The organism is Bradyrhizobium sp. BRP22, assembly GCF_020194175.1.
Taxonomy (GTDB): Bacteria; Pseudomonadota; Alphaproteobacteria; order Rhizobiales; family Xanthobacteraceae; genus Bradyrhizobium.
On sequence record NZ_JADYVX010000010.1, the window covers coordinates 57,672 to 171,899 of the forward strand.

109 protein-coding genes and 4 pseudogenes (2 of these 113 running past the window's edge) are annotated in these 114,228 nt (G+C 61.7%); 40 read left to right on the forward strand and 73 right to left on the reverse strand.

Features of this window, described 5'->3' with window-relative positions:
• A protein-coding gene (locus I6F35_RS15425; RefSeq protein WP_225118537.1) for a cytochrome c peroxidase crosses the window boundary here: on the reverse strand, positions 1-216 show its start. Its footprint begins 1,161 nt before the window's first position; only the first 216 of its 1,377 coding nucleotides appear in the window; its start codon is at positions 214-216; the stop codon falls past the left edge of the window.
• Positions 213-1,004 (reverse strand): EfeM/EfeO family lipoprotein, encoded by a 792-nt coding sequence (locus I6F35_RS15430; RefSeq protein WP_225118538.1) that lies wholly within the window; start codon positions 1,002-1,004, stop codon positions 213-215. Before I6F35_RS15430 ends, I6F35_RS15425 begins: the two co-directional genes overlap by 4 nt.
• Positions 1,005-1,082: 78 nt before the next feature.
• Here I6F35_RS15430 and I6F35_RS15435 point away from each other — a divergent pair, with 78 nt between their 5' ends.
• Positions 1,083-1,724 carry an A24 family peptidase gene (locus tag I6F35_RS15435; protein ID WP_225118539.1) on the forward strand — a complete coding sequence of 214 codons (642 nt, stop codon included), beginning with the start codon at positions 1,083-1,085 and terminating at the stop codon, positions 1,722-1,724.
• On the opposite strand, the gene I6F35_RS15440 is transcribed toward I6F35_RS15435, so the two are convergent.
• From I6F35_RS15440 to I6F35_RS15485, 10 genes are read right to left on the reverse strand one after another with little or no spacing between them, the layout of a single operon-like run.
• Positions 1,725-2,360, reverse strand: coding sequence for a hypothetical protein (locus tag I6F35_RS15440; protein WP_225118540.1), 636 nt, complete (start codon positions 2,358-2,360; stop codon positions 1,725-1,727).
• Positions 2,360-2,923: a type II secretion system protein GspM gene (gene gspM / locus I6F35_RS15445; protein ID WP_225118541.1), complete on the reverse strand. Its 564-nt coding sequence runs from the start codon at positions 2,921-2,923 to the stop codon at positions 2,360-2,362. Before gspM ends, I6F35_RS15440 begins: the two co-directional genes overlap by 1 nt.
• Complete coding sequence (locus I6F35_RS15450; protein ID WP_225118542.1) at positions 2,920-3,993, reverse strand: PilN domain-containing protein; 1,074 nt, start codon at positions 3,991-3,993, stop codon at positions 2,920-2,922. Before I6F35_RS15450 ends, gspM begins: the two co-directional genes overlap by 4 nt.
• Positions 3,993-4,907 carry a type II secretion system protein GspK gene (locus tag I6F35_RS15455; protein ID WP_225118543.1) on the reverse strand — a complete coding sequence of 305 codons (915 nt, stop codon included), beginning with the start codon at positions 4,905-4,907 and terminating at the stop codon, positions 3,993-3,995. Before I6F35_RS15455 ends, I6F35_RS15450 begins: the two co-directional genes overlap by 1 nt.
• Positions 4,907-5,617 (reverse strand): prepilin-type N-terminal cleavage/methylation domain-containing protein, encoded by a 711-nt coding sequence (locus I6F35_RS15460; protein WP_225118544.1) that lies wholly within the window; start codon positions 5,615-5,617, stop codon positions 4,907-4,909. Before I6F35_RS15460 ends, I6F35_RS15455 begins: the two co-directional genes overlap by 1 nt.
• Positions 5,614-6,018: a prepilin-type N-terminal cleavage/methylation domain-containing protein gene (locus tag I6F35_RS15465; RefSeq protein WP_225118545.1), complete on the reverse strand. Its 405-nt coding sequence runs from the start codon at positions 6,016-6,018 to the stop codon at positions 5,614-5,616. The genes I6F35_RS15460 and I6F35_RS15465 overlap by 4 nt, the downstream gene beginning before the upstream one ends.
• Positions 5,999-6,463 carry a type II secretion system protein gene (locus I6F35_RS15470; RefSeq protein WP_225118546.1) on the reverse strand — a complete coding sequence of 155 codons (465 nt, stop codon included), beginning with the start codon at positions 6,461-6,463 and terminating at the stop codon, positions 5,999-6,001. Before I6F35_RS15470 ends, I6F35_RS15465 begins: the two co-directional genes overlap by 20 nt.
• Positions 6,456-6,971: a type II secretion system major pseudopilin GspG gene (gene gspG / locus I6F35_RS15475; protein ID WP_225118547.1), complete on the reverse strand. Its 516-nt coding sequence runs from the start codon at positions 6,969-6,971 to the stop codon at positions 6,456-6,458. The genes I6F35_RS15470 and gspG overlap by 8 nt, the downstream gene beginning before the upstream one ends.
• 15 nt (positions 6,972-6,986) lie before the next feature.
• The gene (locus I6F35_RS15480) at positions 6,987-8,198 is read right to left on the reverse strand and encodes a type II secretion system F family protein (RefSeq protein ID WP_225118548.1); all 1,212 of its coding nucleotides are present in this window, start codon (positions 8,196-8,198) and stop codon (positions 6,987-6,989) included.
• A 4-nt stretch (positions 8,199-8,202) separates the two neighbouring features.
• On the reverse strand, positions 8,203-9,882 hold the full coding sequence (locus tag I6F35_RS15485) for a GspE/PulE family protein (RefSeq protein WP_225118549.1): 1,680 nt from the start codon (positions 9,880-9,882) through the stop codon (positions 8,203-8,205).
• A gap of 294 nt (positions 9,883-10,176) precedes the next feature.
• Here I6F35_RS15485 and gspD point away from each other — a divergent pair, with 294 nt between their 5' ends.
• The 4 genes from gspD (at position 10,177) to I6F35_RS15505 (ending at position 14,624) form a co-directional block, all read left to right on the forward strand.
• Positions 10,177-12,543: a type II secretion system secretin GspD gene (gspD, locus tag I6F35_RS15490; protein WP_225118550.1), complete on the forward strand. Its 2,367-nt coding sequence runs from the start codon at positions 10,177-10,179 to the stop codon at positions 12,541-12,543.
• Between the two features lie 13 nt (positions 12,544-12,556).
• Positions 12,557-13,102, forward strand: coding sequence for a tetratricopeptide repeat protein (locus tag I6F35_RS15495; protein WP_225118551.1), 546 nt, complete (start codon positions 12,557-12,559; stop codon positions 13,100-13,102).
• A gap of 157 nt (positions 13,103-13,259) precedes the next feature.
• Positions 13,260-14,198, forward strand: coding sequence for a hypothetical protein (locus tag I6F35_RS15500; RefSeq protein WP_225118552.1), 939 nt, complete (start codon positions 13,260-13,262; stop codon positions 14,196-14,198).
• Between the two features lie 48 nt (positions 14,199-14,246).
• Positions 14,247-14,624: a hypothetical protein gene (locus tag I6F35_RS15505; protein ID WP_225118553.1), complete on the forward strand. Its 378-nt coding sequence runs from the start codon at positions 14,247-14,249 to the stop codon at positions 14,622-14,624.
• Between the two features lie 527 nt (positions 14,625-15,151).
• Here the strand turns inward: I6F35_RS15505 and I6F35_RS15510 are convergent.
• Positions 15,152-15,720, reverse strand: a pseudogene (locus I6F35_RS15510) (alpha/beta fold hydrolase); the annotation flags it as partial.
• Between the two features lie 74 nt (positions 15,721-15,794).
• Here I6F35_RS15510 and I6F35_RS15515 point away from each other — a divergent pair.
• A pseudogene (locus I6F35_RS15515) lies at positions 15,795-16,035 on the forward strand (CGNR zinc finger domain-containing protein); the annotation flags it as partial.
• A gap of 61 nt (positions 16,036-16,096) precedes the next feature.
• Here the strand turns inward: I6F35_RS15515 and I6F35_RS15520 are convergent.
• Both I6F35_RS15520 and I6F35_RS15525 read right to left on the reverse strand, forming a co-directional pair.
• The gene (locus tag I6F35_RS15520) at positions 16,097-16,987 is read right to left on the reverse strand and encodes a cyclase family protein (protein ID WP_225118554.1); all 891 of its coding nucleotides are present in this window, start codon (positions 16,985-16,987) and stop codon (positions 16,097-16,099) included.
• A 31-nt stretch (positions 16,988-17,018) separates the two neighbouring features.
• On the reverse strand, positions 17,019-17,660 hold the full coding sequence (locus I6F35_RS15525) for an SRPBCC family protein (protein ID WP_225118555.1): 642 nt from the start codon (positions 17,658-17,660) through the stop codon (positions 17,019-17,021).
• A 334-nt stretch (positions 17,661-17,994) separates the two neighbouring features.
• On the opposite strand from I6F35_RS15525, the gene I6F35_RS15530 reads away from it, so the two are divergent.
• The 6 genes from I6F35_RS15530 (at position 17,995) to I6F35_RS15555 (ending at position 24,061) form a co-directional block, all read left to right on the forward strand.
• Positions 17,995-19,299 carry an MFS transporter gene (locus I6F35_RS15530; protein ID WP_225118556.1) on the forward strand — a complete coding sequence of 435 codons (1,305 nt, stop codon included), beginning with the start codon at positions 17,995-17,997 and terminating at the stop codon, positions 19,297-19,299.
• Between the two features lie 80 nt (positions 19,300-19,379).
• Positions 19,380-20,117, forward strand: coding sequence for an aspartate/glutamate racemase family protein (locus I6F35_RS15535; RefSeq protein WP_225118557.1), 738 nt, complete (start codon positions 19,380-19,382; stop codon positions 20,115-20,117).
• 57 nt (positions 20,118-20,174) lie between these two features.
• Positions 20,175-20,969: a GntR family transcriptional regulator gene (locus tag I6F35_RS15540; protein WP_225118558.1), complete on the forward strand. Its 795-nt coding sequence runs from the start codon at positions 20,175-20,177 to the stop codon at positions 20,967-20,969.
• Complete coding sequence (locus I6F35_RS15545; protein ID WP_225118559.1) at positions 20,966-21,736, forward strand: aspartate/glutamate racemase family protein; 771 nt, start codon at positions 20,966-20,968, stop codon at positions 21,734-21,736. Before I6F35_RS15540 ends, I6F35_RS15545 begins: the two co-directional genes overlap by 4 nt.
• Positions 21,736-23,154 carry a dihydropyrimidinase gene (gene hydA, locus I6F35_RS15550; RefSeq protein WP_225118560.1) on the forward strand — a complete coding sequence of 473 codons (1,419 nt, stop codon included), beginning with the start codon at positions 21,736-21,738 and terminating at the stop codon, positions 23,152-23,154. The genes I6F35_RS15545 and hydA overlap by 1 nt, the downstream gene beginning before the upstream one ends.
• 22 nt (positions 23,155-23,176) lie before the next feature.
• Positions 23,177-24,061 carry an alpha/beta hydrolase gene (locus I6F35_RS15555; protein WP_225118561.1) on the forward strand — a complete coding sequence of 295 codons (885 nt, stop codon included), beginning with the start codon at positions 23,177-23,179 and terminating at the stop codon, positions 24,059-24,061.
• Positions 24,062-24,092: 31 nt separating this feature from the next.
• Here I6F35_RS15555 and I6F35_RS15560 read toward each other — a convergent pair whose 3' ends face one another.
• Entirely contained in the window at positions 24,093-25,103 is a 1,011-nt protein-coding gene (locus tag I6F35_RS15560) for a pyridoxamine 5'-phosphate oxidase family protein (RefSeq protein WP_225118562.1), read from the reverse strand.
• A gap of 275 nt (positions 25,104-25,378) precedes the next feature.
• Here I6F35_RS15560 and I6F35_RS15565 point away from each other — a divergent pair.
• Together I6F35_RS15565 and I6F35_RS15570 are read left to right on the forward strand one after the other, a co-directional pair.
• A pseudogene (locus I6F35_RS15565) lies at positions 25,379-25,609 on the forward strand (helix-turn-helix domain-containing protein); the annotation flags it as partial.
• A gap of 60 nt (positions 25,610-25,669) precedes the next feature.
• Positions 25,670-26,500: a hypothetical protein gene (locus I6F35_RS15570; RefSeq protein WP_225118563.1), complete on the forward strand. Its 831-nt coding sequence runs from the start codon at positions 25,670-25,672 to the stop codon at positions 26,498-26,500.
• Here I6F35_RS15570 and I6F35_RS15575 read toward each other — a convergent pair.
• From I6F35_RS15575 to I6F35_RS15620, 10 genes are all read right to left on the reverse strand, one after another.
• Positions 26,476-28,107, reverse strand: a complete 1,632-nt coding sequence (locus I6F35_RS15575) for a GMC family oxidoreductase N-terminal domain-containing protein (protein WP_225118564.1) — start codon at positions 28,105-28,107, stop codon at positions 26,476-26,478. The genes I6F35_RS15570 and I6F35_RS15575 overlap by 25 nt on opposite strands.
• A gap of 15 nt (positions 28,108-28,122) precedes the next feature.
• Positions 28,123-29,034 carry an AraC family transcriptional regulator gene (locus I6F35_RS15580; protein ID WP_225118565.1) on the reverse strand — a complete coding sequence of 304 codons (912 nt, stop codon included), beginning with the start codon at positions 29,032-29,034 and terminating at the stop codon, positions 28,123-28,125.
• Between the two features lie 381 nt (positions 29,035-29,415).
• Positions 29,416-29,925 carry a class I SAM-dependent methyltransferase gene (locus I6F35_RS15585; protein WP_225118566.1) on the reverse strand — a complete coding sequence of 170 codons (510 nt, stop codon included), beginning with the start codon at positions 29,923-29,925 and terminating at the stop codon, positions 29,416-29,418.
• Positions 29,926-29,927: 2 nt separating this feature from the next.
• The gene (locus tag I6F35_RS15590; RefSeq protein ID WP_225118567.1) at positions 29,928-30,419 is read right to left on the reverse strand and encodes a hypothetical protein; all 492 of its coding nucleotides are present in this window, start codon (positions 30,417-30,419) and stop codon (positions 29,928-29,930) included.
• A 236-nt stretch (positions 30,420-30,655) separates the two neighbouring features.
• Complete coding sequence (locus tag I6F35_RS15595; RefSeq protein WP_225118568.1) at positions 30,656-31,522, reverse strand: energy transducer TonB; 867 nt, start codon at positions 31,520-31,522, stop codon at positions 30,656-30,658.
• Positions 31,523-31,528: 6 nt separating this feature from the next.
• The gene (gene exbB / locus I6F35_RS15600) at positions 31,529-32,482 is read right to left on the reverse strand and encodes a tonB-system energizer ExbB (RefSeq protein ID WP_225118569.1); all 954 of its coding nucleotides are present in this window, start codon (positions 32,480-32,482) and stop codon (positions 31,529-31,531) included.
• 23 nt (positions 32,483-32,505) lie between these two features.
• Positions 32,506-32,715, reverse strand: coding sequence for a hypothetical protein (locus I6F35_RS15605; RefSeq protein WP_225118570.1), 210 nt, complete (start codon positions 32,713-32,715; stop codon positions 32,506-32,508).
• A 133-nt stretch (positions 32,716-32,848) separates the two neighbouring features.
• Positions 32,849-36,382 (reverse strand): TonB-dependent receptor, encoded by a 3,534-nt coding sequence (locus I6F35_RS15610; RefSeq protein ID WP_225118571.1) that lies wholly within the window; start codon positions 36,380-36,382, stop codon positions 32,849-32,851.
• 124 nt (positions 36,383-36,506) lie between these two features.
• Complete coding sequence (locus I6F35_RS15615) at positions 36,507-37,538, reverse strand: FecR family protein (protein ID WP_225118572.1); 1,032 nt, start codon at positions 37,536-37,538, stop codon at positions 36,507-36,509.
• A 118-nt stretch (positions 37,539-37,656) separates the two neighbouring features.
• A complete protein-coding gene (locus tag I6F35_RS15620) occupies positions 37,657-38,184 on the reverse strand; it encodes an RNA polymerase sigma factor (protein WP_225118573.1) in 528 nt (175 codons plus the stop codon).
• 695 nt (positions 38,185-38,879) lie between these two features.
• Between I6F35_RS15620 and I6F35_RS15625 the strand changes: the two genes are divergently transcribed.
• A complete protein-coding gene (locus tag I6F35_RS15625; RefSeq protein ID WP_225118574.1) occupies positions 38,880-39,065 on the forward strand; it encodes a hypothetical protein in 186 nt (61 codons plus the stop codon).
• Between the two features lie 136 nt (positions 39,066-39,201).
• On the opposite strand, the gene I6F35_RS15630 is transcribed toward I6F35_RS15625, so the two are convergent.
• The 13 genes from I6F35_RS15630 to I6F35_RS15690 all read right to left on the reverse strand — a co-directional run bounded on the left by I6F35_RS15630 (position 39,202) and on the right by I6F35_RS15690 (position 52,826).
• Positions 39,202-39,861 (reverse strand): GntR family transcriptional regulator, encoded by a 660-nt coding sequence (locus tag I6F35_RS15630; protein WP_225118687.1) that lies wholly within the window; start codon positions 39,859-39,861, stop codon positions 39,202-39,204.
• Positions 39,862-40,066: 205 nt separating this feature from the next.
• Positions 40,067-41,587, reverse strand: coding sequence for an aldehyde dehydrogenase family protein (locus I6F35_RS15635; RefSeq protein WP_225118575.1), 1,521 nt, complete (start codon positions 41,585-41,587; stop codon positions 40,067-40,069).
• A 76-nt stretch (positions 41,588-41,663) separates the two neighbouring features.
• Positions 41,664-42,755 carry a branched-chain amino acid ABC transporter permease gene (locus I6F35_RS15640; RefSeq protein ID WP_225118576.1) on the reverse strand — a complete coding sequence of 364 codons (1,092 nt, stop codon included), beginning with the start codon at positions 42,753-42,755 and terminating at the stop codon, positions 41,664-41,666.
• Positions 42,752-43,633 (reverse strand): branched-chain amino acid ABC transporter permease, encoded by an 882-nt coding sequence (locus I6F35_RS15645; RefSeq protein WP_225118577.1) that lies wholly within the window; start codon positions 43,631-43,633, stop codon positions 42,752-42,754. The genes I6F35_RS15640 and I6F35_RS15645 overlap by 4 nt, the downstream gene beginning before the upstream one ends.
• A 61-nt stretch (positions 43,634-43,694) precedes the next feature.
• Positions 43,695-44,405, reverse strand: coding sequence for an ABC transporter ATP-binding protein (locus I6F35_RS15650; protein WP_225118578.1), 711 nt, complete (start codon positions 44,403-44,405; stop codon positions 43,695-43,697).
• Positions 44,377-45,219 (reverse strand): ABC transporter ATP-binding protein, encoded by an 843-nt coding sequence (locus tag I6F35_RS15655; protein WP_225118579.1) that lies wholly within the window; start codon positions 45,217-45,219, stop codon positions 44,377-44,379. The genes I6F35_RS15650 and I6F35_RS15655 overlap by 29 nt, the downstream gene beginning before the upstream one ends.
• A 54-nt stretch (positions 45,220-45,273) precedes the next feature.
• The gene (locus I6F35_RS15660; protein ID WP_225118580.1) at positions 45,274-46,203 is read right to left on the reverse strand and encodes an NAD(P)-dependent oxidoreductase; all 930 of its coding nucleotides are present in this window, start codon (positions 46,201-46,203) and stop codon (positions 45,274-45,276) included.
• On the reverse strand, positions 46,200-47,480 hold the full coding sequence (locus tag I6F35_RS15665) for an ABC transporter substrate-binding protein (protein ID WP_225118581.1): 1,281 nt from the start codon (positions 47,478-47,480) through the stop codon (positions 46,200-46,202). Before I6F35_RS15665 ends, I6F35_RS15660 begins: the two co-directional genes overlap by 4 nt.
• Positions 47,481-47,622: 142 nt before the next feature.
• Complete coding sequence (locus tag I6F35_RS15670) at positions 47,623-49,179, reverse strand: tripartite tricarboxylate transporter permease (RefSeq protein ID WP_225118582.1); 1,557 nt, start codon at positions 49,177-49,179, stop codon at positions 47,623-47,625.
• 12 nt (positions 49,180-49,191) lie between these two features.
• Positions 49,192-49,674 carry a tripartite tricarboxylate transporter TctB family protein gene (locus I6F35_RS15675; protein WP_225118583.1) on the reverse strand — a complete coding sequence of 161 codons (483 nt, stop codon included), beginning with the start codon at positions 49,672-49,674 and terminating at the stop codon, positions 49,192-49,194.
• A 45-nt stretch (positions 49,675-49,719) separates the two neighbouring features.
• The gene (locus tag I6F35_RS15680) at positions 49,720-50,712 is read right to left on the reverse strand and encodes a tripartite tricarboxylate transporter substrate binding protein (protein ID WP_225118584.1); all 993 of its coding nucleotides are present in this window, start codon (positions 50,710-50,712) and stop codon (positions 49,720-49,722) included.
• A gap of 66 nt (positions 50,713-50,778) precedes the next feature.
• The gene (locus tag I6F35_RS15685) at positions 50,779-52,023 is read right to left on the reverse strand and encodes a CoA transferase (protein ID WP_225118585.1); all 1,245 of its coding nucleotides are present in this window, start codon (positions 52,021-52,023) and stop codon (positions 50,779-50,781) included.
• A gap of 11 nt (positions 52,024-52,034) precedes the next feature.
• Positions 52,035-52,826 carry an enoyl-CoA hydratase/isomerase family protein gene (locus I6F35_RS15690; RefSeq protein ID WP_225118586.1) on the reverse strand — a complete coding sequence of 264 codons (792 nt, stop codon included), beginning with the start codon at positions 52,824-52,826 and terminating at the stop codon, positions 52,035-52,037.
• Between the two features lie 114 nt (positions 52,827-52,940).
• Between I6F35_RS15690 and I6F35_RS15695 the strand changes: the two genes are divergently transcribed.
• Positions 52,941-53,615 (forward strand): GntR family transcriptional regulator, encoded by a 675-nt coding sequence (locus I6F35_RS15695; RefSeq protein WP_225118587.1) that lies wholly within the window; start codon positions 52,941-52,943, stop codon positions 53,613-53,615.
• Between the two features lie 98 nt (positions 53,616-53,713).
• Positions 53,714-55,015: a sorbosone dehydrogenase family protein gene (locus I6F35_RS15700; protein ID WP_225118588.1), complete on the forward strand. Its 1,302-nt coding sequence runs from the start codon at positions 53,714-53,716 to the stop codon at positions 55,013-55,015.
• Here the strand turns inward: I6F35_RS15700 and I6F35_RS15705 are convergent.
• The 10 genes from I6F35_RS15705 to I6F35_RS15745 form a co-directional block, all read right to left on the reverse strand.
• A complete protein-coding gene (locus tag I6F35_RS15705; RefSeq protein ID WP_225118589.1) occupies positions 54,919-56,310 on the reverse strand; it encodes an NAD(P)/FAD-dependent oxidoreductase in 1,392 nt (463 codons plus the stop codon). The two genes, I6F35_RS15700 and I6F35_RS15705, sit on opposite strands and share 97 nt — an antisense overlap.
• 245 nt (positions 56,311-56,555) lie before the next feature.
• Positions 56,556-57,323, reverse strand: coding sequence for an ABC transporter ATP-binding protein (locus I6F35_RS15710; RefSeq protein WP_225118590.1), 768 nt, complete (start codon positions 57,321-57,323; stop codon positions 56,556-56,558).
• Positions 57,320-58,339 carry an iron ABC transporter permease gene (locus I6F35_RS15715; RefSeq protein ID WP_225118688.1) on the reverse strand — a complete coding sequence of 340 codons (1,020 nt, stop codon included), beginning with the start codon at positions 58,337-58,339 and terminating at the stop codon, positions 57,320-57,322. Before I6F35_RS15715 ends, I6F35_RS15710 begins: the two co-directional genes overlap by 4 nt.
• 12 nt (positions 58,340-58,351) lie before the next feature.
• A complete protein-coding gene (locus tag I6F35_RS15720; protein WP_225118591.1) occupies positions 58,352-59,371 on the reverse strand; it encodes an iron ABC transporter substrate-binding protein in 1,020 nt (339 codons plus the stop codon).
• A gap of 198 nt (positions 59,372-59,569) precedes the next feature.
• On the reverse strand, positions 59,570-59,698 hold the full coding sequence (locus I6F35_RS40185; protein WP_275945465.1) for a hypothetical protein: 129 nt from the start codon (positions 59,696-59,698) through the stop codon (positions 59,570-59,572).
• A 46-nt stretch (positions 59,699-59,744) separates the two neighbouring features.
• Positions 59,745-61,124 (reverse strand): MFS transporter, encoded by a 1,380-nt coding sequence (locus I6F35_RS15725; protein WP_225118592.1) that lies wholly within the window; start codon positions 61,122-61,124, stop codon positions 59,745-59,747.
• Between the two features lie 71 nt (positions 61,125-61,195).
• Complete coding sequence (locus tag I6F35_RS15730) at positions 61,196-62,227, reverse strand: 2Fe-2S iron-sulfur cluster-binding protein (RefSeq protein WP_225118593.1); 1,032 nt, start codon at positions 62,225-62,227, stop codon at positions 61,196-61,198.
• Positions 62,224-63,213, reverse strand: a complete 990-nt coding sequence (locus I6F35_RS15735; RefSeq protein ID WP_225118594.1) for a 4-hydroxythreonine-4-phosphate dehydrogenase PdxA — start codon at positions 63,211-63,213, stop codon at positions 62,224-62,226. The genes I6F35_RS15730 and I6F35_RS15735 overlap by 4 nt, the downstream gene beginning before the upstream one ends.
• Positions 63,210-63,680, reverse strand: a complete 471-nt coding sequence (locus I6F35_RS15740; protein WP_225118595.1) for an aromatic-ring-hydroxylating dioxygenase subunit beta — start codon at positions 63,678-63,680, stop codon at positions 63,210-63,212. Before I6F35_RS15740 ends, I6F35_RS15735 begins: the two co-directional genes overlap by 4 nt.
• A 10-nt stretch (positions 63,681-63,690) precedes the next feature.
• Positions 63,691-64,947: an aromatic ring-hydroxylating dioxygenase subunit alpha gene (locus I6F35_RS15745; RefSeq protein ID WP_225118596.1), complete on the reverse strand. Its 1,257-nt coding sequence runs from the start codon at positions 64,945-64,947 to the stop codon at positions 63,691-63,693.
• 32 nt (positions 64,948-64,979) lie between these two features.
• Between I6F35_RS15745 and I6F35_RS15750 the strand changes: the two genes are divergently transcribed.
• Complete coding sequence (locus I6F35_RS15750; protein ID WP_225118597.1) at positions 64,980-65,837, forward strand: IclR family transcriptional regulator C-terminal domain-containing protein; 858 nt, start codon at positions 64,980-64,982, stop codon at positions 65,835-65,837.
• Between the two features lie 381 nt (positions 65,838-66,218).
• On the opposite strand, the gene I6F35_RS15755 is transcribed toward I6F35_RS15750, so the two are convergent.
• From I6F35_RS15755 to I6F35_RS15765, 3 genes are all read right to left on the reverse strand, one after another.
• Complete coding sequence (locus I6F35_RS15755) at positions 66,219-68,111, reverse strand: ATP-binding protein (protein WP_225118598.1); 1,893 nt, start codon at positions 68,109-68,111, stop codon at positions 66,219-66,221.
• 273 nt (positions 68,112-68,384) lie between these two features.
• On the reverse strand, positions 68,385-68,813 hold the full coding sequence (locus tag I6F35_RS15760) for a hypothetical protein (RefSeq protein ID WP_225118599.1): 429 nt from the start codon (positions 68,811-68,813) through the stop codon (positions 68,385-68,387).
• A 152-nt stretch (positions 68,814-68,965) separates the two neighbouring features.
• Entirely contained in the window at positions 68,966-70,639 is a 1,674-nt protein-coding gene (locus I6F35_RS15765; RefSeq protein WP_225118600.1) for a SulP family inorganic anion transporter, read from the reverse strand.
• A 186-nt stretch (positions 70,640-70,825) separates the two neighbouring features.
• On the opposite strand from I6F35_RS15765, the gene I6F35_RS15770 reads away from it, so the two are divergent.
• Together I6F35_RS15770 and I6F35_RS15775 are read left to right on the forward strand one after the other, a co-directional pair.
• Positions 70,826-71,713 (forward strand): dienelactone hydrolase, encoded by an 888-nt coding sequence (locus I6F35_RS15770; RefSeq protein WP_225118601.1) that lies wholly within the window; start codon positions 70,826-70,828, stop codon positions 71,711-71,713.
• A gap of 31 nt (positions 71,714-71,744) precedes the next feature.
• Complete coding sequence (locus tag I6F35_RS15775; protein WP_225118602.1) at positions 71,745-72,353, forward strand: invasion associated locus B family protein; 609 nt, start codon at positions 71,745-71,747, stop codon at positions 72,351-72,353.
• Between the two features lie 16 nt (positions 72,354-72,369).
• Here the strand turns inward: I6F35_RS15775 and I6F35_RS15780 are convergent, their stop codons facing one another.
• Together I6F35_RS15780 and I6F35_RS15785 are read right to left on the reverse strand one after the other, a co-directional pair.
• Positions 72,370-72,756 carry a response regulator gene (locus I6F35_RS15780; RefSeq protein WP_346283166.1) on the reverse strand — a complete coding sequence of 129 codons (387 nt, stop codon included), beginning with the start codon at positions 72,754-72,756 and terminating at the stop codon, positions 72,370-72,372.
• Positions 72,757-72,924: 168 nt separating this feature from the next.
• Positions 72,925-73,557 carry a response regulator gene (locus I6F35_RS15785; RefSeq protein ID WP_225118604.1) on the reverse strand — a complete coding sequence of 211 codons (633 nt, stop codon included), beginning with the start codon at positions 73,555-73,557 and terminating at the stop codon, positions 72,925-72,927.
• Positions 73,558-73,758: 201 nt separating this feature from the next.
• Between I6F35_RS15785 and I6F35_RS15790 the strand changes: the two genes are divergently transcribed.
• The gene (locus I6F35_RS15790) at positions 73,759-74,445 is read left to right on the forward strand and encodes a helix-turn-helix domain-containing protein (protein WP_225118605.1); all 687 of its coding nucleotides are present in this window, start codon (positions 73,759-73,761) and stop codon (positions 74,443-74,445) included.
• Here I6F35_RS15790 and I6F35_RS15795 read toward each other — a convergent pair.
• The 4 genes from I6F35_RS15795 to I6F35_RS15810 all read right to left on the reverse strand — a co-directional run bounded on the left by I6F35_RS15795 (position 74,423) and on the right by I6F35_RS15810 (position 78,035).
• Complete coding sequence (locus I6F35_RS15795) at positions 74,423-74,887, reverse strand: potassium channel family protein (RefSeq protein ID WP_225118606.1); 465 nt, start codon at positions 74,885-74,887, stop codon at positions 74,423-74,425. The genes I6F35_RS15790 and I6F35_RS15795 overlap by 23 nt on opposite strands.
• Before the next feature lie 168 nt (positions 74,888-75,055).
• Complete coding sequence (gene fabI / locus I6F35_RS15800) at positions 75,056-75,847, reverse strand: enoyl-ACP reductase FabI (protein ID WP_225118607.1); 792 nt, start codon at positions 75,845-75,847, stop codon at positions 75,056-75,058.
• On the reverse strand, positions 75,844-77,058 hold the full coding sequence (locus I6F35_RS15805) for an acetate/propionate family kinase (RefSeq protein ID WP_225118608.1): 1,215 nt from the start codon (positions 77,056-77,058) through the stop codon (positions 75,844-75,846). Before I6F35_RS15805 ends, fabI begins: the two co-directional genes overlap by 4 nt.
• Before the next feature lie 5 nt (positions 77,059-77,063).
• Entirely contained in the window at positions 77,064-78,035 is a 972-nt protein-coding gene (locus I6F35_RS15810) for a phosphate acetyltransferase (RefSeq protein WP_225118609.1), read from the reverse strand.
• 315 nt (positions 78,036-78,350) lie between these two features.
• On the opposite strand from I6F35_RS15810, the gene pflB reads away from it, so the two are divergent.
• The 4 genes from pflB to I6F35_RS15830 are packed head-to-tail and all read left to right on the forward strand — an operon-like array spanning position 78,351 to position 84,000.
• Positions 78,351-80,621 (forward strand): formate C-acetyltransferase, encoded by a 2,271-nt coding sequence (pflB, locus tag I6F35_RS15815; RefSeq protein WP_225118610.1) that lies wholly within the window; start codon positions 78,351-78,353, stop codon positions 80,619-80,621.
• A 14-nt stretch (positions 80,622-80,635) separates the two neighbouring features.
• Positions 80,636-81,463: a pyruvate formate-lyase-activating protein gene (pflA, locus tag I6F35_RS15820; protein ID WP_225118611.1), complete on the forward strand. Its 828-nt coding sequence runs from the start codon at positions 80,636-80,638 to the stop codon at positions 81,461-81,463.
• 31 nt (positions 81,464-81,494) lie between these two features.
• Entirely contained in the window at positions 81,495-83,099 is a 1,605-nt protein-coding gene (locus I6F35_RS15825; RefSeq protein WP_225118612.1) for a TrkA C-terminal domain-containing protein, read from the forward strand.
• Positions 83,100-83,130: 31 nt separating this feature from the next.
• Positions 83,131-84,000 carry a formate/nitrite transporter family protein gene (locus I6F35_RS15830; protein ID WP_225118613.1) on the forward strand — a complete coding sequence of 290 codons (870 nt, stop codon included), beginning with the start codon at positions 83,131-83,133 and terminating at the stop codon, positions 83,998-84,000.
• Between the two features lie 10 nt (positions 84,001-84,010).
• Here the strand turns inward: I6F35_RS15830 and I6F35_RS15835 are convergent.
• Both I6F35_RS15835 and I6F35_RS15840 read right to left on the reverse strand, forming a co-directional pair.
• Positions 84,011-86,213: pseudogene (locus I6F35_RS15835) on the reverse strand (DUF3141 domain-containing protein).
• A 125-nt stretch (positions 86,214-86,338) separates the two neighbouring features.
• Positions 86,339-87,424 carry an AI-2E family transporter gene (locus tag I6F35_RS15840; RefSeq protein WP_225118614.1) on the reverse strand — a complete coding sequence of 362 codons (1,086 nt, stop codon included), beginning with the start codon at positions 87,422-87,424 and terminating at the stop codon, positions 86,339-86,341.
• Between the two features lie 260 nt (positions 87,425-87,684).
• Between I6F35_RS15840 and I6F35_RS15845 the strand changes: the two genes are divergently transcribed.
• Positions 87,685-88,113: a GNAT family N-acetyltransferase gene (locus I6F35_RS15845; protein ID WP_346283167.1), complete on the forward strand. Its 429-nt coding sequence runs from the start codon at positions 87,685-87,687 to the stop codon at positions 88,111-88,113.
• Between the two features lie 176 nt (positions 88,114-88,289).
• Here I6F35_RS15845 and I6F35_RS15850 read toward each other — a convergent pair whose 3' ends face one another.
• Positions 88,290-88,469 (reverse strand): hypothetical protein, encoded by a 180-nt coding sequence (locus I6F35_RS15850; protein ID WP_225118616.1) that lies wholly within the window; start codon positions 88,467-88,469, stop codon positions 88,290-88,292.
• Positions 88,470-89,217: 748 nt separating this feature from the next.
• Entirely contained in the window at positions 89,218-89,697 is a 480-nt protein-coding gene (locus I6F35_RS15855; protein ID WP_225118617.1) for a MarR family transcriptional regulator, read from the reverse strand.
• Between the two features lie 157 nt (positions 89,698-89,854).
• Here I6F35_RS15855 and I6F35_RS15860 point away from each other — a divergent pair, with 157 nt between their 5' ends.
• Entirely contained in the window at positions 89,855-91,183 is a 1,329-nt protein-coding gene (locus I6F35_RS15860; protein WP_225118618.1) for a Rieske 2Fe-2S domain-containing protein, read from the forward strand.
• Positions 91,184-91,188: 5 nt separating this feature from the next.
• Positions 91,189-92,241 (forward strand): extracellular solute-binding protein, encoded by a 1,053-nt coding sequence (locus I6F35_RS15865; RefSeq protein ID WP_225118619.1) that lies wholly within the window; start codon positions 91,189-91,191, stop codon positions 92,239-92,241.
• A gap of 21 nt (positions 92,242-92,262) precedes the next feature.
• Here the strand turns inward: I6F35_RS15865 and I6F35_RS15870 are convergent, their stop codons facing one another.
• The 6 genes from I6F35_RS15870 to I6F35_RS15895 are packed head-to-tail and all read right to left on the reverse strand — an operon-like array spanning position 92,263 to position 98,864.
• Positions 92,263-93,381 (reverse strand): ABC transporter ATP-binding protein, encoded by a 1,119-nt coding sequence (locus tag I6F35_RS15870; protein ID WP_225118620.1) that lies wholly within the window; start codon positions 93,379-93,381, stop codon positions 92,263-92,265.
• A gap of 18 nt (positions 93,382-93,399) precedes the next feature.
• The gene (locus tag I6F35_RS15875) at positions 93,400-95,163 is read right to left on the reverse strand and encodes an iron ABC transporter permease (protein ID WP_225118621.1); all 1,764 of its coding nucleotides are present in this window, start codon (positions 95,161-95,163) and stop codon (positions 93,400-93,402) included.
• 7 nt (positions 95,164-95,170) lie between these two features.
• Entirely contained in the window at positions 95,171-96,187 is a 1,017-nt protein-coding gene (locus I6F35_RS15880) for an extracellular solute-binding protein (protein WP_225118622.1), read from the reverse strand.
• Between the two features lie 48 nt (positions 96,188-96,235).
• A complete protein-coding gene (locus tag I6F35_RS15885; protein ID WP_225118623.1) occupies positions 96,236-96,649 on the reverse strand; it encodes a Rieske (2Fe-2S) protein in 414 nt (137 codons plus the stop codon).
• A complete protein-coding gene (locus tag I6F35_RS15890; protein ID WP_225118624.1) occupies positions 96,649-97,752 on the reverse strand; it encodes an amidohydrolase family protein in 1,104 nt (367 codons plus the stop codon). The genes I6F35_RS15885 and I6F35_RS15890 overlap by 1 nt, the downstream gene beginning before the upstream one ends.
• A complete protein-coding gene (locus I6F35_RS15895) occupies positions 97,749-98,864 on the reverse strand; it encodes an amidohydrolase family protein (protein WP_225118625.1) in 1,116 nt (371 codons plus the stop codon). Before I6F35_RS15895 ends, I6F35_RS15890 begins: the two co-directional genes overlap by 4 nt.
• Positions 98,865-99,028: 164 nt before the next feature.
• On the opposite strand from I6F35_RS15895, the gene I6F35_RS15900 reads away from it, so the two are divergent.
• The gene (locus tag I6F35_RS15900; RefSeq protein ID WP_225118626.1) at positions 99,029-99,532 is read left to right on the forward strand and encodes a MarR family transcriptional regulator; all 504 of its coding nucleotides are present in this window, start codon (positions 99,029-99,031) and stop codon (positions 99,530-99,532) included.
• Positions 99,533-99,635: 103 nt separating this feature from the next.
• Here I6F35_RS15900 and I6F35_RS40490 read toward each other — a convergent pair whose 3' ends face one another.
• A complete protein-coding gene (locus I6F35_RS40490) occupies positions 99,636-100,625 on the reverse strand; it encodes a sensor histidine kinase (RefSeq protein ID WP_225118627.1) in 990 nt (329 codons plus the stop codon).
• A gap of 156 nt (positions 100,626-100,781) precedes the next feature.
• On the opposite strand from I6F35_RS40490, the gene I6F35_RS15910 reads away from it, so the two are divergent.
• Positions 100,782-101,051 (forward strand): hypothetical protein, encoded by a 270-nt coding sequence (locus I6F35_RS15910; protein ID WP_225118628.1) that lies wholly within the window; start codon positions 100,782-100,784, stop codon positions 101,049-101,051.
• On the opposite strand, the gene I6F35_RS15915 is transcribed toward I6F35_RS15910, so the two are convergent.
• Positions 101,024-101,689 carry a response regulator transcription factor gene (locus I6F35_RS15915; protein WP_225118629.1) on the reverse strand — a complete coding sequence of 222 codons (666 nt, stop codon included), beginning with the start codon at positions 101,687-101,689 and terminating at the stop codon, positions 101,024-101,026. The genes I6F35_RS15910 and I6F35_RS15915 overlap by 28 nt on opposite strands.
• A 125-nt stretch (positions 101,690-101,814) precedes the next feature.
• On the opposite strand from I6F35_RS15915, the gene I6F35_RS15920 reads away from it, so the two are divergent.
• From I6F35_RS15920 to I6F35_RS15945, 6 genes are all read left to right on the forward strand, one after another.
• On the forward strand, positions 101,815-102,378 hold the full coding sequence (locus I6F35_RS15920) for a hypothetical protein (RefSeq protein WP_225118630.1): 564 nt from the start codon (positions 101,815-101,817) through the stop codon (positions 102,376-102,378).
• 422 nt (positions 102,379-102,800) lie between these two features.
• On the forward strand, positions 102,801-104,069 hold the full coding sequence (locus tag I6F35_RS15925; protein WP_346283168.1) for an MFS transporter: 1,269 nt from the start codon (positions 102,801-102,803) through the stop codon (positions 104,067-104,069).
• Complete coding sequence (locus I6F35_RS15930) at positions 104,069-105,328, forward strand: arsenic transporter (protein WP_225118631.1); 1,260 nt, start codon at positions 104,069-104,071, stop codon at positions 105,326-105,328. Before I6F35_RS15925 ends, I6F35_RS15930 begins: the two co-directional genes overlap by 1 nt.
• Positions 105,329-105,545: 217 nt before the next feature.
• Entirely contained in the window at positions 105,546-105,851 is a 306-nt protein-coding gene (locus I6F35_RS15935) for a hypothetical protein (RefSeq protein ID WP_225118632.1), read from the forward strand.
• On the forward strand, positions 105,820-106,101 hold the full coding sequence (locus tag I6F35_RS15940) for a hypothetical protein (protein WP_225118633.1): 282 nt from the start codon (positions 105,820-105,822) through the stop codon (positions 106,099-106,101). The genes I6F35_RS15935 and I6F35_RS15940 overlap by 32 nt, the downstream gene beginning before the upstream one ends.
• Before the next feature lie 456 nt (positions 106,102-106,557).
• Entirely contained in the window at positions 106,558-107,112 is a 555-nt protein-coding gene (locus I6F35_RS15945) for a transposase (protein WP_225118634.1), read from the forward strand.
• Between the two features lie 374 nt (positions 107,113-107,486).
• Here I6F35_RS15945 and I6F35_RS15950 read toward each other — a convergent pair whose 3' ends face one another.
• Complete coding sequence (locus tag I6F35_RS15950) at positions 107,487-107,726, reverse strand: hypothetical protein (RefSeq protein WP_225118635.1); 240 nt, start codon at positions 107,724-107,726, stop codon at positions 107,487-107,489.
• A 128-nt stretch (positions 107,727-107,854) separates the two neighbouring features.
• Complete coding sequence (pqqA, locus tag I6F35_RS15955; RefSeq protein ID WP_212420750.1) at positions 107,855-107,935, reverse strand: pyrroloquinoline quinone precursor peptide PqqA; 81 nt, start codon at positions 107,933-107,935, stop codon at positions 107,855-107,857.
• Positions 107,936-108,571: 636 nt separating this feature from the next.
• Here pqqA and I6F35_RS15960 point away from each other — a divergent pair.
• The 4 genes from I6F35_RS15960 (at position 108,572) to I6F35_RS15975 (ending at position 113,439) form a co-directional block, all read left to right on the forward strand.
• Positions 108,572-110,263, forward strand: coding sequence for a PQQ-dependent methanol/ethanol family dehydrogenase (locus I6F35_RS15960; protein WP_225118636.1), 1,692 nt, complete (start codon positions 108,572-108,574; stop codon positions 110,261-110,263).
• A gap of 135 nt (positions 110,264-110,398) precedes the next feature.
• The gene (locus tag I6F35_RS15965; protein WP_225118637.1) at positions 110,399-111,646 is read left to right on the forward strand and encodes a transporter substrate-binding domain-containing protein; all 1,248 of its coding nucleotides are present in this window, start codon (positions 110,399-110,401) and stop codon (positions 111,644-111,646) included.
• A gap of 126 nt (positions 111,647-111,772) precedes the next feature.
• Positions 111,773-112,459 (forward strand): response regulator transcription factor, encoded by a 687-nt coding sequence (locus tag I6F35_RS15970; protein WP_225118638.1) that lies wholly within the window; start codon positions 111,773-111,775, stop codon positions 112,457-112,459.
• A gap of 290 nt (positions 112,460-112,749) precedes the next feature.
• Positions 112,750-113,439: a response regulator transcription factor gene (locus I6F35_RS15975; protein ID WP_225118639.1), complete on the forward strand. Its 690-nt coding sequence runs from the start codon at positions 112,750-112,752 to the stop codon at positions 113,437-113,439.
• A 13-nt stretch (positions 113,440-113,452) separates the two neighbouring features.
• Here the strand turns inward: I6F35_RS15975 and I6F35_RS15980 are convergent, their stop codons facing one another.
• Positions 113,453-114,228, reverse strand: the 3' portion of a protein-coding gene (locus I6F35_RS15980; RefSeq protein ID WP_225118640.1) for a hybrid sensor histidine kinase/response regulator. Its footprint extends 580 nt past the window's final position; only the last 776 of its 1,356 coding nucleotides appear in the window; its start codon lies beyond the right edge, outside the window — the gene reads right to left on this strand; the stop codon is at positions 113,453-113,455.

Below are 114,228 nucleotides of genomic sequence, written 5' to 3' on the forward strand. Positions count from 1 at the left end.
CGCGAGGTCGCCGAGGTTGACCATGTACGATTTCGCGCCGGCGCGCTCGGATTGAAACACCTCGCGGGGCTTGTCGAGCGCGTCTTCGTTCAGCTCGGTCTTTGTCGGCAGGACGGTCTGGTTGCCATCGACGGGAAAAGCCAGCGCGCGTCCAAGCGACGCGACGACAAGCAGACCGGACGCGAGCGCCGCGAGCCGAAGCCAAGGCGAGGTCATCGCACCTGGGCCTCCAGCGTCGGCCGCTGCAAGCCAAGCTTTGCGGAAGCCGTCTGCAGCGTCACCACCAGTTCCTCGCTGGTCTGGCGCAGCCGGGCGATATCGACATGCGGTAGGTCGGGCGCCGCGACGATCGCTTCCAGCAGCTCGATTCGCGTCGTCACCATTTCATCGAGCTTGCCATCCGCCGTGTTGAGGGCAGCGGAGAAAATCGTGTGGTAAGCAAAATCGATGCCGGCGATGTTGTTGCGCATGTCGTCGAGCGAGGTGCCGCTGATGCGGGATTCGCCGCCGTCGGCCTTGCTTTCCCCGACCTCATAAGCGAGCCGCGCCGTACCATCCAGCAATCCCTGCGGCGTGAGCTGCATGTCCTTGAGCTTGACGTGAAGATCGTTCAGGTGCTCCACCAACGCAGCGGCATCCTTGTCGACGTCGGTCTGGCCGGCGCCGAACAATTTCGCTTCGATGGCATGGAACCCGCTGTCGGCGTTCGGCCAGGCGTCGATCTGCGCGTCAAGCTCAGGCACAAAGCCGGTCGTAAAGACTTCCGAACGCTCCCAACCGGCGCGAGCCGAAACCCAGGCTTTTTTCGCGCCCGCGAGATCCCCCGCTGCAGCTCTTTCGCGCAGCGCTCGTGCGCCCGCCAAGGCGCTGCCAATGCCTTCGATCATGTACGGCCGATAGCGTTCGGCGCCCTCATCAAGCACTGCAGCATCTGCGCAACGCACACCGCTCAACATCACCAGCACAGCAAGACATGTCGCCACTCGCATTTTGTTCACCGTCATTCACGCATCAGCTATCGCTCGCAGCGACGGGAAATATTGTCAGCTTCCTATGCGGTTTTGTGACAGGCCGATTGCACGTTGCGGTTTTCTGCTGTGGGAAGTTTTTCCGACGATCACATTCTCGAAAGCTCGATCCGTACTTGTACTCATTGCTTGAAAATTGAGCTGTCAGCACGAATGAAATTCTGTGGTAAGCACTCACACACTTCGTCATTCATCGTAGCGATCATGCCAATCGACAGTGAAGCGGTGCAGTTCCTCGGATTCTATACCGCCCTTTGCGTGCTGTGCTGCGCGTTGGCATTGATCGACCTTCGCCGCGGCATCATTCCGGATGGCTTGAATCTTGCGATTGCCATCCTTGGCGTTGCGCAAGCCATGGCCTTCGGGAACCCGATCGACGGCTTGGCGGCGCTCGGTGAAGCCGCCGCGGTTGCAATGATCTTCTGGTCGTTGCGGCGGCTCTATTTTGTCCTGCGGCAGACCGAGGGGCTCGGGCTCGGCGATGTCAAATTTCTCGCAGCCGCCGCGACCTGGGTCGGGATCACCGGAATTCCAACGCTGCTCTCGATCGCCACCTTGACGGCGCTTGCGGCGGCTGGCGGCCTGCAACTCGCCGGGCGCCAGATGAAGCGCCAGACATCGATGCCATTCGGCCCGTTCTTGGCGCTGGGCCTGTTGCTGACGCCGGCTTTCCAGCGATGGCTCGGGATGAATTAGCTAACGGCGCGTCATATTGGACGTTCTGATCGTGCTCACCGGCACGAGATGGACCTCGCCACCACCCTCGCCGCCCGGCGGCGGCAGTGTCAGCACGGCACCCTGTTCATCCTTTTCCATGGTGACTTCCCGCCCGCGAATCGCACTCAGCCTCCAGCCCTGAAAATCTTCGCCGACTTTTAGCCGCAGCGCAGCATTGGTCGACTGATCAAGGAAGATGCCGAAGCCTTCCTCGTCTCCGGCGATGGTGCCAACGAGCGATAGCGGCGGAGGTTCGACTTCCTTCTTCCGCGGTGGCGGAGGTGGCCTGGCAACGACAGGTTCGGCGACCGCCACGGGCGGCGGACGCCGGGAGGGCGAGAACACCGGGCGCTCGCGTGTGTTGGAGAGTTGCGTGAGCGGAATGCCCCATAATGGATTGGCACTCAGTGGCCGGACCGGCGCCGCCGATGGTGGAGCCGCGCGCACGGTCGTCCCCGGTTCGGAAGGTGGCGGCGATGTCAGGACCGGCCCGCCGAGCCGCGTGTCATCCAACAGCCCGGCATCCAGTGCATCGCCGGATGTGTCAGGCGCGGCGGCCATGGATTGGACTGACAATGCTAAGCCCAGGAGGAAGGCGATGACTGCCAAACGCATCACCTGGCCCCCCGCCATTGTCCGGAGACACCCAGCAGCACGCGCAGCTTGCCCGGGCCGTCGCCCGTATTCGCCCCATCGAGGATGGTCTGCACGACGAGCTGGTCGATGAACAGAAACGGCATGCCGGCCTCCAGGTCGTAAAGCACCTGTTGCAACTGCTGCTGCTCGATTTCAAAGCTCGCGACCATGCTGATGAAGCCGGCCTTCGCAGGCGTATTGGGAACATCGAGCTGGGTCGACAAGACATTGCCGCCGAATTTCGTCACCGAGCCCGCCACGCGCTGCAGCAACGTGGCTCCGGCAACCGTGACCGTGGCGCCTTCGAGATAGGCCGAACCTGCCGGCATCGCCTCACCGGCGGCGCCGCCCGCCCTGGGCGCGCGGCCCTCCAACTGCGCCAGCATTGCCGACGATGCGGCGAGTTCGCTACGCTGACCGATAAGATCGGATATCGACGATATCGCCACGAACAGCAGCAGGATCAGCAGCCCGACATAGCTCGCGGCTGCCACGAACGGCGAGGTGCTGATTGCCTTCAATGACCGGGCTGATGCGTTCATGAGCCGGATCCAAAATAGGCCGATATATTGGCCTCGACATGAAAGCGCTCGCCCGACTCGTTCGCGGCGCGGGTGGTCGGCGCGAAGAATGTGGCGCGGGTGAACTGCGGCGACTGTTCCATCAGGCGGATGAGCGATGGCGCGTCCTGGGTCATGCCGACGACCTGCACCTTGTCGCCTTCGATGCGCAGCTCCGTCACATAGGTCGTGTCGGGCAGCACGCGCGAGAGCGCTTCCAGCACCATCACGCTCGACGGCGTGGTCTGCTTGCGTTTTGCCAACAGGCCGATGCCGGATGCCATGCTATTGGCATCAACCCGCAAAGCCGCGCGGCGCTGCGCAATCCGCTGCTGGATATCATCCTGCTCGGATTGCAACGATCCGCCGAGATAGATGCTCAGGAACAACGACGCAGCGGCGGCAACGGCCGTCGAGATCAGGGCGATACGCAACAGACGCGGCACATTCGGCCCCGCCATGCTACGAAGCCGCCTGTCGAGCAGCTTTATCCGAATTGGCACGTCGCCGGCGCCCGCGGCCGGGGCGTGGACGGCAACGGAGGCAGCGCCGAGCCTGTCGGCCAACTGCAGCAACGGATCGACCTTCGACGCCGAAGTCGCACTGAAAGCGACTTCGATCCGATCCTCAGCTACTGGAACTGGCGAACTCCAGCCGAAGACGGCCTCGTCCGCGGCCCATGGCGTCAGGCGGTCGACCTGCGAGCGGATCATGCCCTCGAGAAAGTCGGCCGCCCGCCTGGGGAAGTCGAGCACACGGGTCATGACATGATCAGCGGGCAGTTGCACCTCGACGCGGCTGCCCTTGAACGCCGCACTCCATTGCGCCGGCAACGGCGGCTCCGGCGTGCCATGCTGCATCCGGAAGGAGAGAGCTGTCGGAGCCTGGCTGTCCTTCGATGCAATCATGCTCCCGGTGAACGTGCCGTCGGCATTCTCGTCAAGTTGGATGCAGCGCTGACGCACCAGTCTGTCCGCAATGCTGTCGACCGCGCCGGCAGCCGCTGCGATCCATAGTTCGAACCATTGCCTGGTCTGCGCGATCATCGCCATCACGTGCTCCCGCGGCGCGAAACCGCGTTTCGCGGTGCGACGTCATCCTGCCAGGACAGCACCCGATAGGGTTCGATCTTGTCGCCCATGGCGATCACGACCTCCGAAGTGGTGCGGCGGCCGTTGCGAAAACGGATCGTGGTCTCGACGCGGTAGCAAGGACTCTTGGCCGTCGACGCATCGTTCTTCGCTGAATCAGACGGTGGCGACGCCGGCCGGGCGGCATTCAGCGAGACCGAACTACCGCCGAACGGGGCTTGCTTGTTCGCGGATTTGTCGGGCATCGCCTCAATGACCTCCCGCGCCGCGATCGCCGGATCGACATCGGGAGATCCGTTGAACACCGTCACGAACGGCAGTGCACGCTCCACCAGTGCGGCCGGCACGCCGACCACCAGCGCCAGTTCATTGACGTGGGTAAAAGGCGCCTGCCGCGGCGAATAGCCGGCCGAATTGTAACGTGCTTCCTCCTCGTTCGCGCTGCCGGGAACGGGACGGGTTCGCCAGCCGACGACCCGATCCGCATATTCGATAGCTGCATCCTTGCCGGCGCCGAGCGCGGTAAACAGGCCGGCCAACATTTCCTTCGGAGCAAGATTGAGATCGATTCGGGCAGCTTCCGAAATGAAGGCAACCTGGACGCTCGCATCATCCATGCGGAAGTGAAAGGCTCCCTGCGGAGGCTTGGCAGATTCGTCCGCCAGCGCCAGCTGGTAGGCGGTCAGCTCGAGGCTGGCGGACACCAGCGCTTCGGTCTGCAGCGCGGTTACATTGACCGCGATCGCCCGCGTGGACGCCGATAAATAGGCGGCAAAGACCATGGCGAGGGATGCGAGCGCCGCGAGAATCCACAACACGGCCACGATGACGAAGCCGCGTTCGGCTGAGCATTTACGTGCGCCGATCGCCGTCATCACGTCCTCCCCGGCTCGGCAGCGCCTTGCGCGCTGCTCTTGTTGTCGTCGCATTGGCCATCCGGCTTCGTGCAATCGCTCGGCAGCTGGACATGAACCGGCGCGATCGTCGAGACCGACAACACGCGCTGGCTCGCGGCATCACGCACCGTCAGCTTGATCATGGCCGGCAGCCGGTCGGCGTTTCGCCACGTGCTTTTCCAGACATGATCGGGGCCGGCATAGGCGAATGACAGACGAAAGGGCGCGCGCAGCAGCACCACCGGATCGCCGAGATGTGTTTGTTCCGACAGCGATAGACCAATGGGCAGCGGTGTGAAGCGCGCCCGCGAGCGCACGGTGACGAATTCTCCGCGCTCCCTGGTCTCACCGAGACGCACGACATCGAGTCCCGGCCCGGCATTCGGGCCGACCGCCGTTCGCACGAACATGACCGACAATTCCGATCCGTCGAACAGCGGACGACGCGAATCGCGGTTGGCGGGAACAAATTCGGCCGCAGCCAGGTCCGCAGCAATCCGCTCCAGCGCGATGCCGGTCAGCTCGCTGCGCTGGATGCGGCCAAATCCTCTGTTCCAGTTCGGCAGCCATTGCGCGGTGATGCTCGCGAGCGCCGACAGCAGGAGCCCCATCAGCGCCAGCGCGACGATGGTCTCTATCAGCGTAAATCCGCGCTCGCGCGCGCGCCGCGTTGCCGATGCTGGACTCATTCCGATGGCCTCGGCACCAAGCGCACGGTCCGGACATCGGATAGCGCACCCGTCGGCGACCTGACGCGAATCCGCACTAACTCTGGCGTCCACGGCACATTGGCGCCCGGAACGTTCCAATCATCGCCGAGCGGACTGACGTCGATGGTCCAGCGATAGCCTTCGGCCTGGCCCGTCGAGGTGCCCTGCTGCAATTCCGCGCGAGGCGGAACGCCCACGGTTATCAAGGTGCGCGCCGCCTGCATCAGCGCCACGTGCTGCTCCAATGCCCGCACGCCACGCATGTTGCCGGCCATGACGGTGCCGATCGCGATAATGGAGACGGCCACCACCGCCAGCGCCACCAGCACTTCGATGATCGTGAAGCCTGCATCTGGGCGATCAGTTGGCGGCGTTGTCACGGGGAACAACCTCGACCCTTCCGGTGAGCCAGTTGACGCGGATCTCGTAGCCGGCGTCGAGCCGCGTCAGCGCGATGGATCCGCCACACGAACTGCCGTTGGCGAAGAAGCGAATGGTCGACAGCGCCGCCTGACGCTGGCAGGTTTGCGGCAACAGCGCATCGAAGCGTACGTCCTCGGGAATGCGGACCGTCGACCGCGATGAACCGGAATGGATCACGCGGCTCGGCGCATCGACCAGGGTCGCGATGCTGGTATTGCGGTTGATGGCGGCGTTGCGGTCCGCTTTCAGGAGCGTCGCGGTCTGCAGCGCGTAGGCCTGCAGTCGCGACCGCGATGTCTGGCGTGGAATGAACGGCAGCAGCACGGCAGCCAGCAATGCGATGATGGCGAGCACACACACCATCTCCAGCAGAGTGAAGCCGCGCTGCGTGACGTCATTCATCTCGGGCGGCCGTCGTCTTTTCGAGAGAAATGTCGGCGGAGTTGCCGCTGCCCCCCTCCTGGCCGTCGGCACCATAGGAGACGATGTCGTAGGGACCGTGCTCCCCAGGCGACCGATAGACGTAGGCGTGATTCCAGGGATCCTTCGGAACATTGCCGCCCTTCAGATATGGCCCGTTCCACGCGGCAAGTCCCGGCGTGCGCTGCACCAGCGCGGCAAGTCCCTCCGCGGTCGAAGGAAAGCGTCCGGCGTCGAGATAGAACAGATCGAGCGCACTCGAAAAGCTCTGTAGCTGGATGCGCGCGGCCTTGACCTTGGACTCGCTGAGATAGTTGAGCACGCGCGGGCCGATCAAGCCCATGATCAGGCCGATGATGGCAATCACGACCAGCATCTCGACCAGCGTGAAGCCCTCTTGACCGAGATAAGCGTGCTCGTTTCTGGCGCGCGCGGCCCCATGCCCGAAGCGGGCGACGAGCAATTCAGCGATGCTCTTGAGCGAAATCATGATGAAACCCCTGCTCTAGCCGACAAGTTGCGTGACCGACAGCAGCGCCGTCATCACCGACACGATCAATCCGCCGACGACGGTGCTGATGGTGATGATCGCAAGCGGTCCGACGATGCCGACGATGCGATCGAGGCTGCGCTGCAATTTTGCCTCGTAGAATTCGGCGACCCGTCCCGCCAGGACCGGCAATTGCCCGGTTTCTTCACCTAAGCGAAGCATGCGGACGGCCATCGGCGGCAGGCTGTTGGCAACGGCAAGGGCTTCCGACAATTTTCCGCCATGCCGGACGCGGTCGGCAGCGGCCGTCCAGCTCGTTTCACTTCCCGTCACCGCCATGATGTCAACCAGGATACGCAAAGTGGCCGTGAGATTGACGCCGCTGCCGAGCAGGACACCAAGATTGCGGCAGAACAGGCTGGCGCGATAGAATTGAAAGATGTTGCCGATGAGGGGCAACTGCGACAGCGCGTTCAGTATTGCGGCCCGCACGCCTGCCTGCCGTAGCAGCCACCAGCCGACCGCGATGGCCGTGGCCGCGATCAAGCTGGCTGCCGTCGCATTGGCGCGCAGGAAATCGGACAACTGGATGAAGGTGGCGAGCGCCGTATCGGACTTCGCGCCGAAATCCCCAAGCACGGTGGAGAATTGCGGCAACACGAACAGCAGAAAGAACAGCATCACGCCTGACGCCGCGACCAGGACGAAGGCGGGATACTGCATGGCGTCGGTGAGTTTCCGCCGCATCTGTTCGGAACGCGCGCGCTCCGCGCCTAGCATCTCAAGCACGGAATCGAGCGTGCCCGAGACTTCGCCGACGCGCACCAAGGCGCCATACATCGGTGAAAACAAAGCGGGATGATCCGCCACTGCATCGGCAAAACTTTCGCCGGCGAGCAGCGCCGCCCGAATCTTCGCCACTATGGGGCGCATCCGCCCGACATCGGCATCGCCGGACAGCAATTCCAACGCATCGTCGAGGCGAGCGCCCGCCTTGAGCAGCAGCGCAAGGTCGCGCGTGAACGTGGTGATCTCGGCGGCGCTCGGCCGGCCAAACAGGCCGAGACCTGCCGCATTGGGGGAAGCCCGTTTGTCCTCTATGGTTTCGATCGGCAGGAGCCGCAGATATTCGATCCGGCGCGCGACCTCGGCCACCGTCGGCGCGCTGATCGTGCCGTTCACGATCTCGCCGTTCTGGGTCAGCGCGCGGTAACGGAAATTCGGCACGTGGTCACCGGATGGTCGTGACGCGGAGAATTTCGGCGGGCGACGTCAGCCCGGCGCGGCATTTGGCGATCCCGTCGTCGAGCATTGTCGTCATGCCGGCACGGATCGCCGCCTGATCGATCTTCAATCCGTCGGTCCTCTCCCCGATCAGCTCGCGCAGCTCGTTGGAAATTTCGAGCAGTTCGAACACGCCAAGCCGGCCGCGATAGCCGATGCCGCCGCAACGTTCGCACCCGCAAGGTTCCTGGATCGTTTCGCCGGCGCGGAACCCGAATGCAGCAAGCCGCGGATCCTCGGCAAGATCAGCGGGCTCGAGCGTCCGTCCTGATTTGCAGCGTTCACAGAGCTGCCGGACAAGACGCTGCGCGATGACGCCGCGCAGGACCGATCGAAGCAGATAGCCCTCGACGCCGAGGTCGAGCAGGCGCGGCACCGCCGCGGCTGCCGTCTCGGTATGCAGCGTCGTCAGCACGAGATGGCCGGTGAGCGCCGCATGGACCGCGACATGCGCGGTCTCGGAATCTCTGATTTCGCCGACCATGATCACGTCCGGGTCCTGGCGCACGAACGAGCGCAACGCGGTGGCGAAGGTCAGGCCGATCGCGGGCTTAACCTGGGATTGATTGACGCCGGGAATTTCGTACTCGACCGGATCCTCAATCGTCAGGATCTTGCGCGTCGGCTCATTGAGGATTGAGAGGATCGTTGCAAGCGTCGTCGTCTTGCCGCTGCCGGTCGGACCGGTGATGACGATCATGCCGTGCGGCAATTCGAGCAGCCGCCGCAGCTTGCTTTCGTCGGGCGCCGAGAATCCCAGTTTTTCCACCACCAGCAACCCGCGATCCTTCGGCAGGATGCGAATGACGGCCGACTCGCCGTGTTGCATCGGCATGATCGCGACGCGGATATCGATGTCGGAACGTCCTGCCCGCAGCCGCGCCGCACCATCCTGCGGCAGCCTGCGCTCGGCGATGTTGAGATTGGCGATGATCTTGATGCGGGAGATGACGGCTTGCGGCAGCACGCCGGATAGCGCCGGCACCGGACGAAGCAGGCCATCGATACGCAAGCGAACCACGAGGCCGGAGAGGAACGGCTCGATATGGATGTCACTGGCGCGGAGCTCTACGGCCTTTTCAATGAGGTCATTGACCGCGCGGACCACCGGTGCGCCGCTCGCAAGATCGCGCAGGCTCTCGATATCATCTTCGCGCGGCAGCGCCGCCGCCGGTTCGGCGGCGTCCGTGTCACCGATATTCAACCGTTGATCCAGGACGACGGCGACGTCCTCCGAGGTTGCGATCTTGATCGCGATCGCGGTGCCGAGCACGATCTGCGCTGCGCGCTGTGTCGCCTGATCGGTCGGATCGACGACCGCAAGCACCATCGCGCCATCGGAGGTGGCGCACGGATAAACCATGGTCTCGCGCAGGAAGCGCTGCGAGAACGATGTCACGAGCGGCGCGGCCGACATCATCTCCTGCAGGCTCACGCGGCCCAGCTCAAAAAAACGGGCGGCCTCGTCGGCAAATTCGACCGGTGAGAGAGTGGTGATCTCCCAAAGCTTGTGGTGGCGGCGGTCGGCGCCGCTCTGTCCCGCGTGTCCCGCATCCCCATCAACCGGCGTCAAATGCTTGTTCTGACGGAGATGGTCGACGAACTGCGAGGACCGATCGCTGGCCATTTCGTCTTTTTCCGTCATTTGGTTTGGAGCAGCGCAGACGTCAGGCGTGTCGTTATCGATCCGAAGTGTGACAGGCATACGAATGCTGCGCCTGCTCACCACTCAAGAAACATCGGGCCTGACCTTCCTGATCCGAATGACTGCCTCATTTTCATGCTTCGGCCTCCATCGCAGAATGGTAGCCGCGGCAACAATCACGTAACCAATTTATTTCTGTCATGTTCGGTCGCTAATAGTTTGAACGGACAGGGGCGGATTGTCGAACATCCTCCAGTCGGAAAACGGCAAGAAGTTATGGTGCGCGTAGGCAAGCTGGGCCGCTACCAACGGATTCGTGGCGGCATCGGCGCCGCCTTTGTTTTGTTGTCGCTGGGGCTGTTGGCATCCTGCAACTCGGCAACGGTTGGCGGAGGCGTGGATACGGCTCAAGTCGACATCGACGACAAGGTGCGCTCGCTCGATTTGTTGCCGCGGCAATCACAACCTGTGAACGCCCTGGGCGCCGCTGGCGGTCAGAGCGGCGGCGTACGCGCGGCGATGTATGAGGGAACTGAAGTCACAGCCGTTTCCGACGAGCGGCTGCAACCGACAGCGAATGGCAGCGGCTTCGATCTGAACTTCGAGAACACGCCGATTGCGACTGTCGCCAAGGTCGTGCTCGGCGACATACTTCATGTCGGCTACACCATCGATCCGCGGGTGCAGGGAACGGTGAGCCTGGTGTCGGTGCGTCCGGTGCCGAAGTCGGACATCGTGTTCGTGCTGGAGAATGCCTTGAGATTGAGCGGCGTCGTGCTGCTTCGCGATACGACCGGCTACCGGCTCACGCCGCTTGGCGACGCGGTCGGCGGCGGCCGGGTCGATACCGCGAGCGGCAACCCGGAACCCGGGTTCGGCGTCTCGGTCGTGCCTTTACAATATGTCTCGGCGCAAACGCTGTTGAAGCTGATGGACAGCTTCGCCACCAAGGCCGGTGCCACACGCGCCGATACGACACGAAACCTCATTCTGATTCAAGGAACCGGCGCTGAGCGCCGCACCGCGGTCGATACCGTGCTCAGCTTCGATGTCGACTGGATGCGCGGCCAATCCGTCGGCATCTTCCCGATCACGAGCGGCTCGCCGGCACCCATCATCGCCGAGATGGAGAAGATCGTCGATTCCGGCGAAAACGGCCTCAGCCAGAACATCATCAAGTTCCTGCCCATCGCCCGCCTCAACGCGGTGCTGGTGGTGACGAAGAAACCGGAAATGCTTCGCACGGCGGCGACCTGGATCAAGCGCCTCGATCGAAACGATACTGCGCGGACCACCGTCCACGTTTATCGCGTCAAGTTCGGTGACGCCCGCCAGATCGCGCGGGTGTTGACGGACATGTTCCTCGGCGGCTCGTCCTCGAGCCTGACCGAGAGCGCCGACAGCCAGATCGCGCCGGGGTCCGGAATCGCGGCGAGTTCGAGTGCTGCGGATCGGCTTTCGCTCAATGGCAATTTGGGGTCAAACACAAACGGCGGCTTTGCCTCTCGCGGCAACATGGGCATGAATGGCACGCCAGGCCTCGGCGGCAACGCTGGCCTCGGCGGGCAGCCGGCCAGTCCCAATCAGAACGGCGGTGGCAATGCTGCTCCGCTCGACAGTGGCCGCGGCTCCGGAAACGGCCAGCCGATGATGCAGGACGTGCGGATCACGCCCGACACCGTCAACAACACGCTGCTGATCTACGCCGACCAGGCGAACTACCGGATCATCGAAGCGACGCTGGTGCAGATCGACCAGCCGCAATTGCAGGTCGCGATCGATGCAACGATTGCCGAGGTCACGCTCAACAACACGTTATCTTATGGCGTGCAGGCCTATCTGACGAGCCGAAATGTCGGATTGAAACCGAACACGGGCTCCATCCTCAACACCCAGGCCGGCACAGCGCCGACGACGACTACCGATCCGACGACGGGCGCGGCTACCGTGGCTGGATCTGTCACCAACGCTTTCATCAACCGCGCCTTCCCCGGCTTCAACTTCCTGATCGGGTCTGAGACCCAGCCGAGCCTGATCCTTGATGCGTTGCATGCGGTCACCAGCGTCAAGGTGCTCTCGAACCCGTCGCTGGTGGTGATCAACAACCAGGTGGCGACGCTGCAGGTCGGCGATGTCGTGCCGGTGTCAACCGGAAGCGCGACGGTGCTGACGACGAACAACACGGTCGTGAACACGATCGACTATCGAAACACCGGCATCATCCTGCGGGTTTCGCCGCGCATCAGCGTGAACGGCAATGTCCGGCTCGACGTCGAACAGGAGATCAGCAACGTGCCTGCGGCCAGCGCCAACAGCCTGACGCCGACGGTGTCGGAGCGGCGGGTAAAGAGCCAGATCTCGGTGGCGAACGGTCAGACCGTGCTGCTGGCGGGCCTGATCAGCGAACAGCAGAACGGTACGCGCAATGCCATTCCGGTGCTCGACCAGATTCCGGGCGTCGGCGATGCCTTCGGACATCAGAGCAACAGCACCCAGCGCACCGAACTGATCATCTTCATCCGCCCGCAGATCATCCGCGACGGCTCCGACGCGCATGTCGTGGCGGAAGAGCTTCGATCGAAGCTGCGCGGCAGCATCGCCACGACGTCGACCAACGCCCCGATCACCACCAGCTTCCATTGAGCGGGACAACAGAATGCCGAGCGTCCGCGCTACGCGCCGATTTCTCCTTGCGTTGCTCGCCATCGCTCTTTCGGCTGCTGCATCCCCGGCCACGGCTGGCAGCCTCTCGCGCGGGACGGCTGCATTCCATCGCGGCGATTACATCCGCGCGTTCCGCGAGCTCTCACCGCTGGCCGAACGCGAGAATCCGACCGCGCTCGGCCTGCTGGGTTTCATGTATGAGCACGGCTTCGGCGCGCCGCAAGCCTACGACGCCGCCGCTGATCTCTATGGCCGCGCCGCCGTTCAGGGCAATCCATTCGCGCAGGCCATGCTCGGCCTGATGTATGACAAGGGCCACGGCGTTCCGCAGGATTTCGTCCTTGCCTATAAGTGGCTCAACCTCGCGGCGGCCCGAACCGACGGGCGCGAGCGAGATGCCTATGCAAGGTTCCGCAACGCCGTCGCCTCAAAGATGTCGACCGATGAGATCGCGATCGGCCAGCGGCTCGCGCTGAACTGGTCGCCGGCCTTTCCCGCGTCCGCTGTGCGCCCCTTAATAGTGTCTCCGTCACATTAGGTTGGCTGACCCGCCGACGCCGCCAGTTTCGTCAAAAGCTGGAGCATGCCCGCCGTGCTCGTCACAGAAGCGTCAATCCCCGCCCGTCACAACCGGTTGCGATTTGTGACAAAATTGCTACCGTCGCATGTCAGTTCGACTACGCGGAGCAGAGCCCATGAGTATGGAGTGGCGGGCGCGGCCAAATCCGGTCGTTCGGTGGTGGGGTCTGTTGACCCTGGTCAGTGTCGCCAACATCGCGCTTTGGTTCTTGCTGTACGGCGAGTTCCACAAACTTCCTTCGAGCGGGGTGGGCAACGCCGCGGGCAGTGAGTCCATGTTCCTGCTTTCCGCGGCCTATGTCTTTGGCTGCGCGTTCAGGTCGTTGCTTCCGCGCGCGGATGTCCAGCGGATCTGCCTGTTCGATACCTGGCTATCGAGCGTCTTCGTCGGTCGGTCGGTGGCAACCGTGGCCGAGATCTGCTTTGCCGTGCAGTGGGCGATCATCCTGAACCAGCTCGGCGGGACCGTCGGCGCGGAGACGACGTTGAATGCCGCGCGAGTGATCGTCCCCCTGATCATCATTGCCGAATGCTTCTCATGGTACGCGGTGGTGTCCACCAACTATCTGGGCAACGCCATCGAGAACTCGATATGGGCCATCGCCTTCTTCGTGGTCGGCGTCGGCCTCTGCCGGCTCCTGCCTGAATATCACGGTCCGGTTCGCCTGGCCCTCATCGTCGCGATCGTGGGGATTGCGGGCTATCTGGCTTTTCTCATTACGGTCGATGTGCCGATGTATTTGAGCCGATGGCAGGCGGGTCTTGCCGATGGCAGCAAGCTCCTCGGTTTTCTCGAGGGGCTCCACGACGTGAGCACGCGCTGGGTCGTGACGCACGACTTTGAGCACTGGAAGGACGAGATCGCCTGGATGTCGCTTTATTTCAGCGCGGCGGTCTGGGCCAGCCTCGCGCTCTGCGTCGTCTATTCGCTCGATGGTCATCTGCCGCAATATCGCACCGAAGCGGCGGCCGCGAATTGCCCTGCAGCGTTTTGCAGCCTGCCGCAAGGTGCACGCGAGGATCGATATTTTCGCGTGACCTACGCGCCAGGTTGATCGGTTTTCGGCGGCAACTCGCCAGATGCCGCGCAAAGCGTACTATCGATGCGTGACACCGTCAGACGCGTGAATGATGTATCGGATCTTGGCCCGACCTTCATCGACGATATCCCATTGCGGAAGGACGTCGTTTCTGAACCTGTGACCCGCAACGATGACTTGGTCTCCGTCAACAGCCTCAACCGTTGCTGCTTTTCGTATCCCGTCGTCGGTCGGCCCACATATCTGAAGAATAACTGGATCGCCAAGCGCCAGCTTTCGCATGTCCCCCTGCCCACCAATAGTCCTAGCCACTGGTTTGGTATCACCGCAATCCATGATCGAGCAAGTGAAATGGCCGCGATGATGGAGTACCCCTATACTGCTCTGCGCTGTCGTCCCGTCGAAATACGGAGATGCACAACCACAGGAGCTTTGTCGTAGGGCGAGCAAGCCGATGCAGATGCAGCGTCTCGCATCGCCGGCAAACAACAGCCCCGTAGGATGGGGTAGAGCGAAGCGAAACCCATCGGCTTCACTCACAAGCGGCACGAATGATGGGTTTCGCTGCGCTCCACCCATCCTATGATTCCGGACGACGCCGTGATTGCGAACGGGGACATCGGATTCAATCGTCAAACAGCTTCTCCGCTGTCATCGTCCGCGACGGCGGACGATCCAGTATTCCAGAGGCGGCCGTGCTTAAGCTCAGACACCGCGGGTTACTGGATCCCGCCTGCGCGGGGCATGACGGTGGAGTGTGGTGAGAGGATGTGAGTCCGCGTTCTCGCGGCGCATTGCGCCCGAGCTTTGCGTCTCGTTCACGCTCTTCATCGGGCGGAGGCGCAGGAAAGCTGGGTGCCGGTTGCACCTGCGCGCCCTGTCAACAGAGAGCACGGGGCGCAGCGCTCGGCCCCAGGCTTTTCAAGCATGGCGAAGCGATCGTGGCCGCACTGCCGCGGCTATCGATTTCACTTCAGGCGCGAAAGAAAATCGCGCATCGCTGCAGCGATCTCCTCGCAATGAGATTCGAGTGCAAAGTGACCGGTATCGAAGAAGCGGACCTCCGCGCCCGGAATGTCTCGCTTGAACGCCTCCGCACCCGGCGGCAGAAAGAAAGGATCATTCCTGCCCCAAACCGCCAGGAACGGCGGTTGTGCTTGCGGAAGTACTGCTGGAAGGTCGGGTAAAGCGCGATGTTGCTCTTGTAGTCGCCAAACAGGTCTAGTTGGACCTCGTCAGCGCCGGGCCGTGCGAGATAGAAGTTGTCTAGCGAATAGCCGTCCGGGGACACGGAGGTCGTATCGGACACGCCGTGCGTATATTGCCAAATCGTCGTTTCAGGCGCGAGCAAGGATCGGAACGCGTCGCGATTGGCCTGTGAGGGATCCTGCCAGTAGGCGCGGATCGGATTCCAACCCTCGCTCAGCCCTTCCTCATACGCGTTGCCGTTTTGCGAGATGATCGCAGTGATGCGCTCCGGATGGCGGACGGCCAATCGAAAGCCGGTCGGGGCACCGTAATCGAACACATAGACAGATCGTGGTGCGTGATCGGCCCGCCAGGCGGGACCGTGGCCATCGAGGGGTTTCGGGCCTCGTCTGGCGCCGGCAGCGACGTTGGCAATCACCTGAGTCGCTGCTTCTCCCATTGGCACGATCGTTGGCCGACCTCGTCTGCACCGAAGATTATCACCTACGTGAAAGCCTGCGAGGGGCCGGATTGCACGCTCCTGTTCATTGATCGAACCCGAAGCCGCGCGCGCAGATGGTGCAGCATGGCGGTGTGCGGCAATCGGGCAAAGCAGGCCGCGCACCGGAAGCGCGCCCGGCAGGCACGAAAACGTTCAAGGTAGATACAGCGAATGCGAGGGTCCGCACCATCGCGGGCCCGCGGCTCACTCGTCGCGCAAGTGGTCAACGGCCGTCCGGGCCGCCTGACATCATGCCCGACGGGATCTGGCGCGGTCCAAAGATCGCCTTCGCCACGTCGCCTACGGCTTCGACGTTCTCCTCGACGTCCTGGAAGCAAACGATCCTGCAGGGGCAGGCCTCTAGGCCCTCATAGCGCCACGGAAAAGCGCCGATGACGGCGCGCTTGTTCAGCATCAACTCGATGTCGCCGCCGACATTTTCCGCGTGAATGAGCCCTTCCTGGAAGGCCTGCGAGTGAAATGGGAAGTAGTCTTCCACGACTTTCCGGCCGGAGCGCTTGTGGGTGTACGCGTTCTTTCCGAAGAACTCGTCGCAGCTCATTCCGACCTTCGCCTCGAATTGTTTGGCGAGATCCGGCCGCATGCGTCGGATCGTGGTGTTCATCGCATGATCGCCGGACCCGCAGTCGATTCCGAACCACTTGATCTTTTTCTTCAGCATCCAATCGAGAAGCTCCTGCTTCCCACCGGGATGCATGCAGAAATACTTCACCAGGTCCTGCTGCGGCTTGCCTTCCCAATAGCGGTGCCAGCCCGTGTGAATGATGAGGATGTCTCCATCCTTTACTTCAACCGGCGCACTTTCGATCATTTCGGGCGTGATGACGGCCCAATCCTCCATGTGCTCGGACACGTCGACGACTGCGCCCGGCCCGACCAGAAAATCCAGGGGATAGGACGCCATATCGCCCATGCCGTCGGTGCCGTGCATCGCGCCGTCGATGTGAGTGCCGACATGGAGCGCGGAATCGATCCGCTGCGCGACGATGTGGATCGTCTGCAGATTCTGCGCGTAATACATCTTGTTGCCGGCATATCCGACCCAGCCGGGCGTGTGCACATTCATCAGATGAGACAGGTCGACGATCTTCATCGCGCGAATTCCTTTGCTTACGTTGATCGGCTTACGCAGCCTTCTTGAAGAGCGAGCCCAACCACCCCTTCAAGGCCGCGAAAAACAGAGCGCTTGTGTTGAGCGGCTTGACCGCGCCAGAACCAGGCGAGAATTGCGCGACCGACGCGTTCGCCTGAGAATCGTCGGCTTCAGCCACCGCGGCGCTCCTGGCGCCGAGTTCGGTTTCGGCATTTCTCACAAATTCACCAACGAGCTGATTGGCGATCTCCGTGATGAGCCCGGTTCTTCCAAACTGAGCGATGCTTCCGGAGAGCTGGACGTCAGCAAGAACATCGACGCGGGTGGCGTTGCCTTCGGGAAGGAGCGCGCACAGCATCGACATTTTCCCGCGGCTGGCGCCTTTTTTGTCGACACCCTTGCCCTCGAACTCGACCTTCTTTGCGTCTTCGTCGTATTTGACCTTTGCTTCGCCCTCGAAGCTCGCCTGGAATGGCCCTACCTTGGCGGAGACCTTTCCGCTGATGGCGCCATCGTCCTTTGTGCCGAGATATTCCGCTCCAGGCAGGCACGCAGCAACGCTCGGAACGTCATGGAAGAAGGCCCACACGGTGGGGAGAGGTTGCGAGACGACGAAGTTCTGCTTGATTTCCATGACTTGCTTCCGAAGTTGTCGGGGCAACCTCTCTTTCAATGATATTCAAACCTATCGAACTGAATTCAAGAGAGCAATCCCATTTGCTGAAAACCTCAAAGGCGCTCGGCCATCATGCTTTGAGGAGGACGCGCTTTCGCCATCGCACGTCAGCCCGCCCAATTCGTAATCAGCTCCGCGATAAAATTTCAGCATTGCGACGATGTCTTATTAAAATATATGATGTATATCAATTAGATATAATATATTGCATGCAGCATACATATTGTTGTTGCCGCCCCTCTTCGATTGAACCAGACTTGGCGCCGTCAGGGGACGAATGAACGTCAATGGCGACGCTTCTCTAGAAGTCTGCCGGCAGTTGGAGGGAGCAATGAGCGATCAGGTGTCCGCGATCGGAGCGACAGGCGCCGTCAGGCCGAGCGGCGTGCGCTGGAATATCTTCCTGCTGATGCTGTTCCTGATCTCGATCAACTACATCGATCGCGCTTCGCTTTCGGTCGCAATGCCGCTGATCTCCAAGGAGTTCGACATTGATCCAGCGATGCAGGGCCTGATCCTGAGTTCGTTCTTCTGGACCTACGCCGCCATGCAGATTCCCGGCGGCCTGCTCGCCGACCATTACAAGCCGCGGATCGTGATCGCCTTGGCGACGATCTTCTGGGGTTTCTTCCAGGCGATCGCCGCGGTTGCCACCAGCTGGTGGGTATTGCTGCTGACCCGGCTTGGACTGGGCGCATCGGAAGCGCCGATCTATCCGGCCGGCGGCAAGCTCAACGCGATCTGGATGACGCAGAACGAGCGCGGTCGTGGCGCGACGCTGCTCGACGGCGGCGCGCCGCTCGGCGCCGCGCTCGGCTCGATCGTGATCGCATGGCTGATCGCAGCCTTCGATTCCTGGCGCACCGCCTTTGTCATCGCCGGTGTCGGCACGATGCTGTGCGGCCTGTGGGCCTGGTACTACATCCGCAACGAACCGCGAGAGCACCCGTCGGTCAACGAGGCCGAAGCGCGCTACCTCGAACAGGCGCATGCGCTGGAAGACGCCGCCACGCCGCCCTCCTCCGGAGGGAGCTGGATCGCCTATTTCCGCTTCCGTTCGGTCTGGTGCATGTGCCTGGGCTGGATGTTCTTCAACACCACGTTCTATGGCCTGCTGACGTGGATGCCGACCTATCTGTTCAAGGTGCACAATTTCGATATCAAGGCGCTCGGCGGCGCATCCTTCATCATCTTCTTCGCGGGCTTCGTCGGCGAACTGGTCGGCGGCTGGATCGGCGATGCCTGGCGCAGCCGCGGCGGCGCACCGAACCTGGTGTTCCGCACCCTGTTCGGCATTGCCGCCATCATGGCGACGGTGTCGATTTTCCTGGTGGCCTATGTGGGCAACCCGGTGGCGGTCGTGGTGCTGTTGTCCTCCACGCTGTTCTTCCTGCGCTGGTGCGGGATGTATTGGGCGATCCCTTCCGCGCTGGCGGGCCGCGACAAATCGGGCTTCCTCGGCGGCTGCATGAATCTCGGCGGCAACATCGCGGGCATCATGACCCCACTGATCGTCGGCCTGATCGTCCAGGCCACCGGCTCCTACTTCCTGGCCCTGATGTTCTTCGCCGCCGCCGGCGTTGCGCTGTTGATCTGCTCGACCCTGATCGATTACAGCCGCAAATTGCCGGTCTAGAGCATGATCCGGAGAAGTGGAAACCGGTTTTCCGAAAAGATCACGCTTAAACAAGGAGACGTGATGCTTGAGGCTGCAACATGACCGGTCCGATCCGGCTCGGCATGCTGACCCCTTCGTCCAACACTGCGCTGGAGCCGATCACCTGTGCGATGCTGGCCGGGATCGCGGATGTCACGGCGCATTTCTCGCGCTTCAAGGTGACTGAAATCGCGCTATCCGAATCCGCGCTCCGCCAGTTCGACGACAGCGAGATCCTGCGCGCCGCCGAACTGCTCGCGCATGCGAAAGTGGACGTCATTGCCTGGAACGGAACATCGGCGAGCTGGCTCGGCTTCGAACGCGACCAACACCTACGCGAGCGGATCACGGCCGCGACCGGCATCAAGGCCTGCACCACCGTGCTCGCCTTCCGCGACCTGCTCCGGCGCCGCCGGGCGGAGCGCATCGGGCTGGTGACGCCTTATCGGCGAGACGTGCAGGAGAAGATCATCGCCAACTGGGCATCCGAAGGCCTGCATTGCGTCGCTGAGCGCCACCTTTCGTTGCAGGACAATTTTTCCTTCGCGGAAGTGCCGGAGACCGAGGTGGCGAGGTTGATCGAAGAGGTCGCACGCGAGGGCTGCGACGCCGTCGCGGTGGTATGCACCAATATGCGGGGCGCCGGCGCCGCCGCGCCGCTCGAGGCAAAGCTTGGCGTGCCGGTGTTCGATTCGATCGCGGTGACCCTGTGGGCGTGCCTCGCTGCAACCGGTATTGATCCGTCGCGCATCCGTGGCTGGGGCAGCCTGTTTCAGATCCCGATCCAGCCTGATTGACGCCTTCCACGGGACAATCGAAGGTGCGGAGATTCATGAACGGAACGAAAATTGACCGTGACTGAGACCAAAGGGACCAAGACCAGGAAAGCGCCAAAATCGCGCCGCGGCGTCACCGCGCTGCAACGGCGGCGGCTGCGCGTGCCGCGAACCGGCCTGCATGAGCAGGCCGCGACGCGGCTTCGCACACTGATCGTGCGCGGCGATCTCAAGCCCGGCGAGCAATTGCTCGAGGCCGATCTGTCCGAGGCGCTCGGCATCTCGCGCACGCCGCTGCGCGAGGCGCTGAAGCAATTGGCGGCCGAGGGCCTGGTCGAACTGCGCCTCAACCGCAGCGCCGTCGTCGCGCCGTTCCGTCGCGATGAGTTGACCGAGCTGTTCGAGGCGGTGAGCGGGATCGAGCGCTGCGCCGCCGAGCTTGCCGCAACGCGAATGGTGGCGCGCGAGGTGGAACGGCTGGAGGCGCTGCAGGAGCGCATCGAATGGCACCACGACCGCGGCGAGCTGCGCGAATATTTCGAGATCAACCAGCAGATTCACAGCGCCATCGTCGGATTCGCCCGCAACACGGTGTTGAAGGCCACACATGATATCCTGCTGGCGCGGGTCGAACGCGCACGCTTCTTTGCCCTGTCGGTCCATGGGCGATGGGATGAATCGGTGCGCGATCATCAGGACATCCTGGCCGCGCTCAAGGCCGGCGATGCCGACCGCGCCGGGCAACTGCTCGGCCACCATGTCCGCCGCACCGGCGAGATCATGGCGGCCACGCTGGACTCCGATGCGGATGATGCAGGCACGGCGAAGGCTCGGCCCAACATGCGCGGCATCACGAGAAAGGCCGAGCCGTGAAGATCCTGCTGCTCAATCCCAACACCACGTCAGCGGTCACTGACTTGCTCCACGCGGCCGGCGCGCAAGTAGCTTCGCCCGGCACCGAGTTGGTGGCGATGACGGCCAGACGCGGCGTGCCCTACATCGCGACCCGTGCCGAGGCCCAGATCGGCGGCGCCATCGCGCTGGAAATGCTCGCCGAGGCCGGCACCGCTATCGACGCTGCGATCATTGCCGCGTTCGGCGACCCCGGCCTGTTCGGCGCGCGCGAACTGTTCGACATTCCGGTGGTTGGCCTTGCCGAAGCCGCGATGCTGACCGCCTGCATGGTGGGCCAGCGCTTTTCCATCGTGACGTTCGCCCGCGCGCTCGCGCCCTGGTACCAGGAATGCGTTGCCATGCATGGTCTCTCCGCGCGTTGCGCCGGGATACGGACGCCCGAAGACGGCTTCCGATCGATTGCGGACGTCCAGGCCGAGAAAGAGGACGTGCTGGTGACGCTCGCCAACCGCACGGTCGAACAGGATGGCGCTGACGTCGTCATTCTTTCCGGCGCGCCGCTGGCCGGCCTTGCCGCCAAGGTCAGCCATCGCATTCCGGTGCCGGTGATCGATCCGGTCGCGGCAGCGGTGCGGCAGGCCGAGACGCTCGTCGTCCTGAAGCCGCGCAAGCCCGTCGCCGGAACATTCCGCCGGCCCGATCCCAAGACGACCATCGGGCTGGCCGAGCCGCTGGCCGCGATCATCGAGCATCGGCCCCGACATGATGAAGGAGAGTCCAACTGATGTCGTTCGACACCATCATCCGCGGCGGCACCGTTGCGACCGCCGCCGACACTTTTGCATGCGACGTCGGAATCCAGGGCGGCAAGATCGCGGCCCTGGGGCACGATCTCGGTGCAGCGGAGACGATCATCGACGCCACCGATCGCCTGGTGCTGCCCGGCGGCATCGACAGCCACGTTCATTTCGCCCAGCCATCCGGCGACGGCATCGTCATGGCCGACGGCTTTGCCAGCGGCACGCGCTCGGCGGCATTCGGCGGCAACACCACCGTGCTGCCATTCTGCCTGCAGGAGAAAGGCCAGACGCTGCGCGAGGCACTGCGGCGTTACCACGCGCTGGCGGACGGCGAATGTCATGTCGATGTCGCCTTTCATCTCATCGTCACCGACCCGACCGAGCAGGTGCTCGGCCAGGAACTGCCGGCGCTGGTCGAGGACGGCTACACCTCGCTCAAGGTGTTCATGACCTATGAGGGATTGGCGCTATCGGACCGCGAGCTGCTTGAAACCATGTCGGTTGCGCGCGAGACGGGCGCTACGCTGATGGTGCATGCGGAAAATTTCGACGCCATCCGCTTTCTCACCGATCGCCTCGAGCGCGCCGGCAAGACCGCGCCACATTTCCATGCGATCTCGCGGCCAATTCCGGTCGAGCGCGAGGCCACGCATCGCGCCATCTCGCTGGCCGAACTCGTCGACGTGCCGATCATGATCGTGCACGTGTCGAACCGCGACGCCATGGAGGAAATCCGGCGCGCCCAGCAGCGCGGGCTGAAGGTGATGGGCGAGACCTGCCCGCAATATCTGGTTCTGACCGAGAAGGATCTGGAACAGCTCAACATGGAGGGCGCCAAGTACGTGTGCTCGCCGCCGCCACGCGACATCGCCAGCCAGCAGGCGTGCTGGGAAGGTCTGCAGCAGAAGGTGTTTTCCGTGTTCTCGTCCGATCATTGCCCGTTCCGCTATGACGATCCGCAAGGAAAGCTTGTGCCTAAGGGCCGCACCAGTTTCCGCTGGGTGCCGAACGGCATTCCCGGCGTCGCGACACGACTGCCGATCCTGTTCTCGGAAGGCGTGGTGAAGGGGCGCATCGGCCTCAACGATTTCGTCGCGTTCAGCGCGACCAACCACGCAAAGATCTACGGCCTCTATCCGCGCAAGGGCACGATCGCGGTGGGATCGGACGCCGACATCGCGCTGTGGGATCCGAAGCGCAAGGTCACGATCCGCCACGACCTGATCCATGATGGCGCTGATTACACGCCCTATGAGGGGCTCGAGGTCACGGGCTGGCCGGTGCTGACCATGGTGCGCGGACGCGTGGTGGTCGACGATGGCGCCCTGGTCGGAGACAAGGGCCATGGCACCTACCTGCCGCGGAGCAAGCCCGCGGCGACAGCCACCTTTCCACATCCCTAAGATCTGGCGGCGGGAGATCAACATGCCCTATGCAACGACGAACGACGGAGTGCGCCTTTATTTCGAGGAAACGGGAGCCGGCCGGCCCGTCATCTTCGTTCATGAATTCGCGGGAGATCTGCGCAGCTACGAGCTGCAAATGCGGCATTTCGGCAAGCGCTACCGCAGCATTGCCTTCAACGCGCGCGGATTCCCGCCGTCCGACGTGCCGGAGCAGGTCTCGTCCTATTCGCAGGCCCGCGCCGCCGACGACATCCTCGCGGTGCTCGATCATATCGGCGAGCGGCAGGCGCATATCATCGGCCTGTCGATGGGCGGTTTCGCGACGTTGCATTTCGGCCTGCGTCATCCAGAGCGGGCGTTGTCACTTTGCATCGGCGGCTGCGGCTATGGCGCCGAGCCCGACAAGCGCGAGACGTTCCGTGCCGAAGCCGACGTGATCGCTGGCATGATCCGCGCCGAAGGCATGGCAGCGTTCGCCGAGCGCTACGCCTACGGTCCGACGCGCGTGCAATATCAAAACAAGGATCCGCGCGGCCACGCCGAGTTCAAGGCGATGCTGGCAGAACATTCAGCGGCCGGATCGGCCAACACGCAGCAGGGCGTACAGAAGGAGCGGCCTTCGCTTTATTCGCTGGTCGAGGAGATGAAGCGCATCACGGTGCCGACATTGATCATCACCGGCGACGAGGATTGGCCGTGCCTGCTGCCGGGCATTCTCATGAAGCAGAGCATTCCCTCGGCCGCGCTCGCGGTGATGCCGAATTCGGGACACGCGATCAATATCGAGGAGCCGGAGGAGTACAACCGCATCGTCGGCGATTTCCTGGCCCAGGTCGATTGCGGCCGCTGGCCGTCCCGCGATCCGCGGGCGGTCAGCACCTCCATCACCGGAATGAAGGATTAACGGTTCCGTCCACGAGCCTGCCCGACGGCGATCAGTAGAGATTGTTTTTGTATTCGTGCTCGAGAGTCTTCTTCAGAAGACCCGCCGCGCCGGGAACGGACAATGCAGCGCTGGTCAGCCGGGCTCCGAGTCCGTTGGTCTTGTTGAGCTTGATATGCTCCATGAAGACCTTCGCCGGGTCGATGTCGGGGCGGCCAGCCGCTGGCCAGAGCCTCGCTTGAGCAAGGGCGCGGCTTTCGGACATCGTGATGCTGAGATCGTCGATCCCTATGGCAAGCGCCGGCGTCTTGTCCTGCACGCTGAATTGCGCGCGGATAGCTGCGTCGTCGGTCATGTGGGCTGTCCCCGATAATCTCACGACGCGAGTCGATCCAGGGATGAGCAGCGCGGCGGCGACGCGGGGCTGAGTGATGATGTTGCGAAAGCTGTCGACGCGACGGTTTCCCGGGCGATCGGCAAACCAGAGCCGCGAACCCTCGAAATGCACCATCATGCCGACGGGATCGCCCTTCGGGCTGAGATCGGCGCGGCCTTGAGCGTCCGTGGTGGCCAGCGCCAGGAAACGGCAATCGGCGATGAAGGCCGAAAGATCCGACGGGGGCGAGGCGAGCGGCGGGGCTGTCCAGAAATCCGAGCGGATCAGCGCCTTGCCGCAATGACCGTAGCATTCCTCCACCGCAATGCAGATCTCGTCGTGCCGCACCTCGGTTACCCTGCCGTTGACCCGCAGCGTCTCTGTGATGCCTGGAAGCGGAAACAGCGAAGCGAACCCAACATCCGGCCGGGCAAGTGCGGCATCATCGAGCAGCGCGGTGGGTAGCCGCAGCTCGCGGACGCCGGCCGATGCGAAGCCGAACTTTCCGCCCGCCATTGTGACCGCGATGCCCGAGGCGTCACCGAAGGCGGTGACGATAAACGGCGAAAGCCCAATCCAGCGCAACGCGCCTTCATCGAGATGATCGATCACCTTGAGCATCATTGGCAGCGGCGTCTTGCCGATGATTGCTTCAAGCTCCGCGACAGTGTCGATCTGTTTGCTCATCGAAAATCCACCAAAGTTCGGCGCTGGGCCGATGACGGTTGGCACGGATAGGCCCTCGCGCGATTGGCGACATCAGGTAATTCTGACATTATATTCTGAATTTCCGCCAATACGCCCCCGCGGAAATTGGATTCGATTGAAATGCCAATCCTGAACGATTCTGACCGTCCCGGCTGACTTCGTCGACCCGGATGAGGTGGCGCGCGCGGTGGTCACCTACGGCATCACGACGGTCACGACCGGTATCGAGCTCGACTTTCACAGTCACCGGAAAGCGCATGCTCGTACAGCAGACCGGCATGACCTTTGGCCGCTGGCGGCAGCAGCTCAGCATCATGCTCGCGCTGCAATGGCTGGCGGGCGGCGCGACGATTCAGCAAGTGGCCATTGATCTCGGCTATGAGAGCGCGGGCAGTTTCGTCACGATGTTCAGGAAAGCGCTCGGCACAACTCCGGGCCGCTATATGGCCGAACGCCAGGGAACGCGCCGGTCTCCTCGGACCTGAAAGCACTGCAGCGATACCACTCCGGCGCTCCCCTGCGCTACTCCGGCGACGCATTGAGGCGTGGCTCGCCTGAAGATTTTGCCAAGAGCCGCAGTCGCCGGCAGGCGAGTCCGAATTCTTCAATTCAGCGGCGGGCAAGCAGCACATCATGAGATCGGCGGTCGCACCCGACCCGTTGTCGATCGCGGCCTTTACCGAATGATGCAATTTGAAGCCGAGGTCCTTGATATGTGCTCTTCGAGAAATCAAGCCGACGCGCTGCACAGCGCGTCGCTTCGAACCGAGCGTGAAGCGCCAACCGACACCGCCAGTTCGCTCCGTTCGGACCAGATGATCAGCTCCAGCCTGCGGTGGAAGTCACCTCACCGCAACGGATTGACCGGTCAAACACGACGCACTGCCTTATGGGTTCAGCGCATGGCAAGCGCGGCTCTGGCCTTCTTCGCTTCTGCCCTTGCCCCGGCGCTCGTCATGACGGCAATCTGGCGCGACACGAGGCTTGCACCGATGGTGTTCGCATTCACATTGATTATTGCACTCAGTCATGCGGTCCTGATCGGCTTGTCAATTTTCCTGGTTTGCCTGTGGCGACGCAGGATGGACATCGGATCGTGCGTCTTCCTGGGTAGCTTGATAGGAGTCGTACCGGCCGGCATTCTGACCTTTCCGGCGCAGCATGTCGAATTCCACGCCAGCGCATGGCACAGCAGCATGCCTATCGTTGTAAACGAGCTGCTTCGCTCCGCGATATCAGGAAGTTACATCGAGCCTTTGGCATATTGCGGATTGCTCGGAGCGCTTGGAGGATTCGTATTCTGGACCGTTTTGATATCCTCGGGCGCGTTTGGTCGATATAGCCGAAGCCATCACGTTGGCACCTGGTCCCGTTGATGGTCGATCGCTGCAGGCGCGGAGACAGCCGATCGAATCATATCGGCGGCTTTCTCCGCCATCATGATTACACACGCGTTGATATGTCCTGATATGATGGTCGGCATCGCCGAAGCGTCCACGACCCGAAGCGATGTCACGCCAAGGACAGACAGCTCGCTGTCGACGACCCGTCCGATCCCGCACGTTCCACAGGGATGGTTTGCCGTCACCGCCGTGCTTCGGATCCACTGTTCGATATCGCGATCCGATCGAATGCGGGCCGGCCCGATCGCCTTTCCTGCCATAGCCGCAACTTCGGGCCGCGCGGCCAGTTCGAGAGCGATGCCTGCGCCGCGCAGCAATGTCGCGAGATCGTCCGGGTGCTGCAGGAAGCGGTTGCAGATCCTTGGACCATCCAACGGATTGGCCGATCTCAGCAGAACCTCGCCTCGGCTCTTGGGATGAAGCAATGTCGGGCGGATCGCGAAGCTGTCCTCGAACGCCGGACGCAAGCCTGGAAACCAGAGATGGGTCTGAGCCGAGATCGCCCGAAACATGAATTCGATATCAGGCACATCGAGCGACGGAAGGGTCTTGATGAATGCAAAGAGAGCATTCGGAAGCACCGTGCCGGGCCCGGTCCCGAAGAGGTACGCCTGAACCATAGCCAGCACGGCGCGATCGAGACGCATCATCCGGTGAAAGGAGCCCGGCGCAGGACGGCTCCAGTTGAACCACGCGGCAAGGTGATCCTGCAGGCCCTGCCCCACCGGCAAGTCGACGAGCGTCTTGATTCCGAAACCGGCAAGATGCCTGATCGGGCCGATACCTGACAGCATAAGAACCTGTGGGGTGTGATATGCACCAGCGCACAGGATGATCTCTTGGTCAGCGTTGGCGTACGCAGTCTGCCCGCCCTTGACGTACCGCACACCTACCGCACGTGTACCCCGGAGAACGATCTCGCTTACATGGGCCCCGGTCAGAAGTGTCAGATTCGATCGCTTCAACGCAGGCCGGAGATAGGCCGCAGCCACCGAGTCGCGGCGGCCCTTCCATATTGTGCTTTGGACTCTTCCGAATCCTTCCTGCGTTTCGCCATTGAAGTCGTCCGTGATCGGGAAGCCAAGTTCACGCGCGGCGGCAAGCCACGCCTGGAACAGGGGATCGCGAGAACGCGCAAATTGAACGTGGATTGGTCCCGATCCGCCACGCCAGGCGTTGTCTCCATGCTGCCAGGTTTCGCAGCGTTTGAAATAGGGAAGGACAGCGTTGTAGGACCATCCCTCTGCACCCTCGCGAGCCCAGCGATCGTAGTCGCCGCGGTTGCCACGGGTAAACGCCATCACGTTGATGGAGTGGGATCCGCCCAACACCTTCCCACGCATCGCGGGAATGGCCCGGCCGTCCAGCGCCGGATCGGGCTCCGCGACCAGACCCCAATCGTAGATGCGATGCTGATGAAGCTTGCCCAATCCGATCGGAATGTGAACCAATGGATTTCGATCGTGCCCGCCTGCCTCGAGCAGCAGCACGGTCGCGTTCGTCTCTTCCGACAGCCGATTGGCCAGGACGCAACCTGCGGAGCCAGCCCCGACGATGATGTAATCGTACGATCGCGTCATCGGATGCGCCGCACCTCACCACATGAAATAGTCGTACGAGATGGGACCCGCATTCGTCTCGTCCGTAATGCAGCACCGTTCGGCCGAGGGTGGCAGCAGCGCGCGCTCGGGCGGCGCGCCGAGCACTGCATGGAAGTCGCTTATCATGTGCGCTTGATCCGCAAATCCGCACCCATAAGCAATATCGGCCCATCCCAATCCATTCCGTCGCGCGGCCAAGACCTTCTCCAGGCGCGCGCAGCGTGCGAACTGCTTCGGGCTCGTTCCGAATATGGTGTGAAACTTGCGCAGAAGGTGTCTCTCGCTCACGTCCAGATTCGCGGCGAGCCGCCGGACCCGCAGCGAAGGATTGCGACGGAGACGCGCGGCGGCCTGGCATATCACGGGATCCGGTTCGCGTGGGCGGGCATGAGCGCAAAGAAATTGCGCTACCGCCGCGGCCCGGTCGGCGCTGCTCGGCGCCTCCGAGACTCTTTCCTCAAGCAGGCTGATTTCATGAGCGTCGAAGACGTCATCAAGTTCGATCTTGCAGTCCGCAAAATGGTCCAGGCGTTCGGCTAGAAAGTGGGCCGCGGCTTCCGGCCTGAATCGCACGATTATTGCACCGAGCGGGCCCGACGCCCGTATCGTCGAGATGCCACTATCCACCTTGGTGATGATGTTTCTGTAATTTCGATGTCGACGATCCGTATCGCCGAACTTCCGTGAGGACTTCATGGAGTCGCGGTACTGAACGATGAAGCATGGCCGTGTGCCCGGCAACACTTTGATAGCAACGGCGCGGGCCACCTCGGCATCCGGGAAGTCCCAATCGACGATTTCCTCCACGAAATCCGCAAGAGCTGGAAAGCATTCGTCGACATTGATTGGCCGGTATAGGCAAATGACGATGTTGGTCGCGTCAATCTTCGAAATCGGCTGTGGCATATATTCTCGTCCCTTACGGCTGCACGCGTCTCTCCTCGGTCATGTGAATATTTTGTACGGCTCGACGCTTGGTGACGCCATTAAAATGGATGTTAGAGACGCGGTCCGTTGCCACGGTGGTTGGCATTCAGCGGCACGACATCAGCAGTCAGGAACGTTTCAATGCGGACCTCGCACTGAAATGATCGAACGTCAGGACTCGTGACCGCGGACGAGCCGACGTTTGAAAGCCGAGAGAATGTTTCAGCCGTAACCGTCCGCACAGGGGAAGCGCTTGGCTATCGATGGGATCGTTATCGATCAGATTGTTCAAAACTATGTCGTCGAGCTGCGTCTCGGTCGATCCACAACGACGTTCAATCTACGTCGACCAGCGCTGGGTCATCGTACCGGGCTGGGATTGCCGGACACCAGCACAACAACGCCACCTGGGCGAACGAAGCTGAAGAGCCGCGAGGAGGTTGCGACGCCCTTGCGCCGACGCAAGCTCGTAAGCCGAGCAACAACTGCATCGAATGGCTCATGGGAAACGAAGCTGCTGGGATCGGCGACGACGAACCGCGTCCAATAGCACTGACCGGCCAGCGTTGCGCGCCTCTCGGCCAGATCGATCGCTTCCGCCGACTGGTCAACGCCAACTACAAGCCCCGAGGGACCGACCAACTTCGCGATCCAGAACGACGCCTCACCAGTGCCGCAGCCGAGATCCAGAACACGCATTCCGCGGACGATGCCAGACCGCTGAAGCATATACTCGGTAAGCTCCAGCACGGATGTGACCTTCCGATCCGGCGGCATGACTTCACTCTCCCATTCATCCAGCTCGTAGGAAGTCACCTGAGCGGTTCTTGCCGCCGCCCGCATCTCGATCCTCTTCTGCAGTTCACGCATCGTCATCTCTCTTGTTCGGCTACGGTTGTTACGTTTGTACTGCTTGGTTCCTGCTGCCGCGTAACAAGGACGACGAGCGCGCGAGCCGAATCCCGGCGACTCGTGTTTGTCGTCGCAATGCGATATGCAAAAGCCGGCTCGACCCACGTGTCGCCCGCCCGATAGATGCCTACGCCCGCCTGCCAGGCCGATGCCTGGATGGCGCCCGAGAGCACGTGGGTCAGCACGTAGCCCGACGAGGGCATGCGATGCAGCTCGGCCGAGGCGCCCGGCGGATAGTCGATCAGGTAAGTGGAGAGAGAAATGTTCTCCGAGCCGGCCAGACGTTTCGAGGAAACCAGGGTAACCGTGGCGCCAGCTCCAATTGGGTGGTCAGCCGGAACCGGCGGATGCAGCTCTGGCGGGCTCGCGGCACGCAGGCTGGTGGTCGCAGCAGCGCTCGCAATCAGCGCGAACGCACCCAGGGTTACGACAAATGCTTTTCGTACGATCATCTTGCCTCCATCCTTTCCGCAGGCGGAGCCGGCCTCGGCTCATGCCGATCCATGCGATGGCCGAGATTGACGGTACGACTGCACGAGGCTGATGAATTGGATAAATCGGACTCTCGTCCGACATGCCGGATCCAGCAGGCACGTGCGGCCGGCGCCGGGGCGATTGGCTGCCATTGATTTCTCCTGGCAACCAGCCACTCATGGATGGCAGCCGATCTTCAGATGTGCGTTATGGTCTAATTGACATTGAAGTTCACCGGCACGGTGATCGTCCTGTTGGCGCCCGGCGGCGGCACCGGAACGGGCGAGGCCCGGTGCACCAGCGCCACCACTTCCTGATCGAGATCGGCGAATCCGGACGATCGCACCAGGCTTGCCCACAGCACCTTGCCGGCACCGTCAATCGCGAAGCGCACATAGGCGATCCCGCGCGCGCCGCGCTCCCTTGCGTCCGACGGAAACCGCTTGCGGCGCTCAAGATGAGCCATGAGGAGCGACTGCCAAGTCGCTGGTGATAGCGACGACAGTCCCGAGGCGGTCTGCGCGGCAGCCGTGCGGTCGGATTGGCGGGCCTCCACCTGCGCCTGCAAAGCGGGCTTCGATTCGGCAACGGCTTGCTGCTTGCGCGGATGCGGCTTCTTCTCCTTCGGCTTTTCCTTCGTTTCCTCTTTCGGCTTCGGCTGCTCTGCCGGAAGCTGGACCTCCGCTTGATCCAGTACGACGGTCTTCTCCTTGATCTCGTCGTCGGGCGGCTGCTCCGGCTGAGTGACAGGTTCGGCCGTTTGCTGTTGCGGCAACGCTTCGCTCTTTTGCTCCTTTCGCGGCATGCTTTCTTCCGCCGACTTCTGGTCCGGCGTGATCTCGTCCGGCCCTGTTTGGGCCGCTTCCGGCACGGCCGCGAGCTCGATCATGATCGCGGTTGGCGGTGAATTATCTGCGGCCACGACCGCGTCCGCGCGCAGCAGCCAGGCCACGGCTCCGGCATGGACACCGAACGTGACGAGGCCCGCGGCCAGCCACAGCAAGGCTTCGATCACTCTGGCCCGGCGCGTGATCGAGCCGTTGAAGTCGTTCACCGCAGGTGACGGGCTGCCGCCGACCATGGCGTCTTACTCCGCGGCCAGGACGGACGGCGCCGGCGCGCGGGCATCAGGCACTTTGCGGACGTCGAGATCGAGGCTGACGAGTCGTTCGACCGCGGCCGCCGCGTCGGCGAGACCCTGCCGATAGCCGGCGACCGCGCGCGCGAACGCATTATAGATGACGACCGCCGGAACGGCGGCGACCAGACCGAAAGCGGTCGTGAGCAACGCCTCGGCGATGCCGGGCGCGACCACTGCGAGATTCGTGGTCTGCGTCTGCGAGATGCCGATGAAGGCATTCATGATCCCCCACACCGTGCCGAACAGGCCGACAAAGGGCGCGGTCGCGCCGATCGTGGCAAGCAGCCCGGTGCCCCGGGTCAGCCGGCGGCCTGCCTGCGCCTCGATACGGGCAAGACGCGATGCGACGCGCTCCTTCACGCCGCCGTCGCCGGCGTGGTCGAGGACCCGCGACGACCGACGCAGTTCGTCACCGGCGGACCGCACCATGAATGCGGTGGGCCCGCCCCGATTCGCAAGCGCGCGATCGGCGTCCGCGAGGCTCTCCGATGAAGCGATGACCTGAGTTGTCCGCCGCGCCCTGGCGCGGGCGCAGACAACCTCGACAGTCTTGGCGAGGCCCACGGTCCAGGTCACAAGCGAGGCGAAGGCTAGTCCGATCATCACCGCCTTCACCACCCAGTCGGCCGACATGAACATGCCCCAGGGTGACAAATCATGCGGCAGACCGGCCCGACGTTCCGAATCCGGACGACGTGGCGAGGCGGCGGGATAATCGGTTGACACCGGCCCGACCGGAGACGGCCTGACGGTCTCTGCCGGCTCGCCTGACGGCGCGACAATGCCGGTGTCGGGTGGCGCAGCCGGATGTTGTGCCATCCCGCAGGACGGTCCCGCGGCCAACGCGACGATCAGCACAAGCGGCACGATCGTCCAACCCCGTTTTTGCGATCGTATCATGCTGCGTCCTTCCAATTCGTCGCTCACGACGCGATGCGCATCACCGGCCGGCTGGCGGCTTTGCCATCCCGGCGCGGACGAAAGCTCCGGACGAAGAGCCTGTCGAGAAGCGCGACGGCCCCGCAGATGGCCCGAAGACGTTTGTCCTCGGTCATGAATGCGAATATCGTGCAGCCGTTCGCGAACACCAGGAACAAGAGGCTGCAGACCAATTCGAAGAGCGATGCAGTCATGACTCGCCCCACCGTGTCGCTGCGGCTTCCGGACGTCTGTCCAAGCGTGTTTCACCAGGCTTCTTGATTTCGATCGTGGGCATCCCTTGCTATTCTTTCTTTAAAGCGCGGTTGGTTGATGTCCGGCATCGGCCTAGAAGCGGTAGTTCAGACCGATCCGGATCGAATGAAGATCAAGATCATTTTCCGCCTTGCGGCCGTTTGTCGTCTGAGATGAGCCGGGAATTGTAACTGTCTGGCTTCTATAAACACGGCATACGCCGGCACGGGGAGGCGGATAATACAGGACACAGATTTGCGTCTGCACCCCGTACGCCAGCGTCACGCCGGCTGTCGCATTCGGAAAGAGAAAGTCCTTATTTCCGAAATGATCGTAAGAATACTCTCCCTTGAGAGACCAGTTATTGGTCAGCGCGTATTCGAACCCTCCCCCCAACGTCCAACCGCTGCGTGTCGCTGAGGCTTCCTCGCGGAAATTGAGTTGAGTGCTGGGTACGTTTCCGCTGACGGCCTGATACTGACTCCGCACTTCGCTTTCACTCAGGAACGCCAGACCGCCCGTCGCATAAACAAGCACGCGATCGAATGCGTAGCCGATACGGCCGCGCAGCGACGCCGTCCAGTCGAACTGGTAGTCGATCTTGGCCTGCAGAAAGCTGCCTGCCCTAAGCTTGGCGTCTTCCGTTGCAAGAGCGTTTTGCGTCTTCCCGAACTTGGTCCAGGAAAAATCTCCCTCGACACCGATCACCATGCGGTTCGAGAACTGGTAATTGAACCCGCCCTGGAAGCCTCTTGTCAGATCGCGGAAGTTCAGGTCGGCCGACTCCGTCGCCGCGATAGCTCCGGGCGTTCCATCTCCGGCCGTCGTGATGCCCTTGGTGGCGCCCAGGCCGTAACCGAGATGTCCGCCGACATAGAGGCCGGTCCAGTCGCTCCCCGGAGAGCCGAGCGAAGCATTCCCCAATCTTACTTGGGGAAGGTGACGAACGAGAGGCGTCGTTTCATTGAGCGTCGTGGTGTAGCTGATCCGGGCGGTTCGGCCTGGCGATGGGACCGCGATCGAGGTCAGCGCGCCGAAATAATATTGGTCCGTCAGGTTCTCGACGCTGAAATTGAACGTCGCGTCGTCGTCGACCTTGTAGATGCCGAAGAGATCATACACCTGATATGACGGCCAGGTGAACGTATCACCACTGGTTGGAGGCCAGGCGCTGCCCGAGCGCGCCGACGAGAACTGGACTCGTCCGCCCAACGTCAGCCTCTGATCGAACAACCGGACGCCGGCCGTCACGCTGCCAGCATAGTCCGGTGGGACATAGTTCGCAGCGTAGTCGTTTTTGAGCGCGCCTGTTGGGCTCGCTAGACTGAACTGTGACGTCGGCGGCGCGCAGCTTCCCGCAGTCTCGCAATATTCAATCTTGGTATATTTGGTGAAAGCGCCTTCGAGGAAAAATGCGCCCGCGTCATAGTTGCCGGATATTTCGAAGCCGCGGAAGTTGGCGCTGTCAATATTGTACCATACGTATTTGTGCTCCGCAGGTGCTCCGCTCCCCGTCTGGTAGCGGACGATATAATCGTCATAGTGGTTGTCGAAATAGGCGAGCTTGACGCGGAGCTTGTCGCCGGACTGGAAAACGTTGTTGCGCAGGATATTCAGGCCGGCTTCGTAATTCTTGGCGATCTCGGGCTGCAAATCCGGATTGTTCCAGAGCAATCCCTGATAATGCCAATGCGTTTCACGAAGGCTCGGAGGACGGTAGCCCTCCTTGTATTGGCCGTAGAACTGAATTCCCTCAATCGGCGATATGACGACACTAGCATTGGGACTGGCACGTCCGCCGGAACGATCAGGAAACTTGGTGAGGTATCCTTCGCCATTTGAATTGTAATGGTCATAGCGCAGGCCCGCGGAGAGCGTCAGCCAGTCGATCGGCTTGAGGCTTGCGTTGCTGAACGTTCCCGTCATCACGCGCACGCCCGAGGGGCCGTAGGTTTCCCAGCCGTCCGAGCCGGACACCGAACTCGGAAACTGCTCGGCCTTGGCGTGTTCGCGGGTGAATTCAACGCCGTTGTCCCATGAGAGTTGGCCGAGCGCGGTGTCGAACACGGAGGTGTTGCCGACATCTCCGCCAACCATCACGTCCGCATAGGGGCCAGGAAGGAGACCATGGCGCTGCGACGTCAGATCGGTCAGCCAGAGATCGGCCCGCATTTTCACATACGGATTGTCCGACGGCTCATACTTGTATTTGGCCGTGTAGGTATCGACATGCGTTTCGGAGAGTGGGAATTGTCCGTAGGGCAAAATTCCTGACACCATCGCAGCCTGATAACTCAGCTCATCAAGCTCGCCATAGTTGGAATTGTAGGAGAGATAGCCGAGTTCGAGCGACTCACCATCACCCCATTTCACCTTTCCTTTTGCCAGAAACGAATCTGTATTTTCCGAGGTGTTGAACACCTCCTGCCCGGGCTTTACGAGTGAATTGGCATTCGCGGTCGTTGTAAGCGCGTTTGCAGGACGGAATGTGATCCCGTCGGGGACTTTTGTTCCGGCGAAGTAGTTACCTTGGACGTGCTTGGAATAGGCGACGATGAATTCGTAGTTCTCCTTGATCGCGGCGACGGCCACACTGCCCGAAGATGTGTCGCCGTTGAAAAAGGATGGCCGGCCCTTGGCCGCCGTATTGACGGCGTTGTTCGACAGGAAACTTGGCGCCTGCTCCGCCACCGCGTTGGTGGCGAGGCTGCCTTTGACGCGCGTACCAAATATCTTGCCGTCCTTGACGATGTCGCCTGCTTCGAGGGTGCGGAAGTTGACGGTGCCGCCGATACCCCCGACACCCACTCCGCTGCTCGGTCCCTTGGAAATCTCGACACCGCCGATCAGATCGGGATCGACATAGGTCTCGTCGCGGTTACCGATATAGCCGCGATAGGAGCTCGTGTTCTGGCGCGCACCGTCAATCGTCGTGCTCACGCGGCCCATGCCTTGCAGGCCCCGGATGTTGGGATTGATCGACGTGCCGACATGATTGCCCGCCGAGATCACGCCGGGCGTATCGATGAACACGTCGCCGGCCGATGTGGGCGGCAGCCGATCGAGTTGCTCGCGCGAGATGTATGAGACTGATCCAGGAGTCTCATAGGGCGTATCGCCGTTCATCGTGGAACGCCTGGCGTTCACATTGATCGTATCGAGCAGGAGAGACCCGTCGGCCGGTGGCGGGGCGGCAGCGTCTGAGATGTTGGCTGACGGGCGCCCACCAATGACGGCGGTGCCTTGCGAGGTAATGCGGTAGCTGATGCCGGTCCCGCGAAGAAGCTGATCGAGCGCCTGCTGCGGTGTGAGGCTACCGACAACGGGGTTGGACCGCACACCTTGCGACGCCTCGGAGGGAAATGCGACCTGAAGCCCGGACTGGCGACCGAACTGGTTGAGGGCACTCGTCAGCGGCTGAGCCGGAATGTTGAACTGGCGGATCGCCGGAGCGTCCTGCGTTTGCACGGTCTGAGAGAAAGCGCCCTCTGCATATAGGACCGGTCCGGCCGATAGCGCGCAGACGGCTGCACTGCGGAGCAAGTGGATAGTGACGCGCTTCGATCTCCCTCCTGCTACTGTTCCAATTCTAGTTCTTACTCCCCCAATAGACATCAACTCGCTCATCTTCACTTGTCATTGCGCAGCCAGCTCCATAGGCATGCGCTTCCGACGTAAAGACGAAGAGCTCCGCAAGATTCTCACGGCGGCGTCGTTTTTGGAGGAATTACAAATTCCGCAATCGCGCCGACTACAGGCGCGACACGATCCGCACGAACGGGGTAACGGACCGAACCTTGCCGCCGAAAGGCTCGACGAGCCCGGCGAGCGCGCGATCAGGGTTACGTAGATCGAACAGGCCGCTCACCTTGCGGCCCGCAAGGTCTCGGTCGGGAATCAGGATCGAGGCCGAGGAGTAGCGCTGGATCAATTCGATGGCGGATTCTACGGTGGCATTGGACAGAAAGACCTTTCCTTCGCGCCAGGAGCCGATTTCCTCAAGCGATACCGGTTCGATGCTCGCGTGACCTGTCGCGTGATCGACGACGAACATTTGGCCGGGCTTGAGAATGTCAGATGGTTCGCTCTTCGCGGCGGGCGTGGCTTCGATCGAACCGCGCAGGAGCGCAACCTTCGTACTCGTCGATGAGACCTGGACATTGAAGGCGGTGCCATGCACCTTGACTTCGACGCCCCGCACATCGACGATGAAAGGCCGTGTGGTGTCGGTTGCGACATCGAAGAAGCCTTCGCCTGCTAGCAGCGTAACGCGGCGCTGCGTCGTTCCGATATCGGCCTTGATCGCGCTGCTTCCGCCGAGTTCGACGGCGGAGCCATCGGCCATCCGAATATGTTCGGTCTGGCCGGCGGCGGTGCGGTAGTCGGCGCTGAGGGCAATGAGGACTGCCGGAGCTGCAATCCACAACACGCATGCCGCGACAAGCGTGAAGACCACCATCCCGATTGGGCGGCGATATGATTTGCGCGTCGCCATGGTGCGCGCGGCAAGGTTCGGTATGGGTAGAGGCGCGTTCGTCACGCCCGGCTTCGAGAACGGATCGACGCCTCCCCAGGCTTTCTGATCATAGGCCGGCTTGACTGCGCCGAGCGCCTTCCATGTTGCGCTGACACGCTCCCACGCGCTCCGGTTCTGCTCGCAAGCTGCAAGCCAGGCCTCGAACTCGTCGAACACTGCGGAGCTCCGGGGCGCTTGCTCCAGTCGCAGGATCCAGCCGGTCGCCTCCTCGAGCAACTGGCGCTCCGTATCGTGTTTCGTAGCCAACGTATCCAATGTTCCCTGTCGCGGTGCTCTGTCGTCGTCTACCGATGAATGAAGCCGGTCTGTCAATCCGAACGAAATTGACGCTTTCGCGTGACTCTTTACAAGACCATTCGCGGGATCACGAGTTCGTCTCGCCGTTCGAGTCCCGTTCGAGCCGGATCGTGACCGTTGCAACGGCCGCCTGGATCAAGCGGTAGACGGTAGGAACGGAGACTCCGAGGTGGGCAGCCACCTCTTCGACCGAGTATTCGCCGAACCTGTGCATTTCCAGCGCAACGCGCTGTTTCTCCGGTAGCCCGGCAATGATATCCATGGCTCGGCGCTCGCTCTCACGATAAAGAACAGTTTCCTCGGGCGTGGGCGTGGTCTGAGAGCTGGTCCAGACCGGTGCATTGTGCGCGTTCCGCAGATTTTCCAGACGCTTCCGCCGCAGTACATCCACCGCAAGATTGTGCACGATGCGAAACAGATATGACCGTGGACGGGCCTCCGGCATCCGGCCGCCACCCGCCGGGACAAATTTGATGAATGCTTCCTGCACCAGATCCTCGGCCCCGTCGCGAGAGCCCAGCAGGTGCGAAGCGTAGTCGATGAGAACTGCGCGATAGTGCAGATACAGAGCGAACCGCGGATCGAGCTCCTCCATCAGAGCTTTCTCCCCGGATCACGCACAAACGCGCCACGCCGCGGTCCCGGCCTTGCTTCCCTTCGATCCCGGGCCACGACACTGATCGGGCCCTGCAGGACGACGCGCTCTATGGTTCTTGATCCGGTCATGCCGCCCCCTCGGCCCGCGAACCTCATGATCAGGGCGCTCACTGCACGCGAAACAGTTAGAAACTCGGAAATTTCTTCGCAACGACAATAATTTATAATGCCTCTAGGGCTTGCCGCCGCGAACTGGCAGCTGCGTCCCATTCAGGACTATCGAAAACGGCTGGGAAGCGACTGGCCGCTATTCCGGACCCGGACGCCCTCCCCGTCATTGCGAGCGTTAGCGAAGCAATCCATGTCTCCGCTTGCGGCGCTATGGATTGCTTCGCTCCGCTCGCAATGACAATGTGGACGCAGTTGGTGCGACAAAACAACCCGACGGGCAAATCAGCTAAAATCTGTCCAGCCCTGCCGCGAAAAATAAATCGCTTAACCCGTCGGGCAAATCAGCATTATGACTCCGCGCGTCTCACGGCGACAGCTTCTCGGCTCGGCCACTGCCGTCTCTGGAATACTGGATCGTCCGCCGGAGCCTGTCATCGGGCGGCCGTTCGGCCGACCCGGTGGCGGACGATGACTGCGGAGAAGCTGTTTGACATTTGAATCAGAACCCTCCGGCGCATACGCATGAGTGACACCCGGGTCTCCATCCTCGCACCAAGCATGCACGGCGATCCCGTTATCGTCGACAGCGTGCTGGAGGCTGGCGACGCACACCGCCCGGAAGTTCGAACTGATCATCGGCGGCATCCGCCGAACTTGGACGGTCACTCGATGTTGTCGGGAAAAATTCCCGCAAAGATTAAGGAATGAAAGTCGACGCCCGTCTGATTTGACCACTCATGTCTCGCCCTCATACGATCGCTTCAGATCCGTCAGAGATCGGAGAAATCTTACCTCCGCGGCTGCCCGGCAGCGTCCAGTTGCGGGACGACAGTCGCGCAGTGGCTCATCCCAGCAGAGCCTTCGGGAGCCTATGCATGATTTCCATCACGCCAGGCGCGCCCTCTCCCGGCGTCAGATGCGCCGTAGCGGCCCTGGCTGCGGCCGATGGATCCTGATCGAGAATGGCCTGGAGGATCAGGCCATGATATTGATAAGCCTTGCTGATGTAGCCCATCGCGTCGAACGAATGGTTGCGATAGGCGCTGGTTCGCGTGCGCATTCGCAGGATCTCCTGACGGAGATAGGGATTGCGCGATCCCGCGTACAGCACCTCATGAAACGCCATGTTGGCCTGCTGCCAGCCGAGCGCGTCGTTACGTTCGACGACGCCCCGGGACGCCTTATAGACGTCCGCCAGGGCCTCGCGCTCCTTGTCGGTCATCCGCTCGCAGGCGTAACGGGCCGACAGGCCCTCGAGTTCGGCCAGCAGCTCCCATACTGACAAGAGTTGCGCAAAGTCCATCTTCGAGACGATGGCGCCGCCGCGGGAGATGCTGGACACCAGCCCCTCGGCCTTCAGACGCAGGATAGCCTCGCGCACAGGCGTACGCGAGACGCCAAACTGCCTCATCAGGTTTTCTTCGTCGACCGGATCCCCAGGCAGCAACTCGCGCTGGCTGATCTGCGTTTCGACGACACCGTAAATGCGATCGCTCGCCTTCATCTCGATCACTACGTGGCTCTCGGGCAACTTCGGAAGGCGATCGTCCATGGTCGACACAAATTTAGGTCCCCGACGCTAACGCAACAGCTTCAGGTCGAATCGCCATCGCGCTTCAGTCTGTCGTTCATGCATGATCTCCATGCAAAGTGCGTTCCGTCATTGGCGGGAAACCGGTACCCGGTTTCCCCAAATCCAGGCAAGCCGATCAGAGCGTCAAGTTGACCGTTACGGTCTTCAGCCGCGAAAAGCCCTCGAGCATCGAACTGAGCGACATCTCCTTGCCGAGCCCGCTCTGCTTGAAGCCGCCATAGGGCTGGCCCATGATCTGGCCCTTGCCCTGGTTGACCTGGACCCAGCCGGAATCGATCTCATGGGCCATCCGAATGGCGCGTGACGTGTTGCGCGAGAACACATAGCCGGCCAAGCCATAATGGCTGTCATTGGCCATCTTCAGCACCTCGGCCTCGTCGGTCCAGGGGATCGCCACCAGCACCGGACCGAAGATTTCCTCCTGGGCGAGACGCCAGTTGTTCGACGTGCTGGCGAACAACGTCGGCACGGTGAAATAGCCGGCGCTCAACGGGCCTTCCTTCGGCGGCAGGCCGCCGGCGATCAATTTGACGTCCTTGTTCTTGATGCCGTCTTCGATGTAGCCGCAAACCCGATTGTATTGCTTGTTGTTGATCAGGCTCCCCATGTCGGTGGCCTCGTCGAGCGGGTCGCCGATCTTGTAGCTGTTCATCAGCGCGGTCAGCTTGTCGAGGAACTTGTCGTAGATCGACCGATGCAGGAACAGGCGCGATCCGGCGGTGCATGACTGGCTCTGCCGCGTGAAGCGCATCGCGGACGCGACGCCTTGGACGACCCAATCCTCATCGGCATCTTCGCAGACGATGGCCGGGCTCTTGCCGCCGAGTTCGAGCGACACCGGCACGATGCGATCCGCCGCGCCAGCCAGGATGCTGCGGCCGACCGCGGTCGAACCGGTGAACGACAGCTTGCTGACCCGCGGATGGGTTGCCAGCGCGGCGCCGCATTCCGGCCCGAAGCCCGTGACGATATTGAGCACGCCGGGCGGCAGATGCCGATTGCAGATCTCGGCGATGAACAGCGCGGCGAAGGGCGCGTCTTCGGCAAGCTTGAGCACCAGCGTGTTGCCGGCGCAGACAGCGGGCGCGATCTTGATCGACGACAATGTTGCCGGCGCGTTCCAGGGCACGATGGCCCCGACGACGCCGAGCGGCTCGCGCCTCGTGTAGCTCAGGATGTCATCACCCAGCGGCAGCGTATCGCCCTTCAGCTCGCCGGCCAGACCGCCAAAATAGCGGAAAACGTCGACGCAGGTCAGCGCCTCCGGACGCGCCTGAGTACGCAGCGCATTACCGGTTTCATGGGCGATGATGCGGGCCAGTTCCTCAACGCGGGCTTCGAGCTCGTCGGCGACCTTGAGCAGCGCCTTGCCGCGCAGGGACGGCGTGACCTTCTTCCAGCTCACGAAGGCCTTTTCCGCAGCGGCCACCGCGCGTTCGACGTCCTGCGCGGATGCGCGCGGGGTGTGGGCAATGGTTTTCTTGGTGGCAGGGCATCCCACCGCCAGCGTGCGGCCATCGACACTGCCGACCCATTCGCCGTTCAACAGTTGAAGCGTCGGTCCAAGACGCACCGAGCTGTCCGCCTCGCTCACGGACGCCTTCATCCCTCCATTGATTTGAACTTGTACCGTCATGATCTTTCCTTCCATCGTTGTCGTTGTAGCGATCGCCGGCCGGGCCGCATCCGTCATGAGCCAGCCGGCAGAGCGATCAGGTGGCGCGAGCGGTCCGATCGGCAGCGGCTTTCACGGTCGTTTTCTCGGCCACGGTCGTTTTCTCGGCGCCTTTCCCAGCGGTTCGATCGGCAGCCTTCCTGGCCTCGCGCCGATTGCTGGCGATCTTCAATAGCGAGCCGACGATCCCGTTCGGCATCAAGGTCATGCACGCAATCAGGATACCACCATAGACCGCACCGGAGAACGCCTGGCCGAGATCCGAGGCATAGGACGGCACGAACTGCAGGAACAGGCCGGCCACCAAAGCTCCCCAGATCGTTCCGAGCCCGCCGACGACGATCGCCGCCAGGAAGCTGATCGACAGCATCAGCGTGAACGAGTCGGGGCCGATGAAGCCGATCGTAAAGGTCGCGAGTGCGCCACCGACGCCCGCCAGCATCGAACCGACCCCGAACACGATCACCTTGAGCCGGTTGACATCGACGCCCATCGACGATGCGGCGAGCTCGCTTTCGCGGATGCCGGCCAGCGCCCGGCCATTGCTGCCGCCGACGAAGTTCCTGACCAGCCAGAAGATGACGAGGGTGAACGCCAGTACCATGTAATAGATCCATGCGTCCTGGCCCAGAGTGAACCAGGCCGGCGGCACCGGTTTGTCGACCATCAGGCCGGCCGCGCCGCCGGTATAGGCCTTGAACTGCTTGACCAGCGGCACGACGGATACGGCCAGGACCAGCGTGATCAGGGCCAGATAGAGCCCCCGCAGCCGTTTGGCGGGATAACCCGCCAGCACGCCGAAGATGAATGTGACAACCGCCGCAATCAGGACCGCCACGACATCGTTGACACCCAGATACACGACGCTGAGCACGGCGGCATATGAGCCCAGTGCAAAGAAAGCGTTATGGCCGAGCGAGACCTGCCCGACATAGCCGGTGATCAGGTTGAGGCCCAGCGCCGCCACGGCATAGGTCATCACGCCGGTCAGCTGGAATGTCTGATATTCGGGGATCACAAGCGGCATGCCCAGCAGGATCAGCACCAGCACGAAGCCGACGCCGATCTTGGTGGCGACCACCTCACCGCGCGGGGCCGATTGCATGGCGGGAATTTCGATGCTGCTCATACGCGTATCACCACGGTGCTGCCGAACAGACCCTCTGGCTTGATGATCAGCACGGCCACGATCAGCATCAGCGGCAGCAATATCTGCAGATCGGAGCCGAGCCAGGGAAGATAAGCCATCGATAGCGCCTGCGAGATGCCGACGATGGCGCCACCAACCACCGCGCCGCGATAGCTCGTCAATCCGCCGACCACGGCCGCCGCGAAGGCATAGATGATGATGGCGCCCATCATGTTCGGATCGAGCGTCAGCTTCGGGCCAACCAGGAGGCCCGAGACCGCCCCAAGCCCGGCCGCGAGTCCCCATCCGATCGCCATCATTGCCGTGAAGGGAATGCCGACCAGCATGGCGGACGTGGCATTGGAGGCCGAGGCGCGGAGCGCGGTGCCCAGCCGCGTATGCTGCAACAGCAGGAACATGCCGATCGAGATCGCAATCAGAATCATGATCGTGCCGAGCAGTTCGGCATTGAACCTGAGCGCGCCGATGGCGAAGCTCTTCTCGGGGAACGGGCTCGGCAATGAGAGCTGCAGAAAACCCCACATCGCGCCGTCGAAACTGTTGAAGGCCAGGAACAGGCCGAGCGTGACGATGACGATCGTCAATTCATCCCGGTGCTGAACCGACCGGACCAGCAGCAGATAGGCCAGCACGCCAACCACCATCGACACGGCGATGGCGATGAGAAACGACCACCACAGCGGCACGCCCCAATCGACCATCTGCCAGGCGATATAAGCGGAGAATGTCGCCATCTCGCCTTGGGCGAAATTGGCGATGTTCGTCGTGCGGTAGATCAGCACCAGCGCAAGACCGAGCGACGCATAGATCGCGCCATCCCCGATGCCGTTGACGATCTGCTGAAAGAAATACTGCATCGCCAGTTTCTCGATTCAGTTGTTGGGCTCGCCTGCATGCGCCAAGATCGGTGGCAGATCCTCAGTTACCAAGATAGGCGGCGCGGACGCCGTCGTTCTCGGACACGTCCCGGGCCGTACCCGACAGCACCATCGAGCCGGTCTCGAGCACGTAGGCGTCATTGGCAATCTCCAAAGCCAGATTGGCGTTCTGCTCCACGATCAGCATCGCGATGCCTTGCAATCGGTTGACGCGTTGCAGCGCCTCGTAGAGATCGTCGATGATAACAGGCGCGAGCCCGAGCGACGGCTCGTCAAGCAGCATCACCCGCGGCTTGAGCATCAGCGCCCGACCGACGGCCAGCATCTGCTGCTCGCCGCCGCTGAGGCTGCCCGCCTTCTGCTTGCGGCGCTCGCGCAAGCGGGGAAACAGCGTGTACATCTGGTCGATGTCAACCGCGATCTCCGCCTTGTCGCGGCGACGGAATGCGCCGACCGCCAGATTGTCCTCGACCGTCAGGTCGCTGAACGTGCCGCGTCCCTGCACGCCGTGGGCGATGCCCAGCCGCGCGATCTGGTCGGGGCCGCGCCCCTTCAGGTCCTTGCCATCCAGCAGGATCTGGCCGGTATATTTGATCATACCGCTGACGGCGCGCAGCGTCGTCGTCTTGCCCGCACCATTGGCGCCGAGCAGCACGGCGATACTCTTTTCGCCGACTACGAGCGAAACGTGGTGCAGCACCGGGATGCGCCCGTAGCCGGCGCTAACGCCCTTGATCTCGAGAACGTTCACGCTGTTTCCCCAAATAGGCTTGGATGACGCGGGGGTCCGACTTCACGTCGGCCGGCTTGCCTTCGGCGATCTTGTTGCCGAAATCCAACACGATGATGTCGTCCGAGATGTTCATCACCATGCCCATGTGATGCTCGACCAGCAGCAAGGTCAGGCCGAATTCGTCGCGCACCCGGACCAGCGTGCGGGCGAGTTCATCGACCTCCGCATGCGACAGCCCGCCGGCCGGCTCGTCGAGCATCAGGAGCGAAGGACGCGACGCCAGCGCGCGGGCGAGCTCGACCCGCTTGAGCGTCGGATAAGGCAGGCTGTCGATGCGCTCATCGTGCAGGTGATCGAGCTGCAGGCGCGCCAGCAACTCCATCGCCGCGCGCCGCTGGGTGGTTTCTTCGAACCGTCGCGACACCGGCACGAACGGCGCGCGCAAGAGCGAGGTGCGGCCGTGGTGATAGCCTCCGAGCATCACGTTCTGCAGGACCGTCAGCGATTTCATCAGCGCGAGGTTCTGGAACGTGCGGGCAATGCCGAGCTTGGCGATGTCTTTCGACCGGTAGTGCGTGATGTCGGTCCCGTCGAAGGTGATTCGGCCTTCGGTCGGGTTGTAGAGCCGGCTGACGCAGTTGAACAAACTGGTCTTGCCGGCGCCGTTGGGGCCGATCAGGCCGCAGATGAGGTCCCGCCCCACCTGAAACGACAGCGCGTTGATCGCAACGAGGCCGCCGAACCTGAGCGACAGGTTGTCGACCGCCAGTTTCGGCGGCGCCGGTGAAGCCGACACCATCCGCGGAGACAGGTGAGCCGTTGAGCCGTTCATTTGATCTTCGTCCCCACGCTGAGGGCTAAAGAAATTGCCTCAGCCATCGCCGCGTTACAGGCCGAGGGCTGCTTCAGCCTGCTTGGCGACGATCGTCATATCCGAGCCTGGCGATGCGGTTGCCAGCGCCTTGGCCCAGATTGCCGCCGTCGTGCGCGAGAGCTGGGCATCGGATCCCATCGCATCGAACAGCGACATCGCCACGCGGACATCCTTCTCCATCAACGCGAGAGCGAAGCCGAACTGGAAGGTGCGCTCGATGACCGCCTTCTGCCAGACATGGGTGGTCTGGAAGCTCTGGCCGGACGACGCATCGATCACCTTGAGCATCGTCGCCGGATCGAGGCCGAACTTGGCGCCGACCGCGAAGACTTCGCTGGTGGCGACAAAGGCCGTGGCGGCGAGCAGGTTGTTCAGTGCCTTGACCGCATGGCCCGACCCGACCTTGCCGACCAGGAAGACCTTGGCGCCCATCTTCTGCAGCACCGGCAGCGCCCGATCGAAATCAGCCTGCGTACCGCCGACCATGATCGCCAGGCTCGCGGCCTCCGCCCCCTTGACGCCGCCGGAGACCGGTGCGTCGATGAAGCGGATCCCCTTCTTGGCCGCGATCTCCGCGTTCGCGACCGAATTGGTCGGCGCGGACGAGCTCATGTCGATCACCATGGCACCGGAAGGCAGATGGTCGAGCAGGCCCTTGCCGCCGTCGGCTCCGTGCAGCACCTGATCGACGATCGCGCTGGTCGGCAGCATCAGGATCACCGCATCGGCCGTGCTTATGCCGCTCACGCCATCGACGACCCGGCCACCACTCGCCTTGGCGGCCTCAGTGGCGCGAGCCGCATCGGTATCGTAGACGAGAATGTCGGCGATCCCCTTCAGATGCTTCACCATCTGGCTGCCCATGGCGCCGAGGCCAATGAATCCGATCGTCTTGAAAGTGTTGTTGGTCATGGACGTTGTCTCCTCGTTGCGACGTGTCATTGCGACTTGGCTGGGGGCTCGTAGTGCGGCGTCTTGCCCTCGTAGTTGAGGACAGGACCGACCGGCACGAACTTCACGCCGTCGAACTGGGAGATCTGCACGGACTCGATCGGGTAGCCGTCTTCGGCACCATTGGTGTTCAGCGTGATCCCATCGAGCATCAGCGGCTCCTTCTGGCCCTTCATGCTACGGGCCGCCTTCATGAAGGCCTCGCGGGTCGGCTGCTCCATCCGCTCGAACAGGCTCTTGGTCGCGTGGCAGGCATACCAGCCGGCTGCCGCGTTCTGGTCAGCGGGATTGAGCGAGCCGCCATATTGCTTGAGCTTGGCGACGTAGAGCTTCATGTCTTCGTCGTTTGCATAGGCCGGATTGGTCTGGTCCTTCATCCACTGGCCGCTGTAGACGCCCTTGGCCGTCTCGACCCCTGCCGGCTCGAACACGCCGCCGATGCTCGATCCGACACCCCAGATGATGTGCACCGGCTTCCAGCCGATCGCCGTCATCTGCTTGAGAGCCTGCACGACGAATTTGGGCGTAGTCGCATCGACGAATAGATCAGCACCAGAAGCGGCAAGCCGGCTGATCTTCGCATTGATCGTCGGTTCGCTGTAGGTGTGCTCCTCGCGAGCGACGATGTTGAGGCCAAGTTCCTTGGCCGACTTCAGGAACGCGTCGGCAAAGAACGGACCGCCGCTGTCATCGTTGAGCAGCGCGATCTTGGCGTCCGGAAATTTCTGCTTGATGAACGCCGCATAGATGGCGGCTTCGGTGTTATAGGCCAGCCACGCGGCCATGGTCCAAGGGTTCTTTTCGACCTCGGACTTTGCGCCGAACATCGGTCCGCCCGTTGCGATGAACATCTGCGGCACGTGCTCGCCATTGTAGAACGGCCGTGATCCAAGGTTGGCGCCGGTCCCGACATTACCGACGACCGCGAACACCTTCGACTGGCTCACGAGCCGGCGGGCGTTCTGCAACGCGCGCGCGGGCTCCATCGCATCATCCAGTATCTCGAGCCGGACCTTGCGCGTCTTGCCGTCGCCGAACTTGACGCCGCTTTGCTCGGCATTGAGGTAATTGAAGCACGCTTCCGTGCCGCGGGCGATCGCGCCGTAACCCGCATTCGGGCCTGACAATGCGGCCGAGATGCCTATCACGATTTCAGTATCGGTGATGCCGTTCTCTGCGAACGCCGGTGCGACGATGGTGGCTGCGCCCAGCCCCACCGCTAATGACAGCAGACAAGCCCAGGCATCGCGTGGCCGCGAGTGCGACATTCGTCTTCCTCCCTGATCTTTTTTGGGTGCTTAGGCGCCCTTGGGGCAAATTAAGACACGAAGTATTTTTTCAATCAAGCTATATATATTTATAGGGCGCCTAAGGATATTGCACCGCACGTGCAACGAGCGGCTTTGCGGATCACGTGACCCTCACCTTCTGCCGGGTCGTGTCTTCAGAATCCGGCGCAATGGACTTGCGCTCGCCAGGCTTGCGCAGGACATGTGCGATCTGCAGTCCGAGCGGAAGCAGCAGGAGCGCCAGCCCAGCCACGACAAGGCTCGTCACGAGTCCGTTGGCAAAGAATACTCCGAGCGATCCCTTGGACAGCAGCATCGACTGCCGGAAGGCATCCTCGGCCTTGTCGCCGATGACGATCGCAAGCACCAGCGGCGCCAACGGATAGAACAGCTTCTTGAAGAGATAGCCGACGACGCCGAAGCCGAGCATCATGATAACGTCGAGATAGGAGTTCGATACCGAATAGGCGCCGACGACACAGATGATCACGATCAGGGGCGCAATGATGACAAACGGAATCCGCATCAAGGCGGCGAATATCGGAACGGTGAGCAGCACCAGCGCAACCGCGACGATGTTGCCCACATACATCGAGGCGATCAGTCCCCAGACAAAATCCTTCTGGTCGACGAAAAGCATCGGCCCGGGATTGAGGCCCCAGATCATCAAGCCGCCCATCATCACCGCGGCGGTGGCCGATCCGGGAATGCCGAGCGACAGCATCGGCAGAAGCGCGCTTGTGCCCGCGGCGTGATCGGCGGTCTCCGGCGAAATGATCCCCTCGATCTCACCAGTGCCGAAATGCTGGCCGCGGCGCGAGAAGCGACGTGCGATGCCGTAGCTCATGAAGGAGGCCGCGGTCGGTCCGCCCGGCGTGATCCCCATCCAGCATCCAATCGCCGCGCTACGCAGCAAGGCTATGCCGTGCCGTGGCAGGCGGACGACCGCGCGCAAGACCTCCCTCCAATCGATCTTTGAGGAGACCCCGCGCGCGTGAACCTCCTCTTCGACCGCGACCAGGAGTTCGCCGATGCCGAACAGTCCCATCACCGCCACGACGAAGCTGACGCCTTTCACCAGCTCGTCGACGCCCATTGTCAGGCGCACACTGCCGGAGACGGTATCGATGCCGATCGCAGCGATGGCAAAGCCGATTGCGAGGGCGACAACGGTCTTGATCGGTGCTGCGCCACCCATGCCGACAAAGCTGGCGAAGGCGAGGAAATAGACGGCGAAGTATTCCGGCGGCCCGAAGGCGAGCGCGACCCTGGCTACCCATGACGCCAAAAAGGTGATCAAGACAACGCCTACCAGCGCGCCGAACGCGGCCGAACCGAAAGCGGTGGCGAGCGCCGTCGTCGGCCTGCCATCGCGCGCCATCGGATAGCCGTCGAAGGTGGTGGCGACCGACGATGGCTCTCCGGGGATATTGAACAGGATCGAGGTGACGGAGCCGCCGAACAGCGCGCCCCAATACATGCTCGAGAGCAGGATGATCGCCGACACCGGCTGCATGCCGAAGGTCAGCGGCAGCAGCAGCGAAACGCCGTTCGGCGCGCCCAGGCCGGGCAGTACGCCGACGAGAATGCCGAGCAGGACGCCGATCACCATCAGCGCCAGATGCGGCATGGTGACTGCGATGGTGAAGCCGTGCAGGAGCTCGTGGAGATTTTCCATTCGCTCTCTCCGTCAAAGCCCGAAAGCTGCGGCGAACGCACCGTGTGGCAGGGTCACCTGGAACAGGCGCTCGAACACCACATAGAGCGCAAGCGGCGTTGCCAATGCCATCACCAGCGAGCGAAGCAACGATTGATGCCCCGGTAGCGCCAGGACTGTGAAGACGTAGCCGGCTGAAGCCGGATACATCCCGACGATCGGGATGAGCGCCACGAAGAGCGCGGCAGGCACGAACAGCCCGGCGAGGCGGCGCAGCTCGATTGCCGTGATGGCCACGGGAACGCTTGCCAGCGTGCCGCCCGGCAGATAGCCGCGGGCGAGATTGTAGAGGCTGCCGACGACAATGATGACGCCGATGACGAACGGAAACGTGCCGGCATCGACGCCGGCGGCCGTCCAGCCGATGCCATTATCGATGCTGGACACGAGAACAGCGACACCGAAACTTCCGGTGAGGATGGCTGTCGCTATCTCAAGAGCACGGCGCGATATCATCGACTGCTCCAGCCCGCCGCTACAAATTGCGTTATCTCGGGCGGCTCACTTCACGAGCCAGCCCTGCTCGGCAGCGACCTGCTTCAGGTGATCGAGATCCTGCTTGATGAAGCTGTCGAAGTCAGCTCCGGTCAGAAAGGTATCGACCTGCAACGTCTTCTCGATGTAGTCCTTCCATTCCGGCGTCGCCTGCACCTTTTTCATCAGCTCGACATAGAAGGCGATCTGATCGGGCGTGACCTTCCCGGGCAACCAGACGGTGCGCGGCTGCTCATATTGCGGAATGTCGAGCCCCTGCTCGACGCAGGTCGGAATGTCGCTCCAGCCCTCGATCGCCGTGATCTTCGGACCCTGCGGCAGTCGCTTCGGACTGAAGGCACAGAGCGGACGCTGCATTCCGCCCCGCCATTGTCCGAGGCTTTCGCTGGGATTGTTGACGTGGGAGTCGATATGACCGCCCGCGAGCTGCACGGCGGCTTCCGCGCCGCTCTTGAACGGAATGTAGGTCAATTTGATGTGGCCGATCTTCTCGATCATGCGAGTCAGCACTTCGTCGGTATCCTTCGACTGCGCGCCACCCATCTTGAATTCACTTGCGGCCGCCGCCTTCAGATAGTCGCTCACCGTCTTGTACGGTGCATCCTGCTTGACCCAGAGCAGAAACTCATCCTGCGCTATGGCCGCGATCGGGGTGAGGTCGGTGTAGTTGAAGGCGACCTTGGACACGAGCGGCTGCTGCCAGGCGTTCGAGGTGCCGAAGATCACCTTGTGGGGATCGCCGGCTGACGCCTTGCCGTACACATAGCCCTCCGCGCCACTGCCGCCGCCCTTGTTGACAACCACGATCGGCTGGTCGGTGAGCTTGTATTTGGTGATGATGCTCTGCACCGCGCGCGCCAGATTGTCGGTGCCGCCACCCGGCCCCGCCGTGGCGACGAACTCGATCGGTTTCCGCGGCTGCCACGCGGCACTGGCTGGAAGCGTCCCAGCCAGCACGATGCCCGCTGCGGACAGCAACAGCCTCGACATGACGTTCATGGTTCCCTCCGGCTGATTTTTTGTTTTGGTTTGTTGTTTTTGGGTCGTATCCCGCGAACGCGGTGATCAGGCGAGCTCCTCGCGACGGCTCGATGCCAAAACGATTGCACCTTCCTTCTCAAGTGCTTCGATCTGGCTTTCGTCGAACCCATATTCGGAGAGCACCTCGCGCGTATGCTCGCCATAGACCGGCGCACCGGATCGAACCTTGCCCGGTGTCGCCGAGAACTTGATCGGGAGCCCAATCGTCCTCACTGGCCCGAGCGTCGAATGCTCGACCTCGACGACCATCTCGCGCGCCAGGGTCTGCGGATCGCTCAACGCTTCGAGCATGTCGTGGACCGGACCGCACGGCACGCCCTTTTCCTCCAGAGCGGCGAGCCAGTGGGCGCGCGTGCGGGTGCAAAAACGCTGGCTCAGGACCGCCTCGAGCTCCTTCAGATGCGCCATGCGATCGGCGCCGGTCACGAAGCGCGGATCGGACGCTAGCTCGGTTGCGCCCAGCGCCTCCAACATCAAGAGCCAGTTCTTGTTGTTGGCACCGCCGACGACGAGCCAGCCGTCCGACGCCTCGAACGCCTGGTATGGTGCGTTGAGCGGATGCGCCGAGCCCATCGCGCGCGGCGCGGTGCCGGTGGCGAGCGCGATCGTCGATTGCCAGTAGGTCTGCACCAGCGCCGCCTCAAAGAGCGATGTCTCGACCCACTGCCCTTCACCGGTCTTGAGACGATGGGTGTAGGCCCCCAGTATTCCCATGCAGGCCAAAAGACCGGCAGTGATGTCCGACAACGGAGGACCACACTTCACGGGCGGGCCGTCCGGCCGTTCGCCGGTGAAGCTCATGATCCCGCTCATGGCTTGGGCAACCAGGTCGAAGCCGCGGCGATGCTTGTACGGCCCGGTGCGGCCGAACCCCGAGAGCGAGCAGTAGATCAGCGCCGGAAATTCCTCGTGCAGTTCCTGATAGCCGAAGCCCAGCCGCTCCATGGCGCCCGGCGCGAAATTCTCGACCAGCACATCGGCGCTTGCGATCAGCCGCCGCAGCACCTCTTTGCCGCCGGCGGTCTTCAGATCCAGCACGATGCCGCGCTTGTTGCGGTTCATCATCAGGAAGGAGGCCGCCTCGTCGCCGATCTTGGGCGGCACCGAATGACGGGTGTCATCGCCGTTTGGCCACTTCTCGATCTTGATGACGTCGGCCCCCATGTCGGCGAGCATCAGCGTGCAGGTCGGTCCCGCCATGACGTGGGTGAGGTCGACGACCTTGAGGCCGGCGAGCGGGCCCGCGGATTGCGATTGATGACGCTGCATGGCCATACCCCCTATCGTCCGCGCCATTGCGGCGCGCGCTTGTTGAGAAATGCGTCCAGGCCCTCGCGGAAATCCTCGCTCATGTAGCACATGACGATCAGGTCCTCGCCCTCCTCGCGCGTCAGGCGCTTCTGCAGGCGCGCCACCGCCTGCTTCGTCGCGTTGAGCGTCAGCGGCGCATGCCCGGCGAGAAGCCGGGCGACCTCATCGGCACGCCTGTCAAGCGCCGCGAGATCGTCGACCACTTCCGTGAGCAGGCCGATCGCCGCGGCCTCCGCGGCTTCGACGAGCCGTGCGGTGAAGATCAGATCCTTGACGCGCGCCGGTCCCACGAGCGCGGTGAGCCGACTGACGTTCGACATCGACAGACAATTGCCGAGCGTCCGGCCAATCGGAAAGCCGATCTGCGCGCTCCTGGTGCCGATGCGCAGATCGCAGGCCGCGGCGATGCCGGCGCCGCCGCCGGTGCAGAAGCCGTTGATCGCCGCGATCGTCGGGACCCGGCACTGTTCGAGCTTGGTGAGCACGCGGTCGATGCGGTTCTCGTAGTCGAGCGCGTCCTGCGGCGTCTTGAAGGCGCGGAACTGGTTGATGTCTGTTCCCGACGCAAAGGCCTTGTCGCCCGCGCCGCGAAGCACCAGCACCTTAATCGTTTGATCGCTATTGGCCTGCTCACAGATCTCGGCGAGCCGCTCATACATTGCGAAGGTGAAGGCGTTTCTGGCCTGAGGACGGTTGAACGTCAGCCGCCCAATGCCGCCCTCGATCTCGAAAACGAGGTTTTCGACAACGTCCTGGTGCATTTTCCTCTACCTATCGTTTTGCGGATTTTGAATGCAAAATCTGGAATTATCAAGCTGGAACTTGGGAATCGTCGATGATATCGTCTATTTTGAATTCAAAATGGGTTCGCCAAGATGCTGCATGAGGAGGTCGTCAGCCGCATTCGCGCGATCCTGCTCGACGGCGAGATCCCGCCAGGGGCCCGGATCCCCGAGCGCGAGTTGTGCGACAGGCTGCAGATCTCGCGCACACCGCTGCGCGAAGCACTCAAGGTGCTCGCGGCCGAAGGTCTCGTCCAATTGCTGCCCCATCGCGGCTCGCGCGCCGCCCGGCTTACCGACAGGGACATGCGCGACCTGTTCGAGGTCTGTCAGGGTCTCGAGGCGCTCGCCGGCGAGCTCGCCTGCGAGCGGATCACGGATGCGGAGATCGGCGAGCTCGCCGCAACGCACGAAGCGATGGCGCGGCATTACCGTGACCGCGATCTAATTCAATACTATCGTTGCAACCGGGCCATTCACGAGGCGATCGTCGCGGCGGCCGGCAATCCCGTGCTCATCGGCCTGTACAATTCGGTCACGGCACGCATCCGTCGCGCGCGCTATGTTACTCCCATGACGCCGGACCGCTGGGCATTAGCGATGAAGGAGCATGAAGCCATCCTCAACGCACTGCAGCGTCGCGATGGGATTGGTCTCTCTCATATCTTACGCGCACATCTTCGCCACAAGCGCGAGGAGGTGTTGCAGGCGGGCTTCGTGGAAACGGAAAGCACTGATCTTACAATGCAGGATCGACTCCGAGCCTGAGGCCGGCTCGAGCTGTGAAGTCCGGAGCAGAATGGCGCACTGGCAGCTTTGGCGATCACGCGGCATCCGATAATGTGCGCAATCAACAGGGGATCTCGATGAATTTTTCCAGCTACTTTGCGCGGGTCGTCGCGCTTATCGGCGGTGTTGCGCTCTTGTGGCGTCGGTTGCAGGGGGCTACGCCCAAACCGGCATGGGGCGACACCCCGCAGATCCCGTTGGCGAAGTCGCAGGGCGCGATCCCGACGCTCAAGATGCCGACCGCCAGAGGGTGGACTGAAGGGCAGAAGCCGACGGCTGGACCGGGGCTGAAGGTCAACGCGTTCGCAAAGGGGCTGGATCATCCGCGCTGGATCGACGTGCTGCCCAATGGCGACGTCCTCATTGCCGAGGCGACGCAGGTCGCAGGCCCTCCCAGGAGCATGTTCCACTATGCGATGCAGGCGACGATGAGACGCGCCGACGCACTTGGCGTCAGCGCGAACCGCATCACGCTGTTGCGCGATCTGGATGGCGACGGCGTCGCAGAAATACGCGAGACATTCATGGAGGGGCTGAACCAGCCGTTCGGCATGGCGCTGGTGGGCGAAACGTTCTATGTCGGCAATACCGACGGCGTCGTGGCGTTTCCGTATGCCGTGGGCGCGAGCCGCATCACCGCCGAAGGGCGGAAACTCGTCGACTTCAAGCCTGCCGGGCACTGGACGCGGAGCCTGCTACCGAGCCCCGATGGCAAGAAGCTCTATGTCGGGGTCGGCTCGCTCAGCAACATCGCCGAGATGGGCATGGAGGTGGAAGAAGGCCGGGCCTGCATCTATGAGCTCGATCTTGCGAGCGGCAACAGCCGCATCTTTGCCAGTGGCCTGCGCAACCCCGTGGGCCTCGCATGGGAACCGCAGACCGGCGTGCTCTGGACGGTGGTCAACGAGCGCGATGGGCTCGGCGACGAGACCCCTCCCGATTATCTGACCTCGGTCCGCGACGGAGGCTTCTACGGCTGGCCCTATTGCTACTGGGCGCAGACGGTTGACGATCGCGTCCCGCAGGACCCGAACTTGGTCGCAAAGGCCATTACACCGGACTACGCACTTGGCGGGCACACGGCATCGCTCGGTTTGTGCTGGTTGCCGGCCGGCACACTTCCGGGCTTTCCGGATGGCATGGCAATCGGACAACACGGCTCCTGGAATCGCAGCACGCTGAGTGGCTACAAGGTCGTGTTCGTGCCCTTCGAGAACGGGCGCCCGTCCGGGCCGCCGCGCGACATTTTGAGCGGATTCCTCGCACCCGATGAGCGGGAATCCTACGGACGGCCGGTCGGCGTCACGCTCGGCCCCGACGGTTCGGTTTTGGTGGCGGACGATGTTGGCAATGTGATCTGGCGCGTAACCGGCGAGTGACGCGGCGTTGAGATCTGATCAACGGCCACGACGGCCTGCGCCGTCTCCAGGCCGCTGGCCAGCGCAGCCTCAACGGTGCCCATGTCCCGTCCACGGTAGAGCGCCTCGCCGGAGAGGAGAATCGCGGTAACATCCGAGCTCGCCAGCGCCAGTTGCGCTTCGCGCGTTGCAGGCGTGGCGTACGAATAGGCTCCGCGCGCAAACGGATCGCGCGCCCAGTTGATCGCTCGCGCCGCGACGAGATCCCGCATCAGTGCCTGGGGAGAAAGTCCGAAGATACCGGCGAGCGAGGCGATCCCTGTTTCGACCAGTGCATTCTCGTCGAGGTGGGGCATCCCTGCCGTTTTCGGACCAGCGATCCACCCGGTCAGCACGGGACGCTCAGGCGAACACTGTGTCCACCAGACCGGAATCGTCTCGTCCGATAGCAGAAACAACAGATCGGATAGATCCCTCTCCGTGCTGCTAGTCCACCAATGCGTCTTGAAACGAAGTAGAATTTTTATGACGTTGCCGAAGCCGATGTTCGCAGCCGCTGCCAGCTTCTCGCGTACCGCATGCGGAAACGCGATGTCTTGCAGAAGCGGAAGGGGTACGGTGAGAATGACCCTATCGCCGGTGTAGCTGCGGCCGTTGACGCAATGGACCAATGCACGCCGATCGGTCGCCTCGATCGCGCTGACCACGCTGTTCAGATGAATGACGGCGTTTTGCTTCCGGCATTCGTCCGCCAGATAGGCGATCAAGGCGCCATAGCCTCCGGCGATGCGGACTTGCGGGCCCGGTCCTCTGTTCATCCATTCGTCGCGAAGCGCCAAGATGCTCGCCATGGCAGGGTCGGCCGCGTCATAGCCCTCGACCATTCGCACAATGGAATGCCGCAACCGACTGTGCTCGGGACCGGCAAAGTATCGCTCCAGGAAATCAGCGACGGTGACGTCGGCTTTCAATTCCGCCAAGGCCTGGTGAAAATGGTCGGCACCGAGATCGGGCGCTTCGTCTTGCGAGAACGCTCCACGCTCCACGTTCCATCGCGTCCCATAAACCGGTACCAGCGAAAGCCCGGCTTCGCGTAATAATGCACGCGTCACAGGCGCCTCGCCGTGGACGAATTCGGCCCCGCCTTCCGCCGGATATCCGAACTCCCCGGTCGCAAGCGGATAGATGCGCCCGCCGCACCGGTCGCGCGCTTCCAGTAGCGTCACCTTCTTGCCCGCACGTCCCAGCTCGCGGGCGGCCATCAGGCCTGCGGCGCCCGCACCAATGACGATGATATCGGAATGCAGGGTGTCCATGTTGGGCGCGCCAGTCAGAGAGCCACGTTCCGGATCCGGTACCCGAGCGACAATGTCCTGCCGTCCACACTGACGGCCACGAGGCGGACAACAACTGGTTTCATGTGAATCCTTCCCGGAACTTAAGATCGACGGTCGGCTGTCTCTTCACTTGCGGTATCGTCAACATAATCAATGGAGACGCCAGCGATAGGGCTTCGAATGCTCAAATATTCTTAGGTCAGCCCTATCGGCTTGGTCCCCGCTCAGCCCGGCAGGAACGCGGTTTGGTCGCTGCCGCGATCCTGTATGCTCACGATCTTCGCGCCATAAAGCTCTTCCAGCTGCGCGCGCTCAAGCACCGCGCGCACGTCCCCCTCAGCAACGCATCCGCCCCGGCGCAGCAGGAAGGCCCGGTTGGCAGCGCGCATCGCATGGTTGGGATCATGCGTTGTGAACAATACGCCATGGCCGGATGCGACGAGCGCGCCGATCTCCCGCATCACGCGCCCCTGATTGCCGAAATCGAGGCTTGCGGTCGGCTCATCCAGCACGACGAATTGCGGCTCCTGTGCAAGCGCGCGCGCCAGAAGCGTAAGCTGGCGTTCGCCACCCGAGATCATCGTGTAGGGACGGTTGGCCAGATGCACGATTCCAAAGCGCTCCAGCATGCGCCGCGCGACCGCACGGTCGGCGGCGCTCGGTCGGGTGAAGAGCGTCCCGTGCGCAGTGCGTCCCATCAGCACCACCGTCTCCACCGTGAAGCCAAAGGTCGCCGCATGCGATTGCGGCACATAGGCGATGCGTCGCGCGCGATCGCGAGCGGTATAGCTCGTCAGCGGACGATCGCCGAGCCGCACTTCGCCGCTTAAGGGCCTCAACAGGCCAAGCAGCGTCTTGAGCAGCGTGGTCTTGCCGCCGCCGTTCGGGCCCAGTAACGCCAGCGCCTCGCCTGTTTTCAAAGAGACATCCAGGTGGCTTCCAACCACCAGGTCACGATAACCAATGGTCAGATTATGCGCTGAGAGAATCATTCCGCGGACCAGGTCTTCGAGACGCTGGCGAGCAGCCAGATGAAGAATGGCGTGCCGACCAGGGCGGTGAGAATACCGAGCGGAATCTCGACTGCGGCCGCGGTGCGGGCGAGCGTGTCGATCAGAAGCAGGAATCCGCCTCCGATCAGTGCCGCGGCGGGGATCAGCCGCCCGAAATCGGGCCCTACCAGCGTGCGCGCGATGTGCGGCACCACGAGGCCCACCCAGCCGATAATGCCGGCGGTCGCAACGCTTGCGGACGTGACCAGTGTCGCCGCCGCCACGATGGCGATACGCAAGGGTCCCGTCGGCACGCCGAGCGCGCGCGCCTCCTCGTCAGGTAACGACATCACGTTCATGCGCCAGCGCAGGGTAAGCAGCGCCAGAGTGCCCAGCGCGACAGGTCCGAACAGCGGGACAAGATCGGAAGGTCCCGTGGCGGCGAGGCTGCCGAGCAGCCAGAACGTCATGGCGGGAAGCTGGTTGTAGGGATCGGCCAGATATTTTATCAAGCCGACGCCTGCGCCGAGGAGTGCGCCGATGACGACGCCGGCGAGCACCAGCACCAGTACGGGGTCCCGCGCCCGGACCGCCGATCCGACGGCATAGACTGCAGCGACCGCAACGAGCCCGCCGACAAACGCCAGCGCCTGGATCGCGAACACGCCCAGCGAAACAAAGATGCCGAGCACGGCACCGAGGGCTGCGCCGGACGAAGCGCCGAGAATATCGGGCGAGACCAGCGGATTGCGAAACAGCCCCTGGAATGCAGTGCCGGCGACCGCGAGCGCGGCGCCCACGAGACCTGCCGCGATGATGCGGGGACCGCGCACCTGCCAGATCACGCTCTCAACCGCGGGCGGCACGTTTGGCGCGTGGCCGGTCAGCTTTGCAGCGACGACCGCAAAGAGATCGCTGACGCTGACCGGATAACGCCCGACGGTGAATGCGAGCAGTAATCCCAAAATGAGGATAAGGGAGGAGATCAGGAAGCCGGGTGCGCTGGAGCGAGCCATCATGACAAACTATCACCCGCGGCCATCGAGCACACGGTCGATATCGGCGTCTGACGGCGTCACATGATAGAAGCGCGAATAGAAGTCACGCGTGAGCCCGCGGACGTCTTCATCGAAATGATCGGGATAAAGGATCTTGGCCAGCCACCAGAGCCCGATCAGCCGGTTGACCGACGGCGGAAAATCGACCCAGCCGAACGGCAGCTTTGGCGCCAGATGCACGCGACCGGCGCGTACTGCGTCGACTTGCCTCCATTGCGCATCGTTTTGCACATTTGCAGCAAAGTCGCGGTCGATGGTGACGATCACCTGCGGATTCCAGACGAGCACCTGCTCGACGGACACCGTGGCGAGCCCGCCCCGGGTTTCGGCCGCAACGTTGCGCGCGCCCAGGAACTCGATCGTCTCCACATTGATCGAGCCGCCAAGCCCAGTCTCAAGCCCGCGTGGCCCACGCGCGTAATAGACGCGGGGGCGCTGGTCTTCCGGCACCCGGTCGATCCGCGCCTTGATCGTTGCGAGAGTTGTTTCGCTGTAAGCTGCGAACGGCTCCGCATCGCGGTGCGTCAACGCCCCCAGCAAACGATAGGCGGACGCGGTCGCCTCGAACCGCCCGTCGAGCAATGCATACGGGATTCCGGTCTGCTCCTGGACGCGCGCGGCAAGCGAAGCAAAAGTCGGTGTGGTCGAGCCGACATCGAGGAGGAGATCAGGTTTGAGCGCGAGCACCGATTCCAGGTTGGCGGTGTTGCCGCGGCCGGTCAGGCGTCCGACCTCGGGGCGCGTGCAGATCTCGGGCAGCATGAACGCGCATTCCTCGGCCCGATTGGCGCGTGGCCAGCCAAGCAGCAGATCCGGCGCCAGGGTATAGAGCAGGATCGCGGCCGGCGGCCCAGCCGGGAATACACGCATGACGGTTTCGGGAATTGTGATGACGCGGCCGGCAGCGTCAGTGATACTGGCTGCACGCGCGACTGAAGGCACGAGCAGCATCGCGGAAGCCGTAAGGAGCGCGCGTCGCGTGAGGCTCATGTCCACTGTCCATCTCTCTCGGCTGGCTCGCCCCTACCACTACGTGCCTTTGACCACGGCATGCCCGTTTCAGGGCCTACCGTGAGCTTGAGCCATCGATGGTCTCATTGGCTATCGGAATGGCCATGTCGATTATGCTGCGCCGCGGTGCTCGCCCTTCCCGAACGCTTGGCACTCAAGGATATTGACGCGCAGTCTTCACGGCAAGTGTGGCAGATCTCCCGCACGCAGTTCGACGACGTCGAGACCCTCGAGCCCGCTGCCGGCCGCTTCATAGACCTTGTCCGCCGCGGCGCGCGCCATGTCGTAGCCGACTACCTGCATCATGTCGACGCGTTTCGTACAAGCAGAGCGGTGGTAGGGGACGGCTTCCTCAACCTTCTCCCTTGGCTGCGTCCCGCCCATACCAATGGCCAAGCAGCAGGATGAGCAATCCGGCGAGCAACATCGGGATCGCAGCAACATAGAGAATATGTTGCGGGCTCAAGTGGGACGCGAGCAACGCGCCGATCAACAGCGGGCCACCAATGCCCCCTAACCTGCCGATGCCAAGCGCCCAACCCACACCGGTGGACCTGATCGCGGTCGGGTAATAAATCGCCGCCAGCGCGATCACGCTCTTCTGTCCGCCGCTGACGCAAAACCCGGCACAGAACGCAGCCACGATCATGATCCAGCCCGGCTTGTCGATCGAATAGCCGAACGACAGAACGAACAGGACGCCCGCCAGATAAACGGTGGCAAGTGACCCATGGGGCCCGATGCGGTCCATCGCCGGTCCGATCGCGAATGCGGCGACGATGCCGCCAACAGTGGTCATGGTGGTAGCGAGCGCCACCGTGTTGAGAGAATGGCCGACATTCGTCAGCATCGATGGCAGCCAGCTTTGCAGCGCGTAGAACTCCGCAAGGTTCAACACGAATACGATCCAGATCACCAGCGTTCCCGCTGCGCGCCCGGATGAGAACAGACTCCCAACTGCGCCGCGCCGCTCGGCCACCTCGGTGACGAACTGTGTCGGCCCCTCTACTGGCAGCGCACCATCCACACGGCGCACCACGCGCCAGACTGCATCCGGCTTCGCTTTGGTGCGAATGAGGAAATCCATCGACTCCGGCAAGAACATCAGCGCCAGGATCGCGATGAGCATGGGCGCCGCGCCGCCGATCCACAGCATCGAGCGCCAGCCATATTCAGGAATAGCCCACGCAGCGACAGCGCCGGCTGCGACGAAGCCCAGCGAGAAGCCGCAATAGATCGCCAGCACGAACGTCGCGCGCAAGCGAGCAGGACTGAACTCGGTCGTCAACGCGATGGCGCTTGGCACCACCGAGCCAAGCGCAATACCGGTAACGAAACGAAGCGCTATCAATTCAGTGACATTGGTCGCAAAGACTGTCGCAATCGTCAGAAGTGCGAATGCAAACGTCGAGATGACCACGAGCTTGCGATGGCCGAAGCGGTCCGATAGCGGCGAGACCAGCAGATATCCAACCATCAGTCCAGTCAGCGCCGATGAGAAGATCGGCCCGAGCAATTCTCTAGAGAGCTCCCACTCTCTTGCGATCGACGGCGCCATATAGCTAATGGCCTGTGTGTCAAAGCCATCGAGGAACATGACGAGACCACACAAAACCACAATGCCATATTGCGTGACGCCGGTGCGGCGCGAGTTGATGAAGGATGGGACGTCAAAAGCAACTTCGGTACTACTCATTTCCCCACCTTTGCTGGCCAAAATGATCTGGTCCAATTTGTTTTTTGATCTTGGAACGGCGCGCCTATCGCGCCCCGCTGCAGGCACGAAGACGCGCGCAGAAACTGTCAGCCCGCAGCTTGCAGGACCTGAACCGATGTTGTGTCGGACGATCCGCTCGGGACGAACGCATCGGCGTAAAAGTGATCGCTGGGCAATCCGCAGCGCGTGGTGAATTCATTGCGCGCGGCTTCGATCATCATCGGATTCCCGCAGGCATAGACGTGCCGGCCCGATAGATCGGTAACATCCTCGAGCACCGCGGCGTGAACCAGTCCACGACGTCCGGTCCAGTTCGCGTCAGCTTCAGACAGCACCGGAATGAACGTGAACCATGGATAGCGCTTCGCCCATTTTTCACAGATCTCCGCGAGATAAAGATCGGCGCTGGTGCGTCCGCCCCAATAGAAACGCACCTCGCGGTTGAGCCGACGCCGGATCATGTCATCGAGCATGGACTTCAACGGTGCAAAGCCTGTACCGGTCGCGACGAATACGTAACGCGCCTGATCGTCCTCGCGCAGGTAGAAATCGCCGAACGGCAGCTCGACCTCGAGTTCGTCGTCAAGCTGCAAGGAGGCCAGCACTTTCTCGGAGAACGCGCCGCCGGGCACATGACGAATGTGCAGTTGCACGCCGTCACTCTCCTGAGGCGCATTGGCCATCGAAAAGCTGCGCTCGTGGCCCTCGCGCGTGCGGATGCGCAAATACTGCCCGGCCTTGAACTTGGCACGAATGCTGGCCCGGAAGCGCAATTGCAGGATGGCTACATCATCGGCCGGGCGCGACATGCGAAACACCCGCGCCCGGATCTTCTTCCGCACCAGCGGATCATGACGCTGAATGCGCCGCGGCCGGATGACGAGATCGCTCTTGGCGGTGGCCGTGCAGAACAGGACTTTTCCGGTCGGGCCCGTCATTTCTTTCGAGCGTTGTTTGACATCCCCCTTGCTCAGAAAGCCCTCACAGGATGCGCAGACACCCTTTCTGCAGGAGTAGGGCATCGTGTAGCCTGCACGCTCCGCTGCGACGAGAATGCTTTCGCCGTCATTGCACGTGAAGCTGATGCCGGCGTCTTCGACCGCGATCGTGTGGGTCATGGCGTTTCCTTGAATTGACTGGCACCGGCGACGAGCTGGATGCAGCGCAGGACGGGCGTGGGATCGGCAATGCCTTTCCCCGCAATATCGAAGGCACTGCCATGGCCGACACTTGAAAACATCAGGCCCGCACCGATCGACATTGCCGCCGAATTCCGGCCCGCCAGCAGCTTGATCGGAATGTGCCCCTGGTCGTGATACATCGCCACGAACGCGTCGAAGCCCTGCTGACCTAGCATCAGATCAGCCCCCACCGGCCCCTCGATATCGATGTTTTCCGCCTTCAGCCGCTCGACCAACGGCTTGACGATGCGATCGTCATCATCGCCGAAGAGACCACCTTCGCCAGCGTGCGGATTGACGCCAAAAACACCAAGCCTGGGATTGGGAATACCGAGATTTCGCAGGGCATCGATCGTTGTGCGAATAGCGCGCTCGATCAGCGTTGGCGTAAGCCGGTCGAGCGCATTGGCAAGCCGCTCGTGCAATGTCACGTGAACGATGCGCAAGCCGGCGCCGACGAGCATGAGGAACACTTCATCCTCCGGCACCTTCTTCAGCCGTGCCAGGAGGCTCGGATAACCGGAAAACTTGATGCCGGCGGCATTCACGTTAGTCTCTGAGTGCGGACACGCTACGATGCTGTGAGCGCGCCCTTCTCTCATTAGATCGAGTCCCGCCTCGACATAGGCGACGGTGGCGCGGCCCCCCTCCGCGCGCCCGTGCCCAGGCGTGAAGGCTTTTAGGTCAAGCGCGGCAACAGGATGATAGAACAACGGCTGCTTGTCGGTGGATGCCCCGGCCTGCGTCAGAGTCCGTCCCGGCGCAAATTTGTCTGCGTAGAAGCGGATGACATGCTCATCGCCAACCAGGATTGGAGATGAGCCGGGCTGCGCTTCCGTACACAGTACCGCAGCCTTCACCGCAATTTCAGGGCCGATGCCATTGGGATCGCCAATGGTCACCGCAACGGACTTCGGGGTCATAACGGCAGCGCCAGCAGCGTGTCGATCCGGGAGCTGTCGCATACGACAGTCCGCTCTTGCAGTTGCGCCGATCGGTCCGCGATCTCATAGACATCGAAATAGCGGCCGGTGGCGTAGATCGACGTGTCGCCATCCTGCAGGATGCGCGCCACCAAGAATGAGGTTTCGCTGCGCACCTTTGCTCCGTCTTCCGACAAGATCGACGGCTGTCCGAGAATGTGACGATAAGTCTGTCGCTCATAGATATTGGCTTCGCGCAGCGCCGAGACGCGATCAGTCAGCATGCCGCGGGAGTTAGCAAACACGATGCCGGCCTCGAGCCCGTCGCGATAATTCGATGCGGTCGTGATCCTGTAGAGGCACGGGCCATGAAACAGGCTCGGCCATTCCTCGAGGCGATCGTCATCGATGCAGCGCGCGTACTTCGCCTGCGCTTCGATGATGTATTGCAGAACGCTGCTGGTCATCACGGATCCCTCAGAGTCCCATGTTGGCGCGATAGGCCTTCCAGAAGCCGCGCACTGACGCCTCGGTCACCCGGCTTTCGCTGCCCTTGGCATCGGCGCCACCCATCTCGAGCACCGCGTGATCGTCGCCTGCGCCGGCAATGCCGCGCTGCACGAAGCCGCCGACACAGCCGTCTTCCATCGAGATGTACCCGGCCGGGCCAACCAGGTTGCCCTGCTTGATGCGCGTCAGGCGCTGCTCGGGCGTATCATCAGAGAAGCCGAGATAGGTCCAGTTCAGATCGGTCCTGTCGACGGCACGCGGCACGATCTGGCGAACCGCAATGGCGTTCTGGATCTGCTGCAGCACGAAGGTCGGAAACACCGACAGGATCTGCAGCGTGCAGCCATCGTGATATTCGTCGAAACTTTCCAGCAAGGTCGGATCGGCGAGCTTGTACTCGCTTTCCGAGCGCAACTGCTGCTTGGCGTAATCGACGTCCTTTTCTGCCTCGCGATCGATCGCCGAATAGCTGACGTGGTGCCCACCGCTTTCATCAACTATGATGCCGCCCTTCATTGACAGCCGGTTCAATTCGAATGTTGTGAAGAAAAGATGCAGAATGCTGGCGTGGTAGGAGTCCTTGACGTTCTCCATGTAAAGCTTCCAGTTGTTTGGAAGCACCTGGGTGAAGCGCCCGAGCACCACGGGCGTGCGGCCGCCGAGCACGCGCTCGATGCGGTTCAAAATCTCTTCGCCGAGATATTCCTCAATCGACGGCACGTCCTCAGAGAATGAACCGAAGATCAGGCCGTGAATGATCGCGATGCGCAGCTTGCGTGGACCGTGCTGCTCCATCTTGAACGAGTCGGGCATGCCGCCCTTGCCCTTGATGCCGTCCTTGAACGCGACGCCTGTCAGGTTGCCCTGCGGATCGTAGTTCCAGGCGTGGTACACGCAGCTGAAATCCTTGCGATGCTTGCCGCGGTTCTCCAGGCAGATCAGTGCGCCGCGATGGGCGCAGCGATTTTCGAACGCGTAGATCTCATTGTCGGTGTCGCGGGTGACGATCACCGGCGTATCGCCGATGAGCGTGGTGAGGAAATCTCCCGGCTCGGCGAGTTCGACTTCCAGCGCCAGATAATGCCAGTTCGGCCCCTGGAAGATCTTGCGCTGCTCGTCCGCGTAAACCGATTGATCCTGAAACACCCAATACGGAACGCGGGTGAGGCCTGCCGGCCAGGGGGCTGGACCCGCGGCTTCCGGCGGCAAAACAATTTTGTTCATCGGCGCTTCCTACGATTGACTTGGATCAATGCATGTTCGAATATCGAACAAATACTTTATTTTCGAACACCTTGAGCCGTTCTAAATCGGCTGTCAAGGCGAACCCGGCTATGGCGACAGCAGAACCCAAAGAGAAGCGCGAAGGAATGGCGGGGCTCGCGAAGGGACTCGCGATCATCGAGGCGTTCTCGGTCCATCCGGTGATGAGTGTCGCGGACGCCGCGCGCGCATCCGGAGCCACACGCGCAGCAGCCCGCAGATGCCTTCTCACTCTGGTCGAGCTGAATTACCTGGAATTGTCAGGACGAGACTTCCGTCCCCTGCCCCGGCTGCGCCGGCTGGGCGGCGTGATATCCGAGCGCGAAAGACTCGCCCAAGTCGCACAACCGCTGCTGGAGCGCGCTCGCGACGAAGTTTCAGAATCGGTTTCGCTTGCGGTGCTTGACAACGATCAATCGCTCTTCATCGCGCGTGCCGAAGCCCAACATTATGTTCAGACCGGCGTTCGCGTGGGTGCTTATCTGCCGCTCTACTGCTCGGCGACAGGCCGCATCCTGCTCGGCCGCCATACCGATGACGACATCGCGCGGCGGCTGAGCCGGTATCCGATGATCGCACGCGCGCCGCGGACACTGACCAAGATGCCGGACATTCTGTCTGCGATAAAAACCGCTGCGAAGAACGGCTACGCAGTCATCGACGAGGAGCTGGCACCCGGCATCAGAGCGATGGCCGTCCCGGTGTTTGGCCCCAACGGCGACATCGTTGCCGCCGTCAGCGTGAGTGCGGCCTCCGCCCGCGTCAAAGTCAGCGATTTGCGCAAGCGCATGCTGCCTGTGCTGCTTGATTGCGCGAACCGGATCGCGCAGCCGTTGAAAGAACTGCGTTGAAGCGCACTTTCTCGAGGCTTCCTCAAGTTGACGCCACCTGCACCGTCAAAAAGGGCACCGCCAGCTCCGACCGCGCCATAGATGCCGGCAAAATCGCGCACGTCACTTATGCCTGACGCCCGACCTTCCGGGGCGACTGGCGGATGCGCCGGCGGCAACACCGAGGCTGGCGCCCGAGACCCGGAACCGATAGTTGCGGCCGCGATACGTCAGGACGCCGGTGCCGCCGCCGCCAATGACCGGACCGACTTTCAGGAAATTGACCCGGACATGGCCCGGCGCTTGCTGCCTCCAATAGCGCCACCGGAAACGCAAATGCGAACAGTGCGACCAACGCAAGAATCGGGACGGACTCCCGCGGTTGCCCAGTCGCGCCGCACCTCAACGAACCAGTGGCAATTTGATCCGAAACACCGCGCCACCTGAGTTCCGGTTTTCAACCGTGATCTGACCATGGTGCGCATCCACGATCGTGCGGGCGATCGCAAGCCCCATGCCCATACCTTGCTCCTTGGTCGTGAAGAACGGCTCGAAGATATCCTTCAGATGATCATCGGCGATGCCCGGACCTGCATCGCTGACCAGGATTTCGGCTTGTTCGTCAGATCTGGCCGTTGCGACGACGACCTCTCGCTTCTCGGATTGCACGTCGGATACGGCATCGATCGCGTTCATGATGAGGTTGAGAACAACCTGCTGAAGTTGAACGGTATCGCCCTTGGCCCGCAGCGTCATTGGAGCCGGCACAAACTTCAACCCCACGGCGCGGCCTTCGGCCAAAGGCGACACGATGCCGACGGCTCCCGCAATGGTCTCGTTGAGGTCAATCTCGGTAACTTCAGTCGGCACCTTTCTGAGCATGCTGCGAAGGCGACAGATCACCTCGCTCGCCCGCTGGTCATCACGTCTGATATCAGCCAGAATTTCCCGTATTTCCTCGAGATCGGGCGACACCGATTTCAGCATCAGTTCCGCCGTTTCAGTATTCGTGAGAATGGATCCGAGCGGCTGATTCAGCTCGTGCGCGATGGAGGCCGCCATTTCTCCGGCAGCCGAATAGCGGTTAACGCGCGCGAGCTCCGCCAAACGCTGCCGCGATTCGACCTCAGCGAGGCGACGGCGACGACGCTCATGGAGCAATCCGCTGATCAAGGCAGCCTGCACGAGGATCACGCTCGCAATCAGCGCGACCTGCCATCGATATTTTTCCCAGAATGTCGGCTCGCGAAACAGAATTTCGCTTCCCGCGGGCAGATTGCTCTCGCTGATGCCCCAGCGCTGTAACCCGCGCCAGTCGTATTTCGGAGGTGCAAACCCGATCGGTTCGATCTTGATGTTGGCAGGCCTCTCGCCACCAAGGATGCGGATCGCAGTATTGACGGCCTTCTCGCTCGATGCGCCGATCGAATGCATCGGTCCGCCGACGGTGTCCTGGCCGAAAAAGGCTTCCTGGAACGAAAAGATCGGAGCGTTTGCAACAGCATGAAGGCCGCGCAATGCGAGATCGCCCTCATGGGCGACACCTGCGGCGTCGACCGACATCAGGCCCCAGAACAGAACGGTGTGCGGCGGAAGCGCCGTCGCCCGCTTCAGGATTTCCTCAAATGACAGATCCGCGTACCAGACGAATGCGACTCGGCTCTCGAAGGGCTTCGCCTCCCTCTTGGCTTCATCGAGCCAGAACTTCTCCAGGGGAGAAGCGCCGATGACGACGGCGATCGTTTTCGTGTCCGGCAGGACCTGAAGAATACTGCTGAAAAAGGCTGAGAAATCATTGTGGACTGAGATGACGGTGTCGTTGTCCGTAAGTTCGGCGCGGTTCACCAGCCGCTGTTCGACCGCCGCCAGCACCATGGGCGTATTGGGAAAAAGCTCCGCACGGTATCTCTGGACGAAGCTGGCCGCAGGCGCCCCAATGCTTATCACAATGTCGGGCGCCACGTCCTGGTAGAGGGAGCGCAGATAATCGACGAACGGCGCTTCCCGGCCCGGATTGTTGAACCGCGCCGTCAGTAGCGTCTGTTCCTGAAGGTCCAGTGGCCATGGCGATTGACGCTCAAGCTCCGCCCGGATAGTCCGGGCAAATTCGCTCCATGGCCGGAAGTCTCGCCCGAAGGAATGGAGCAGCAGCACGCGCTTGGGTTCGCCGCGTGGTGCGGCGCCGCTTGCCGGCTCCGGCAGGATGACGGACAAGACCAGCAAGCAGGCGCAGAGCCACGTGGCTACGACCGGCCTGCTCATGTTGGGCACACCAATGGGGGCATGTCCGCCCATCCCGTTTCCCGCGGCAGTCTCAGACGTCCGAACTTCGCATCTCAAGTTCGGTAATTCTAGCGCGAATTGCACTACAGCCAACGGCTTACTGCGCCGGGCGACGGCTTCGTGACCCCGGCCGTAGGCATCCACGGGCTGTACGCAAGAGGATTCGGCTTTGCCGCGCCGCCTTCTCCGTTGCAGCATCAGGCCGGATTGCGCGGGATGAAGTTTGTTGCTGATCGATACTGAGCGGACCGGGCCGCGTATCGGCGCGGCCCCTCTGCTGTGCGATCATTTCAATCGTATGGTGACGCCACCGACGGCGGCCGACACTTCGGCTCCAATCTTCGGTCCGCTGAGCTGCAGGATCACGCCATTGTTGTTTCTCAGCTGAACGCCTCCGGCGCCGCCGGCGATGGCGCCACCGGCACCGACCGCGCCGTAGCTGCCTTCGATGGACTCCGGCCCCCGCAGATTCAGCGCACGCCCGACCAGCTTCGTGGTCGAGGCTCCGATCGTAAAGCCGACGCTCATGCCGGAGACGGTGAATGGGTAGCGCTTGCCGCGGAGTAGCAGCACGCCCTCGCCGCCGCCGACGCCGAGGACGAAGCCGCCCTTAGTGAAGACGACAGCAACCTGGCCGGTCTCTGCCCACGACGGCGTAGTCAGTCCTGCACACCCCAGCAGTGCCAGCAGCGCAATCCCCCCAACGTGTCTCATGATTTGCCTCCAAGAGCATTTTGCCAAGCCTGCTTCACGCGTTAGACGCGCTCGAACGCGGGTCTCTCCCGATCGTCGCGAACGACACTGGATGGCTCGCTCCGTCGTTCACTTGATCCAAGTCAATGCCGCGTTAACTCGCGGCGAAGTCATCAGGCACCCGATCGCCCTCCGAACTTGCCTTCGCCAAGCACGCTGTCGACCGTCCGCATCCAGTCGTGGCTATCGGTCTTTTCCGCCAGCCCGTCTGCCTGCAACAGGTCGCGCAGTTGGCCATGAGCGCCAACGATGCAGAACGCCACACCACGGGTTGCGAGCTCACCATGCAGATCATGCAACATGCGCGCCCCCGCCAGATCGATGAAGGGCGATGCAGAGAGATCGCAGACGGCCAGCTTGATATCCGACGATTTTCCAAGCGCGGCCAAAACTGCGCCCAGGACCGTCTCGGCGTTGATGTAGAGCAGCGAGGCTTCCGGACGGAATGCAATGACGCCGACCAGCGGCTCTACCCCATGGTGCCTGGCGCTATCCGAATAACGGCCGGTTCCGGGGAGCCGTCCGAGGAACGCCACGTTCGGCTGCGACGCGCGCGCAAGCAGCAGGAAGATGGATGCGAGCGCCGCGAGGAGGACGCCCTGCAGGATTCCAAGGAGCAGCACGGACGCAAGGGCGATCACGGCCGCATAGAAATCGATCCGGCTGATTTTCCACATGCGCAGCAGTGCGGGGATGTCGACCAGCCTGTACACTGCGGCGAGAACGATGGCAGCCAACACGGCCTTAGGAAGATTTGTCAGCAATCCCGTGAAGAACAGCAGGCATAGCGCCAGCGTGATCGAACAGAACACCAGCGCCAGCGGCGTGCGGGCTCCGGCTGCGTCATTCACGGCGGATTGCGACAGGCCTCCGGCAACGGGATAGCCATGGCTGAGCGCAACCGCGAGGTTGGCGGCACCCAGTCCCAGAAACTCCTGTCGGACATCGAGGCCGTAGCCATGCTTGGCCGCAAAGCTCCGCGCCGCGGAAACACCCTCGACATAGGCAAGCAACAGACAGCCGGCCGCGATCGGAAACAGGTCTGCCGGCTCCGACAGCCCGAATGACGGCATGGCAAACGCCGGCAGCCCTTGGGGGATCGCTCCCGTGATCGGCACGCCCAGCGCCGGCAGGCCAAACATCGAAGCGAACAGAATCGATAGCGCGACCACGGCGAGTCCAACCGGCTTGCCCGACAGAAGGCGCTCGCCGCTCAGCAACAGCAGCAGCGAGGCGAGTCCGATCGTCAGAACCAGCCAGTTGACCTCCCCGAGTTGCCCGGCAAGCCGAACAGCCCGGTCAAAGAAGTTGTGACCGCCCCCTGCAACGCCGAATAAGCTCGGCAGCTGGGTCATCATGATCGTCAGCCCCGCGCCCGCCTTGAATCCGACCAGAATGCTGTCGCTGATCAGGCGCACCAGAAGGCTGAGCTTGAACAGCCAGGCGATCAGGCAGAGCAGCGCCACCGCGCAGGCCACCAGGCTCGCGATCTCGGCGTAACGCGCCGGATCGCCTGCGGCCAAAGCTCCGACCGAGCCGGCGATCATGAGCGAAATCGCGGACGTCGGACCAACCGCGAGCTGGCGCGAGGAGCCGAGCAGCGCGTAACCGATGCCGCCGAGCAGATAGCCGTAGATTCCGACATGCGGCGGCAGTCCGGCGAGCGTCGCATAGGCGAGCGACACCGGTATCGCGTAGGCGGCGAGCGTGATTCCCGCGACGGCGTCCGAGGACAGGAAGGAAGACCGATAGTTGGCGAGCCACTCCATCGGCGGAAAGAGCCGCATCCATCTTGATTGCTGAAAAGACGATAGCTTCATGTCAACTGGGCCACTACGCGAGATTCGAGAGTATTGTGCCGTCGCCGAACTCCTCCGATGAACGGCGGCCTGCAGCAGACTGGAATTGATCTGGATCAAGCGTCGCTCCGGATTCGATCCGTCGAATCGCCTCGTAACAGCGGGGACTGTCATATGGGTCAGGCTTGCTTACGATTCGCGACGACAGTGCTGTTCGTTCTCCTCAGCCAGGTCGCGCCGGCGCGCCCAGACGATCAGCGTTCTGCCGTGCGCATTCAGGAGGAAGTCTGGGCGTTGCCTCTCATCCTGCCGACCATCGCTTACGTCGTACGTCCGGTCGGCAATGGCCCCTTCCCGCTTGCGATCATGAACCATGGGGTGTCACCTGACCCCGTGCAGCGCAGCTTCTTCCCGCTGGTCGAATTCCGCGACGCGGCCATGTGGTTCGCGCGGCGCGGCTACTTCGTGGTGGTCCCGGTTGGATCTGGCTACGGCGCCTCGGCCATCGACATACCCGAGCGCGGGCTCTACGGGCCGTTCTTTTCCAAGATCGGCAGTTGCGCCAATCCGAACTTCCGCGATGCAGGCATGGCTGTTGCACAGCTCAACCTCTGGATCATCGACTACATGGCTGCCGAGAGGAAGATCCTGCCAAAGGACGCCATCGTGGTCGGTCAGTCCGCGGGTGGTTGGGCGTCGATTGCGCTTTCAAGCCTAAACCCGGCGCCAGTCAGGGCCATTATCACGTTTGCGGCCGGGCGCGGCGGCCGCGTCGGCGGCAAGCCGAACAACAATTGCGCGCCGGATCGACTGATCGACGCCACCGCTGAATTCGGCCGCACTTCGCGCGTGCCGATGCTCTGGATCTACATCGAAAACGACACGTTTTTCGGCCCCGCCCTATCGAAACGGATGCACGAAGCCTTCACCGCAGCGGGAGGTAACGCCGAATACCATCTTCTTCCGCCGTTCGGCGACGATGGACATTTCCTGGTCGGCTCCGCGGACGCCATCCCGGTCTGGGCGCCGCTGGTCGGCGCGTTCCTGGACAGGCACAAATAGCGACGGTGACCGGGCGTCGAGGAGCACAGGCATGACGATGCAGCCTCCCAGACTGTTACCGACCCCGTTCCTCGGCGTCACTTTAGCATTGTCATTGATAGTGTCAGCGGGCAGGCCCGCATGTGGACAACAGACTGCCCCGACCGGCGCGCAAAAGGGAGGCCCCGAAATTGCTTTTCGCGGCCAGCGTGAAGCGCGCGACATCAAATTTGGCGAATGGCAGAAGGTCTGCTTCAAGCCTGGCGCCGCGAAGATGGTCTGCCGCACCACGCTCAGCGGCACCTTCAATACCGGCCAGACCGCGGTTCGCGTCTATCTGACCGAGCGCGAGGATAGCGAGGGCGCGCGGCTACAGCTTTTCCTGCCGGTCGGCCTCTACCTGCCGGCCGGCGCCACTCTCGCCGTTGATCAAGGAGCAACCTACCGAGTTCCGTTCACGTGGTGCCTCACCAACACCTGCATTGCGGGCGACCTCGCCGACCCGAACCTGCTGCGCGATATGGACTCTGGCCAGACGCTCGCCCTGCGGGTGGTCGATACCAACTTGCTGTCGGTGAGGACGCTACTCCCACTCGATCAATTTGCGACAGCGCGCAAAGGCAGACCTGCGCGCATTTTCGAACAGGATATCGACGAGTGAAAAGGGACAAGTTCAGCTAGCCAATCGCAGCGGCCATTTTCTCGATCGGATCGATGAGTGACTTCGCCGTGAACGGTTTGGTGAGATAAGCAACGCATCCAGACTTCGCTGCAGCCGTACGGTTCGCGCTGCTGTCGTTACCGGTGATATAGATGACCGGCAGCCCGATGCCCTTGTCCACAAGCTGGCGACGCAGATCAATGCCGGATTGACCATCCAGATTGATATCCAGAACAATGCAGAAGGCACTCCCGAAATCGGCATGGCCAAGCAGAGCGCTGGCGGACTCGAACAACGTGGTATCAAAGCCGTGTTGTCTCAGCAGGCGCTTAAGGCTCCTGAGCATGGATCGGTCGTCATCTACGACCAAAACAGATCTTGGATTCGACAAGGTTCGCTTCAACTGTTCGAGGATGTCTTCGGCTGCCGTCTACTGGGGTCGGTCGCCTGACCGCGAGCCGAGAACTCGGTTGATTTCGCACCCTCGGGTACGCTCTGTCATTAAGGTGTGATATTGTCCGTTCGTACAGGGTTATGACGGAACCGGACTGCCTTTGCGCGTTTTTCCCGTCTAACGTCCCGCGTCATTCCTTGAGTCGAGTACGCCGAGCCGCTCCGCGATCGAGACCAGTTCGGCGAGCGACTGCACCTGCATCTTCTCCATCACCCGGTGGCGATGCGCCTTTATTGTGCGCTCGGTTGTTCCCAATTGATGGGCGACCTGCTTGTTGATCTTGCCGCGTACGATCAAATCGAACACCTGTCGCTCGCGCGGCGTCAGCGTCGCAAGGAGGGAGCGATGGGAGTCGAGCCGGCTCCGCTGGCTGCGCGCTGCCCCGTGACGCGCAATGGCGCGCTCGATGGCATCGATCAACTGTTCCGAAGATACCGGTTTGGTAAGAAAATCCTCAGCGCCGGCCTTGATCGTCCGCACGGTCGTCGCAGTGTCGGCGTACCCGGTGAGGAATACGATCGGCAGCGTCGAACCGAGTTCGCTGAGACGGTTCTGCAGTTCGGGACCACTCAGATCGGGTATTCGCACGTCGAGCAGGATGCATCCCAGCCGCCCATTGTCTGGCAGGCGATCAAGTAATTGCTGAGCGGATGGATAGGTTGCGACGTCATAGCCGGCGAGCTTCAGACGCCGCTCAATGGCTGTTCGAAATGACGCATCGTCATCGACGACGTGAACGAGGCCAGGCAACTTATCTCCCTCCAAGGCGGCACTCGCCACACCGCGACGGGTAGTCCGCCGATCTGGAGGCAATTGCCTAGTTGTCCCATAGTACAATGGTCCTGGGAACAATGATTAGGAATCCTGCCTTCAACTTCAGCGCGACTTTTTTGCAGCGCAATACTTCCAAAGACTGACGAAAATCGTGACGTTCAGGTTAGGAGTTAGGCCATGCTTTCCTACGTCAACACCGATCCGGCAGCTCCCCTACCCAATATGTTCGGCGCGTTCGGCATGACGAGCGCTTCGAACCCGATGATGACTTTAAACGAATTTTCTTACAAGAAAGGCACGGAGATATACGGGGAGAAAGAACCGGCGGCTTATATTTATCAGGTGAAGACCGGTGCAGTGCGAAGCTACAAGCTGCTCACGGACGGGCGCCGCCAGATTGGCGCGTTTCACCTCGCTGGCGACATCTTCGGGCTGGAGAACGGCAGCGAGCATCGCTTCACGGCGGAGGCAATCGTCGACACAGCAGTCCGCCTGGTGAAGCGTAGCAGCCTGGAATTGGCGGCCCAGAGCGATGCCATGGTCGCCCGCAACCTGCTCAGCATGACCACGAACAACCTGCAGCACGCCGAGGATCACATGCTCCTGCTCGGTCGCAAGACGTCGCTTGAACGCGTCGTTGCCTTCCTGCTCGAAATGGACAAGCGCCTTACCGCAGCGAGCGTCATGACGCTACCGATGTGCCGCCGCGACATCGCCGATTATCTCGGCCTGACGCTGGAGACAGTCTCTCGCGCCCTGTCGCGGCTCCACCAGCTCGGTATTCTCGGATTCTTAGGCAATAACCAGCGTCAGATCGTGATCCTGGACCGGCTCCAACTGGCTAGCCTCGATCTGCGGGACTGAAAGGCTCTCCCGGCGCGGCGATCGTTGCAAGGTGCTCGTATGACCTGCGCAGCACCTCGAACAGCAGAGCTGTCGACCAGCCAAACATCAAGATGCCGTTCATCGCGGTTATCGGTCCAGTCAGCCGCCACGCTTTCACAGGCGTGATGTCGCCATAACCAAGGGTCGTGTAGTTGACGAACGCGAAATACAGGACATCGGTTCCGGCGGGACCAGCGCCGACAATCGCATAGGCCAGTGCCCAGACCAAGACTTCAAGGGAATGAGCCAGCATCAGCATGGTCGCGGCAGTGACCATGACGCTCATCAGATGAAGCCTCGGCCAGTCGGTATGTCGTCGCGCGGCAACACGGACGATAGAGACCGCGGCTATGGTCGCCAGAGCGTGGATCATGATGGTGACTACGCTGACGATGGCGCTGACCAGGAATTGTAGCGCCATCCGTCAGCCTCCAATCCGCAAAGCGCAAGGGCTCTTGTGAGTAAACACATTCGATGCGGCTTCCAAGGCCGAGCCGACTGTGCTCCTCGTCGTTCGATCAGCCTCCACCCAATCGTGGAAGAACTATCGTGCTGCCTAATGAACGACCGCGCGGCCGCTACGACGCGCTCAATCGATGATGTGATAGCCGCCGTCGATATACATCACACCGCCGGTGATCAGCTTCGCGCCGTCGAGCGCCAGGAATGCAGTTGCGTTACCGACGTCGTCGATACTGACGAGGCTGCGGGCAGGCGCTTTCGACTGCGCCTTGTCCATCAGTTCGTCGAATTCCGGAATTCCGGACGCAGCTCGAGTGGCCAGCGGTCCGGGCGAAATCGCGTGCACTCGGATACCCTTCGGCCCCAGTTCTGCTGCGATATAGCGCACCGCCGCCTCAAGCGCAGCCTTGGCGACCCCCATGACATTGTAGTTCGGCACCACCATCTGGCTGCCGTAATAAGTCATCGTGAACAGCGTCCCACCATCCTTCATCAAGGGCTCGGCCAGATGCGCCATGCGCATAAAGGACCAGCACGAAATCTCCATCGTCTTTAGAAAGCCGTCGCGTCCAACGTCCACCACGCGGCCGTGCAGCGCATCCTTTGGAGAGAACGCGATCGAGTGTAGCAGGAAATCGAGGCGTCCCCATTCCTTCTCCAGGCGCCCGAACACCTGCTCCATTTGGCCTTCGGCGTTAACGTCGAGCGGCATGAAGATTTGGGCTTCCAGCGCCTGCGCGAGCGGCTCCACATGCCTCTTGGCCCGCTCGTTCAAGTAGGTGACGGCCAGATCGGCGCCGAGCGCACGAAACGCCTTGGCGCAGCCCCAGGCGATCGATTGATCGTTGGCAATGCCAACAATCAGACCCTTTCTTCCCTTGAGGGCGACCCTGGTTTCCGGAAATGCAGGAATATTCATGACACTCTCTCACGATCCGGGCTGGACGATGGATTGTTCAACAGCACCGACAACGTGTGTTGCGCAATCATCAATTCCTCATCCGTCGGTATGACGTACACCGGAATGCGGCTGTCGGATCGCGATATCAGCCGCGCATGGTTGGAATTCGCGGCAGGATCGAAGGCGATGCCGAGCCAGACCAACTGCTCGATGACGCGTGCGCGAATTTCTGCCGAGTTCTCACCAATGCCAGCCGTGAAGACGAACGCATCCAGGCCCTGCAGCGCAGCCGCGAGCATGCCGGCGTTGAGGCAGATGCGATAGACGAAATACTCGACCGCCAATTTCGCGTGCGGATCGTCGCTTGCCTCCAGCTGCCGCATATCATTGCTGACGCCAGAGAGACCCTTCAGTCCGCAGTTGCGGTAGAGAAAGTCCTGGACGTTCGACGCAGACATTCCCTTTTCGGATATAAGATAAAGCACGACCCCGGGATCGATCTGCCCCGGACGGGTTCCCATTGGCAAGCCGTCAAGCGCGGTGAAGCCCATTGTGCTTTCCACGCTGCGCCCATCGTTCAAAGCGCACATCGACGCGCCGCTGCCGAGATGAGCGACGATCACCCGCCCCTTTGCAACGTCCGGCGCGATCTGCGCCAGGGTTCTCGCGATATATTCATAGGACAGGCCGTGGAAACCATAACGTCGCACGCCTTCGGCGTGGAACTGATAAGGGATCGCGTAATGGTCCGCTACCGGCCCGTGCGTACGATGAAATGCGGTGTCGAAACACGCCACCTGCGGAAGCGCGGGAAAATTCGCGAGCAACGAACGGATCGGCGCCAGATTGTGGGGCTGATGCAACGGCGCCAGTGCGACATAACGCTCCAGGCGGGACACCACGTCATGGTCGATCAGCACCGGCCGCCCATAATCCGGACCGCCATGGACCACGCGATGCCCGACGGCCATCGGGGTGATGCGAAGCTCGTCCCGCAGCCACGCTCCCGCAATAGCCATTGCAGCCGGAATGTCCGAAACGCTTTCGATTTGGTAAGCCCGCTCCGCCAGCGGATCGCCGTTTGCATCGACAGCGCGCAGGCGCGGACGGCTGCCGATGCCATCCATCTGTCCCCTGATCTGCCGCCGGAGCCTCCCTTCCCCCTCAATCGAAAAGACCTGGAACTTGACGCTGGAGGAGCCCGCATTGACGACAAGGATCGTGTCCATGGCGATCACGCGGCGGCAATTGGAGCAAGTCTGCGCCGCGCATCGGCATAGAGTGCTGCGACTGCACAGGAGGCCATGCGCGCCCGCGGCGAATCAGCGCGGGACGTCAGAACGATCGGCACCCGGGCTCCGAGCACGATGCCGGCGCCGTCGGCCTTGGCGAAGTAGGCAAGGTTCTTCGCCAGCATATTCCCAGCTTCGAGGTCGGGAACGACCAGGATCTGAGCTCGGCCGGCGACCTCAGACTTTATCCCCTTGATCTTGGCCGCTTCCACATCGATTGCATTGTCGAAGGCAAGCGGTCCGTCGAGAAGCCCGCCGGTAATCTGCCCGCGATCCGCCATTTTGCAGAGTGCCGCGGCCTCGATCGTGGATGGAATCTTGGAGGTGACGGTTTCGACCGCGGACAGAATCGCGACCCTCGGCGACGTGCCGAACCCGGCCTGCGTGAAGAGATCGATGGCGTTCTGGATGATGTCCCGCTTGTCATCCAGGTCGGGGAAAATATTGATCGCCGCATCCGTCACGAACACGGTCTCCGCATAGGCCGGAACATCCATCACGAACACATGGCTGATGCGTCGATCGGTCCGCAAACCTGTCGCTTTCGCGGTGACGCTGCGCATCAGCTCGTCGGTATGCAGGCTGCCCTTCATCAGCATTTCGCCTTTGGCTGCATGGATCAACTCGACGCCCTTGGCAGCCGCGGCCTCACTGTGTGGGGCATCGACGATCTCAAATCCGGATATATCGAGACCGTGCTGGCTCGCCGTCTTGCTGATCTTCGTTTCAGGCCCGACCAGAACCGGCTTGATGATGCCGGCCGCCGCGCTATCGACTGCGCCCCGCAAGGAGGTTTCATCGCAGGGATGCACGACAATGGTCGATACCGGCTGCACCGCCTTTGTAGCTGCGATCAAACGGTCATATTTGCTGTGGGATCGTGTTTCGCTGTTATCGGCTACCACAGAATTCATGGTGCTGCTCCAGGTCCTTGGGCCAGCGTTACAAGCTTGGTGGATCAGAGGCGCCGTTGCCGGAGGAGCTTTGATCTAAGTCAATCGCCGGCTCTCTTCGCTGGCGCGGGACGATACCTCAGGGCTGCACCGTGGGAGCGGACATCCAAGAACGTGCGCGGAGGCTCGGCCGCGAGCGAACCGCAGAGCGTCTGCCTGGTTTGACATAGATCAAATGCGGGGTCGCCAACACTCCAATGATCGACCCGTCTCGCACCAGTCGCGCGATCCTGATCAAGCCCGCGCGCCAGATCAAGCGAACGCCGGGAGGTCACCATGAAGGCAAGCGCAGCGCTGAAGAAGGAAGCTGATACTGGAGATTGCTGGAAAGATTTTCGGCCTGGCGATTGGGTTACATCGATCAACGTTCGCGATTTCATCGTCCGCAATGTCACCCCTTACACCGGAAATGAGGATTTCCTCGCGGAGGCATCGCAGCGCACAAAAGCGGTCTGGGCAAAACTGCAGCCGTACTTCGCCGACGAACGGAAGAAGGGAGTGCTTGCGGTCGATGCCAAAACACCGTCAACGATGCTGGCCCATCCGGCCGGCTACATCGATCGAGCCAACGAAATCATTGTAGGGCTTCAGACCGACCAGCCTTTCAAGCGTGCCATTTTCCCGTTCGGTGGACTGCGGATGGTCGAGGCAGGCCTCAAAGCCGCCGGCTTCGAACCCGATCCAAGCGTGCACGAAGCCTTCACGAAGTATCGAAAATCGCACAATGACGGCGTGTTCGACGCCTATACGCCCGAGATCATGAATTGCCGAAGGTCCGGTATCATCACCGGCCTGCCGGATGCCTATGGCCGCGGTCGCATCATCGGCGACTACCGGCGGGTGGCCCTTTATGGAACCGATCGGCTTCTCGAGGCCAAGCGCGCGGAGCGCGGCCAGCTCGACGACATGTGGCCAACTGATGAAATCATTCGGCAGCGCGAGGAATTGGCAGAGCAGATGCGCGCGCTCGAGGATCTGGCCTCGATGGCGAAGCTATACGGCTGCGATATATCGAAGCCGGCGACCAATGCCAACGAAGCATTCCAATGGACCTATTTCGCCTATCTGGGCGCGATCAAGGAAGCCAATGGCGCCGCAATGTCCATCGGTCGCATCTCGAGCTTCCTTGACATCTACATCGAACGCGACCTGAAGGACGGTGTCCTCGACGAGGCCGGAGCCCAAGAGCTATGGGACCAGTTGGTGCAGAAGCTTCGTATCGTCCGATTTCTCCGTACGCCTGAATACGACGCGCTGTTCAGCGGCGATCCCTATTGGGCAACCGAATGCGTCGGCGGAATGGATCTGGATGGACGTGCTCTGGTGACGAAGAGCAGCTATCGGATGCTGCACACCCTCTACAATCTTGGCCCGGCACCCGAACCAAACATCACCATTCTCTGGTCGAAGCACATGCCGGAGGCCTTCAAGCGCTACTGCGCCAAGGTCAGCCGCGACACGTCCTCCCTGCAATATGAGAACGACGATCTCATGCGGCCGTTCTGGGGGGACGATTATGGAATCGCTTGCTGCGTTTCGGCAATGCGCCTTGGCAAGCAGATGCAATTCTTCGGTGCGCGCGTCAATCTGGCAAAGGCGCTGCTCTACGCTATCAATGGCGGTCGCGACGAGATATCCGGCGAACAGGTCGCGCCCCAAACCCTGCCGGTCACCGGCGACTTCCTCGACTTCGACGATGTCATGGCCAAGTTCGACGTCACGATGGAGTGGCTGGCGCGCACCTATGTGCATGCGATGAACTGCATCCATTACATGCATGACAAGTACTTCTACGAACGCCTGGAGATGGCGCTCCACGATCGCGACATCCTGCGAACCATGGCGTTCGGGATAGCCGGACTTTCCGTCGTCGCCGATAGTCTGAGCGCGATCAAATATGGAAAGGTCCGTGTTGCGCGCGACCCGAGTGGATTGATCGTCGACTATCAAAATGAAGGTAATAAAGCGACGCCGCAATTCGGCAACAACGACGATCGCGTCGATCAGATCGCCTCGAGCATCGTCACCAGCTTCATGGAGAAGATCCGCAAGCACCCGACGTACCGAAACGCGACACATACGCAGAGCGTCCTCACGATTACCTCTAACGTCGTGTACGGCAAGGCGACGGGTAATACCCCGGACGGACGACGGAAAGGCGAGCCGTTCGGGCCGGGAGCGAATCCGATGCACGGCCGGGACAGTCATGGCTGGCTGGCTTCGTGCCTCTCGGTGGCAAAGCTTCCCTACAGGGATGCGCAGGACGGCATCAGCTACACAGTTTCGGTCGCTCCACAGAAGGCGCACTTGTCCGGCGGCCAGTTGATCGATGAAGCCGTCAAGGCGTTCGACGTCTACTTTGAGCGGGGCGGATTCCACATGAATCTGAACGTGATCGACAGGGACACGCTCGAGGACGCGATCAAGAATCCGGACAAATACCCGCAGCTCACGATCCGCGTGTCCGGCTATGCGGTGAACTTCATCCGCCTCACGCCGGAGCAACAGAGGGACGTGATCAGTCGCACTTTCCACGGACAAATCTGAGCCGGGAGGCGGAGATGTCGACGGTGCAGGCACTTGAACCCGGGAGTCGTCACGACCTCAGGGTTGGAATCTCGCCCGACGCGCCTGACGAAGACAAGATCAAGGACGCAGAAGGCGCGTTCGGGTATTGCCACTCCTATGAGACCTCGTCACGCTACGACGGACCGGGCCTACGCGTCGTGCTGTTCGTCTCGGGATGCCTGCTGAGATGTACGTACTGCCACAACCCGGATACCTGGCATCTCAAGGACGGCACCTACGTGTCGTGCGATCATGTGCTTCGTCGGCTGGGCGATTTCGCGCCCGCACTTCTCAGCCTCGGCGGGGGCCTGACGATATCTGGTGGCGAGCCGATGGTGCAGCTTGCCTTCACCAGACGAATATTCGCCGGCGCCAAGGACATGGGCCTGCACACGGCTATCGAGACTTCGGGCTTCCTCGGCGATCGAGTGGACTCGTCATACCTGTCGGCGATCGATCTCGTCCTGCTCGACATCAAGAGCTCGGATCCTGAAACCTACCGCCGAGTGACCGGCCGCGACCTTGCGCCGACGCTGCGCTTCGCGGAACGTCTGGCATCGCTAGCGAAGCCGGTATGGGTCCGATTTACGCTCGTTCCCGGCGAAACCGACGATCCATCGAATGTCGACGGCATCGCTCGGTTCGTCGCGCCAATGAAAAACGTCGAATGGGTCGAGGTTCAACCGTTCCACCAGATGGGCTCGTTCAAGTGGAAGGCGATGGGGCTCGAATACAGGCACCTCGATACTCCGCCGCCGAGTCGGGATCTGGTGAACAGAGTCATCGGACAGTTCCGGTCCGCGGGCTGCCAAGCACGTTGACCGACCAGCAATCGATCCGGGGAGATCTGAGATGTTGGACGTTGCCCGCGAGATCATCGGAAGCCAACCCATATTGACGGCCTTTCTGGCAATAGGACTGGGCTATCTGGTTGGTCAGATCAGTATCGGCGGATTTTCGCTTGGTGTCGGTGCCGTTCTCTTCGTCGGCCTCGCCATAGGAGCATTCGCGCCAAAGGCGCAGATCATCGGACCGATCGGCCTGACCGGCCTGATCATGTTCCTCTACGGGATCGGCATCCTCTATGGCCGTCAGTTTTTCGAGGGCATGGTGGGCGTCGGACAGAAGTACAACCTGCTGGCATTGGTCGCATGTCTAGCCGGCCTGCTCGTAGCGCTCGGCCTCGGACACATCTTCGGGATCAAGATCGGGCACACGCTGGGAATCTACGCCGGATCGATGACGAGCACCGCGACTCTCCAGGCGGCGCTTGACGTCATGAAGAACAAGGATCCGTCTATCGGTTATTCCATCGCATATCCCTTCGGCGTGATCGGACCGATCCTCTGCATCTACTTCATGACGCGGGTCGTGAAACCCAAATTTCCTGCAAAGGCGCAACGCTTTCACATGGGAGAGATTTCAGTCGGCGAAGGCTTTGCGGGCAAGCGACTGAGCGAGTTGATGAACGAGGTGCTCAGCGATTTGCAGGTGACCATGATTCGAAAGGGTGAACGCAATATCGTCCCGACACCCGATACTCTCTTGTCCGCCGGCGACGGCGTTCTGGTCGTGGCCGAGCGCGAAGAAGCAATCGCGAGGGCGGCCGCCCAGCTCGGAAGGCTTGAGCCTGGGCGATTGGCCAGCGATCGCGCCGATCTCGACTACATCCGCGTTTTCGTCGGAAAGGCCAACGTGGTCGGTGTGCCCCTCGCTCGCCTCCCGATGCCTGCCGGCTATCCAACCCACCTGCTGCACGTTCGACGATATGATGCCGACCTCGTACCCACGCCCGACCTGATGCTGGAGTTCGGCGATCGGGTCGGAGTGCTGACGCCGCCCGACCGAAAGGAAGAGATTCGCCGCCACTTCGGCGACACCGTCAAGGCGGCCGCTGAATTCAGCTATGTATCCCTCGGGATCGGAATGGTCCTTGGCGTCCTTCTGGGTCTTATTCCTATTCCGATTCCAGGTGTGGGCGTTGTCACGCTCGGCATTGGCGGCGGACCGCTGATCGTCGCTCTCATCCTTGGAAAATTGCGCCGCACCGGCCCCATGCTTTGGACGATGCCTTTGCCCGCGAACATCGTACTTCGAAATTTCGGGCTTGCGATGTTTCTTGCCACTGTTGGCGTCAACGCAGGGCAGCCGTTTGTTCGGACTGTCGCCGAGTCCGGGCTCACGATGCTGTTCATCGGAGCCGCTGTGCTGCTGACAACCGTGGTCATCGTCCTGCTGGTCGGCCATTATCTGATGAAAATTCCGTATGACGATCTCGTTGGCGTCGCGTCTGGCGCAACGGGGAATCCTGCTATCCTTGTCTATTCGACCAAGATGGCGCCGACTGAGCGTCCCGACATTGGGTACGCCATGATCTTCCCGTCGATGACACTCGTGAAGGTCATCGCTGCACAGATCGTCGGCCTCCTGGCTTTAGGCGGCGCTCCTGCCGGGTAGCAGCGCAACATCCCCGCATAGGAGACACAGCATGGCTGACCGAGCACCTGTGCCCCAACCACCTATCTTCAGCTTGAACGCCTACAGCCCGGCCGAGATCAAGGAGGCCGTCGAAAAAATCGGAGTCAAAAAAGCAAATCTGCCGCTTCGAGTTTCCTTCATGCTGGCGATGGTTGCAGGCGGCAGCATCGGCCTCGGCGCGCTTTATTACACGGTGGTCGCCAGCGACGCAGAGTTGAGTTTCGCCACCACACGCGTGGTCGGCGGACTCGTATTTTCTCTTGGGTTAGCGCTTGTCTTGGTTGGGGGCGCCGAGCTGTTTACGGGCAACAACCTGATCGTGATGGCCTGGGCGAGCGGGAACGTCTCTACGAGAGAGATGCTGCGCAACTGGGCAATCGTGTATGTCGGCAATCTGGTCGGGTCGCTTGGCCTCGTTTTCCTGGTTTTCTTCTCACATCATCTCGACATGAACGGCGGCCGCGTTGGCTTGTCGATATTGAATACGGCTGTCGCAAAGATACATCCGGACATGCTGACGCTGTTCTTCAAGGGCATCCTGTGTAACGTGCTTGTTTGTCTGGCAGTTTGGCTCGCGTACGCGGGACGATCGGTGACCGACAAGATTGTTGCTCTGATATTGCCGATCTCCGCCTTCATAGCGGCCGGATTCGAACACTGCGTCGCCAACATGTATTTTCTACCCCTGGCTTGGCTGCTGGCGCAAACCGGCAATGTTCCGGCTGGTTTCGATGCATCGCTCATTACGATATCCGGAATTGTGCACAATCTCGTTCCGGTCACACTCGGCAATATCGTGGGTGGCGCTGGCTTGGTCGGTGCTGTCTACTGGGTTATCTATCGGGCCGCATTTGGTGCGGCATATCTAAGAGAGAAATAACGGAGCCTCGCTACGACGCCTTCGCCTTGGGATCGAAAGGCGCGACTTTCGAGGATCGTTCCGACGATTCCGCGAACAGCTCGGCGACATGCCGCAAGCGCTTGGCGACCTCGCCAGATATCTCGGCGCTCGCCGACAGCACCTCGCTGATCGCCGCGAAGGCCGCGTGGCGTTCGTCGGCATTGTCGGGCAGCAATTTCGGAATTGCCGCTAGCGCCCTCTTCTGGTCCAGCAACAGCATGAAGAACTGCTCGCGCACCAGCATCTTGAACTGCGCCAATGTCAGTCGCTCCCCCTTCTCGCGGCGGATTCGGCGCAGCGCTTCGAGGCTGCGCTCGTCCACCATGCCTCGCGCTGACCCGACGTAAAGCAGACCCCTGATGGCTGCCTCTCGAAGGCCGCCTTCGTCGATCCTGGATTTCAACTCGGCTGTCCGCCGCTGCAGCATCTCGCGGTGCTCGGCCGACATCTCTTGCCGCGACGGCTCCCAGCGCGGGTCGACACCGACCGCGGACTGAAGCGCAGGCGAACCGTACACGGCAAGAAAGACGGTTTCACCGAGTACTTCCTGGTAGTTCCGCCAGCCGTCGAGCGCGCTGGCGATCTGCCTTGAGACCTTTTCCTGAAGGGCAATGAACGGATTCTCCGCCGCCGCTGGCTTCCGATGATCCCGAATTCTTTCCGCCGTTGTCTCAACGGCGGTCATCAAGGGATTTCGGCTGCTGAAGAACTCATATTGTAAGCGCAACGGGTGGATATCGCGCATCCACTCGGCCATCTGCGGCGTCACCATGCCCCTGATCCAAGGCTGGACGAATTTCCGATAGGCCGCGAGATTGATCTCGGACACACGCTTGGCGGCGGCGAAGCGCCGCTCGTCCTCCGGCGAATTGCCGCCCATGGCACGGATGTCATCAAGCGTGCGCGCCTCGCAGCGCATCACCCATTGCCCGATGGCAAGATCCGCCCTCGCGGTGTCGGCGCCCTTTGCCTCAAAGGTCGCTTCATAGAGGCCCGGCGGCAACACGTCGATCAGGTCGATGTTGCTGGAGAATTCCGCGTGTTCCTTCCTGGCGACACCGCCGGAACGAAGATTCCGAGATGACCGACGCTCTCGTGAACCGTGTAGACAATGGTCTGGCCGTACGCCCTGATCTCGTCGACGCTCGCGTAGAGATCGAGGATCAGTGCAGCGCCTGCTGTGGCGGAGTGATATTGTCTCCCTTGGAGCAGAACACCACGATCGGCGACTTGATGTTGCGCAGATCGACCGTTTTGCCGTCCGACAGCTTGACGCGACCGGCGGCGAGATTGTTGCCGATGAAGAGTTCATCGACAATGAACTGGATTTCCTCCGCATTCAGGTTGACATGCCCGCCCCACCAGCGCTCGAACTCGAGGTAGCGGTCCGCCTCGGTGTCGACCTTCGAATACACGTTATATTGCTTGGTCCACAGCGTGTTCGACGGGTTCTGGTTCTCGAAGTTCTGCACCAGCCAGGCTCCATCGAACTTGCCGGCACCGAGGTCGCTGGCGAGCGCCGTCAGCCAGCTGCCGCCGAGCAGACCGCCCGAGTACCGCATTGGATATTTGCCGTGCACGCCGGCCCAATAGGCAAGCGGTGCGCCGGCAATGATGACCGGCCCGAACAGTTCCGGACGCAGCGATGCTAGGATCATCACGGCCCAACCGGCCTGGCAGTTGCCGATCACGCAGGGCTTGCCATCGGCCTCAGGATGGCGCCTTATGACTTCCTCGATGAACAAGGCTTCCGCGCGTGCGATACGCTCGATTGTCTGGTTCGGCATCGGCTCCGGCAGGAAACCGATGAAGTAGCAGGGATGACCGGCTTTCATGGCGACGCCGATCTCGCTGTCCGCCTTGAATCCACCAATTCCCGGCCCGTGCCCGGCGCGCGGATCGACCACGATGAATGGCCGCCGCTCAAGATCGATTTCGGTATCCTTGGGCGGAATGATGCGCACCAGCGCATAGTTCACCGGCTCGACGAGCTTGCGCCCATCCATGACAAGTTCGGCGGTGTAGTGCAGAACATGCGGCGCCGTCTGGGCGATGTGCTCCTGGTACTGATCGCCGCGCTGGCGCAGGATGTCCAGGAACAGCACACTGCGCTGCCCGGCATCGATCATGTATTCTACCGCCGAGGTAATGAGGCCCGAGATGGGATCGCGCGAAAGCGGTGCCTTGTCCATCGACATGCTGAGACCTCCCTGTCGCGCATCGATTGAATGCGCGCCGCGCCACCTCGGACTTTGATCTAGGTCAACGTCGTGAGGCGGAACGAAATGGTCCGATTTGAGCGGCTTCGCCTTGCCGGCTATTGTTCTGCTGGTCGCGCAAGGCGGGCGCGATCCTGATTGATCCAGGCCACCGTCAGCTCCCAGGCGACTGACAAAATGATCGGGCCGATGAAGAGGCCAACAATTCCGTGCGCCAGTGTTCCTCCAATCACCCCGACAAAGATGACGAGCGTGGGTGTGGTCAGACCGCGTCCCATCACCAGTGGCTTCAAGATGTTGTCGAGCAGGCCGACGATCACCAGAAACACGGTCAGCGGCAGCGCCGTGGTGAAATCCCTGGCGGTCCAGAGCCAGATGATCACCGGAATCAGGACGACCGCCGATCCGATCTGCACGATGCTCAGCAGCAGGATCGCGAAAGCCAATAGGCCCGCATTTGGAATTCCCGCCAGCTTGAAACCGATGCCGGCCAGCAACGACTGGATGATAGCGATGCCGATAATGCCTTGAGATACCGCGCGTATCGTTGCGCCCGCCAATTCCAGGAAATGCTCGCTCTGTTCGGGCACGACCCGGGACAAGAAGCCCCTGCCAGCCGCCACGAGCTGCGGTCCATATGGAAAGAGAAAGCCAGCCAAAGCAACCGACAGGAGGAATTTGAGCGTTCCCACGCCGGCATCTCCTGCAAAGCCGAGAATAGTCGCAGCCAGAGGCTTGAGATGGGGCGCGATTTCGCGCAGAGCGGCACTGAGGTTGATCGATGCCTGACCCCAGAGATCATAGAGCTGCGCGCCGATCAGCGGCCAATCCTTGATGCGCCCGGGCGGCGAGGGAACCGACAGGCTTCCAGCGCCGAGTTGTCCGGCAATTTCCCTCAAGCCATCCACCGCACCGATACCGAGCCAGGTCGCTGGCCCGATGACAACGGCGAGGTTGACGATAGTGAGGATTGCCGCCGCCAATTTCGGACGTCCGCCGAGCAATTTCGCGAGCCCACTAAACAATGGATAGAACGCAACGGCGAGTACGACGCTCCAGGCCAGGATCGGCACAAACGGGCGCACAAGGACAAAAGTCCAGTAAATCAGAAAAGCCAGCAATCCAAGCCGGACTGCAAGCTGGATGATGTCCTCCCCGGACAAAAGCTGCCGAAGTGTTCTCAAGGGCGCGCTCTCGTTAGAGGCTGCGCAAAGCCTACTCACTGGTTCCCACGACGCTGCTTGATCTAGATCAAGCGCCCTGGTCGCCCGAACGGCAGCCTTGGTTGCCGATATCAGGGCTCGGCATCGCGTTTGCGTTGCTCGAAGCTGATTTATAAGGTTGCGGGCAGATGCCAGAAGCCGCAGCTTACATAGCGCGCGAGAGTCTCAACGACGGCAGCCAAGTCGAAATCCGATCGCTTCGCCCCGAGGATGAGGCTGACATGCTTGCCGCAGTCGGGCGAGCGAGCGCACAATCCCTGCAACGCCGCTTCTTTGCCGTGAAGCGCGGTTTCTCGGAGCAGGAACGCGCCTTCTTCATGGATATCGACTTCAGAAATCATGTCGCGCTCGTCGCACTTGTCGAGGAAGCCGGACGACCAGCAATCGTTGGAGGCGGTCGATACGTTGTCTTCGAGCCGGGGCGAGCCGAGATGGCTTTCGTGGTCGTTGATGCCTGGCAGGGACACGGGATCGGCTCCATCCTGATGCGTCATCTCGTCAAGATCGCGCATAGTTCCGGGCTACAGGAATTGACCGCGGAGGTCCTGCCCGAAAACGCCGCGATGCTGAAAGTGTTCGAGAAATTCGGCTTCGAGTCAGTCTGGCGATCGGACCCGCGCACGGTCCATTTGGCGTTGAAGCTCAGCTAGAAACCGATCGTCCGGATCATCTTCCCTCCTCGCTGCGCCGCTGGTCGCCGATGCGCCCCGCGAATATCGCGTTCGCGCTGTGTGTGCGGCACAAGCTGAGAGAGTGGTCAGCAATTGAACGGCAAGCGTCAATAGCGAGCGGCCGAGGCTCAGCATGGTTCAAGGCATTTTGCTGATTACAGGTAGAGCATGACAATTGCGGTCGTTAGACTGGAAAATATTCCAAGCGAGATCACGACCGCCTTGAATACCAAGTCATTCTCTGCAGGCCAGAGAATGCCCCTGCGCCAGCGCAATCGGGCGACAGCGAAAATCACGATGATCTTCGCGCGGATCGGATCTGAGAACGATGGCATGGCCCAATACTCCACACCAACAATGATGTGGCTCCCGCCAGCACCTGACCAGTGCAGTTCGTGCCACCAGACCTATCCTTGGCGAGGCGCGCAGCGCTCCCGACAGAGCCGACGGGTAGGGATGTCAATTTCTGACCAGAAACGAGCTCGCACAACGCGCGATGAACGCGCGACCAACCCTCAACGAAAATCCAGCGAAATCAATGATTGCGTGCCTTCCCGTTCGCTCCTAGAGCGTTTTCGAGCGAAGTGGATACCGGTTCGCGTGAAGAAAACGCGTCAAAACAAGAATCTAGAGCTTCGGTTCTGATTCAATCAGAACCGAAAATGCTCTAGCCAAAAGACGTAAAATATCGAAGATCGTAGTTTGGCGTGCGAAATCGTGGCCCGTGGCAGCGGGGGAGCGAATCATACGGTCCCCCACCCAATACGAGCCTTTGTTTTCAAAGACTTATCGCGCGATCGCGGTTGCCACCAAGTTTGGCTGGTTCAAGCGGGAGGGCGTCGACGGGGACGCGCCGACCAACTTGCGGCCCCGTCGGAAGACATTCTTTGAGGACGGCTACTACCGATCCATTCCGGTAGAGGAAGCCATCAACCGGTGCAGCGCACGGTAACGCGTAAGCCATCCAGGCTGGCTGGCCTGGATGGCCCTGACCCGCAGGTGTCGCGATCCCTCGCGGGTTTCGTTCATTGCTTCGATACATTCGTGAACAAGTTCAACATCACCTGCTGCAATTGCAGGCGTTTATAGGAATTTCTCGCGGCCTCGCGCTTTGATCTCGGTCTCCAATTGCTGATCGAGCTTGTCGAGGCTTCGCCTCAAGACGTCGACTTCGTGCGGATCGAGCGCGGCCATGAGCTTACGCTCAACCCGAACAACGAACTTCTCAATATCCTTGTAGACCTTGCGGCCATCGGTCGTGAGGCTCAGGCTGGCGCGGCGACGGTCTGTTTTATCCACATCACGATAAATCAGCCCTCGACGCACCAGCAATTCGATGGAGCGCGCGACCTTGAACGCATCGGACGAGGTCAATTTCGCAAGCTGCGTGGCCGTCAACGGCTGATACCTGGCAATGACCGCAAGGCTTCGCCAGGCCGGCATCGTCAGCTCGTAACGATCTTCGTACATGGGGGCAATGAAGCTACCCAGCCGCGAAGCGATGAGACCAAACCGGTATCCGGTCCAATTCTCGAGCGGGAGGATCGTGCTGACTTTGTTCATCAAGAAGATTTGCTCGCGATGATGGGAGCAGAACCATAACGGGTCGCACTGCACCGCTCAACCCGCTCGGTTTCCGGACGATCGCGTCATTGACGCAGGGCCGAATTACTTGCATAATGCAAATAATAAGCATTCAAAAAATCCAAGGAGGATCACCATGTCGAAATCGACTGACGGCCAGGATCTGACGCTGGTTGGCCCAGGCACGGTTATGGGCGAGATGATGCGGCAATACTGGATCCCAGCCGCTCTCTCTTCGGAACTATCAGTCGACGGCGATCCAATGCGCTTGATGCTGCTCGGTGAGCAGCTCATTGCCTTCCGTGACAGTTCGGGCCGGGTTGGTGTGCTGGATCATCAATGTCCGCACCGCTGTGCCTCGCTGTTCCTTGGCCGCAACGAGCATGACGGGATCCGTTGCGTCTATCACGGCTGGAAGTTCGACGTGGACGGCCGCTGCCTCGAAATGCCGAACGTCCCCCCTCCGCAGGATTTCAAGGAAAAGGTCCGCGCAAAAAGCTATAAAGTGCGCGAATGCGCCGGCCTGATATGGGTCTACATGGGAGCGCGAGCCGAGGCGCCACCCATGCCGATGCTCGAGGCGCTGTTCGTTCCCGAGCAGGATTTGACGGTCACCATTCTGCAGCGCGAGGCCAACTGGCTCCAGGGCCTCGAAGGCGACATCGACACATCGCATTTCGGCTTTCTCCATGCGGGACACATCAACCCCGACGACTTCGAGGAGGGCCATCCGGCCCGGCACACCGTCTCCAACCGCGCGCCGGAGTACAAGGTCACTGAGACCGACTGGGGCACGATGTACGGCGCATTCCGGCCGGAATCGGACGGCCAGATGCACTGGCGCATGGCGCATTTCTGCCTTCCGTTCTGGACCCAGACGCCCAACGCCGATTTTGCCGACCACGTGGTGGCCAAAGCCTGGGTGCCCATGGACGACACCCACACGATGCTGATCTCGATCTATGGCGGCCGCGCCAAGGGAGCGACTTACTCGAGCTCCAAGCTGAAATCCGGCGGCGGCATTCCCGGCGCCGACGGTCTCGATTATCTGCCCAACACCACGGACTGGTATGGACGTTGGCGTCCGGTCCAGAACATCGGTAACGACTGGCAGATCGATCGCGAGGCTCAGCGCACCAACAAGATCTACACGGGCATTCGTAACATCGTGATGCAGGATCAAGCCGTCACGGAGAGCATGGGGCCTATCGTCGATCATACCAAGGAACATCTCGCGCCGAGCGACGTGATGATCTCGCGGACGAGACGGCGCCTGCTCAACGCGGCACGCGCGTTCGCCAACAACGGCACCGTGCCGCCCGGCGTCGACGATGCCGAGGTGTTCTGGAACGCGCGCGCAGGATCGTACTACGCGGATGCGAAGATCGATTGGCTCGAGGCCTATCAGGACAAGTTGAAGACTGCCATTCGCTGGCGTGCGCCGAGCCCGCAGGCCGCGGAGTAGCGCCGATGTCCACGCCGGATTGGAAGGAGCGCGCGCGCATCACGCGCCGCGCGGCGGTGTTTGGACTAACGGCCTCTTCAATGTTGCCATCGATCATAGGCCCGGCGCGAGCGGAGGACGAATGGGCCAAACTCGTCGCCGCCGCAAAGAAGGAAGGCCGCGTGGTGCTCTACAGCGCCTTCGTCGGCCTTGCCGCGCACAAGGAGCTTAAGAAGGACTTCGAGTCCGCCTATGGAATCACCGTAGACATTCTCGAAGCCCGCGCGAGCGAAGTCCGGGAGCGTATCCGCATCGAGCAGGCCGCGGGTCGCAACGCAGCCGACGTCTCCGAGAACGGGCGGACCACGACCACACTGCAGATCAAGGAGGAGCGTGTTTTCGAACCTCACGGCCCCCTTCCCAGCCTAGGCCGCCTGAAGCCCGACTTCCCAAGCGACGGCATGCGCCTGCCCGTCTTTGCCATTGTCTACGGCATCCTCGCGAATACCATGCTGGTCAAGCCGGCAGACGAGCCGAAGAGCTGGCTCGACCTGACGGACCCGCGCTGGAAGGGCAAAATTCTCAGCGACGATCTGCGGACGCTCGGCGGCGGCGGCGTGCTCTTTTCGGTCCTGCAGGACGTCTATGGCCGCGGCTTCCATGAGAAGCTTGCTCAGCAGGACCTGAAGTTCAGCCGGGAGATCCCCGCCAATGAGCGGAGGGTGGCTCGCGGCGAGCTTCCGCTCTACATCCCCGACAGCCTGACGTCGCTGCTCGAACTCAAGGGTCTTCCGGTGAAGTTCATCGCGCCCAAGGAAGGGCTGCCTTATGTCGGCTACGATCTCGCGTTGCTGAAGAATGCGCCTCACCCCAACGCAGCGCGGCTGCTGATGGAATACTATCTGGGCAAGACGATGCAGCAGAACCTTGCGAGGCTGGGGCTGCTACCGACCACGACTGACGCGCTGACCGGCGTAGATCCTGCGCTGGCGCAAATCGAAACAACCAAGCTTCTCGGCACCACGGATCCGGAACGCATGAACGAGATGCTGTCTTTGGCTCAGCAGATCTATCGCTGAGAGGCATCCCAGCGCAGCCGGCTAAGGGGCTGCGCTGACCTGCTCCGGCACCGCCCAGGCTGACTGCTGCGGAACGACGACGGTCACATTGTCTCCAACGGAGAAGTCACCGAACGGCGGCGCATCGACATTGAGGCGGCCATCGTCGGTCTGCACCACGACCGACCGGATCGGACCGCGGAAGATCGTGTGCGCGATCTGCCCGGACCACCGAAGTTCATGGTCTCTGCGGGCCGCATCCGGCGCCGCGATACGGGCGTCCTCGGGACGAACCATGACGGTCACGGCCTGCCCAGGCCGGATCTCGCGTGCCGACTCGCACGTGCCACGCCATCCCTTGCCGATAACGCTGAGCCGCACCCGGCGATCGTCGATCCGCGCGCAAGCCTCCACACTGGCCTCTAACAGGTTCGGTGTTCCGAAGAAGGCCGCGACGATCCGGTTTGCCGGGTGGCGATAAATCTCCTCGGGCGCTCCGATCTGCTGGATTCGCCCGCGATCCATGACGACCACGCGGTCGGACAGCGCCATCGCTTCGGCCTGATCATGAGTCACGTACAGGCTCGTCATCCCAAGCCGTCTCTGGATTGAACGGAACTCATCGCCCATCTGCAGACGAAGCTTTGCGTCGAGATTGCTGAGCGGCTCGTCGAGCAACAGCACCTTGGGTTCGAAGACGAGAGCCCGCGCGATCGCCACCCGCTGCTGCTGGCCGCCGGACAGCGCCGGCGCCGGCCGCTCGGCAAAACTCTCCATCTCGACCAGGCGCAATGCCTTGCCGACGAGATCGCGTGTCTCGGCCCCGGATTTGCGGCGCACGCGCAATGGATAGGCGACGTTCTCGAAAACGGTCATATGCGGCCAGATCGCATAGGACTGGAAAACCATGCCAAGCCGCCGGCGCTCCGACGGAACGAAGACACCGCGGCCCGCATCGCTGACCACCTCGTTGCCGATGCTGATGCGGCCGCCGGTGTTTTGCTCGAGGCCCGCAACCATCCGTAGCGTCGTGGTCTTGCCGCACCCCGAGGGCCCAAGCAGGGTAACGAATTCACCCTCGCTGACGCGCAGGTCGACGCTGTCAACCGCAATGAAATCACCGAAGGCGCGGCTGACCTTCTCAAGAACGACATTCGACATGGCACTATCCAAGCCCGGTCACATTCCACCGATGCGGCTGTTGATGAACTTGAGTTGAACCCATCGGAAGACGATCACGAGAACCATCATGATGAGCCCGATGACACTGACCTGCTCTGCATTGCCGTTCGCCCACAGTTTCAGCAAGACGACCGACAACACCTCGGAGCCGACGGAATAGAGCAGAACGGATGCGCTTAGCTCGCGCATGATGCCGAAGAACACCAGCACCCATCCAACGGCGAAGGACGGCCACGCCAAGGCAAGGACAATGCGCCTCATGGTTTGCAGCCAGCTTGCGCCGTGCACCCGGGAGCACTCCTCAAGGTCGAATGAAAGCTGCGCATATGCGCTTGACATGGCGCGCACCGAAAGCGGCGTCCCGAGCGAAATATAGGCCAGCAGGAGCGCCCAGATCGTGCCGTAGATCGGAATCCCGTGAGGCAAAAGTGCAAACCCCCAGAGAAAGCCGACACCAAGGACGATACCGGGCATCATCCATGGCAACCAGGCCATGGAATCGATCAGCAGCCGGCCGCGCCACTTCGTGCGGACCGAGACATAGGCGACGGTTGCGCCGAGCAGCATGGTCAACGTGGCGCCGACGAGGCCCAGGAACATCGTGTTGCTGAACCCGCGCCAGAACTCGCTGCTGCCGAACACCGCTCGATAGTGCTCGAGTGTCAGCATGTCCCACTCATAGAACCCGAAGAACTTGAAGAACGAGCCGATGACGAGTTGTCCGACCGGGAGAACCACAGTCACCACAAAGAACAGAACGCAGAAGGCAAAGGTTACCCACCGCCATGCGCCGAGTTTCATCACCGAGGGCGAATAGCCCTTGCCGGTGATCGTCTGAAAGCTCCGGCCGCGCAGCATCCGCCGCTGCAGGAGAACGACCAGAAACATCAGCGCCATGATGACGAAGCTGATCGCGGTTGCATATTGATATTGCGGCGGCGACCGCTGGTTGATCGAGTCATAGATGTCGGTGGTGATGACTCGAATCCCGGCCGGCGATCCGAAGAACAGCGGAGACTCAAAGTTCTCTATTCCACGGATGAAGCTCAGGATCGCTGCGCCGGTGAGCGCGGGCAGCATGAGCTGCAACGTTACGGTGCGAAAAGTCCTCAGGCGCGATGCCCCGCACATCGTTGCCGCTTCTTCGAGACTCGGATCCATCGCGCGGAAAGCATCCACGATAAGAAGGAACAGGAACGGCACGGAATACTGCATCATGTGCCAGACCACGCCGCCATATGAATAGACGTTGATCGGCGCTGTCTCCGATCCCGTGATCCATTGATAGAGCTGGTTGAGCAGCCCGACCTGCGGGTTGCCGAGCATACCCCATGCCATTGCGGTCAGGATCGGGGGAATGAAGAATGGAAGGGTGATCAGGACTTCCAGAGCCCCCCGGAACGGCGTGTCGGTTCGTGCCAGAATCCAGGCGAGCAGGACGGCCAGAATTACGGAAGGAATGGTCTTGGCCAGGGATATGCCGACAGTGTTGAGGAGCGTTACTGCGCTCTGCAGCGTGATGACGTCGCGATATCCATCGAGGGTGAACGTTCCAGCCATCCCCGGCGGCGTCGAATGAAGGCTTCCATAGAGCAGCATCGACAGGGGATAGACGGAAAGGAAGGCGAGAATGGCCATGAGCAGGGCGAGGGCCGCAAAGCGGCCTGCCGCTGTCGCCTGCAGCCACCGCCCGATCCTACCAAGGCCTATCGAGCGCCGCTCGACGAGATTGTTCACTCCCGCTCCGGCTGAAACGCTCATGGGTTTCTCAGGGATAAAGCTTCTTGGCGAGCTCCATCATCGAGGAGCGCTCAGCCAGCTTTGCGGGACCGATGATCTTGGCATTCACGAACTGCTGCGCGTCCGGATTGGCGCGCTCGGCGGCCGCGGCATTCACCGGAACCATCCAGGCATTGGCGTAGAGCAATTGCGACTCGACGCCGAGGAAATGGTCGATGAACAAACGCGCGGCGTTGGGATGCGGCGCGTTCTTGAGCACCGCGAGATCCATCTCCGCGTAAGGTGCGCCCTCCTTAGGAATCACAACCTTCACCGGCAGGCCCTTCAGATCCGACGTGAAGGCAAAGATCTGCGGGATGTATATGGGATACTCGCCGCGCGCCACGCGGCGGGCGTCGTTTCTCATATCGCGGCTGAACACCGGCTTCTGCTCGGCGAGCTTCTGGTTGAAGTCGCCGCCCATGGTCTTTTCCAGGATGGCGAACATGGTGTTCCCGCTGCCGAGCGGCCGCATGTCGTCCGAGAGGATCTTGCCCTTCCATTTGGGATCGTTGAGATCGTGCCAGCTCGTCGGAATGTCCTGCTCCTTCACGAGCCGCGTGTTGATGAGGATACCCATCGGCTGCATGAAGGCCGGCACGCTGTATTCATTGGCCTTGAAAGGCGGTCGCAGGTTCGCGGCATTCGGAATCGGCGGAAGCTTCTGCACGAAATCGCCGTTCTTGAGCTGCTCCTCGATCATGGTCGTCGTGACCATTTCCACGTCACCCAGGAAGCGCCCGGCCGCCTGCTCGGTGCGGATGCGCTCGGAGAGCTCGCTAGCGCGCAGGTCGAGACTCTCGACCGATATTCCGTACTTCGCTTCGAACGACTTGAGGACTGCGGTGAAGTAGGGCGCGCCCAAGGCCATGTTGTAGACCACGACCTTGCCTTCCTTCTTGGCGGCCTCGACCACCTTGTCCCAGGAACCGTCGTCGGCTTGCGCAGGGCTGAATAGACCCACAAGACAAGCGACAGCCGCCGGTATCCCTAACTTGAACAACACGTTACTCCTCCCAAAATCCTTTTATTTTCTATATTGGTTCGCTGGTCTTCAGATCTCCAAAACGACATATTGCTTGTCGATCGTGACCTGAAACGTTTCGGCGCGCAGCTCGCCTTCGATCAGCGCGCCTCCGGATTCGACCTTCAGCTCATAGCTCCGCACCCTGGTGCGATCAGGCTCGCACCACGACCGCCCGGTTCGCAGATCGAATTCCCAGCCATGCCACGGGCACCGCAGCAACTCGCCACGGCGGCTGTATTGATAGTCGCCAGGCCCTGTCGCCTCGACGAGCCCGACGATACGGCCCTTGCACAAGGATGCCCCTTCATGCGGGCAACGATTGGCGACGGCGAAATACTCGCCCTCGACATTGAAGATGCCGATCTCGCGTCCATTGACCTGGACCAGCAGGCGCTGGCCCGGCGGGATCTGATCCACGGTCGCAACCACATGCCGCGCCATCAGTCCAACCTGTAGAACTTGCGGGCATTCTCGTAGAGAAGCTGCTCGCGCTGGGCTTGCGTGAGGTTGGCGCGAAACGCGTAGCGCGGATCGTCGAAATCCCAATGAGGGTAATCGGTAGAGAACAGCAGGCGGTCCCAGCCGATCCGGTCGAACAGATCGATCAATTCGGCTGACGTCGCCGGTTCTTCCATCGGCTGCGTGCTGAACCACACCTGCTCACGCACATATTCCGAAGGCGGCTTCCTAACGTGGGGAACCTCGCTGCGCAGGCGCGCCCAGTGCTTGTCCATGCGCGCATTGAGCGATGGCACCCAGCCGAGGCCGCCCTCCATGATGACGACGCGCAGTTGAGGAAAGCGCTCCAGGACGCCTTCGAACACGAGACTGGCCACGACCGCCTGCATGGTCTGGGCGACTGAGTGATGTTCCTCCATGTAGTAGGATGTCCATCCTCCGCCGGTCGACGGATGGCCATTGGTGCCGCCGACATGAATCGTGATCGGCAGGTTGTTACGCACGGCCGCCTCATAGATCGGCCAGTAGCGCCGGCGGCCGAGCGGCTCATCTGTCTTGGGCAGGATCAGGATCTGGGTAAAGTTGGGATCGCCTCCCCTGGCGTCGATCTCGGCGACGGAGGCAACCGTATCCTCCTGGGCAACCAGCACCGAGGCCCGCAACCGCGGCTCCTGCTTCACCCAGCGCTCGACCTGCCAGGTGTTCATCGCGCGGGTCAATGCGGCGCCAAGGTCGAGATTGCGCTGGCTCCCGGGATTCCAGCGCAGGGGAATCAACATGCCTACCTCGATCCCGTTCGGATCGAGGTGCTGCTTCCTCATCAATTCAAGGCTCGATCCCGGCGGTCCGCCCTCCTCCGGATAGGCATCGATCCTCGCGGCGTCGGGCGACATGCGCGGGTGCGACAGCGCCTCGGAGAAGGCGTGGCGCAGGTGGCTGCCATAGACCGACAGATGCTCGATCCACCGCGCCTCCAGATAGGGATGCACCTCGGTCCAGGACGTCATCGCCGGATGGATGTCGCAATCGATCACTCTCAGCTTGTAGCTCGAAGCTCGTGGCCGCTCGAGTTCGATGGTGCTCATGGCACAGCCTCCACGATCCGACCGGCCCTGGCCAATCGCGAGTAAGTCGCAAGCGCATTTTCACTGGCGATCTTGCGGAAGAACGCATCGGAGAGCCCGCCGGACAGGACCGCATCCCCGTCGAATTGCCAATGCGGATAGTCTGTCGAGAACAGGAACAACTCGTCCGACTTGATGTGATCTGCGAGCCGCATGATAGCCTCGCCCTCGTCCGCCGCATCGACGGGCTGCACGGTGAATCGCACGTGATTGCGGATGATCTCCGATGGCGTGCGCGTGACCCAGGGGACCTCGGCGCGGACACCCTTCCAGGTCTTGTCTGCGCGCCAGATGAACCCACTCAGCCATGTCAGGCCAGACTCGATCGCAACGACCTTGAGCCGCGGAAATTTCGCGAATACCCCTTCGGATATCAGGCTCTGGAGCTGGCTCTCGAACGCCGCGGATTGCGCCACATAGTCCTCGACATAGTAGGACGGCCACCCGACTGCGGTGGGAGCATATCGATAGGCGCTTCCCGCGTGAATTCCGATCGCCAGGCCCAGGCGCTCGGCGCGCTCGTAGACGGGCCAGAGGTGGCGTCGGCCAAGCGTCGTTTCGCCGGACGCCAGCATGAGCACCTGCACGAAGCGGACGTCCTCGGCACGGCGATCGATTTCCGCCACCGCAAGCTCCGCGCTGTGCGACGGGATCACGATCGAGGCGCGGAGCCGCAGATCGTGATTGAGCCAGTGATCCCTGATCCAGTCGTTGGTCGCTCGGCAGAACGCAGCCGCCATGTCTTCGCTGTGAAGGACCTGCGCGCCGTAGAGGCAGTTTAGAATTCCATAGCGCGGTCGAAACCGATCGAGCACATGGTCTTTCATCGCTTCGAGCGAGGAGCCCGCCTTCGCACCGTCCGGGAGAAGCCAGTCTGGACGACAGGACAGTGGCGAGTTTTGCGGATAGCTGGTCAAGCTCAGATTGAGACGATCAAGCGCGCGCACAGAGGCCATCTCGCGCCAATAGTCGTTCAGATATGGCAGGAGGACGCCCATCCCGGGCACCGCCGGATGAAGGTCGCAATCGATCGCGCCGGCATACGTCCTCGCCTGATCAAGACCAGCGACCAAGCCGTTTCCTTCCATGTCGCTCTCGCCACTTTTTTCTTGGAATTGGGAGATTGGCCCCTATGTTGATACGTCAATAAATGTTTTGTCAAGAAATTTGATCTGGATCAATGCGCTGCAAAAAACCGGACTTGGGACGAAGTCCATTGGCCAGGAGATCTTCGAAAATGCCGGCGACCAAGAAACTCGAGAGGGAGAAAGCTTCGGACGAGCGCTCCCGGATTGCCGGAATGCTGGCGCGTGAGCATGTCGCCGTGCTGGTGTCGACCATCGGCATGCGCCTCAATAGAGGTGCGACTGCGTATTATCGCTCTGTCTGGAATATTGGCGCGGTCGAATGGCGCTTGATAATGACCCTTAAGAGTATCAGTTCGCTCAATGTAAGCGAGCTGTCGGACGCTGCAGATATAGATAAGGCCGCCGCAAGTCGAAGCTTGGCGATCTTGGAGGAGCGTGGGCTCGTGTCGGTAGAGCAAACACGGTCGCGCGGCAGAGCTGCGATCGCCAAGCTAACGGCCGAAGGTCGAAAATTCGCCGCCAAGTTGACAGAGGTTTCGCGCGAACGAGACGCGCGACTTTTTAGGGAATTCAGCCCACCCGACAAGGAGAGATTACGCGACCTCCTGCATCGGTTGTCACGCTCCCTGGAAAAGGCCGATTGGGAGCATTGACTGCGGCCAACGCTCTCTCCAGTCAGACGGTCGATCGCTTCGCCGTTCGCCTTCACGAGAGCGAACCACGGTCGGGCTTCGCGCCGCGTCGCAAAATTATCGGTCAATCCAGACCCGCGGATGGCAGATGTATCGCTACTCGAAGCCCTCCTAGTGGGGACTGGTCCAAAGTAAGGAATCCAGCGTAAAGTTCGGCGAGCTCGCGCGTGATCGACAGGCCGAAGCCAAATCCGGGAGAACTTTCGTCGAGCCGTTGGCCGGTCTGCATCGCCTGCGACATCTGCTCCGGCGAAAGCCCCGGTCCATCGTCCTCGACGACGAGAACGACACTTCGCGTCTCTTCGCGAGATCCGACTACGACCTTGCTGCGGCACCAGAAGAAAGCGTTCTCCAGCACGTTTCCCAACATTTCGTCGACGTCTTGCTGTTCGCAGGTCACCACGAGACCGGCCGGTATGTGATTGACGAAATCGATCGCCTTGTCGGCGTTTACTTTGCCGAGGACGAGGCCCAGATCCGCGACGCGTGGCGCGATCGCCGTTCTGGTCCGAACCGGACCCCCGAGCGCGGCCGACCGGGCACGCCCCAGATGATGGCGGATGCGCCGGTCCATCAGCACGACGAGACCATGAAGATCTTCGGAGCCAGGAGGCTGCTTCTGCAGGGCGATCGCGAGCGTCGCGAGCGGCGTTTTCAGGCCGTGCGCTAAATTCGAGACGTGTTTGCGCGCCCGCTCCAGGTTGGTGGCGTTCTGGATCAGCAACGCGTTGAGCTCGGCGGCCAACGGCCGCACCTCGCTCGGCTGAGCGTCGGGCACATTGTCGCGCAGTCCCGCTCTCACGTCGGCTACGGCCTGACGCAGGCGTTCGAGAGGCCGCAATCCCAGGCGGACCTGGATCAGCATGGCGCAGATCAAAGCGATGCCGAGCACGCCGAGCGACAGCGCCAATGTGCGCATCGCTTCCCACAACGGTCCGAGCACCGCGTCTCTCGGAGCAGAGGCCACGATCGTGGCCGGAGTACCGGACACCGACACACTCAAGATGCGGAAGTGAAGCATGCGGTCGTATGGTCCCTTGCCATCGGCAGGCACCGGGCGTTCTCGCGGAGGCGGATCGTCGTCTGTCGGTGGACGCGGTGGCGGAGGCGGCAAGGGCCTGTCGCGGATGTCGGGCGGGGTCAGATCCGCTCCATCGAGCGACCGGGACCGCAGGACGTTCTTCGGTCCGGAAATCTGCCAGTACCAGCCATGTCGGCGTCGGTCGAAAGGCGGGCCGTCGGCAGATCCCGCGAGACGCACGTAGCCGCCTCCATCAGCTTCAAGCATGGAAGCCAGGAAGAGGATCTGGGCGTCGAGCCTCTGATCGATCTGGCCCTGCACGAAACGATGCAGCACGAAGGATATCAGGATCGCGGCGACGATCAGCGCGGCGGTAATGAATACGCCGGCTCCGATCATGAGGCGCCGGCCAAGCGAAGCGTTTTGGCTCATCATCGGGATCCCGAGTTGAGCTTGTAGCCGCGGCCCCTTTCGGTCTCGATCAGCGCCTTGCCGACCTTGCGGCGGAGCCTCGCGACGATGACTTCGATGGAATTCGAATCCGTCCCGACGTCACCTTCGTAGACCTTTTCCGACAAGACGCCGCGCTCGACTACGGTATCCTTGCGCAGGATCAGGCATTCGAGAACGCGCCATTCGAGCGCGGTCAGCTTCAAGTGCAGTCCATCGAGCTCGAACACGCCGGTCTGGGTTTCGAAGCTGAGAGGCCCGCACGAAATGCGTGGCGCGGCGTGCCCGGAGGCGCGACGGACCAGCGCGCGCAGGCGCATGATCAATTCCTCGATCCGGAACGGCTTGGTGAGATAGTCATCGGCCCCGGCCTTGAACCCGTCCACCTTGTCGGTCCAGCCGTCGCGCGCGGTCAGGATCAGCACCGGCAGATCCCGGCCGTGCTTCCGCCAACCGCGCAGGACCTCGACGCCGGGCACTTTGGGCAGTCCCAGATCGAGCACGGCGGCATCGTAGGATTCGGTTTCACCGAGGTGCTGTCCGTCCTCGCCGTTGGCAGCGATGTCGACCGCAAAATTCTCCTCGCGCAGGGCACGGGCGATCTCATGCGCAAGCAGGCGATCGTCTTCGACCAGAAGAATCTTCATTCGGCTTACACCTCGGACCGGAACTAGGCGCCCAAGCTTAACTCAACCTGAACGGAACGGTTCAGGCTGGATTGGGGACAGTGCTCCTAGGCTCCGCTCATCGCAATCGATGAAAGGAGCGTCCAATGACCGGAAGTGATGCACACAGCGAAGCGAGCACATCGCTGCCTGAACGCCGGCAAGTCCGGCATCGTGGCGTGTTGGCAGGGGTCGCACTTGCCGTGCTCGTCGCCGGCGCGGCTGCAGGCGCTGGCGGCCTTCGAGTTGCCCAGAATTGGCAACCGCGAAGCGTCATGCTGCTGCAGCCGACCGCGATCGACAGGTTGCAGCCCGGCGGTCCGTCCGCCCTGAGAGGCAACGTGGCCGAAATCTTCGGCAACGTGTTCGTCGTTGACGACGGCAGCGGCCGCGCACTGATCGATCTCGGACCGCGTGGACAGAACGCCGACATCGTCACGAAGGGAGAGACCGTTACGGTGCAAGGCGTGTTCGACCAGGGGATCGTTCACGCTCAGATCGTCTCACATGCGGACGGCCGTACCGAAGCCTTCGGTCCTCCGCCGCCTCCACCTCGCGGAGCGCCGCCTTCACCCCCGCTGGCCGATGCTCCGCCGCCACCGCCCTCTCCGGGAGCGCCACCGCCGCCGCGGGCGGACGCACCGCCGACCCCGGGACCCAAAGCGCCGTAAGCAAATCACGAATGGATCGAAATCAGGAGACCAGGACGTCCGAAGAACGGATCAAGTTGTCGCCCCGTCGCAAGCCCAAGCATTTCGAAGTGAGGGCCGGCGAAATGGCGAGACCTACGAATTGCACGTGGAATTGACTGGACGGATCCGAAAGGCCAGGCCGGTGGGCAACGGACACGAAGCGGCTTGAAGGCTTGGAGCTGCGACAGACGCGGGCCTGGCCAGCCGCAGTCTGCAGTGGTCGAAGAAAAACGGGCCGAAGCCGGAAGTCAGCCGGCTCGGGTTCCAAAGGACCGGGCCGAGTGGGCAGATAGTTCAATCAAGCATTGGGAAACAATGTGTCGAATTCACGGGATGGGACTCCGTTGCGGCTCGTGCAAGCCGGCATCTTCCTCATTTCGCGTTTCTGAGGAGGAACGCCGGTGACCACACACACCGCAGGTCGAGAGAGCGCGCTTCGCCCGCTGCTCGCCCTGAACTTCTTCATGGCGGACATGCAGGCTGGCATCGGCCCGTTCCTGGGCGTGTTTCTGCTCGCTCACGGCTGGCAGAGCGGCTGGATCGGGACGGTGATGACAGCGGGTGGCGTCGCCGGGATGTTGATGACGACGCCGGCCGGGGCCCTGATCGACGCCACGCGCAGCAAGAAGCTGTTCGTCATCATCCCCAGCATCTGCACGGTCGTCGCGTCCAGCATCGTGCTGCTGTCGCAGCAATTCTGGCTTGTGGCAGCCTCGCAGGTCGCGACCGCGATCGCGGGCGCCGCGATCGGTCCAGCCGTCGCGGGCATCACGCTGGGTATTGTGAGCCAAGCCGGATTCAATCGGCAGAACGGCCGTAACCAAGCCTTCAACCATGCCGGCAACATGGTCGGCGCCGGACTTTCCGGATTCGTCGGTTGGGTGTACGGCTTCACGGCCGTGTTCTGGCTCGCCGCGGTCTTCGGCGTCCTCTCCATCGTTTCCGTGCTCACGATCCCGAGCGCTTCCATCGACGACGACGCAGCCCGCGGCCTCGAACGCGAGAGCAACGACGACAAGCGCGCCAGTGGGCTGCAGGTGCTGATCGAATCGAAGCCACTGCTGATCCTCGCCGCAGCTCTGCTGTTCTTCCACCTCGGCAATGCGGCGATGCTTCCGCTCTACGGATTGGCCGTCGTGGCCGACAAGCAGGCCGACCCCGCGAGCTTCGTCGCCATGACCATCGTCATCGCCCAGGGCACCATGATCCTGACCTCGGTCGTTGCGATGCGGATGGCCGAAAACGAAGGCTACTGGCCGGTCCTGCTGGTGTCGTTCATGGCCTTGCCGGTCCGAGGTATCATCGCGGCGTGGCTCTTGAACAGGTGGGGCGTTTACCCGGTGCAAATTCTTGACGGCGTCGGTGCCGGGTTGCAGAGCGTCGCGGTGCCGGGGCTCGTCGCGCGCATCCTCGACGGCACGGGGCGGATCAACGCTGGCCAGGGCGTCGTCATGACGGTGCAGGGCATCGGCGCTTCGCTCAGTCCGGCGATTGGCGGCTGGATCGCGCAGGAGTTCGGATACGGGGCGATGTTTCTTATCCTCGGCGGCTTCGCCTCGGTCTCGGTCGCGCTGTGGAGCGTCTTCGCTTCGTTGCTGAAGCCCGCTTGTGCGGCAAAATCCGAGCTCCCACCGGCTGGAATGGTTCCAAGCGTCGTGGGTATCGTCTGATGTTCAGTAACAACGCCGCGACCTGGGGTATCGCGGGTCTTGCGACCGTGGGCGTCATCGTCCGTCCGTGGAACTTGCCGGAATACATCTGGGCGGTGACCGGCGCCGTGTTGCTGATCGCCTTCGACCTCTTGCCGTGGCGGGACGCCGTTGCGGCCGCCGGAAAGGGCACGGACGTCTATTTTTTTCTGATCGGCATGATGCTGCTGGCCGAGGTCGCACGGAAAGAGGGCCTGTTCGAGTGGCTCGCTGAACAGGCCGTCAGGCATTCGCGCAACTCGGCGTCCCGGCTGTTTTCGATCGTCTACGCTGTCGGTACGCTGGTCACTATTTTCCTGTCGAACGACGCCACCGCGGTCGTGCTGACGCCCGCGGTCTACGCCGCGACCCGTACCGCGAAAGTCGAACCGCTGCCATACCTATTCGCCTGCGCGTTCATCGCCAACGCCGCCAGCTTTGTGCTGCCGATCTCGAACCCGGCGAACCTCGTGTTGTTCGGCACGCGGATGCCGACGCTGCTGGAGTGGATGCACTATTTCCTGCTGCCGTCGATCGCAGCGATCGCGGCGACCTTCATCATGCTCCGGATCAGCCTGCGCGATAGCCTGTTGGGCGGCGTCGATGGCCGCGACGGAGAGCGGGGCGTCCTGACGAGGAACGCCGCGATTGTCGCCGCCGGCATCGGCGTGACGGCGGTGGTTCTCCTCGCCGCATCGGCTTTCGGAATGGACCTTGGAATACCGACCTTCGCCTGCGGTGCGGTGGTCACCGCGATCGTTCTCCTGCTCGGCCGCAAATCGCCGCTCTCCGTCGCGCGGGATATCTCCTGGTCGGTCCTGCCTCTCGTCGCCGGGCTGTTCATCCTGGTCGAGGGTCTCAATCGTACCGGCGTCCTGCCGGCGCTCGCCCAGGAACTCAAGCGAACGGCGGCTCTTTCGCCGCATGCAGCGTCCTGGGGAGCCGGCATCGTCACGGCGATCGGCTCCAACCTCATCAACAACCTGCCGATGGGACTCATCGCGGCGACCACGACGCAAGCCGCACAGGCGTCTCATCACATCACCGCCGCAGTTCTGATCGGCGTCGATCTCGGACCCAACCTTTCGGTCACCGGCTCGCTCGCGACGATCCTGTGGCTGATCGCGCTGCGGCGCGAGGGTGAGCAGGTAGGTGCGCTTCGCTTTCTGCGGCTCGGCATTCTGGTCATGCCGCCGGCATTGATACTTTCGCTATTTGCACTCTCGCTGATTGCGGCATAAGAGCGGTTGCTCAAGCGACACGTCTGCACCACGACCAGCCGATCGCCGGGCCCCGGCGATAGCCGAGACCTTCGATTGCTAGAGACAGTGATCTCGGCGAAGACTCAAGGTCTCTTCGCCGTCAAGGCACGCTGCACGGCGGCCTTCATGCGTACCGCCGGGAGCAAAAGAGGGCGGAAAATCGCAGTTTGGCGTACGAAATCGAGAAACACGGCGCGTGCTTGACGGCGCCCCGTTGGTGACGGCGCCGACGGGTCGCCCGATCGTGATGGACGGCGAGATCGTCCGCATGCCGGGCGGTTCGCCGCTCCGGGTCAACAGCGACCCGCTCGAGCTCAGCGCCGATGGACGCTATCTCTATTTTGGCAGCCTGCATGGGCCCTGGTCGCGCATCGAGACACGGCTGCTCGACGATCCCGGGATTTCCGCATCCGAACTCGCGAGCAACGTGGAAGCCTGGGCGGATCTCCCGCCGGTTCGGCGGAACGGCGATGGCCCCGGACGGAACGCTCTATTTCACTGATCTCGCCAATGAGGCGCTAAAGAAGCGCGCGCCCGACGGCACGATCACAACCGTCGTTCAGTATCCGGGCCTCCATTGGGCCGATGCGCCTGCGCTCGCGGGCGGCTTCATCTGGCTGCCCGTTCCGCAACTCGACCGCTTGCCGCTCTTCCACAAAGGTACGTCGAAGGTCGCGTGGCCTATCCGTGTGTGTACCGAAAACCTTGTCCGAGTTGATGATGTGACGGATTCGGCTAAGCTGGCGGGATGATCGGGCTTCTTGGTTTCGTGCTGGCCGTCGTGACCTCGCCGTTCAAGTCGAGGTTGCAGCGTGAAGCTGAGAACGCGGCGCTGCGACATCAGTTGATGGTCTTGCGGCGGAGACTGCAGGGTCGCGTCCGGCTCACGAACCATGATCGCTGGTTCTTTGTCCAGCTGTATCGTTGGTTTCCATCAATCTCGTCCGTCCTCACGCTCGTCCGCCCCGAGACCCTCGGGCGTCGGCACAGGACTGGTTTCGCTGCTACTGGCGTTGGAAGTCACGGTCTTCGGGAGGCCGACCGCAGATCGACACCGAGCTGCGCGTGTTGATCCGGCGGATCAGCATCGAAAATCCGCTTTGGGGCGCGCCGCGCATCCACGGCGAACTACTGAAGCTCGGGTTTGAGGTCGCGCAGTCGAGCGTCGCTAAGTATATGGTCAGGCGACACGGGCCGCCCAGCCAGGGATGGCGGACGTTCTTGCGCAGCCACGCGCCGGACATTGCCGCCATGGACTTGTTCGTCGTTCCAACGATCGTTTCGAGCTGCTCTATGCTCTCGTCATCGTCCGGCTCGATCGCAGAGCCCTCGTTTGGATCAACGTCACAGCACATCCGACGGCCGAATGGGTTGCACGTCAAATCACGGAGGCATTTCCCTGGGATGACGCTCCGCGCTACCTCATCCGGGATCACGACCGGATCTATAGCAGCGTCGTCACGCGCCGAATGCGCTCCATGGGCATCCGCGACAGGCCTACTGCACCGGCCTCGCCGTGGCAGAATGGAGTTGCCGAACGGTTGATCGGATCGATCCGCCGCGAGTGCTTAGATCACATCATCGTCTTTGGTGAGACGCATCTACGACGGATTTTGCGATCCCACGCACGCTATTACAACGACATCCGAACGCACCGGTCGTTGGACAAAGACGCGCCGGTTGCTCGCCCGGTTCAGCGGACCGGAAGCATTCAATCACACGCCATCCTTGGCGGACTTCACCACCACTACGTCCGAGCTTAGGTTTTCGGTATAGACAGCCGGTCTTTCGAAAGCGAAGCGAACGAAGGCTGCCGCGCGACGCCCATCGGGCGAAGGCGGGCTGTTCGGCCGCGCGCAACGACCAGGCAGGCCACCCATCATCTCGGGAAGGACTGCCGCAAGGTCGACGCCGCCCCCGCTCCCGACCAAAATATCGAAAACAACCCCATGCAAAGTAGAAAAGGCGGCCGCCGGCGAGGATGCCGGCGACACCGCACCATCTGACACGTCGGACAAATCAGCGGCATTATTCCATCATCGCTCATTGCTCCCACCAACTACCGCTCCACATTCGATCTGACTACGGTTCTCCTTTTTGATCGTAGATTCGGCGACGTTATCGCAAACTGCGGTGTTTACGCTCTGCCATTGATCTCATAATGACCCGGCACGCATTTGTAGCGCTCGATTCGCCAGCTCGAACGGTAGACCGGATGTTCGTTCATCCACTTCGCCAGGGGGGCTTGTGCGCCTTTGATACAGTGTTGAAATGTGATCTCCGGCGTCATGTTGCTATCGGTAACGATCTCCTCGACGCAGCTGCCCACAGCGAGACCGCTTAGATGGCAGAGAACGGCGGCGACGGTCACGAACATGCGAGCGACACCCCTTACCGCTGGTTCACGGCAGCGAATTGCATGAACAAGCGATAGCTAATCACCATAGTATTGCTTCGCCGGGCGCAGGAACCACCCACGCGGCGAAGCAGCCTCATTCCGGTTCGCTACTTCCGGACGGCGCACGCATACATATTGATTTCCAAACCGACGGCGATTTCGACGATCTTCGGGGTCTTCCAGGTCATTTCATCTCCTCCTTAGGGTTAGACGGCCGTTTACTTGCCGATGCAGCGCAAAGAAATTGCGAGGACCTGGGTCCTCGCAGTCAGGGAGAAATCCCCCGCCGAACCGCGCTGCTATTGGCTCCGGCGAAGCTCGGCTCAAAGCATTTGATGGTCGATAACACGTCCGCAAAACTTTGTAATCGCGATCTTGGTAGTAGACGCCGGTGCGGTAACGCATTGATTCCGAACAATCCTTATTGACGTTCCGTACAAGAGCCGCGCGGCGTCGATCGATTCACCGGCGGAAAAACGCGGCCGGAAGCGTCGTTGAAAAGCTCGCCGCCATTGTCGCGCCGACTGCGGCCCGATCGGGCATGCGGGCAGACGGACCAGCGCAAAGAGCCATGTCGATTCCGCTGCGCTCGTCCTCAAAAAACAACAAGAACCCAAGAAACCACAACAACATGGCGGCGAAGCGCGATCGTCAATTGCACTACTACCTTCCGCCTATACTGAGTCCGAAACCGCGGTGCTGTAATCTCACACGATGGATCGCAGACAGACTGCCCATCGGAAAGCGCGAAGCGCACGGCGTCCAACGAAGACGCGCAGACAACATCGCGGAGGGAACAGATGATGTTAGGAAGTAGAGGCTTCTTGGCCGGCATTTCAATGGTCGCCATGCTGGCTGCAGGTACCTTTGGCGTTCGCGCGAACGACTCGTTGCTGAAGGCTCAATCCGAGGCGGGGCAATGGGCGGTGGCCGGGCACGACTACGGCAATACGCGCTTCAGTCCCCTCAAGCAGATCAACGCAGAGAACGCCGGCAAGCTGTCGCTTGCCTATTCGTTCTCGCTTGGATCACTACGCTCGAACGAAGCGTCGCCGATCGTCATCGGCAATACGCTCTATGTTTCGACCTCGTGGGGTCCCAAATATGTTTATGCGCTTGACGCCGCGACCGGCGCGCGCAAGTGGACCTACGAGCCGGAGATTCCCGATGACGTGCTGCAGTACGCCTGCTGCGACGTGAACAATCGCGGCGTCGCATACGCCGACGGCAAGCTGTTTGTCGGGCGGCTCGACGGCAAGCTGACTGCGCTTGACGCGGCGACCGGCAAGGCGCTCTGGACCACGAAAGTGGTCGACTACAAGCAGGGCTCGGTCATCACCTCTCCCCCACTTGTTGTTCGCGACAAGGTCATCACCGGGTTTGGCGGCGGCGAGTATGGTGTGCGCGGGGCGCTGCTGGCCTTTGACATCAACACCGGCAAACAGGTCTGGGAGACATTCACTGTTCCTTCGCCTGAAGAACCCGGCGGCGACACCTGGAAGGGCGATAGTGCGAAGCACGGCGGTGGCGCCGCCTGGCTCGTCGGCTCCTACGATGCCAAGAGCGACACGGTTTACTGGGGCACCAGCAATCCCGCTCCCTGGAACACGGCGGTCCGGTCGACCGGCAATGGCGATTTCGGCAAGCTGACCAACCTCTACACGGCGTCAACGCTCGCGCTCGACCCGAAGACCGGCAAGATCAAGTGGCACATTCAAACCACGCCGGCCGACGCCTGGGACTATGACGGCGTCAACGAGGCCATCCTTGCCGATCTCAAGATCGGCAACAACACGGTTCCCGCACTTCTCAAGGCGGATCGCAACGGCTTCTTCTTCGTAGCCAACCGCGAGACCGGCAAGGTCCTTTCGGCAGAAAAGTACGTCTTCACGAATTGGGCCGAGAAATGGGACACGACCACGCTGCGCGCTGTCGAGAATCCCGATAAGCGTCCCGGCCCCGGCCATCCCGCGAAAGACATTTGCCCTAATCTGATCGGCGGCAAGAACTGGCAACCGATGTCGTACAATCCGCAAACCGGTCTCGTCTACATTCCCTCCAATAATGTTTGCATGGACTGGTCGGTCAGCGACGTCACCTACAAGCGCGGCGTGTTCTATCTCGGCGCCGAATTTCCGACCAAGGAAGGCCCTGGTGGTTTCCTTGGTGAACTCGTGGCATGGGATCCGGTGAAGAACAAGAAGGTCTGGTCCATCAAGGAAGACCTGCCGTTCAATGGCGGCACCCTCACCACCGCCGGAAATCTTGTCTTTGCCGGCGATCTTCACGGCGACTTCCGCGCTATCGATGCCAAGACCGGCAATATCCTCTGGAAGCGCAACCTCGGCTCCGGTATCGGCGCGGGTCCCATCACCTACATGGTCGACGGCAAGCAGTATGTCGCCGTTGTCATAGGCCGCACGGCTGCGATCCCGGCGTTCCTGGGTGAGGTCGGCAAGAAGATAACCGCAGCAGCCCCCGAAGGCGGCTCGCTGTTCGTGTTCGCCGTCCAATAAGCCAGCCTCGGCGTGCGCGGTCCAAATCTCGGAATACGCACGCCGCCTTGAACAGAATGCTTCCCGGCAGCAGGCTGAGCGAGTGCTGCCGGGCGCTATTCCAACCGTGCCCAACCATCCACAGGGAGCCCGAGGATGCGTCCAAGCCGTCCTGGTATCGACAAGGAGTGCCGTGGCCTACGCCGTGCCCGCGCCTGTGCAGGAATTCTTGCCCTCGCTGCCACGTTGACCGGATTGGCTGGACCAAGCCGCGGGGCTGAGGCGGAGCCCTTCCGCCTTTGTGCCGACCCGACAAACCTGCCGTTCTCGAGCGACGATCCGTCCCAGCCCGGTCTCTATGTCGAGATCGGCCAAGCTCTGGCGCAGGCGCTCGGCCAGCCCATCACCTACGACTGGTACAAATCCTATTTCGGCAAACGCACCGTGCGCGTCACGCTGCTCGGCAAGCAATGCGACGCCATGATCGGCCTACCGCTCTCCGACGATTTCATGGGCCCCGCCGTGATCTTTTCCAGGAAACTCGGAACGGAAGGCTATGCCCTGGTGGCAAACACCAACCAGGTGATCGGTGGAATCGGCGACCTCAAGGGCAAGCGCGTTGCGGTGCAATTCGCAACCACGCCGCAAAATCTCCTGGCCGAGCGGGACGACATCGAAAAGGTCACGGTTCTTTCGCCCGACGAAGGCATGAAGGCGCTTGATCAAGGCAAGGTCGATGTCGCCTTCATCTGGGGGCCGGTTGCCGGCTGGCTGAACAAGACCACCTATGGTGGCCGCTATCGGATCCAGACCACCGAAGGCGAAGGCCTGTCGTGGGACACCGCCGTCGGCTTTGCCAAGACGTCAAAGGATCTACGCGATCGCGTCAACGCCGCTCTGCCGCAACTCGAACGCACGATTGCGGAGCTTTCGGTCAAATACGGACTGCCGGGCGATCGCGCGATCCGGTTTACCGGCGCATCGGCTGTCACCAGACAGGCGTCCGATGAGCCTGCAGCCGAGAAAAATGACGGACCTGCTCAATCGCTCCACGGCACGGTTGGGACCGGACCAGGTGTGGTGAAGGTCGCGAACGCGGCTCCGCCTGAGGCGAAGGCCGATTCCGCCACCGCGCGCCCCGAGACGGTAAGCAGTGGAAAGGAGATCTTCAACGGAACCTGCGCCCATTGCCACGGCCCCGACGCGGTACAAAGCGAGCGACGCATCGACCTCAGGCTCCTCAATCACCGCTACGGCGACGATATGCGCACGAAATTCTGGACGACCGTACAAGAAGGCCGTCCGGCCAAGGGGATGCCTGCCTGGAAAGACGTATACACAGACGACCAGTTCGAGAGCATCTATGCCTTCCTGCTGACAGTCCAATCGCAATCCAACGACTGATCGATCCGGGCCGGACGCAAATGGGGACTTGTGCTAACGTCTTTCAAGGCCGCTCCGTCGCTGGTCAATGACCGGCGACGGCTACGCCCTTTTTCCGCCCATGCGGTGAAACCGAGGGAAGGCGTTATGACCAGCTTCCTGATCATTGACGATCACCCCCTGTTCCGCGAAGCCCTCGGCAATGCGGTGCGATTGGCGCTTCCGGAGGCTCGGATCTTTGAAGCGATGTCGATCGACGACGCGCTTCACATTCTCGCATCCGAACAGGGAATCGACCTGGCCTTGCTTGACCTGTCCCTGCCGGACGCCATGGGATTTTCCGGCTTTCTGCGGCTCCGCGAGACCCACCCTCGCCTGCCCGTCGCCATCGTGTCGAGTGAAGAGGACCAGCACGTGGTGCGCGAGGCTATCTCGCTCGGCGCCGCCGGCTATCTGCCGAAATCGACATCGAAGCGGGAGCTGGCATTATCGATCGAAGGCGTCCTCAGCGGTTCGGTTTCCGTGCCAAAGGATTTCGTGGCGGCGACTCGTCGAAAAAACCCAGATGGCACCCAGGCTTTACAGGCGAAGCTTCGCGAACTCACATCCCAGCAGCTTCGCGTGCTCGACCTCCTGCGCAAGGGTTACCCAAACCGGCAAATCGCCCAGGAACTGCAACTAGCCGAGTCGACGGTCAAAGCGCACATCACGGAGATCCTGCGGAAGCTGGGCCTGTTCAGCCGCAACAAGGCGGTCATTGAGATCGGCAAGATCGACTTGCCCGATCCAAAGAGCCGACCGCCTGCCCGGACCGATCGCGGCAGGCCACAATGAACGACGCGCAGCCATCCCGTCGGGCCGCCGCGCGACGTATGCCGGATCGCCATCCAATTGCGTCGCGCCTGGCCGTTCGGTTACATTATCCTCGCACTGCGTTGATCTGGATCAACTCGAGCCGCCCTGCAGCGGACATGCTCCAATCTGCCTAGAGCATGATCCGGAAAAGTGGAGACCGGTTTTCCGAAAAGATCATGCTCAAACAGAGAGCTAGAGCGGGATGACGATTCGAAGAAAAGTCATCACGTTCTAGGCTATGGCAACGAGCGACCAGGGAGCGGCTTAGCTTGACGCGATTTCTGATCGTCGAAGACCATCCGCTATTTTGCGAAGCGCTTGAGCTGGCTCTGCGCATGGCGGTTCCGGACGCCGATATTCTTCAGGCGACTTCGATCGATGAAGCGATCGACTTGCTGTCGTCGTCCGTCGATGGCATTGACCTGATCCTTCTCGATCTGTCGACGCCGGGTACGACAGGATTGTCCGGCATCATCCGCATTCGCAAAGCGTTTCCCCGCAATCCGGTCGTCGTCGTTTCAGCGCACCAGGATCCACAAATCGTGGCCAGCGCGCTCTCACTCGGCATATCCGGTTACATACCGAAATCGTCATCGAAGCAGGAACTCGCTCACTCGATAGCAGAAGCGCTGCGCGGCTCGATTTGCCTGCCGAAGAACTATCGCGCCGTGACTCGCCGGCGCCGAGGGCCTGCTCAGGAACTGCTGAAGCGTCTGCATGATCTGACGCCACAGCAGCTGCGTGTCCTCGAAATGCTGCGACGCGGTCTGCAGAACAAGCAGATCGCATACGAGCTCAATATCTCCGAGACCACGGTGAAGGTCCACGTTTCAGATATTCTACGCAAGCTCAATGTTCTCAGTCGCACCAGGGTTATCGTCGAAATGTCCAAGATTGATTTCGCGAACCTGGCCGCCAACAAGGCGGTCACCGATCGCAGTGAAAGCGATGCGCCGTAATCGGTCAACCGGGCTATGTGAGCAGGAATGAAAGCAGAGCCCGCATTTCCGCCGGCTTTACCGGCTTCTTTATCACCTCGAGCCCGTAGAAACTCGCTTCCTTTGCAGCCTTTTCGGAGTAGTCCGCGGTGATGATCATCGCGGGAACGTCCTTCTTCATCGACTGCCTGATCTCCCGAACGGCCATCAGCCCGCTCTCGCCATGATCCAGGTGAAGATCCGCGACGATCGTATCCGGCGCTCCCCCTAACTCGCTGAGGCGCTGCAGGGCGTCTGTCGTCGACCGTGTTGTCGCGACGTCGCACCCCCACCCTTCCAACAAAGCGGCCATCGCCTCCGCACCTGATGGATCGTTCTCGATCAACAGGATCTTGGCTCCCTCCAATCCGCCATATCGACGATCGACGAGCTGAACCTCGTGCGATTCATCAACGACACTAGCGGAATCAGCCAGAGGCAATTCCAGGAAGAAGGTCGAACCCCGGCTCACTTCCGACGAGATTCGGACTTCATGGCCGAGGGCCGTTGCGAAGCGACGGACGATCGAGAGACCGAGCCCGAAGCCGGCCTGATCGTTGGCGCCCACGTCGCCGCGCTGGAACTCTCTGAATATTGCCTCCTGCTGCGCCTTGGGAATTCCCGGTCCCGTATCGGACACCTGGATGCAGACACGGTCGCCGCGTCGCCTGCATCCCATCACGACACCGCCGGCCCTGGTATATCGCAGCGCATTCGCCAACAAGTTCTGCAGGATGCGCCTGAGCATCATCGAATCCGAGGCAACAGCGA

Excerpts from the sequence above, each read along its gene's own strand:
- I6F35_RS15430 (WP_225118538.1), bottom strand. The coding sequence starts at position 1,004 with ATGACGGTGAACAAAATGCGAGTGGCGACATGTCTTGCTGTGCTGGTG.
- I6F35_RS15440 (WP_225118540.1), bottom strand. The coding sequence starts at position 2,360 with ATGCGTTTGGCAGTCATCGCCTTCCTCCTGGGCTTAGCATTGTCAGTC.
- gspM (WP_225118541.1), bottom strand. The coding sequence starts at position 2,923 with ATGAACGCATCAGCCCGGTCATTGAAGGCAATCAGCACCTCGCCGTTC.
- I6F35_RS15450 (WP_225118542.1), bottom strand. The coding sequence starts at position 3,993 with ATGGCGATGATCGCGCAGACCAGGCAATGGTTCGAACTATGGATCGCA.
- I6F35_RS15455 (WP_225118543.1), bottom strand. The coding sequence starts at position 4,907 with ATGACGGCGATCGGCGCACGTAAATGCTCAGCCGAACGCGGCTTCGTC.
- I6F35_RS15460 (WP_225118544.1), bottom strand. The coding sequence starts at position 5,617 with ATGAGTCCAGCATCGGCAACGCGGCGCGCGCGCGAGCGCGGATTTACG.
- I6F35_RS15470 (WP_225118546.1), bottom strand. The coding sequence starts at position 6,463 with ATGAATGACGTCACGCAGCGCGGCTTCACTCTGCTGGAGATGGTGTGT.
- gspG (WP_225118547.1), bottom strand. The coding sequence starts at position 6,971 with ATGATTTCGCTCAAGAGCATCGCTGAATTGCTCGTCGCCCGCTTCGGG.
- I6F35_RS15485 (WP_225118549.1), bottom strand. The coding sequence starts at position 9,882 with ATGGCCAGCGATCGGTCCTCGCAGTTCGTCGACCATCTCCGTCAGAAC.
- gspD (WP_225118550.1), top strand. The coding sequence starts at position 10,177 with ATGGTGCGCGTAGGCAAGCTGGGCCGCTACCAACGGATTCGTGGCGGC.
- I6F35_RS15495 (WP_225118551.1), top strand. The coding sequence starts at position 12,557 with ATGCCGAGCGTCCGCGCTACGCGCCGATTTCTCCTTGCGTTGCTCGCC.
- I6F35_RS15500 (WP_225118552.1), top strand. The coding sequence starts at position 13,260 with ATGAGTATGGAGTGGCGGGCGCGGCCAAATCCGGTCGTTCGGTGGTGG.
- I6F35_RS15505 (WP_225118553.1), top strand. The coding sequence starts at position 14,247 with ATGCGTGACACCGTCAGACGCGTGAATGATGTATCGGATCTTGGCCCG.
- I6F35_RS15520 (WP_225118554.1), bottom strand. The coding sequence starts at position 16,987 with ATGAAGATCGTCGACCTGTCTCATCTGATGAATGTGCACACGCCCGGC.
- I6F35_RS15530 (WP_225118556.1), top strand. The coding sequence starts at position 17,995 with ATGAGCGATCAGGTGTCCGCGATCGGAGCGACAGGCGCCGTCAGGCCG.
- I6F35_RS15535 (WP_225118557.1), top strand. The coding sequence starts at position 19,380 with ATGACCGGTCCGATCCGGCTCGGCATGCTGACCCCTTCGTCCAACACT.
- hydA (WP_225118560.1), top strand. The coding sequence starts at position 21,736 with ATGTCGTTCGACACCATCATCCGCGGCGGCACCGTTGCGACCGCCGCC.
- I6F35_RS15555 (WP_225118561.1), top strand. The coding sequence starts at position 23,177 with ATGCCCTATGCAACGACGAACGACGGAGTGCGCCTTTATTTCGAGGAA.
- I6F35_RS15560 (WP_225118562.1), bottom strand. The coding sequence starts at position 25,103 with ATGAGCAAACAGATCGACACTGTCGCGGAGCTTGAAGCAATCATCGGC.
- I6F35_RS15575 (WP_225118564.1), bottom strand. The coding sequence starts at position 28,107 with ATGACGCGATCGTACGATTACATCATCGTCGGGGCTGGCTCCGCAGGT.
- I6F35_RS15580 (WP_225118565.1), bottom strand. The coding sequence starts at position 29,034 with ATGCCACAGCCGATTTCGAAGATTGACGCGACCAACATCGTCATTTGC.
- I6F35_RS15585 (WP_225118566.1), bottom strand. The coding sequence starts at position 29,925 with ATGCGTGAACTGCAGAAGAGGATCGAGATGCGGGCGGCGGCAAGAACC.
- I6F35_RS15590 (WP_225118567.1), bottom strand. The coding sequence starts at position 30,419 with ATGATCGTACGAAAAGCATTTGTCGTAACCCTGGGTGCGTTCGCGCTG.
- I6F35_RS15595 (WP_225118568.1), bottom strand. The coding sequence starts at position 31,522 with ATGGTCGGCGGCAGCCCGTCACCTGCGGTGAACGACTTCAACGGCTCG.
- exbB (WP_225118569.1), bottom strand. The coding sequence starts at position 32,482 with ATGATACGATCGCAAAAACGGGGTTGGACGATCGTGCCGCTTGTGCTG.
- I6F35_RS15605 (WP_225118570.1), bottom strand. The coding sequence starts at position 32,715 with ATGACTGCATCGCTCTTCGAATTGGTCTGCAGCCTCTTGTTCCTGGTG.
- I6F35_RS15610 (WP_225118571.1), bottom strand. The coding sequence starts at position 36,382 with ATGAGCGAGTTGATGTCTATTGGGGGAGTAAGAACTAGAATTGGAACA.
- I6F35_RS15620 (WP_225118573.1), bottom strand. The coding sequence starts at position 38,184 with ATGGAGGAGCTCGATCCGCGGTTCGCTCTGTATCTGCACTATCGCGCA.
- I6F35_RS15625 (WP_225118574.1), top strand. The coding sequence starts at position 38,880 with ATGAGTGACACCCGGGTCTCCATCCTCGCACCAAGCATGCACGGCGAT.
- I6F35_RS15630 (WP_225118687.1), bottom strand. The coding sequence starts at position 39,861 with ATGAAGGCGAGCGATCGCATTTACGGTGTCGTCGAAACGCAGATCAGC.
- I6F35_RS15635 (WP_225118575.1), bottom strand. The coding sequence starts at position 41,587 with ATGACGGTACAAGTTCAAATCAATGGAGGGATGAAGGCGTCCGTGAGC.
- I6F35_RS15640 (WP_225118576.1), bottom strand. The coding sequence starts at position 42,755 with ATGAGCAGCATCGAAATTCCCGCCATGCAATCGGCCCCGCGCGGTGAG.
- I6F35_RS15645 (WP_225118577.1), bottom strand. The coding sequence starts at position 43,633 with ATGCAGTATTTCTTTCAGCAGATCGTCAACGGCATCGGGGATGGCGCG.
- I6F35_RS15655 (WP_225118579.1), bottom strand. The coding sequence starts at position 45,219 with ATGAACGGCTCAACGGCTCACCTGTCTCCGCGGATGGTGTCGGCTTCA.
- I6F35_RS15660 (WP_225118580.1), bottom strand. The coding sequence starts at position 46,203 with ATGACACGTCGCAACGAGGAGACAACGTCCATGACCAACAACACTTTC.
- I6F35_RS15665 (WP_225118581.1), bottom strand. The coding sequence starts at position 47,480 with ATGTCGCACTCGCGGCCACGCGATGCCTGGGCTTGTCTGCTGTCATTA.
- I6F35_RS15670 (WP_225118582.1), bottom strand. The coding sequence starts at position 49,179 with ATGGAAAATCTCCACGAGCTCCTGCACGGCTTCACCATCGCAGTCACC.
- I6F35_RS15675 (WP_225118583.1), bottom strand. The coding sequence starts at position 49,674 with ATGATATCGCGCCGTGCTCTTGAGATAGCGACAGCCATCCTCACCGGA.
- I6F35_RS15680 (WP_225118584.1), bottom strand. The coding sequence starts at position 50,712 with ATGAACGTCATGTCGAGGCTGTTGCTGTCCGCAGCGGGCATCGTGCTG.
- I6F35_RS15685 (WP_225118585.1), bottom strand. The coding sequence starts at position 52,023 with ATGCAGCGTCATCAATCGCAATCCGCGGGCCCGCTCGCCGGCCTCAAG.
- I6F35_RS15690 (WP_225118586.1), bottom strand. The coding sequence starts at position 52,826 with ATGCACCAGGACGTTGTCGAAAACCTCGTTTTCGAGATCGAGGGCGGC.
- I6F35_RS15695 (WP_225118587.1), top strand. The coding sequence starts at position 52,941 with ATGCTGCATGAGGAGGTCGTCAGCCGCATTCGCGCGATCCTGCTCGAC.
- I6F35_RS15700 (WP_225118588.1), top strand. The coding sequence starts at position 53,714 with ATGAATTTTTCCAGCTACTTTGCGCGGGTCGTCGCGCTTATCGGCGGT.
- I6F35_RS15705 (WP_225118589.1), bottom strand. The coding sequence starts at position 56,310 with ATGGACACCCTGCATTCCGATATCATCGTCATTGGTGCGGGCGCCGCA.
- I6F35_RS15710 (WP_225118590.1), bottom strand. The coding sequence starts at position 57,323 with ATGATTCTCTCAGCGCATAATCTGACCATTGGTTATCGTGACCTGGTG.
- I6F35_RS15715 (WP_225118688.1), bottom strand. The coding sequence starts at position 58,339 with ATGGCTCGCTCCAGCGCACCCGGCTTCCTGATCTCCTCCCTTATCCTC.
- I6F35_RS15720 (WP_225118591.1), bottom strand. The coding sequence starts at position 59,371 with ATGAGCCTCACGCGACGCGCGCTCCTTACGGCTTCCGCGATGCTGCTC.
- I6F35_RS40185 (WP_275945465.1), bottom strand. The coding sequence starts at position 59,698 with ATGATGCAGGTAGTCGGCTACGACATGGCGCGCGCCGCGGCGGACAAG.
- I6F35_RS15730 (WP_225118593.1), bottom strand. The coding sequence starts at position 62,227 with ATGACCCACACGATCGCGGTCGAAGACGCCGGCATCAGCTTCACGTGC.
- I6F35_RS15735 (WP_225118594.1), bottom strand. The coding sequence starts at position 63,213 with ATGACCCCGAAGTCCGTTGCGGTGACCATTGGCGATCCCAATGGCATC.
- I6F35_RS15740 (WP_225118595.1), bottom strand. The coding sequence starts at position 63,680 with ATGACCAGCAGCGTTCTGCAATACATCATCGAAGCGCAGGCGAAGTAC.
- I6F35_RS15745 (WP_225118596.1), bottom strand. The coding sequence starts at position 64,947 with ATGAACAAAATTGTTTTGCCGCCGGAAGCCGCGGGTCCAGCCCCCTGG.
- I6F35_RS15750 (WP_225118597.1), top strand. The coding sequence starts at position 64,980 with ATGTTCGAATATCGAACAAATACTTTATTTTCGAACACCTTGAGCCGT.
- I6F35_RS15755 (WP_225118598.1), bottom strand. The coding sequence starts at position 68,111 with ATGGGCGGACATGCCCCCATTGGTGTGCCCAACATGAGCAGGCCGGTC.
- I6F35_RS15760 (WP_225118599.1), bottom strand. The coding sequence starts at position 68,813 with ATGAGACACGTTGGGGGGATTGCGCTGCTGGCACTGCTGGGGTGTGCA.
- I6F35_RS15765 (WP_225118600.1), bottom strand. The coding sequence starts at position 70,639 with ATGCGGCTCTTTCCGCCGATGGAGTGGCTCGCCAACTATCGGTCTTCC.
- I6F35_RS15770 (WP_225118601.1), top strand. The coding sequence starts at position 70,826 with ATGGGTCAGGCTTGCTTACGATTCGCGACGACAGTGCTGTTCGTTCTC.
- I6F35_RS15775 (WP_225118602.1), top strand. The coding sequence starts at position 71,745 with ATGACGATGCAGCCTCCCAGACTGTTACCGACCCCGTTCCTCGGCGTC.
- I6F35_RS15790 (WP_225118605.1), top strand. The coding sequence starts at position 73,759 with ATGCTTTCCTACGTCAACACCGATCCGGCAGCTCCCCTACCCAATATG.
- I6F35_RS15795 (WP_225118606.1), bottom strand. The coding sequence starts at position 74,887 with ATGGCGCTACAATTCCTGGTCAGCGCCATCGTCAGCGTAGTCACCATC.
- fabI (WP_225118607.1), bottom strand. The coding sequence starts at position 75,847 with ATGAATATTCCTGCATTTCCGGAAACCAGGGTCGCCCTCAAGGGAAGA.
- I6F35_RS15805 (WP_225118608.1), bottom strand. The coding sequence starts at position 77,058 with ATGGACACGATCCTTGTCGTCAATGCGGGCTCCTCCAGCGTCAAGTTC.
- I6F35_RS15810 (WP_225118609.1), bottom strand. The coding sequence starts at position 78,035 with ATGAATTCTGTGGTAGCCGATAACAGCGAAACACGATCCCACAGCAAA.
- pflB (WP_225118610.1), top strand. The coding sequence starts at position 78,351 with ATGAAGGCAAGCGCAGCGCTGAAGAAGGAAGCTGATACTGGAGATTGC.
- pflA (WP_225118611.1), top strand. The coding sequence starts at position 80,636 with ATGTCGACGGTGCAGGCACTTGAACCCGGGAGTCGTCACGACCTCAGG.
- I6F35_RS15825 (WP_225118612.1), top strand. The coding sequence starts at position 81,495 with ATGTTGGACGTTGCCCGCGAGATCATCGGAAGCCAACCCATATTGACG.
- I6F35_RS15830 (WP_225118613.1), top strand. The coding sequence starts at position 83,131 with ATGGCTGACCGAGCACCTGTGCCCCAACCACCTATCTTCAGCTTGAAC.
- I6F35_RS15845 (WP_346283167.1), top strand. The coding sequence starts at position 87,685 with ATGCTTGCCGCAGTCGGGCGAGCGAGCGCACAATCCCTGCAACGCCGC.
- I6F35_RS15850 (WP_225118616.1), bottom strand. The coding sequence starts at position 88,469 with ATGCCATCGTTCTCAGATCCGATCCGCGCGAAGATCATCGTGATTTTC.
- I6F35_RS15855 (WP_225118617.1), bottom strand. The coding sequence starts at position 89,697 with ATGAACAAAGTCAGCACGATCCTCCCGCTCGAGAATTGGACCGGATAC.
- I6F35_RS15860 (WP_225118618.1), top strand. The coding sequence starts at position 89,855 with ATGTCGAAATCGACTGACGGCCAGGATCTGACGCTGGTTGGCCCAGGC.
- I6F35_RS15865 (WP_225118619.1), top strand. The coding sequence starts at position 91,189 with ATGTCCACGCCGGATTGGAAGGAGCGCGCGCGCATCACGCGCCGCGCG.
- I6F35_RS15870 (WP_225118620.1), bottom strand. The coding sequence starts at position 93,381 with ATGTCGAATGTCGTTCTTGAGAAGGTCAGCCGCGCCTTCGGTGATTTC.
- I6F35_RS15875 (WP_225118621.1), bottom strand. The coding sequence starts at position 95,163 with ATGAGCGTTTCAGCCGGAGCGGGAGTGAACAATCTCGTCGAGCGGCGC.
- I6F35_RS15885 (WP_225118623.1), bottom strand. The coding sequence starts at position 96,649 with ATGGCGCGGCATGTGGTTGCGACCGTGGATCAGATCCCGCCGGGCCAG.
- I6F35_RS15890 (WP_225118624.1), bottom strand. The coding sequence starts at position 97,752 with ATGAGCACCATCGAACTCGAGCGGCCACGAGCTTCGAGCTACAAGCTG.
- I6F35_RS15900 (WP_225118626.1), top strand. The coding sequence starts at position 99,029 with ATGCCGGCGACCAAGAAACTCGAGAGGGAGAAAGCTTCGGACGAGCGC.
- I6F35_RS15910 (WP_225118628.1), top strand. The coding sequence starts at position 100,782 with ATGTCGGCGTCGGTCGAAAGGCGGGCCGTCGGCAGATCCCGCGAGACG.
- I6F35_RS15915 (WP_225118629.1), bottom strand. The coding sequence starts at position 101,689 with ATGAAGATTCTTCTGGTCGAAGACGATCGCCTGCTTGCGCATGAGATC.
- I6F35_RS15920 (WP_225118630.1), top strand. The coding sequence starts at position 101,815 with ATGACCGGAAGTGATGCACACAGCGAAGCGAGCACATCGCTGCCTGAA.
- I6F35_RS15930 (WP_225118631.1), top strand. The coding sequence starts at position 104,069 with ATGTTCAGTAACAACGCCGCGACCTGGGGTATCGCGGGTCTTGCGACC.
- I6F35_RS15940 (WP_225118633.1), top strand. The coding sequence starts at position 105,820 with ATGGCCCCGGACGGAACGCTCTATTTCACTGATCTCGCCAATGAGGCG.
- I6F35_RS15945 (WP_225118634.1), top strand. The coding sequence starts at position 106,558 with ATGGCGGACGTTCTTGCGCAGCCACGCGCCGGACATTGCCGCCATGGA.
- I6F35_RS15950 (WP_225118635.1), bottom strand. The coding sequence starts at position 107,726 with ATGTTCGTGACCGTCGCCGCCGTTCTCTGCCATCTAAGCGGTCTCGCT.
- pqqA (WP_212420750.1), bottom strand. The coding sequence starts at position 107,935 with ATGACCTGGAAGACCCCGAAGATCGTCGAAATCGCCGTCGGTTTGGAA.
- I6F35_RS15965 (WP_225118637.1), top strand. The coding sequence starts at position 110,399 with ATGCGTCCAAGCCGTCCTGGTATCGACAAGGAGTGCCGTGGCCTACGC.
- I6F35_RS15970 (WP_225118638.1), top strand. The coding sequence starts at position 111,773 with ATGACCAGCTTCCTGATCATTGACGATCACCCCCTGTTCCGCGAAGCC.